This is a genomic window from Parafrigoribacterium humi (assembly GCF_040227205.1).
Classification (GTDB): Bacteria; Actinomycetota; Actinomycetes; order Actinomycetales; family Microbacteriaceae; genus Parafrigoribacterium_A; species Parafrigoribacterium_A humi.
This window is the reverse complement of sequence record NZ_JBELOA010000006.1, coordinates 1-112,058: the sequence shown is the minus strand read 5'-3', so window position 1 is coordinate 112,058 and position 112,058 is coordinate 1. Positions and strand designations below refer to the sequence as shown.

Below are 112,058 nucleotides of genomic sequence, written 5' to 3'. Positions count from 1 at the left end.
TGCCACGACATCCGATTTCCAGGATCTGATCACCCGTTACGCGTGGGGTGAGATCTGGACCAGGCCCGGGCTCGACCGCCGGATGCGCAGCGCGATCACGATCACCGCGCTCATCGCGCACGGCCACTACGATGAGCTCGCGATGCACCTGCGAGCAGCCCAGCGCAATGGTCTCAGCCGGGAGGAGATCACCGAGATCCTGCTTCAGGTGGGGATCTACTGTGGCGTTCCGGCCGCGAACTCGGCCTTCGCCATCGCCCAGAAGGTCTTCGCGGAGGAGCCGCCCACCGACTAGACGGTGTTCGTGCTCTGCTTGCTGAGTGAGTACTCACTCAGTTACACTCGAACCCGTGCCGAGTCCAGAGACGACAAAGAACGAGGGAACTCGCGCCAGGCCGCTTCCCCTCGATGACCGTCGCGCGATGATCCTCGACGCCGTGATGCCGCTTCTGAAGGAGCACGGCCGGGACATCAGCTCGAAGCAGATCGCCGAGGCGGCGGGCATCGCCGAGGGCACGGTGTTCCGGGCCTTCGGCGACAAGGAGAGCCTCATCGAGGCCGCCATCGCCAAGTTCCTCGACCCCGAGCCGCTGCGTGCCGACCTCCGCGCCATCGACCCACGGTTACCGCTCGACCAGAAGGTGCTCGCCGTGATCATGCTCATGAAGAGGCGCTTCGGCGACATCTTCAGGATCATGGCGCTCGTCGGTGGGCCGCCGCCTCATCGGCCGGATGCTGGCCAGGAGTACTCCGCGATCGTCACCATGCTGCTGGAGCCGGAGCTCGAGCGGCTCAACTGGCCGCCGGAGCGGGTGGGCCAGATCATCCGCCTCATCACCTTCGCCTCCTCCCTGCCCATGCTCACCCACAACATGGAGTTCACCGAGACCGAACTCGCGGCGATCGTGCTCCACGGCATCGTCGGGCACGAGAGCACGACCGCCTCCATCACCACCATCGGAACGAAAGAAAGCCGGCACTGACAGCCATGTTGCTCACGATTCTTCGCCGTTACCTCGCACCCCACTGGCCACTGCTCGTGGGAGTCGGCGTTTTCCAGGCGGCGCAATCCATCGCCTCGCTCTACCTGCCGAACCTCGTTGCCGACATCATCGACAACGGCGTGGCCAAGGGCGATGTCGGACACATCCTGGTCATCGGCTCGATCATGCTCGCCATCACGCTCGGCCAGATCGCCTGCGCCATCACTGCGGTCTACTTCGGGGCGAAGGTGTCGATGATGGTCGGGCGTAATCTGCGCGGCGCGATCTTCCATCGGGTGAGCGCGTTCTCCGAGCGCGAGGTCTCGCAGTTCGGCGCACCGTCGCTCATCACCCGCACGACCAACGACGTGCAGCAGGTGCAGATGTTCGTGCTGATGACCTGCACGCTGTTCGTCTCCGCTCCGATCCTCGCGGTCGGGGGCGTCATCATGGCGATGCAGCAGGACTTCGGACTGTCCTGGCTGATGGCCGTGAGCGTCCCGGTGCTGCTGGTCTCCATCGGCTTCATCGTCTCGCGGATGGTTCCGCTGTTCCGCCTCATGCAGAAGCGCATCGACAAGGTCAACCAGGTCCTGCGGGAGCAGCTCACGGGCATCCGGGTCATCCGCGCGTTCGTGCGGGAGAACATCGAGACCGCGCGCTTCGAGAAGGCCAACGGCGAGTTGACCGAGACCGCTCTCGGCGCAGGCCGGTTGTTCGCGCTCATGTTCCCGATCGTCATGCTCGTGCTCAACGTGTCGAGCGTCGCGGTGATCTGGTTCGGTGGTCTCCGCGTCGAGTCCGGCGAGATGCAGGTCGGCGCGCTCATCGCCTACCTCAGCTACCTGCTGCAGATCCTCATGGCCGTCATGATGGCGACCTTCCTCGGCGTCATCCTCCCGCGTGCCTCCGTGAGCGGCGACCGCATCGGCGAGGTGCTCGAGACGAAGTCGTCCGTGGTGATGCCCGAGCACGGGATGACGACGCTCGCAGGCCGGGGAACCGTCGAGTTCGTGGATGTCTCCTTCGCGTACCCGAGCGCGGAGGAGCCCGTTCTGCACAACCTCAACTTTGCCGTGCGCGACGCACAGACCACCGCGATCATCGGCAGTACCGGAGCAGGAAAGACGACGCTCGTAAACCTGCTGCCCCGGCTCTTCGATGCCACGGGCGGTTCCGTCTTCGTCGACGGCGTCAACGTGCGTGAGCTCGACCCCGACCTGCTGTGGAGTCGAATAGGACTCGTGCCGCAGAAGCCGTACCTGTTCGCGGGAACCGTCGCGAGCAACCTGCGCTACGGGAAACCGGATGCGACCGACGAGGAACTCTGGGAGGCGCTCACGATCGCCCAGGGAAGGCACTTCGTCGAGGAGATGGAGGGCGGGCTCGAGGCCGCGATCGCCCAGGGTGGCACCAACGTCTCCGGCGGGCAACGCCAGCGACTCGCGATCGCCAGGGCACTCGTGAAGAAGCCGGAGATCTACATCTTCGACGACTCGTTCTCCGCGCTCGACAGTGCGACGGATGCCCGGCTCCGCACGGCCCTCGCCAAGCACCGCAGCGACGCGACCATCATCGTCGTCGCGCAGCGGGTGGCGACCATCATGGACGCCGACCAGATCATCGTGCTCGAGGGTGGAGAAATCGTGGGCCGCGGCACGCACGACGAACTGCTGACGACATCCACCACCTACGCTGAGATCGTCGAGTCCCAGCTCACCGCAGAGGAAGCAGCATGAGCGAGACGACGGAAGAGCGCCCGAGGTCGGCCAGGCCGCCCATGCGCCGTGGCCCGATGGGCGGGGCGAGCATGCCCGCGGAGAAGGCGATGAACTTCGGGGCATCCGCCAAGCGGCTGGCCGGGCGGCTGAAGCCCCACTGGGTCGGCGTGCTCTCGGTGTTCCTGTTCACGGTCGTCAGCGTCACCTTCAGCGTGATCGGGCCCAAGTTGCTCGGCCAGGCCACCACCCTCATCTTCGAGGGCGTGATCTCGAAGGGGCTACCGTCTGGCGTCACGAAAGCGCAGATCATCGCGGGACTCAGGGCGAAGGGTGACACGGGCCAGGCTGACCTCCTCAGCGGGATGCACCTTACCCCGGGTATCGGCGTCGACCTGCACGCGCTCAGCACGGTGCTCATGTGGGTACTCGCGCTCTACGTGCTCTCCTCGGTGTTCGGCTGGCTTCAGGCCTATGTTCTCAACGAGGTCGTACAGCGCATCGTGTTCCGGCTGCGCCAGGACGTCGAGGAGAAGATCAACCGCCTCCCGCTGCGCTACTACGACACGATGCAGCGCGGTGAGCTGCTCAGCCGTGTCACGAACGACATCGACAATGTGTCGCAGAGCCTGCAGCAGACGCTCAGCCAGATGGTCACCTCCCTGCTCACCGTCGTCGGCGTGCTCGTCATGATGTTCCTCATCTCGTGGGTACTCGCGCTGATCGCCCTCGTGACCATTCCGCTGACGGTGCTGATCACGGCGCTCGTCGCGAAGCGCTCGCAAAAGCTCTTCGTGCAGCAGTGGAAGTACACCGGCGAGCTCAACGCCGACATCGAGGAGAACTTCACCGGCCACTCGCTTGTCAAGGTATTCGGTCGCCAGCGAGAGGTGGGCGCGGTCTTCGATGACAAGAACGAGCAGCTGTTCAAGGCCAGCTTCGGCGCGCAGTTCGTCTCGGGAATCATCATGCCCTCGATGATGTTCGTCGGAAACCTGATCTACGTCGCGATCGCCGTCGTCGGTGGCGCCTTCGTCGCTGGCGGGTCGATGAGCCTCGGAGACGTGCAGGCCTTCCTGCAGTACTCCCGCCAGTTCACCCAGCCGCTCACGCAGCTCGGCAGCATGGCAAACCTCATCCAGTCCGGGGTCGCCTCCGCGGAGCGCGTCTTCGAGCTGCTGGATGCCGAGGACCAGTCCGCGGATCGCTGGCCCGCCGAGTCTCCCGCGGCATCCGTCGGGCGCCTCGTGTTCGAGGACGTCTCGTTCCGCTACTCGGAGGACAAGCCCCTCATCGACCACGTCTCGCTCACCGCCGAGCCCGGACACACGATCGCGATCGTCGGGCCGACCGGCGCGGGCAAGACGACGCTCGTGAACCTCATGATGCGGTTCTACGAGCTGGACTCCGGCCGCATCACGCTCGACGGCGTGGACATCGCCGCGATGACGAGGGACGATCTGCGCGGCCGGATGGGCATGGTGCTGCAGGACACCTGGCTGTTCGGCGGCACGATCCGCGACAACATCGCGTACGGGCGGCCGGATGCGACGGAGGAGGAGATCATCGACGCCGCGACGGCAACATACGTCGATCGCTTCGTGCGCTCGCTGCCCGACGGCTACGACACGATTCTCGCCGACGAGGCGGAGAACGTGAGCGCCGGGGAGAAGCAGCTGCTCACCATCGCCCGCGCGTTCCTCGCCAAGCCCAGCGTCCTCATCCTGGACGAGGCGACGAGCTCGGTCGACACGCGAACCGAGGTGCTCGTGCAGAAGGCCATGGCGGCTCTGCGTTCGGACCGCACGAGCTTCGTGATAGCGCACCGGTTGTCGACGATTCGGGATGCCGACCTCATTCTGGTGATGGAGAACGGCCAGATCGTGGAGCAGGGCAACCACTCCGAGCTTCTCGAGGCGAACGGCGCGTACGCCCGGCTCTACCAGGCGCAGTTCGCCGGGCCCGCGAACGACCTGGTCGAGGAGGCCTAAACCGCTGAATAGGCCCCGCGCAACCATCCCGCCATCATCTCGCTGGTGGCGGGAGTAACAGTCTCGCGGCGGGAGTTGCAACTCCCTCCGCGAGACTGTTACTCCCGCCGAACGGGTCATTACGTCCCGTCACGCGAGCGTTTCTCCCGCCGCGAGGCGCACGACGGCGACAGTGCGGCGGCGGACGGTCAGTGACCGGTGAGAGGGGCCATGAGCTTCGCCGCTAGTGACGGGTAGCGGGTGATGCGCTCCTCCAGGTCTGCCGCCTCCATCGCGAGCAGGCCGAGGTTCGAGCCGACGAAGCGCAGCGGCTCGAGTTCCCAGCTCGGTGAGCGGTGGTTGGTCCAGGGAAGCCGGGTGAGTTCGGTGTCTTGCCCGGTGATGAGGTCGGCCAGGGTGCGCCCGGCCAAGTTCGTGGTGCTGAGTCCGTCGCCGACATAGCCTCCAGCCGAGGCGATGCGAGTCGCGGGGTCGAAGCTCGCGTGCGCGTGCCAATCGCGGGGCACGCCGAGCGGGCCGCCCCAGCGGTGGGTGACCGCCGCATCCGCCGCCTGGGGGAACAGCTCCACGAGCGTCCTGCGCAGGTGCTCGAAGACTCGCGGCACCCGATCGTATTCAGGGCGGATGCTGCTGCCCCAGTGATAGCGCGCCCCGCGGCCACCGAAGGCGAAGCGGTTGTCTGCCGTGCGCTGCCCGTAGATGAGCAGGTGCCTGTAGTCGGCGAAGGTCTGACCCTGCTCGATGCCGATCTCACGCCAGGTGTCGTCGCCGAGCGGCTCGGTCGCGATCATGAGGGAGTACAGCGGCAGCACGCGGCGGCGGGTCTTCGGCAGCGCGGAGCCATAGCCCTCCGTTGCGAGCACCACGGTGTCCGCGGTCACCGTGCCGTGGGTCGTGAGCACGGAGCCAGTGCTCCAATCGAGCACCTCGGTCTCTTCGTAGATCGTGCCGCCCAGACGCTCGACCGCGCGAGCGAGGCCGCGCACGAGCTTCGCCGGGTGCAGTCGCGCGCAGGCCGGGTCGAAGGTGGCGGCGAGCGTGCCGACCGGCGCGGCGACGGGGCTCTCGATCAACTCCACCCGGTCGACGCCGTAGTGCGCGGCCTCCGCGACATCCGCCCTGGCCCGGGCGAGTTGCGGCCGCGAACGGGCGTAGACGAGGGTGCCGGCCTTGGCGAAGTCGCAGTCGATGCCCTCGACATGCGTCACCCTGCCGACCTCGTCGACGGTGTCGATCATGGCGCGGCGCATGGCGAGGGCGGCCTCGAGGCCGTGCCGTCGCTCGAGCCCGGCGACGGACGCGGGGAACAGCGCGGAGCACCATCCGCCATTGCGCCCTGATGCCCCGAAGCCCGCGATGTTCTTCTCGATCACCGCGACGCGCAGTCCCGGGTCGCGCTTGAGCAGGTAGTACCCGGTCCACAGCCCGGTGAGGCCGCCGCCGACGATGGCGACGTCAACCGAACTGTCGCCCGGCAGCGAAGCCCGCGCCGCGAGCTCGTCCGCGCCGGAGCGGACCACTGAGTCGAGCCAGAAGCTGAGGTCCCGGTATCCGCTTTTCATATACTCCCCGCAGTCACGAAAAATCGCAGCGTGCTTACGGAAATTCAGGAGAGTGGTGGCGCAAACGCGCGGTAGGCCGCGTGTGAGCACGCTTTTCGTGCCACAGTCCTGAATTTCCGAAAGCACTTGAGCCTTCGATAGTGGATTGGCTAGATCTTCGTCCAGGCCTCGGTGAGCACACCGCGGAGGATGCCCTCGATCTCGTCGAACTCCTTCGGGCCGACGGTCAGCGGTGGAGCGAGCTGCACGACGGGGTCGCCCCGGTCATCCGCGCGGCAGTACAACCCGGCCTCGAACAGTGCCTTGGAGAGGAAGCCGCGCAGCAGTCGCTCGGACTCGTCGTCGTCGAAGGTCTCCTTGGTGACCTTGTCCTTGACGAGTTCGATGCCGAAGAAGTATCCGTCTCCGCGCACGTCGCCTACGATCGGCAGGTCGAGCAGCTTCTCGAGGGTCGCGCGGAAGATCGGCGAATTGGTGCGCACGTTCTCGTTGAGCTTCTCCTCCTCGAAGATGTCGAGGTTGGCGAGCGCGACTGCGGAGGACACCGGGTGTCCGCCGAAGGTGTACCCGTGGTAGAACGCCGTGTCGCCGTGCTTGAACGGCTCGTATAGCTTGTCGCTGATGATCGTCGCGCCGATCGGGGAGTACCCGCTCGTCATGCCCTTGGCGCAGGTGATCATGTCGGGCTGGAAGCCGTAGGTCGTCGAGGCGAACATGTTGCCGATGCGTCCGAAGCCGGTGATGACCTCGTCTGCCACGAGCAGCACGTCGTACTTGTCGCAGATCTCGCGAACGCGCTTGAAATAACCGGGAGGCGGCGGGAAGCATCCGCCGCTGTTCTGCACCGGCTCGAGGAAGATCGCGGCGACGGTCTCGGGGCCCTCGAACTCGATCATCTCCTCGATGCGGTTCGCGGCCCACTGCCCGAAGGCATTGAGGTCGTCCGCGTGCTCGGGGGCACGGTAGAAGTTGGTGTTCGGCACCCGGAACCCACCGGGGGTCACCGGCTCGAACATCTCCTTCATCGCCGGGATGCCGGTGATGGCGAGGGCGCCCTGCGGAGTGCCGTGGTAGGCGACGGCACGGGAGATGACCTTGTGCTTGGTCGGGCGCCCCTGCAGCTTCCAGTAATACTTGGCCAGCTTGAACGCGGTCTCGACCGCTTCTCCGCCGCCGGTGGAGAAGAACACGCGGTTGAGATCTCCCGGGGCATAGCCCGCGAGCCGGTCCGCCAGTTCGATGGCACTCGGATGCGCGTACGACCAGATCGGGAAGAAGGCGAGTTCCTCAGCCTGCTTGGCCGCGACCTCGGCCAGTCGCCTGCGGCCGTGGCCGGCATTCACGACGAACAGCCCGCTCAGGGCGTCGAAGTACTTCTTGCCCTTCGAGTCCCAGATGTGGTGGCCTTCGCCCTTGACGATGATGGGCACGCCCGGGCCGTCCTCCATGACGGACTGCCTGGCGAAGTGCATCCAGAGGTGGTCCTTGGCCTTCTGCTGCAGCGCGGCCTCGTCGTATTTGGTCGACGGTGACGTTGCGGACGGCGCTGCCGTCTCGACGGTGGTGGTCATGATTACCTTGTTCCCCAGTTATAGAACTGTTTCTGCAGTTTGAGATAGACGAATGTTTCTGTCGACAGCACGCCGGGAATTCCGCGGATGTCGTGGTTGAGCAGTTCGATGAGGTCGTCGTCGTTCTCGCAGACCACCTCGGCAAGGATGTCGAAGCTGCCGGCGGTGAGAACGACGTAGTCCACCGCGGGTATCCTGCCGAGCCTCTCCGCGATCACGGTGGTGTCACCGCTCGCGCGCACGCCGATCATGGCCTGGCGATAGAAACCGAGTTGCATCGGGTCGGTGACAGCGACCACCTGCATGACGCCGGAGTCCGTGAGTTTCTGTACGCGCTGGCGCACCGCTGCCTCGCTGAGACCGACGGCCTTGCCGATCTCCGCATAGCTGCGTCGGCCGTCGGCCTGCAGTTGTTCGATGATGGCCTTGGAGACCTCATCGAGCTGCGCAGTCTTGGCTGGTTTTCCAGAAGCAGTCATGCGTCGATTCTGTCAGTGAAACCAGGTTGTGACAAGCGAATCCGCATCTGAATAGTATTTCGACAACGAAATCAGTGGGTCTGACACTGGCATAAGGATGGTTCCGTCGCTAGGTTTGAGGCATGAGCATCCCAGAGCTGCAGAACTTCATCGACGGTGAATACCGTCCGGCCCGTGCGGAGTCCTCCTTCGCGGTCATCGATCCGGCGACAGAGGAGAGTTACGCGACCTCGCCCGTGAGCAGTGCAGCGGATGTCGACGCCGCGTTCTCCGCGGCATCCGCGGCCTTCGAGGAGTGGAGCGAGGCGACCCCCGCCCAGCGCCAACTCGCCCTGTTCCGGATCGCCGACGCGATGGAGTCACGCGCGGAGGAGTTCGCGGACCGGGAGTCACAGGACACCGGCAAGCCGAGGGGCACACTCGTCGAGGACGAGATCCTGCTCTCCGTCGACCAGATCCGTTTCTTTGCGGGGGAGGCGCGCAACCTGCAGGGCAAGTCGGCTGGCGAGTACATGAAGGATCACACCTCGTTCGTCCGGCGGGAGCCGATCGGTGTCATCGGCCAGGTGACCCCGTGGAACTATCCGCTGAACATGGCGGTGTGGAAGTTCGCCCCCGCGCTCGCCGCGGGAAACACCACGGTGCTGAAGCCGTCTGACACGACGCCGTCATCCACCCTGTTCCTCGCGGAGGTGGCCGCGGAGTTCCTGCCGAAGGGCGTGCTCAATGTGATCGCCGGTGACCGCACTACGGGAGCGTTGATGGTGGAGCACGCGACCCCGCAGATGGTCTCGATCACGGGATCCGTGCGCGCGGGCATGGAGGTGGCACGGGCCGCCGCGAGCGATCTCAAGCGGGTTCACCTCGAACTCGGAGGCAAGGCGCCCGTCATCGTGTTCGACGATGCCGACATGGAGAAGGCCGTCGCGGGCATTGCCGCGGCCGGGTACTTCAATGCAGGCCAGGACTGCACCGCCGCGACTCGCGTGCTCGTGCAGGCGGGCATCCACGACGAGTTCGTCGCGGCGCTCGCGGCGTACGCGCGCGAGAACGCGAGAACCGGCGCACCGAGCGAGTCCGGCATCCTGTTCGGGCCGGTGAACAACGCGAACCAGCTTGCCCAGGTGCAGGGATTCATCGAGAGGCTTCCGGAGAACGCCGTGGTCGAACTCGGTGGACACAGACGGGGGAGCACGGGCTACTTCCACGAGGCGACGATTGTCTCCGGCCTCGAACAGACGGATGAGGCGGTGCAGAACGAGATCTTCGGCCCGGTGATCACCGTGCAGAGATTCTCCGACGAGGCGCAGGCGCTCCGCTGGGCGAACGACGTTCAGTACGGACTCGCATCGAGCGTCTGGACGAAGGATCACGCGCGCGCGATGCGCTTTGCGAAGAAGCTCGACTTCGGCTGCGTGTGGATCAACACCCACATCCCGATCGTCGCCGAAATGCCGCACGGCGGGTTCAAACACTCCGGCTATGGCAAGGATCTCTCCAGTTACGGCTTCGAGGACTACACCAGGATCAAGCACGTCATGAGCTACATCGGCGACTGAGCGGGGGCGGCCGCACGCATCCGGCCGAAACGTTCTCACTCTGACGCTCTAGGCTGGCTGCGTGCATGAGGATTTTGACGACACAGTCCTTATCCCGTCGCTCCGCCAGCGTCAGCCGGAGAGCGAGGTGGATGAGGACACCGTCGTGCCGCACGAACCGAACGACCACGAATCCACCGCTCCGCTTCGCCCGCCCGCCCCGAGAACTGCCGCAGCGTCGGTGGTCTCGACGGTGGCAGCGAGGCGGCCGTCTCCCGTCGTGGCCGGGGATCATCATCCGCCCGCCCTGGTCGAACCGCCACAGCACAGGCCGCGCAGGGTCCCGCTCACGCATAAAAGATTGCAGGAGTCACTGCGCGATCCGGCAATCGCGCGCGACGCCGCCGTTCTGCCGGAGAGTCCCGTGCATGCGCCGGGTCCGGTACGCGCGCCGAGTCCGGCATCCTCGGCACTTCCGTCGCCCGCGGCAATGGCATCGGCCGCCGCTGCGCTCGCCCGGACGCCCGAGCCGTTATCGGTGCCGCCTCGCACTCCTGCCTTCGTCTACGGGTTCAGAATGGCAGGCCGGCCTGCCGTCGACCTCGACGTGCCCGCACTCATCGGTCGCAAGCCGACAGCGCCGCGCGTCATTGGAAAGGCATTTCCTCGATTGGTCAGGGTTCCATCGCCCCTGAACGAGGTATCGAGCACACACATCGAATTGCGTCAGGAAGGAAAGTCGGTCATCGTCACAGATCTGAGGTCGACCAACGGTACGGTCGTGCGGATGCCGGGCGCGCGCCCGGTCAAGCTGCGCCAGGGCGAGTCGCTCGTGGTGCGGCCCGGAACCCTTATCGACATCGGCGACGGCAACGTATTCGAGATCCTCGCGCCGCCCCGGCTGGGCGTAGCCGGGGGCTCTGCGGGCGCTGGGACGCGTGCATGACCGAGATCGGTGCGAGTACGGAGAACTACGCGATAGCGGTGCCGGGCCGCGAGAGTGATGCCCTGGTGCTGTCGTGGGGTGCGGCGACCGACGTCGGGCGCAGGCGTGACCACAACGAGGACAGCTTCCTGGCCAAGCCCCCGATCTTTGCCGTGGCCGACGGGATGGGCGGCCACTCCTCGGGCGACGTCGCGAGTGCCGCGGTCGTCGCCAGGCTCGCGGAGAGTGTCTCGGGGGAGTTCGCCGAGCAGGATGCGATTGCCGAGAGTCTTCGGCGCGCGACGATCGACATCGGCGAAGCCAGGGACGACCAGCATCTCGGCGTCGGAACGACCGTGACCGGTGCGGCGCTGACGCTCACGCACGGCAAGCCGTCGTGGGAGATCTTCAACGTCGGAGATTCCCGCGTCTACATGTTCGAGCACAACGAACTGGCCCAGGTGACCGTCGACCACTCCGTCGTGCAGGAGCTCGTCGACTCCGGGCGGATTCGGGAGGAAGACGCCGAGTCACATCCGGACAGCAACGTCATCACTCGCGCTGTCGGGTTCAACGCAGAACCGATGCCTGACTACTGGACGCTTCCGCTGCGAGTGGGGCTGAGGCTGCTGCTGTGCTCGGACGGCCTGACCAAGGAGGTCAACAGGGAACGCATCCGGTTGCATCTCGCCGCGGGGCTCAGCGCGAAGGAAACGGCGCTGGCCCTCGTGGATGCCGCACTCGCGGCGGGCGGCAGGGACAATGTCACGGTCGTTGTCGTCGACGTCGTGGAACACACCGACAATGCGAAAAAACTCCCCCAAAAGGGGGGCAAATAGGGCCGTCATCAGGGTCTTTTCCCCGGGTTGCGCCAAGGTCCAGTGCCTACAATGGGACACTGGGTCTGACGGCTGTGCTGCTCACGGTTGCGCGACTCCTGCGCCGACGACCGAAGGGGAGCCATGGTGAGACGACTGCCGTCGCAGCCTCCGGTGCTGCCTGGTTTCTCACACATCCACGTTCTCGGCTCCGGTGGTTTTGCCGACGTGTTCCTCTATGAACAGAACATGCCGCGCAGGCAGGTCGCTGTCAAGGTCATGCTGAGCGAGATGGTCAACGATCACGTTCGCCAGATGTTCCAGGCAGAGGCGAACCTCATGGCGCAGCTGAGCGCCCATCCCTCGATCCTCACCGTGCACCAGGCCAGCGTCTCGTCGGACGGTCGGCCGTACCTCGTGATGGAGTTGTGTTCGTCGTCACTCAGCGAGCGGTACCGCAGGGAACGTCTGCCGGTGGCCGAAGTGCTGCGGATCGCCGTGAAGATCGGCAGCGCGGTCGAGACGGCGCACCGCTCCGGGGTGCTTCACCGCGATATCAAGCCGTCCAACATCCTGATGACCGCGTACGGACACCCGGTGCTCTCCGACTTCGGCATCGCCGCAACACTCGGTGAGTCCGACTCCCAGGAGGTCGCGGGCATGTCGATCCCGTGGTCCGCACCAGAGGTGCTCATGGACGAGACCTCCGGCACCGTCGCCTCCGAGGTGTGGTCGCTCGCCGCGACCGTCTATTCGCTCCTCGCCGGGCGCTCGCCGTGCGAGATCCCCGGGGAATCGAACAAGTCATCCGACCTCATCTCTCGCATCAATCGCGCGAAGATCCAGCCGATCGGCAGGGCGGATGTTCCCGCGAGCCTGGAACAACTGCTCATCAAGGCGATGTCTCGCAAACCGGAGAACAGGCCGCACTCCGCGCTCGAGCTTGTGCACGAGTTCCAGGCGATAGAGACAGAGTTGGGCGTGCCGCAGACGCCCATCGAGGTCGCCATGGACGACTGGGCGCTCGCGACCGTCTCCGATCTCGAGGATCGCACCCGGGTCCGCAGCGTCGCGGGCGCGGTATCGACGGGCAAGGCGCGTCGCAGGCGCCGAGCGACCTCGGCCGACGCGAGTTACGCGCCCGTCGGCACGGTGCATCGCCAGGGCAATGCCTCGAGCACGGGAACCAGGCCGATCGCGCAGGGCAGGGGGATGCGGGCGCTGGCCTGGAGCGTCGTCGCGAGTGCCGTGGTGGTGATCGTGCTTCTCGCAACGGTCACTCTCGTTCTCGTGAGATCCAACAGCGATGGGATACCCCAGGTGACGGATGTGACCGCGACGACGAGCGGACGAACCGTCGTGTTCAGCTGGGACGATCCCGGAATCACCGAGGGCGATTCGTACCAGGTGACCACGGCCGACGGTAGTTCCAGCATCCAGAGCGCGACGAGGTTCCCCGTTGACGCGCAGACAGGGGAGCGTGTCTGCATCACGGTCGCCGTGAACCGGGCGGGCAAGGTCGGTCCTCCCAGTGCCGAGAAATGCGTCGACTTCACGGGGTGATGGGCCACGATGTTTAGGCGCTGGCTCTCGACACACCGCTCGCTCGCCATAACGGCGACGAGCGTCGCTGCCGTGGCCGCACTCGTGGTCACGGTCGCGGTCGTGTCCACCGGCTATACGGCCCAGCACCTCACCCTGAACGACGGTTCCGTGTGGGTGTCGAACGGCACAGACCAGGCGGTGGGCCGAGCCAACACCCAGGTGCTTGAGCTCAACACCGTCGTCGCCAGCACCGGTGTCGAGCTCAACGTCGTGCAGAACGGCGCGGATGTGCTGTTGGTCGACCAGAGCGACAGCAAGATCGACATCATCGACCAGGCCACCTCCACGGTTGCCGACAGCGTCCCGCTGCCTCCGGCAAACCCGGAGGTCCTGCTCTCGCAGAACACCGTCGTCATTCACGCACGGACAACCGGCCAGGTGTGGATCGTCCCGATCGGCGGTCTCGCGAAGTTCGACACGGAATCCCAGCCCACCCTGAGTCTCGGAGCGAACTCGTCCGTGAGCATGACCCCCGACGGGGTGCTCTACGCGTACTCGGCCGAGGCACACCAGGTGTCGAGGGTCGACGTCGAACAGTCGGATGCCGTCACGTCAAGCACTGCCGTCTCGAGTTCTCGCGACGACCGCGGTGCCATGTCCATCACCTCGGTCGGAGACCACTGGGCCCTCTTCGATGCGACCTCGCGCACCCTCATGCTGGACGGTCGCACCGTCAACCTGTCGTCGTCCATCGCCGCGGGCAGCTCGCCCGTGCTGCAACGGGCATCCACCACCGGCGACGCCGTGCTCATCGCGGATCGCGACGGCCTGGTCAGCGTGTCCCTGGACGGCGGAGCGCCGCGCACGCTCGAAACGGGGAGAAGCGGTTTCGCGGCCGCCCCGGCGCAGATCAATGGATGCTCGTTCGCGGCCTGGTCAGACGGCACGGCCTGGAGGCGGTGCTCCGGTGACGCGAGTGCCTCGACTCTGCGACTGGCGAAGATGCCGACAGGTGCCGCACGGCTCGAGTTCGTCTCGAGCGGAGATCGGGTGCTGCTCAATGACCCTCGTGGCGGTGGCTCCTGGGCCGTGCAGGATCACGGACAGCTGATCGACAACTGGGCAGAGCTGGTCGCCGTCAAACAGGACAAACAGCAGGTCGAGCACAACGACGACCAGACGCCTCCGGAGTACGAGAAGACCCAGGTGCCTCCTATCGCCATTGACGACTCCTTTGGCGCGAGACCGGGCAGGTCGAGTGTGCTGCCCGTTCTGCTCAACGACTATGACCCGAACGGCGATGTTCTCGTCGTCTCGTCTTTCACGCCGATCGACGAGAGCGTCGGGCGGCTCGACCTCATCAACAACCAGCAACAGCTCCAGATCACGCTGACCGATGCCACGAGCGCTCCCGTGACGTTCCAGTACACGATCACGGACGGCAGGGGTGGGTCGGCGACCGCGACCGTCACCGTCACGATCCGCACGCCGAATGAGAACTCCGCACCCATCCAGGTGCGCAGGAGCGGGATCCTGGTCGCGCAGGGCGGGCGCGCGACGACATCGGTCCTCGGCGATTGGGTCGATCCGGACGGGGATCCGTTCTACCTGTCCGGAGCATCGACGACTCCGCCGGACACCGTGAGCTACCAGCCGGATGGCACCGTGGTGTTCACGGAGGGCGGCGCGTCGAGCGCGCTTCGGTCCGTAGCGCTCTTGGTCTCGGACGGCACGGCGGTCGGCACGGGGAGCATCGCGGTCACGGTCAAGGCCGTCGGGAAGGTTCCCATCGTCGCGGATCCCTTCGTCATGCTCGGATACGCGGGGCAGGAGGTGACGGTGTCGCCGCTCTCCCACGTCAGGGGCGGCAGCGGAGTGCTCAGGCTCGCGAGCGTGCCAGCGAAGGCGGGCACGACGATCGTTCCCAACCTCGACACGGGAACGTTCCGGTTCACGAGCAGCCAGGTCGGTACGTTCTATATCGACTACGTCGTCAATGACGGCGACCAGACCGCGAACGGCGTCGTCAGGATCGATATCGCCGCGCCTCCGGACGTCAACACGACGCCGATCACCATCCCGAAGACGATCTTCGTCAGCACCCTGGGAACCAAGACAGTGGACGTCGCCTCGAGCGATATCGATCCCGCCGGCGGCGTGCTCATGGTCACGCGCCTCGAGAACCTCGCTGTGAATTCGGGGGTGCGTGCGGAGATCCTCGACCAGAGTGCCGTCAGGGTCACGCTCACGGCCCCGCTTGAGAACGGCCCGGTGAGATTCAACTACGTGGTGACCAACGGTCTCGCAAACGCGCAGGGCGTCATCACCGTGATCCAGATCCCCGATCCGGCACTGCTCCAGCCCCCGGTCGCCAACGACGACAGCGCGACGGCCAGGGTCGGCGACGTCATCAGCATCCCCGTGCTCGCCAACGACGTACAACCGGATGGCAAGGAGCTCACGCTCAAGCAGCAACTTCCGACCGGTCTCTCCGGCAGCTCTGGGCTGTTGTTCGCCTCGGGAGACGTGCTGCGCTATCTCGCGCCGTCGAAGCCGGGTAACTTCACGGCGGTGTACGAGGTCGCCGGGCCGGACGGGCAGGTGGCGCAGGCGCAGGTGAAGATCGCGGTGCGCGAGGCGGTCGCATCCACCAACAATCCTCCCGTTCCGCTCACGGTCACCGGGAGAGTGGTCGCCGGTGAGACGGTGAGGATCAAGATTCCGCTGAGCGGGATCGATCCGGATGGCGACTCCGTGCAGCTGCTCGGCCAGGCCACGAACCCGCAGAAGGGCTCGGTCACCGCGATCGGCCCGGACTACCTGGACTACGAGGCCGGCAGCTACTCTGCCGGGACCGACTCGTTCACCTACACGGTGATCGACGCGCTCGGTGCGAGAGCGACGGGGACCGTGAGAGTGGGCATCAGCCCGGCCGTCGATGCCGCCAGGAACCCCGTGGCCACCCAGGATGACGTGCTCGTTCGCCCCGGCCGCACGGTGTCTGTGCGGGTGCTCGACAACGACTCCGACCCGGATGGCGGCGTGCTCAAGGTCACCTCGGTGAAGGCCAACGAGAGCGACGTCAAGGCGAAGATCGTCGGCGACATCGTGCAGGTAACGCCACCCCGGGCTCCGGGCAGGTACGGGCTCGTGTACACGATCGAGAACAAGTACGGCGGCACGAGCTCCGCCTTCATCACGGTGACCGTCGATCCGAATGCCCCGCGCGCGTACCCGATCGCCGACGACACGGTGCTCACGCTGTCCGACATCCTCGGTCGCGACAGCATCGACGTCGACGTGCTCCAGAACGTGTTCTTCGCTGACGGTCCCGTGAGTGATGTCGACCTCTCGATCGTTCCCGGCTACGGCTCCTCCGCGACGGTGATCTCGGGCAAACGAGTGCACGTGGTGATCGGACAGAAGAGCCAGATCATCCCCTTCGCCGTTGCGAACCCCGATGATGCGACGATCGTGTCCTACGCCTTCATCTGGGTGCCTGGGCTCAGCGATGCCCTTCCCCAGATCAACCGCAAGGCGCCGCCGCTGCAGGTGCGCAGTGAGTCGACGCTGACCATCGACCTCGACGACTATGTCGTCGCCATCGGCGGCAAGAAGGTGCGACTGACCGACTCCGGCACGGTGCAGGCCACCCACTCGGACGGAAGCAACCTCGTCGTCAACGACCACACGCTGCGCTTCACCTCCGCCTCGAAGTACTTCGGTCCCGCCTCCATCTCGTTCGAGGTCACGGACGGCTCGAGCGCAACGGATCCGCAGGGGCGCAAGGCGACGATCGTGCTCCCCATCACCGTGACCCCGCGCGAGAACCAGCCACCCGTGTTCAACGGCGGCGTGATCGAATTCGAGCCGGGACAGTCGAAGACCCTCGACCTGCTCAAGCTGACCACCTATCCGTATCCCAAAGACATCGATGAGCTCGCGTACACCGTCCTCGCGCCGTTGCCGACGGGCTTCACCTACACGCTCACGGGGCAGAAGATCACGATCAAGGCCAACGGAAGCGCGGCCAAGGGCAGCACGACGGCAATCGTGCTCGGGGTTCGCGATGATCTGAGTGCGGGCCAGGCCGGGCGTATCGAACTCGATGTCGTTGCGTCGACCAGGCCGCTCGCCTCCGCGGCACCAGACACCGTCATCGCTCCTCGCGGGCAGACAAAGACCGTGGACGTACTCGCCAATGACGAGGCGACCAACCCCTTCCCCGGCCAGCCCCTCAAGGTCATCGCGATTCGCGGCCTCGGTGGAAATGCGCTCCCACCGGGCGTGAAGATCGCGCCGACGGCCGACAACAGCAGACTCACGGTCACCGTTGAACCCTCTGCGGCGCCGGGAGACACGAACCTTCAGTACGAGATCGCTGACGTGACGGGAGACCCGGATCGATACGTCTGGGGTTCCATCACGGTGTCCGTGCAGGATCGTCCGGATGCCCCGACCGGAGTGCGCGAGGTCTCCTTCGGCGACAGGACGGTTCGGATCGCCTGGACCCCGTCCCAGTTCAACAACTCCCCGGTCACCGGATACCAGGTGACCGCGGTCAGGGCGGACACCGGCACCGTCGTCGGGACAACGGCCTGCGCAGTGACGAGCGGATGCGACATCCCGACAGGGGGCAACGGGCCGAACAACGCCGTGCGCATCTCGGTCACGGCCACCAACGCGATCGGTGAGTCCGATCCGGGATCGCTCGGGAGCACGATCTGGTCGGATGTGCTGCCGGCGGCCCCGGCATCCGTCACGGCGACCGCGACCAACTCCGCTCCGGCGGGTGGGTCGGTCAGGATCGACTGGTCCGGCGTGCCGGACCCGTCGAACGGCTCGCCCGTGGTCGGCTACACCGTCGTGATCGGCGGCATCAGCGTCAACGTCGGCGCAGGGACCACGAGCTACGAGTTCCTCAACGGTGGTGGGGAACTGGCGAACAACCAGTCTTACGGCGTGGCCGTGTACGCCAGGAACAGCGCTCAGGTGACCGGTGCGAGTGACTGGCGCAGCACGAGCTCGAGCGTGACGACTGTTGGACCGCCGAGCCAGGCCGCCGGCGGCGTCACGGCGATCAACGACCCGGCGACGGGGCACATCCAGGTGAGCTGGGGCGCGAGCGATCCGAACGGCCGCCCGTCGGTGACCTACCGCGTCACCCGGTACACGGCCGGCCAGGCGGCCCCGGCCACGTGCCCTGCCGGCGATCTCAACAACGCCAGCTCGCCGGTGCAGGACACCACCGCGGTCGACGGCGCCAGCTACTTCTACGTGGTCAGCGCGGACAACGGCCTGTACTGCACACCGACCGTGTCCGCGGTTGCGGTCAGCCTGAAGTCGCCCGGGCAGGCACGGGGAACCGCGACCATCGAGAATCACGCAGACTCCGGGCAGTTCGACATCAGGGCGGGCACCCTCAGCGTGACCTCGGGGACGGCGACGAGGTACCAGTACCGCCTGAACGGCGGAGCCTGGGCGGATGTCGCCGCGGGCCAGTGGCTCACCTCGGCCGCGAACACGAGCGTCTACGGCACCGCGGTCACGGTCGAGTACCGCGGATGTCGCGATGCCAGCGACAACTACTGTGGGCCTGCCTCAGCGGGGATCTCGCTCATTCCGGTGAACACGAGGGCCGGGATCACCAGTTGCCAGGCCGGCGGAGAAGTCGCGTTCGCGGCTCCGAACAACAACGGAGCGAGCGTGGCGGTGAGCTATAAGGTGAAATATAATCGCCCCGTGCTCGGCGTCGACGCATGGGATGCCACGTGGAGCGACTACTCGGCTCCGGTTCCGGCCAATGCAACACAGATTGCCGTGCAGGCCACTGTTACCGTGGCGGCGAACGGCATCGCATACTCTGATCCAGGGCAGGGGGGGCCAATTGCCTGCAGCCCATAAGCAACGACGACCACGTATTTCACACCGAGGGGCAGCACAATGACCATGACACCCGAGCAGGCAGCCTGGTTCTCCGACATCTTCAACCGGCTCGTCGCGAATGTCGACCAGGTCATCCTGGGGAAGACCTTTGTGGTCAAACTCTCCTTCACGGCGCTCCTCAGCGAGGGCCACCTGCTGCTGGAGGACTTCCCCGGTACGGGCAAGACCTCGCTCGCGCGCGCGATCGCGCAGAGTGTGTCCGGGGTCAACAATCGCATCCAGTTCACGCCGGACCTGCTTCCCGGAGACATCACGGGCGTGAGCATCTACGACCAGCGTTCCGGGCACTTCGAGTTCCACCAGGGCCCGATCTTCGCGAGCATCGTCCTCGCCGACGAGATCAACCGGGCGAGCCCGAAGACCCAGGCCGCCCTGCTCGAGGTCATGGAGGAAGGACACGTCACCGTCGACGGCGTGAGCCACGACGTCGGTGCGCCGTTCATGGTCATCGCCACCCAGAACCCGATCGAGCAGGCGGGAACATATCGTCTCCCAGAGGCCCAGCTCGACCGCTTCATCATGAAGGCCTCGATCGGATACCCGGACCACGCCTCGACCCTGCGCATCCTGGAGGGCGCAGGCACGAAGGCCCACGACGTGATCGTTCCCCCGATTGCGACCTCGGAGGTGATCGTCGAGATGGGTGCGCTCGCTCGTACGGTGCACGTCGACCCATCGATCAACGACTACGTCTCGCGACTCGTGGATGCCACGCGCACGGCCGTCGAGGTGCGGCTCGGAGTCAGCGTGCGCGGTGCGCTCGCGCTCATCCGTACCGCGAAGACGCTCGCCGCGGCGAACGGGCGCCACTACGTGATCCCCGACGACATCAAAGCGCTCGCAGAACCCGTGCTCGCGCACAGGCTCGTGCTCGACCCCGAGGCGGAGTTCGAGGGGGTCACTCCGTCGAGCATCATCAGCCAGGTGCTGATCGAGACCCCGCCGCCCACCGACAGGCAAGCGGTGTGAGCAACAGGACGGGCTCCGCGCGGTCGACCGTCAAATCCGCCCGGGGAACGACGAGGACGGTCTCGGGGGCGGCGACGCGTTCCGTGCGCTTCGACGCGCTGTATGACACCTCGACGGAGGGGCTCACCAACGCGCGCACGAAGATCGTCGGTAACCGCACGGGGTTTCTTGCCGACATGGTCATCTTCGTGGTGCGGGCGACCACGGGGATTCGCGGTGTGGTCTCCGGATGGTGGGCACGGGCATCCGCGGTCGTCACTCCCCTGGGCTGGTCGCTCGCGGTCCTCGTGCCGCTCGCGTTCCTGTTCGGCTACTTGTACTCCTGGCTCGAACTGGTCGCGGTGGCCTGGGCCGTTCTGGTGCTCGTCATCGTGGCCGCCGCCTACCTCGTGGGTCGCGGGAGCTTCATGGTGCGTCTCGAGGTGCCGCACAACAGGGTCGTCGTGGGAGAGTCCGCGGTCGGCATCGTCACGGCCAGCAATCCGAGCCGCAGGCGTCGCCCGGGCGTGAAGGTCGAGGTGCCGGTCGGAAACGGACTGGTTGAGCTCGCCCTGCCAGGTCTCGCGCGCGGTGCCGTGGTGCCGCACGAGTTCTCGATCCCGACCAGGAGGCGCGGAGTGCTTTCGGTCGGGCCGGTGCGCACGGTGAGGGCCGATCCGATCGGACTCGTGCGTCGGGAGCTGTTGTGGACCGATGCGACAGAGCTCTACGTGCATCCGAAGACGATCGGCATCCCCAGTACAAGCACCGGGTTCATCCGCGACCTCGAGGGCTCGCCGACCAGAGACCTGAGCAACAGTGACGTCTCGTTCCACGCGCTGCGCGAGTACCTCCCGGGGGATGAGCGACGCAACATCCACTGGAAGAGCACGGCGAAGACCGGCACATACATGGTGCGACAGTTCGAGGAGACCAGGCGCAGCCACCTGGTGATCGCGCTGAGCCTCGCGAGCGCCGACTATGCGAGCGACGAGGAGTTCGAGATGGCGGTGAGCGTCGTCGGCTCGCTCGGTACTCGCGCGATTCGTGACGCCCGTGACGTGTCCGTCGTGGCGAGCGAGCGAACCCCCGAGTTCGCCAAGCGCAAGGTGTTCGCCGTGCGCGAGCTCAGCACGGTCACGCGGTCACGGCTGCTCGACGACCTCGCCGTCGTGGATCGGGCGGAATCCGCGCTCGCGATCCTCGACGTGGCGCGCGTGACCTCCGACCAGGTGAGCGGCATCTCCGTGGCCTTCCTGGTCTGCGGTTCGACTCCGACCCCGGCCCAGTTGCGGGCGGCCTCCACGAGATTTCCGCTGGGTGTCGAGGTCGTGGCGATCGTGTGCGACCCCGAGACGGCGCCTGGACTGCGCAGGGTCGTCGGCCTGAGCGTCCTGACGATTGGGCTTCTCGAGGACCTTCGTGTCTCACTCGCGCGATCGGCCGCGGTATGACACAGACACCGCTGCGCCCGGGGTTCATCGTGGTCAACACCGCGATGGTATGGCTGACGACCGCCATCGCAGCCGTGGCGCTCTGGCCGATCTATCGGGGATCCGCTGTCGTCATCATGGTGGCCGTCGTCGCGATCGCGGCATCCGCCCTCGCCGTGCTCGGCGCGGTGTTCCGTTGGCCCGGTTATGTCATGGTGCTCGTGACGGTGGGCCTGTACGTGGTGCTCGGGGTCCCGCTCGCCGTGCCCGACAGCGCCCTCTATGGGGTGCTTCCCACGCTCGACGGCCTCATCGCGCTGCTCGGTGGAACGGCACTGGGCTGGAAACAGCTGCTCACGATCACCCTGCCGGTCGGCAGCTACCAGGCACTTCTCGTCCCGGCCTTCATCCTCGTCCTGCTCAGCGTCATGATCGGACTCTCGCTCGCGCTGCGCTCGAGGCACGGAGATCTCGCCGCTCTTGCCCCCGTCGTACTCGTCCTCGGCGCGCTCGTGCTCGGCCCTGAGCGCAGCAGCTGGCCGCTGTGGATCTCACTCGGGCTCCTCGCCGCCATCCTGGCCTGGCTGGCCTGGCGACGGTGGTATCGCAGGCGGGAGTCGATCAGGCTGCTCACGCTCGCAGACGCGTCCGGAGCTGTCGCCCGCGCGCCGCGACGCTCGCGGGGGATGTCCGGGCTGCGCACCATTCTCGGGGCAGGCATCGTCCTGGCCATCGTCGCGATCGCCGGTATCGGCGGTGCGCTCGTTGCGCCGCCGCCCGGCCCTCGCGAGGTTGCGCGCACCGCCATCGTGCAGCCGTTCGATCCGCGCACCTATCCGAGCCCACTGAGCGGATTCCGCAGCTATGAGAAGGTGCCCGCGGTCGACGACACCATGCTCACGGTGACCGGCCTGCCCGCGGACGGTCGCATCCGCATCGCCACCCTCGACAGCTACAACGGCGTGGTCTATTCCGTGGGTTCCGGACAGCCGGATGCGGCATCCGGGTCGTTCACGCGAGTGCCGTATGCCTTCGACCAATCCGCCGTGCACGGTAAGCAGCTCAGCATCCGGGTCACGGTGAGGGACTACAGCGGCGTGTGGGTCCCGACGGTCGGCAAGCTCGAGAGCATCGATTTCGGCGGCACGGACGCCCAGTCGCTGCGAGACTCGTTCTACTACAACAACAACAGCGGAACGGCGGCCGTCGTGCGACCGTTGAGATCGGGAGACAGCTACACCCTCAGGGCCGTCGAACCGGTGCAGCCGTCGCCCGCCGAGCTGGCCGAGCTGAAGCCAGGCACGGCGATCGTTCCCGCCATCGGGGTCGTGCCGGATGACCTGCTCACCACGCTCGACAGCTACGTGGACGGGGTGGCGGGTGACGGCGCTCGCCTCGCCGCGATGATCGCGGGTATCAAGAAGAACGGCTACATCAGCCATGGCGTATCGCCGAACGCCCCGTTCAGTCGATCCGGTCACTCCGCAGATCGCATCACCCAGCTTCTCACCGACCAGCGCATGATCGGTGACCAGGAACAGTACGCGGTGACCGCGGCGCTCATGGCCCAGCAGCTCGGCTTCCCCGCGAGGGTGGTGTTCGGCTTCGCGCCGACGACCATCGCTGCGAGCGGCCCGACCGCGATCAGCGGCAGCGACATCTCCGCGTGGATCGAAGTGAACACCACCGAATATGGCTGGGTGGCGGTCGACCCGAACCCCGCAGTTCGACCCATCCCCGAAGAGAAGCCGAAGGATCCCACCCGGGTGGCCAGGCCACAGTCGCCGGTGCAGCCTCCCGCGCAGCAGCCGTTCAGGCACGAGACCCAGGCGCCACCGGACAGCACGCAGGCCACCCCTGCGGGTGCCAACGTGCTGCTGGAGATCGTCCTCGCGGTGCTGCGCATCGCGGGCTGGACGATCCTCGCTCTCGCGGTGCTGCTGTCGCCGTTCATCGCCGTCATTGCGGCAAAGCGCCGAAGGAGAGTGCTGCGCAGGCGCGCCCCGCGCGCGGCGGATCGGATGAGCGGGGGATGGCAGGAATTCGAAGACGCCGTGATCGACCACGGGTATCCGACCCCGCCATCGCCGACCCGCACCGAGGTCGCCGCAGTCGTCGGCGGAATGCAGCCTCTCGTGCTTGCCTCGGTGGTCGACAGGGGCGTATTCTCACCCGACGACCCGAGTGACGAGGAAGTCGAGCGACTGTGGCGTTCTGTGCGCGAACTGCGCGCCTCTCTCGGCGAGGGGCTGACCCGGTGGCAGCGGATCAAAGCACTCGTCTCCGTGCGATCGCTCGGTGGCTATAGTGTGAAGAAGTTGTTCAAGCGATAGAGGATGCGTCCGGTGATCTGCAGATACTGCACTACCGAGCTTCCCGCTGGCGCGATGTTCTGCGGGGAGTGCGGCCGCGCCATCGCCGCTGAGGCTGCGGAGAAGCCGACTCCCGCGACGCCCGCACGCCCCATACCCCGCATGAGCGTACCGGCTGTCCCGCCGACTTTCTCGCACGACCCCGCAATGGCCGAGACCAAGATCGTCGATCTCGTCGCACACTGCGAGCAGTGCGGCGCGGAACTCGGCAGCGACGACATCTTCTGCGGTGAGTGCGGTTATGTCACACGTTCTGCGGGCCAGCACTTCAGCCGCCCGAGGGACACCGCGATCGTCCAGGGTGCACAGCTGGAGCGGGATGCCATGGCCGCAGCCGCATCGCTCGCCAGGGCCGAGGAGGCAAGCGCTCCTGAGGTGTCGTGGGGCCTCGGTGACTCGGGGGACGAACTCGAGGACATCGAGGCGACCCGCATCGTCGCCCAGCGCAGGACCGGTGCGAGGTTTGTGCTGCAGTTCAGCACGGGAGAGAGTTTCACCGTGTATGGAAGCGGCCTCGTCGGTCGCAATCCGCGCCCAGAGCCCGCGGAATACTTCGATCACATCGTGCGCGTCCTCGACCCCAGCAGGTCGGTCTCCAAGACGCATCTCGAGTTCGGCCAGGAGGCCGGGGCGTTCTGGATCAAGGACCGTTTCTCTGGAAATGGCTCGATCATCCGTGAGCCGGAGGGCGATCCCGTGCGCTGCCAGCCCGATCGCCGCTATCGCATCGTGCGCGGCACCCGCGTGGACATCGGGGAGCAGTTCTTCGTCGTCAGCTGACGACCGCAGGCCCCTCCTCTACTGCACGACCGTTGACGCAGTTCTGCAGAGATCACGCCTGGATGCTCGACGCTGCCGTTCCCGGATGCTGTGCTGTGGGGATGAACGCGCACACCAGTCAGGCCGAGCCCTCCCGTCATCGCGGCGAGACGGCGCGGCTTGTCCTGCCGCTTCGCCCAGTCCGTGCTGCGCCCCACAGCTTTCCCGTTGTCGCGACCCTCGCCCCCGTCGTCGGCTCCCTTGTGCTGTGGGCGGTGACGCGGTCGCCGTACGTGCTCGTGTTCGCCATGCTCGGCCCGATCGTGGCGGTGGCGAGCGTGGGAGACACCGCGATCCAGGCGCGCAGGGCTCTGCGACGGGAACGTCGCCGCTTCTCCGTGGAGATGGCCGAGGCTCACGCCACTGTCGCGCATGAGCACGAGAGGGAGCTCGCTGCCCTCGCAGCGACCTACCGGGATGCGAGGGCGTTGATGCGCGCGCCTCGCCGGGACCCCGAGCGCTGGCGTGGAACGCTGGATGCCGAGCTGCCACTCGTGCTCGGCTCCGGCCGTCGACGCAGCACTCTCGTGATCGAGGGAGAGGGCGCCTCTGCCCGGAACGCCGAGCGCGACGAGTGGACTGCCCCACTCGATGCCCTGCGCGAGGAGGCGAACACACTTCTCGGAGCGCCCATTGTCGCGGATGCTCGTGCCGGCATCGGCGTGTGTGGGCCGCCCGCGCTCGCGGCTGCCGCGGCACGCGGCATCGTCATCCAACTCGCCGCGGCCCTCTCGCCGGACGAGCACGAGATCGTGGCATCACCGGGTGGCGGAACCGAGTGGGTCGCGGCCCTTCCCCACGCCGTGACCCGGACGGGGTCCACGCCGGAAACGGTCGTGTTTCGCTCTCGCCGTTCGGCATCCCGACGGGCGCTCGTGGCGGTCGCGGACCACGCGGCTCTGCTCCCGCGAGAGTGCAGGACGCTGCTGCAAATCGATACGGCATCCGCTGCTCTGGTGGCTCCGGAGCCGCCAGCGAGCGCGGGAGGGTCGCTCAGCCCCGAGTTCGTGTCGCTGGAACAGGCGAGCGCGTACGCGCGGGTCCTGGCCGAGGAAGCCGCGGCGGCCGGACTCGTGGCAGGCGGAGGGTTGCCCGACAGCATCGCTCTCGCGGAACTCGTGTCAGGCGACTTCGTACCGGACGAGGATGCTCCGGCGGACTCACTCGCCTGTGCACCCGCGGTCGGCGCCGAAGGTCCACTCGTCGTCGACCTCGTGCGGGACGGTCCGCATGCCATCGTCGGTGGGATGACGGGCAGCGGCAAGAGTGAACTGCTCGTGGCCTGGGTGCTCGCCATCGCGGCGAGACACGGTCCGCGCGCCGTCACCTTCCTGCTCGTGGACTTCAAGGGCGGGTCCTCCTTCCACGCCGTGCAGCAGCTTCCGCACAGCGTCGGACTCATCACGGATCTCGATGAACACTCGGCGCAGAGGGCGCTCACGAGCCTCCGCGCCGAGCTCCGGTATCGGGAGCGCGAGCTGGCCGCGGCTGGCGCGAGATCCATCGAGGAGCTGCCGTGGGAGCATCCGCTCGCCAGGCTCGTGATCGTCGTCGACGAGTTCGCGGCGATGGTGCAGGGCTTTCCCGGCCTGCACGAACTGTTCGCTGACATCGCCGCGAGGGGGCGCTCGCTCGGCGTGCACCTCATCCTGTGCACGCAGCGGCCATCCGGGGTCGTGCGCGATGCCGTGCTCGCCAATTGCGCCCTGCGGGTGTCGCTCAGGGTCAACAATCCCGCGGACAGTGCCGCGGTGATCGGAACGGCCGCGGCGGCAGAGCTCCCGCGGCTGCCGATCGGGCGGGCACTGCTCAGTCTCGGCGGGGCGGAACCGCAGCCTGCCCAGATCGCGATCGCCAGCGAAGAAGATGCGGAGTCGGTCGCCCGGCGCTGGGCTGACCCGGGATGGAGCCCGCGCAGGCCCTGGTGTGATCCGCTCGAACCGTGCCTGCCGATAGGCGAACTGCTCGCGGGCGCGCCGGACGCGCACCTGGTGCTCGGACTCGTCGATCTCCCGCAGGAACAGCGCAGGACGCGCGCCCTCTTCGACCCACATGAGGACGGCAGCCTCCTGGTCGTCGGCGGCCATCGCTCCGGCAAGAGCGGCGCCCTCGCGGCGGTCGTCGCCGCGGCGGAGGCGAATCGCGCATGGCCCGACGGAAGCGTCACGGTGCCGTACGGCCAGGAGCACACCTGGGACGCCGTGACCGCACAACTCGACGTCGTGCGCGCCGGAGCCCCCGCGCCGTGCCTTCTCCTGCTCGACGATCTCGATGCGCTGATCGGCAGCCTTCCCGAGGACTACGCCTTCGCCCTCGCCGAGGCCGTAAGTGCACTGCTGCGGGAGGGCGGCAGGGCGGGCACCCAACTCGTGATCACGATGCGCAGGCTCGGGCCGAGCCTGCAGTCCATCGCGACGCTCTGCGACTCGAGGATCCTGCTGCGGTTGCCGAGCAGGCAGGAGCATGTCGCGGCGGGAGGAGATGCCACGGAGTTCGACGCGGGCCTCACCCCGGGGGCGGGCCACTGGAACGGCCATCGCATCCAGTTCGCGCTCGCACCCGAGGGAACCCTGGAGCGAGCGCCCAGGTCGGCCCGCGGCGGACATGCGCCGTTGCGATGGGAGAACAGCCCATCCTGGATCGTCGTGACGAGCCGCGTCACCGAGCTCTCGCGACGGCTGGGCGGGGGAGCGCGGGAACCGTCGCTCCTCCCGGCGGGCTGGGAGCTCGCTCGGCTCGGCGACCACGCGGACGCCGGGCTCACCGTGACCTCCGCCCGCGGCAAGGCCGTCATTGCGGATGTCGAGACCTGGCAGGCGCACTGGAGCCTGTTTGCCGGGCTGCGAGCGAGCATCCCGATCATCTTCGACGGATGCACCCCGGCACAGTTCCGCGCCATCACCGGGCTGCGCACCCTGCCCCCGTTCATCGCGCCCGGGTCGTCCTCCGCGTGGCTGCTCAGCCCGGAGGGGGAGCCCGCGCGCGTGACACCACCGTGGATACCGTCCGGAACTCAGGAAACGCTTGCCACTCACGAATGATTCCGCAGCGAAAAGCGCCATCAATGTACTGATTTCGCGTTTTTTGGGCAAGAACATAGTCGATTTGGTTGTTTTTAGGTGCGACGGGGCACCCTCATGTGTCAGTATCTACGAAACACACAGGACAAAGCCGTCCACTCGATACGCACCTGTCGACAGAGGAGTTGCATCCACATGGCCAGAGCACTGCCAGAAGATCCGTTCATCCGAAGCCTCGTTCAGCGCGCGCAGCGCGCCCAGCTCTCACGTCGTCACGTTCTGCAGGGTGCAGGCGTCGGCGCGGCAGCCCTCGCTCTGGCAGCGTGTTCCACCGGTGGCGCGCCCAAGCCGAAGTCGGCGAAGGACATCTCCGACACCGACAAGATCGTCCGCTGGGACAATTGGGCCCTCTACCTCGATGTCGACGACGCGGGCAACTACCCCACGCTCGAGGCCTTCGAAAAGAAGACCGGTATCAAGGCCACATACACCGAGGCTGTCGACGACAACAACACCTACTACGGCAAGGTGAAGGACCAGCTCAAGCTCGGCCAGGACATCGGCTGCGACACCGTTTGTCTCACCGACTGGATGGTCGACCGCCTCATCCGCTTCGGCTACACCCAGAAGCTCGACGACGCCAACATTCCGAACAAGAAGAACCTCGTTCCGGCTCTCGCCGACGTGGACTTCGACCCGGGCCGCAAGATGTCCCTTCCGTGGCAGGGCGGCTTCGCGGGCATCGCCTGGAACAAGGACGAGCTGCCGGGCGGCCTCAAGTCTGTCTCCGACCTGTGGGACAAGTCGCTCAAGGGCCGCGTCGGCGTGCTGTCGGAGATGCGCGACACGATGGGCTGCATCATGCAGGACCTCGGAACCAAGATCGACGGCAAGTGGGGCGACGCCGAATTCTCTGCTGCGATCGACGTGCTGCAGAAGCAGGTCGACGACGGCCAGATCCGCAATATCAAGGGCAACTCCTACAAGGAAGACCTGCAGAACGGCGACACCCTCGCGGCGATCGTGTGGTCCGGCGACATCACCCAGCTCAACGCCGAGGCCGGCGACCACTGGGCGTTCGCGATGCCAGACAAGGGCGGGACGCTGTGGAATGACAACTTCCTCATTCCGATCGGTGCCACGCACAAGAAGAACGCCGAGAAGCTCATCAACTACTACTACGACCCCGAGGTCGCGGCGCAGGTCGCGGCCTACGTGAACTACATCCCGCCGGTGGTCGGCACCAAGGAAGCGATGATGAAGCTCGACCCCGACCTGGCCGACAACCAGCTCATCTTCCCCGACGACAAGACCCTCTCGAACGCACACGTCTTCCGCAGCCTCACCAGTGCCGAGGAGCAGAAGTACGGCACGCAGTTCCAGGCGATCCTCCTCGGGGCCTGAGCCATGGCATCCGGGGCCTTTGCCGAAAGCGGGGCGGACCTCGAACTCACGGGAATCACGAAGCGGTTCCCGGGATTCACGGCGATCGAAGAGCTCGACCTGACGATTCCCGCCGGCTCGTTCTTCGCGCTGCTCGGGCCGTCGGGTTGTGGCAAGACCACGACCCTGCGGCTCGTTGCGGGGCTCGAGGACCCGACGGAGGGCAGGATCCTCATCGGCGGCAAGGACGTGACGCACCTGAAGCCGTTCCAACGGCAGGTCAACACGGTCTTCCAGAGCTACGCGCTGTTCCCACACATGACAGTGCTGGAGAACGTGGCCTTCGGCCTGCGCAGGCGACGGATCGGCGACCCGATCGGTAAGGCCCACGAAGCACTGCGGCTGGTGGAGCTCGACCACCTCGCAACGCGCAAGCCGCAGCAGCTCTCCGGAGGCCAGCAGCAGCGCGTCGCGCTCGCGCGCGCGGTCGTCAACCGCCCCGCGCTGCTGCTGCTCGACGAGCCGCTCGGTGCCCTCGACCTCAAGCTGCGCCGGCAGATGCAGCTCGAGCTCAAGTCCATCCAGAACGAGGTCGGTCTGACCTTCCTGCACGTCACCCACGATCAGGAAGAGGCCATGACCATGGCCGACACCGTCGCCGTCATGAACAAGGGCCGCATCGAGCAACTCGGTGCGCCGGAGGATCTCTACGAGCTTCCGCGCACGGCGTTCGTCGCGAACTTCCTCGGCCAGTCCAACCTGTTCACCGGGGATGTCGCGAGCACGACGAGCACGAGCATCACCGTGGACATCGAAGGATCGAAGATCACGGTGCCCAAGGCCCGTGCGCAGCGTCACGCCGGGGAGGTGACTGTGGGCATCCGGCCGGAGAAGGTGCGCCTGCTCACGGAGGAGCCCACCCTCGATTCCTCCACGAACTCGCTCGGCCCCGGGCGGGTCATCGACGTCTCGTTCAGTGGTGTCAGCACGCAGTATCTCGTGGCCATTCCGGGCATCGGCACCGTTGTCGTGTTCTCGCAGAACCTCGGGTTCGGCCCCGTTGTCGAGGAGAACACCGAGGTGTGGGTGAGCTGGCAGGTCGACCACGGGTTCGGCCTCGAGGATGAGCCAGGCGAGATGCCGCGGTTCCCCGCGGACACCGACACGGCCACCATCGCGGTGCAGCGCAAACGCGCCCTGATGTCGGAGCTCGAGGAGGCCTAGCGTGGCCTTCAGTGCATTCGCGACCGGCACTGCGCAGGAGCAGGCGCCCCGTCGCAAGAGCAAGATCGCACTCATCCTGCTGCTGCCCGGCATCCTGTATCTCGCACTGTTCTTCCTGGTGCCGCTTGTCTCGCTCGTGATGACGTCGTTCCAGCAGCCGATTCCGAACGGTGACATCGGCGAGTACCAGACGGCCTTCCGCTGGGAGAACTACACGGATGCGATCGGACTGTACGGCGAACACATCCTGCGCTCGTTCATCTACGCGATTGTCGCCACGATCTTCGCGCTGCTGTTCAGCTACCCGCTCGCGTACTTCATCGGCGTGAAGGCGCGGCGCTGGCCGCTGCTGCAGAACCTGATGCTCGTGCTCGTCATCGCGCCGTTCTTCATCAGCTTCCTGCTGCGCACCCTGGCGTGGAAGTCGATCCTCTCCGATGAGTCGGTGGTGATCACCGGGTTGAAGGCACTCGCGCTGATGGCCCCGGATGCCCACTTCACGGGCACTCCGGCCGCGGTCATCTTCGGTCTGACCTACAACTTCATTCCCTTCATGACGCTTCCGCTGTACTCGACGCTCGAACGCCTCGACACGCGGCTGCTCGAGGCGGGCGGCGATCTGTACGCGCGACCGTCGATGACCTTCTTCAGGGTCACGATTCCGCTGTCGATGTCGGGCATCGTCTCCGGCGTGCTCCTCACCTTCATCCCTGCGGCGGGTGATTACATCAACGCGAGCAGGGACTTCCTCGGTGGCACAGGCACAGCCATGATGGGCAACGTGATCGAAAGCAACTTCCTGGTCACCCTCAACTATCCGGCGGCGGCATCGCTCTCGATCATCCTGATGGCCGTGATCCTCGTGATGGTCACCGTCTACGTGAAGCGGAGCGGAACGGAGGATCTGCTGTGACCGATCAGGCGGGCCTGGTTCTGGCCAGGGCAGAGACGACGGAGCCGCGGCGGCCGGGGAGGCGACAGCGGTACGGGCTCGGCTCATGGCTGCTGCCCACGTACACGATCATCGCGCTCGTGTTCCTGCTCATCCCGATCGCGTACACCTTCGTGTTCTCCTTCAACAACTCCGTGAAGTCGAACATCGTCTGGCGCGGATTCACCCTCGACAAGTGGGCGAACGTCTGCGACAAGGCCGAGGTGTGCGAGGCGTTCGGCAACAGCCTGCTCATCGGCGTCGTGGCAACCGTGTGCGCGACGATTCTCGGAACCATGATCGCGATCGCGCTCGTGCGCTACCGATTCCGGTTCCGCTCGGCGATCAGCCTGCTGCTGTTCCTGCCGATGGCCACGCCCGAGGTCGTGCTCGGTGCGGGCCTCGCGGCCGAGTTCCTGAGCGCGGGCGTGCAGAAGGGCATCGTGACGATCATCATCGCCCACGTGATGTTCTGCGTGAGCTTCGTCGTCGTCACCGTCAAGGCGCGCGTCTCGACGCTCGACCCGGCGCTCGAGGAAGCGGGCAAGGATCTCTACGGATCGCCCAACCAGGTGTTCTGGAGAATCACCTTCCCGTTGCTGCTGCCCGGCATCATCGCCGCGGCACTGCTGTCGTTCGCGCTGAGCTTCGATGACTTCATCATCACCAACTTCAACTCGGGCACGACGAGCACCTTCCCGAAGTACATCTACATCTCGGCCGCGCGAGGAATACCGGCCGAGGCGAACGTCATCGCCTCCGCGGTGTTCATCCTCGCCATCGTGCTCGTGCTCGTCTCCCAGATCTCCTCCGCCATGAGGCGGAAGAGGCAGGCGAGGATCGGCTAGATCGTGACCGAGAACACCCCCTACCGCGACCGCGGGCGACTCGCCGAGCTGTGGCGGGTCGAGACCGAGACGTTTCGTGCGGCCAGGCCGCGCTCGGAACGGTTGTGGCGCGAGGCGACGCCACACATGCCAGACGGCGTCCCCATGCTGTGGATGGCCAAGTGGCCGGGGCCGTGGCCCGTCTTCGTCGAACGGGCGGCCGGGGCACACTTCGAGTGCGTTGACGGCATCGACCACGTGGACCTGTGCCTGGGCGACACCGGGGCGATGTGCGGGCACGCGCCTGCGGCATCCGTGCGCGCCATCACAGACCAGCTCGCCAAGGGGTCGACGTTCATGCTGCCCACGGAGGATGCAGCGGTCGCGGCCGAGCTGCTGACCGAGCGCTTCGGAGTGCAGAGTTGGCAGTTCACGCTCTCCGCAACCGACGCGAACCGCAGTCTCATCCGCTATGCGCGCCAGGTCACAGGCAGGCCCAGGATCGTGGTGCACGACTACTGCTATCACGGCTCGGTCGACGAGGCCTTTGCGACCCTGGATGCCGACGGTGCCGTGGTGGAACGCCGTGGCAACATCGGTGCTCCGGTTCCGCCCTCGGAGACCACGGCCGTCGTGCCGTTCAACGATGTCGCGGCGCTCGAGGCCGCGCTTGCGAGCGGTGAGATCGCCGCGGTGCTGATGGAGCCCGCGCTCACCAACATCGGGATCGTGCTGCCGGATCCGGGCTACCACGCGGCCGTGCGCGAGCTGTGCAGCCGCTTCGGCGTCATCCTCATCCTCGATGAGACCCACACCTTCAGTGCGGGGCCCGGCGGGATGATCTCCCGCGACGGCCTCGACCCGGATGCCGTGGTCGTCGGCAAGAGCATCGGCGGCGGTATTCCCGCAGGGGCATACGGCATGACGGAGTCGTTCGCGGCTCTCGTGCGGTCCAGCCTCGAGCTCGAGGACATCGACGTCGGGGGAGTGGGCGGAACCCTCGCGGGCAACGCGGTGTCGCTCGCGGGCATCCGCGCGACGCTCTCCGAGGTGCTCACCCCGGCGGCATTCGCCAGGATGACCGCTCGTTCGACGGAGTGGACAGCGGGTGTGCGGGCGGCCCTCGACGAGTTCGACGTGCCGTGGCAGGTCACGCAGCTCGGCGCGCGTGCGGAGTACAGCTTCCGTTCGACCCCACCCCGTGATGGCGCGGAGGCCGCCGCCGCGGACGACTTCGAGCTGCAGCAGTACCTGCACCTGTTTGCGCTCAACCGCGGCATCCTCATCACCCCGTTCCACAACATGGCGCTCATGTCTCCCGCGACGACCGCGGCCGACGTCGAGCGTCACACCGTCGTGTTCCGCGAGGCGGTCGTCAGCCTTTTCGGCTAGCAATCGCACTACTCTTTGTGGTCACGCAGACTTCTGGTAGGCGCGGAAGGCCAGGGTCGCCAGGGCTGTCATCACTGCGACGAGGGCCGTCAGCAGCCCGAGGTTGGTCCACACTGCAGCCCAGTCCGGGGCATCCTGCAGCGCCTGCCTGCCGGCGGCGACGGCCCACTCGAAGGGGTTGAACTTCGCGACGTTCCCCACCCACGCCGGCGAGAGCTTCGTATCCATGATCGCCGAGCTGAGAAACATCAGTGGAAACGAAATGAGCTGCGAAATACCGATCAGCGCGGTCTGCTGCTTCGCGAGCAGGGCGATCGCGTTCGAGAATGCCGCGAACACGAAGGTCAGCAGCACTGCGGCGAGCAGCAGCACGAGGATGCCGACGGCGCCTCCCGCGAATCGGGCACCCGTGAGCCAGGCGACACCGAGCACCACGAGCGTCTGCACGACGGTGAGCACGGCCTGGTAGAACATCGAGGAGACGATGAGCCCGGCGCGACTGGTCGGCGAGGTGAGGAAGCGATCCATCACTCCGCAATCCATGTCCTCGATGTAACTCGTGCCGGCCCACGCGGAGCCGAACAGTGCCATCATCATGACGATGCCCGGCGTCAGGAAGACGATGTAGTCGTCTCCGCCGCTGAATCCGGGGATGTTCACGACGGACGTGAAGAGCTGCCCGAACAGAAGCAGCCAGATGATCGGCTGGATGAGGTTCATGACCAGGAACGCAGGCATCCTCGCGAACGCCCTCAACTGGCGAGTGGTGAGGATGACGGTGTGGGTGACTATCGTGCTCATAGCGCGTTCTCCTTGCTGATCGTGATGCTGTGTCCGGTGTGTCGGAGATAGACGTCGTCGAGGCTCGGCCTCGCGACGGTGGCCGAGGCGACCTTCAGTCGTGCCTCGTCGAGTGCCGCGAGGATCTGGGGCAGGACGACAGAGCCGATGTCGGCCCTGGCCCGCAGGACGCGCCCGTCGGCCAGCACGTCGCTCAGGCCGTGCACCCTCGAGATCGCCCCGAGCGAGTCGGAGACGTCCGTATCCGGGGAGAGTTCCACGAACACCGCGTCGCCGTGCAGGCCGTTCTTCAGTTCCTCCGGGGTGCCGTGCGCGACGACCCGACCGTGGTCGACGATCGCGAGGCGGCTCGCGAGGTGGTCCGCCTCATCGAGATAGTGGGTGGTGAGCAGAACGGTCATCTGCTCCGCCCTGGCCATGGTCGCAAGCTCTGCCCACATCTCGGTGCGCGCCTCCGGGTCGAGTCCGGTGGTCGGCTCGTCGAGAAAGAGAACCTGGGGGCGGTGCATGATCCCGATCGCCACGTCGAGCTTGCGGGCCATGCCGCCGGAGTAGGTCTTGACCCGCCGTCCGGCCGCGTCGGCGAGCGAAAAGCGGTCGAGCAGCTCGGTGGCGCGTGCCTTCGCGTCTCTCGCGGGCATCCCCTGCAGTCGCCCCGCGAGCACGAGATTCTCCTGTCCGGTGTCCGTCGGATCGGACACCTGTTTCTGGGCGACGAAACCGATCGCCCGCCGCACGCGCTCCGGGTGCCGCGCGACATCGATTCCGGCGACGGTAGCCGTTCCGGAGTCAGCCGTGGTCAGTGTTGCGAGAATCTTCACGGTCGTGGACTTTCCCGCGCCATTCGGACCGAGCAGGCCGAAGATGGTGCCCGCTTCGGCCTCGAAACTGAGGCCGTCGAGGGCGGCGAGCCTGGGCTTGCCGCGGCCGCCCGGGTAGCTCTTGGTGAGTTCATTCGCCTGCAAGGCAGGCGGGTTCGAGTGATGTGCCACGATGGGCTCCTTGGGGTTGGAGCCTCGCGCGCGCGACGTCTGCGCGCCAAGGGGCAGTCTCGGCCCATAAGCTGGCGCCGGGACTCCAGGTAGCTGTTGACGCAGATCCCGCATGCGGGAGACCGGGGTTTCGGTGGCTCGGATGTTCCAGCATCCGGGCCACACTCTTTTGTTAGCGGGTTCTTCCTTCCTCGTTTGTGTGGTCTTTCCCCGTGCTATCGATGCTCGACGGGAACAGCATCCTTGCGAGCGTGAGGAAGAAGATTGCAAGACCCCCGAGCAGGGCAAGCCACGACCAGACGAAACCGATCGTGAAACTGAGCACGACGAAGGCGGCAAAGGCGAGCAGCCAGATGACGGCGCTGTACATACCGAACCGGGCGGCCGCGACCGGATCCTGCGAGAAACGATCCTCGATCTGGTACTGACGGGCGGCTTCGCGCACCCACGCCTTCTTTCGGTTGGTCTGGGTTGCACCGAGGAAGGCGAACAACACGAGCGCCGCCACGACACCGAGCGCGGCGAAGACGACCACCCACACGGGTAGGGCTCCGAGCGCGATCAGGCCGCCGAGCGCCAGCCCGTAGACGGCGAGGAGCGACGCGAGAAAGTATCCGCCCGCCCTCTGGGTAGACACCGGATGGTTGGTCGTCGTCTCGTGCGCGAGTGAATCGCCGACGATCCACGCGACTCCGGTCGAGGCGATGCCGCAGAGCGCGATGATCACTCCGGTCGGCAGCGGCAGCAGACCGGTGGCGCCGAGAGCCGCGAGGAGCAGGCCGATTACGGTGGCAAGTGCGGCGATGACAACCCCGACGACGAAGGCGGGCTTCGGTCGCACCCGGTAGACCAGATAGGCGCTCGCGTGTGTGGCCGCGTTCGATCGGGTGGTGGCGGGTTCGCTCGCGTCGATCTGCCCGACGAGTTCGCGGATGTCGCCGAGTTCGTCGACCGCCTTCGTCGCGGCCGCGCCCGCATCCATTCCGCCCGCGGTCAGTTCGTCGACCCTGGCCGCGAGATTGCCGCGGATCTCTTCCTTCAGGTCCTGGATCTCGGGGGTCATCTCGATTCCGGCGAAGGCCTCGTCCAGGTACCGGTGGATGTTCGAGTTGTCGATCGCGTTCATTCCGCGCCGCCTTTCACGTTCAGGAGAGAGTTGATGATGCGCTGGGTTGCCGTCCAGTCGCGCACGTTCTGCAGGTACACGGCCCGGCCTGCATCGGTGATGCGGTAGTACTTGCGCCTGCCGCCCTGGGTCTCGTCACCCCAGTAGGCCTCGACCAGGCCGTCCTTGGCGAGGCGGCGGAAGGTCGCGTAGAGGGTCGCTTCCTTGATCTCGTACTCGCCGCCGGTCGCGTCCCGGATCGTCTTGTAGATCTCGAATCCGTACTGGTCGCCCGTGCGAAGCACGCCGAGCACGATCGTGTCGGTGTGGCCACGCAGCAGGTCGGAGGCGAACGGCTCAGATCGGGCAGCGTTCGACGCTTCTGCGCCCAAGTTCACTGTCATGTCATGTACTGTATCAGACACAGTACTCGCGCACAACGAGAACCACGACCGAGCTGCGATTGGGCGGCGAGGCTAGGGGAGGATGCCGTCGGCCAGCCGCAGCTGACCGACGGGGATGCCGCCACCGAGGACCGGTGCCGTGAGCTCTGCGGCAAGTTGATCGGCCAGGTCCGCATCAACGGCGCCGACCGAGGCGAGGAGGCCGAGGGCGACCAGGAAGATGGCCCGCGGGCTTCCGTCGAGCATCTTGAGCGCGACGGCGGTGCCGTCGGGGGCGCCCAGCACCATCACGCCCTCGGCGCCCTCCTTCGCGAACAACCCGAGCCGTTCGGTGATCACGGTGTTGGGCTCGCCCTCGCCGTCGATCGCCCAGGGATTCGCAAGCACGGCTGAGACGAGTCGGGCTGCCGGCCCCGTGGGGTCGCTGCCGGGGGAGTCGGCCACGCGGCCGATGGCGGTAGCGAGGCCGCGCAGGGTGACCGCGAACAGCGGCGCACCGCATCCGTCCACCCCGACATGGGCGACGGGCCCACCAGTGAACTCCTCCACCGTGGCACGCACGAGCTGCTGCAGCGGATGCGCGGGGTCGAGGTAGCTGTCGATCGGCCAGTCGTTCTGCACGCAGGCCGCGAGGAACGCGGCGTGCTTGCCCGAGCAGTTCATGGCCGTTCTACGCTTGCCGAGACCCTCTGCCCTCGTGGCGAAGGCGGCATCCGCGTTCGATGGCCAGTCTGCCGGGCACTGCAGCGCGCTCTCGTCGAGGCCGGCCGCGGCGAGGATGTCGTGCACGACCGCGATGTGTCGCGCGGTTCCCGTGTGGCTGGCCGCGGCCAGCGCGAGCCGCTCGCCGTCGAGCTGCAGTCCGGAGCGCAGGATCGCTATCGCCTGCAAGGACTTGAGCGATGATCGCGGGTAGATCACCGCATCCGCGTTGCCGAATGCGCGCAGCAGAGATCCGTCCGGTGCGACGATGGCCGCGGCACCGAGGTGGCGGGACTCGATCATCCCCGAGCGTTCGAGCACGGCGAGTTCGACGGAGCCTGCGGCATCGAGCGGCTGGATCGCGGGGTGGGGAGCGTCGTGGACGTCGTCCATAGCGAGTCGGTCACGCATGCGCACGAGCCTACCGTCGGCCGTCGTCGGCCAGCGTCGGTCAGCAGCGGGAGCCGGGCTCTCAGCGCGGCGCTATTCGACGCCGACGATATCGCCCACATTCATAAGGCTTGACGAATATTCAAGCACAGACTAGTCTGTGCACGTGATTTGAGAATCTATCGGAAATGGGTGATCAATGAAAAAGAGATTAGCAATTCCCACAGCTGGACTCGCGGTGGTGTCCTTGCTGCTTTGGGGTGTCGAACCAGCCTTTGCTGCGGGCTCCACGTCTGCGAGCGATAACGCCATTGCCGCGATTCAAGCCGTAGCACCGTCGGTGCTCAAGGAGGCGGTGCCCGCCCAGAAACGCGCACCCTCGAAAGCGCTCAGCAAGTTCGCTTCGGGAGACGCCAGTGCTTCTCTTTCGCCTGAGGCATCCACTGGCATAACTACAACGAGCGCGGGTCGGTCAATCACAATCGGTTTACCGTCAAGGGCGCGTTCTGTCGTCACGGCGACTGGCATGGCTGCTTTTGATAACGATGACAACTCGGTTGTAGTTCCTGTGCTGAAAACGAATGGCAGCGTTCAGGTCGTCACGGTCAGCGCGAATGCAAACGCGCCTACGCGCTATGCCTATCCGGTAATCCTTCAGAAGGGACAGACTCTCAGCCTGTTACCTTCCGGCCAAGTGGTCCTGCTCGATGCCGTGGGTAACGCCCTAGGCATGATGACTGCGCCGTGGGCGCTGGATGCAACTGGTAACCCAGTTCCGACCAGGTATGAGGTCACAGGCAACGTCGTGACACAGGTTGTGGACCTTTACGCGCCAGGCATCGTTTTTCCAGTAGTCGCGGATCCGACGTTTGTTTGGATTTGGGGCGGCTACGGTTACCACTTCAACAAGGCTGAAACGAAACATTTGGCGGCTAACGCTCCAACAACTGATGTAGCGATACTTTGCGGGGTGCTTCCCGCGGCCTTGGCCCTCGGATGTGGAGCCCTGGTAGTTACCTTGATTGGAACTTGGAGTGCGACAATGAAACACGCGGCAAGCGTTGGACGATGCATCCAGTTCAACTATTACTACGTGCTTCCGCCGTGGATTGCTGAAGTTAGTTGTTAAGGAGGCATAGACGATGAACCAATTCAAGGCACTCGTTCAAGACCTGGTCACGGCCGTGGTTCTTGGCGTGCTTATGTTCTCGATCCTCCTGATATTCAGGACAACCGGTGAGAGCCTGGTCTCCGTTCCGCTAGGGTTCGGCGCGATTTACTTTCTGTCGGCGCGCTGGAGACACTCTCGGAAGGAAATTTCCTCCCGCTAGTCCATAACGTAAGCGAATGCCTCGAGAACCTAAAACGGTTTTCGAGGCATTCATTCGTCACGTCGGCCTGAGCGGCTCGATGGGCAGAGTCGGCGCTTGCTGGGATAACCCGGCAACGGAATCCTTCTTTGTGCTCCGACAGACGAACGGGCTGAACAACTGCCGGTCGCTGTCGGCGCGTAACAACGCCTGAAACTGGAACCTCGCGAACGGGGGGCAGGAGAGGATGCCGAGCACGGCCGAGACGAGCCGGCCACGCGGCCGATGGCGGTGGAGCGACCGCGCAAGGTGACCGCGATCAGCGGCGCACCGCATCCGTCCACCCCGAGATGGGCGATGGGTTCGCCGGTGAACTCCTCGGCGGCTGGATCGCGGGGTGGGCAGCGTCGTGGGCCTCGTCCATCGCGATTCGGTCACGCATGCGCACGAGCCTACCGTCGGCCAGCGTCGGTCAGCAGAGCGTGCCGGGCTCTCAGCGCGGCACTATTCGACACCGACGATATCGCCCACATGCAGGTGATCCAGGCGCGCGGCATCGGCGAGAACGTCGAGGCGGGTAATCCTTCCCTCCGTGATCGTGAATGCCATGATCGACACGACCCGTCCGTTCAGCACAGCGGCTACGCCCGGGCATCCGTCGATCAGGATGGGCGTCGAGTGGGCGGCCAGTCGCGCCGACAACACCGCCTGCTCCGTGATTGACTGCGCGCCCTCGATGACCTGGCGGCTCGCGCCATGGTCGGCGTGTAGAACGGCGCCATCGTCGAGCAGTGAAAGCAGCGCCGTGAAGTCACCCTGCTGGGCGGCACCGAGCCAGGCGTCGACGAGCTCACGCGAACGACGCGGCCGAGGCCGGAGCGTGTCGGGCGCGCTCCGGAGCCGGGGGGGGCACGAGAGGCGAGCTGGCGGGCGGCATCCACCGATCGATCGAGAGCCTCCGCGACCTCCTCGAATGGGCATCCGAAGACATCGTGCAAGACGAACGCCACCCGCTCGGCCGGACTGAGCGTCTCGAGCCCGACGAAGAGGGCCATGCTCACCTGGTCGCTGCGCTCGACTTCCGCCGCCGGATCGCCCGTCAGCGCGACAGGCTCGTCCCGCCACGGCTCGACCTGCCAGGAGTGCTCGCGCGTGCGCCGGGGCGCCCGCAGCAGGTCGAGGCTAACCTGCGAGACCACCGTCGTGAGCCAGGCATCGAGATTTTCGATCTCGTTGACGTCGACGCGCTTCAGGCGCAGCCACGTCTCCTGCACAGCGTCCTCGGCGTCGGAGCCCGATGAGAGCAGCCGGGTGGCGATCGCCAGCAGCCGCGGTCGGGCCTTCTCGAAGCGCCGAACGAGATTTCTTTGATCGGCCATGTCACATCCTCATCGTCTTCATCGTCACCACACCGACGAGGCACACGGCCTCGATGTGACATCGACAGGGAGTCGAACCATGAATACACCCATCCTCGTGACCGGAGGCACCGGCACCATAGGCAGTCGGGTCGTCCCGATCCTACGAGCCGCGGGAGCGGACATCCGCATCCTCAGCCGTCACCCTCGCGCGGACGAGCCCGGCATCGAACAGGTCGAAGGCAACACGGTCACCGGCAACGGCCTCGCTTCGGCACTGAACGGGGTGGACACCGTGCTGCATCTGGCTGGCGGCGCGAAGGGGGACGACATCGCGGCTCGCACCTTGGCGAATGCGGCCAGGTCTGCCGGAATCGGTCACCTCATCCTCATCTCGGTCGTCGGAGCAGACAGGATGCCGATCGGATATTTCCGCACGAAGGCGACGGCCGAGCGGGCTATTGCCGAATCCGGTGTTCAGTGGACGGTGATGCGCGCTGCGCAACTGCATGAATTCGTCTTCCCCGTGGTGAAGGGTCTCGCCCGAATGCCGCTCACCCCGGTACCACGCGGCCTGCGCTTCGAGCCGGTGCACGTCGACGAGGTCGCCGCCCGCCTGGCGGAGCTCACCCTCGCGGGACCAGCCGGCCATGTGGACGATATCGTCGGGCCAGAGGTGCTCGACATCCCTCAAATGCTCGCCACCTATTCGGACTTATTCGGCCACCGTCACCCGATGCTGCCCATCCGACTGCCCGGAGCGATCGGCCGGGCCTACCGAGCCGGCGAGAATCTTGCTGGTCCATCGGCGCAGCGCGGGGTGCGCAGTTGGGCGGAGTTCCTCGCCGAGCGCAGCGCGACCGTGCGCCAACCCGCCGACGTCGCGGAGTAGCGTTGGAGCATGAATCTCGAGCACCACTATTCCGTCGAACTCGAATGGACGGGCAACCGTGGAAGCGGTACGAGCGGCTACCGCGACTACGGTCGCGACCACATCCTGTCGGCCTCAGGCAAGCACGACATCGCCGGATCGAGCGACCGCACCTTCCACGGCGACGCCGACCGGTGGAACCCCGAAGAGCTGCTGCTCAGTGCCCTGAGCCAGTGCCACCTGCTCAGCTATCTGCACGTCGCTGCGAGCTCCGGCGTCGTCGTGACCGCCTATCGCGACAGCCCGGTCGGCACCATGATCCAAACCCCGGATGGCGGCGGCCACTTCACAGGCGTCGTGCTGCGTCCCGTCGTCACAGTGAAGTCTGCCGACATGGTGGACGCGGCACGGGCCGCGCACCACGAGGCGAGCCTCAAGTGCTTCATCGCCGCATCCGTCAACTTTCCGGTGCTGCACGAGCCGGAGATCCGCGTGGAGTCCACCGCGGCCTGAGCCGCACGCTAGGCCGGCAGCCAGCCGTTCTCCTCGGCGATCGTCACGGCATCCGCGCGGTTGCGCGCGTTAGTCTTGCCGATTGCACTGGACAGGTAGTTGCGCACCGTGCCCTCCGAGAGGTGCAGGCTGCGCGCAATGTCGGCGATTGAGCCGCGAGCCCTCGCGGCACTCAGCACGTCCGTCTCGCGCTCGGTGAGCGGTGAGTCTCCGCTCGTGAGCGTCTCCGCGGCAAGCAACGGGTCGACGACCCTGAGACCCGAGGCGACCCTGCGCACGGCATCCGCCAACTGGCGTGCCGGCGTGTCCTTCACGACGAATCCGCTGGCCCCTGCCTGCATGGCGCGGCGCAGGTAGCCGGGGCGGCCGAAGGTCGTGACCATGAGGATCTGGCAGGCGGGCAGGGCCTTCTTCAGCAGCGCAGCGGCTGCGATCCCGTCGAGACCGGGCATGTCGACGTCGAGCAGCGCGACCTCTGGCGTCGATTCGAGGGCGGCGTCGACGACCTCGTCTCCGCGCCCGACCTCCGCGACAACCTCGATGTCGTGTTCGAGCCCGAGCAGCGCTGCGAGAGCCCCGCGAACGAGCGCCTGGTCGTCGGCGATGAGCAGCCGGATCACAGCGACACCCGCAGGGAGAAGCCGCCGGAGGGGGAGCGGCCCACCGTCAATCGCGCGCCGACGGGAGCGAGGCGCTCGCGAAGCCCGGACAGCCCGTTTCCGCTCCTCGAGACCTCGGTCGGGCCGCGACCGTCATCGCGCACCTCGACGAAGGACTCACCGAGGAGCACTTCGCACACGCTCGCACCGGAGTGCCGCACGACGTTCGTGACGCCCTCCCTCACCACCCAGCCGAAGAGTTCGCGAAACTTTGCCGGCACGACGTCGACGCTCCCAGGCAGCTCTGCGCGGATGCCCGCAGCCTCGAGCGCGGATCGAGCGCTCGTGAGCTCAGTGGCCACGCTCACTCCGCGGTAGCCTGCCACGGTGGACCGCACGTCCGCGAGGGCACCCCTCGCGAGTTCCTCCACCTCTGCGATCTCCGTTCTCGCGCGCGCCGGGTCGGATTCGACCAACGCTCCGGCGAGCTCGGCCTTCACGGTGATGACGGTGAGCGAGTGCCCGAGGATGTCGTGCATGTCCCGGCTGACCCTCGTTCGTTCCTGCTCGACCGCGAGCCTGGCCAGCTCGTGCTGGGTCGCTCGCAGCTGGATCACGCTCTGGATCTGCCGGGAGAACGCCGCCATCATGAGCGAGATCGAGGCGATGACCGCGGGTACGGCGAAGAGAGCGTCGCCTGTGACCCCTTCGCGCAGTTCGAAGACCAGGGCGAGGAGCGCAAGCACAGCCACATAGCCGAGAACCCAGCGCAGGCGCACCGTGCTCATCGCGGCTGCGACGCCGACGTAGGTCCAGAGCGTGTACACGCCCCAGTCGAGCCATGGAAGAAGTGCGAACGAGAGCGCCCACAGCGCCGTCGGCGGGAGAAGTCTGAACCGTGCGGGAAGCATCCAGTTGAGCGGTGGGATGAGCGCGAAGGCGAGGCCGAAGATCGTGAGCAGGGTGACGATCGCCACGCGATCGCCGACCGCGGGGAACTGGCCGACGGCCTCGAAGCCCGCGTTCACGAGCCAGACCAGGCTGATGAGTGCGCCGAAGTACCAGCGCCGGGCCCCGCGCCGGGCCACTCCCCGCCAGAGGCTGGCCGGGGTCGGCTCGTTGTCCCAGGCTCGCGTCACGCTGTCGATAGTAATGGCACAATCGGCCTGAACCTCCGTCGAAGCGGGGGTCCAGGCCGGATGCGTTGTGATGGTGATCACACCCTCTTGGTGTCGCGGCGGAACATGAGCGCCGCCCCGGCGCTGAACAGGATCAGCCACGCCACGACGTTGACGATCGCGGCCCATTCGACCGTGCCGCCGAGCAACGGCAGCCTGGCGATCTCGCCGAGCCCGTAGACCGGGGTCCACTTTGCCAGGTCCTGCACGAGCTGCGGGAACTGGTTGAGCGGGGTGAACAGGCCGCCGAACAGCGCGAGGATGGCGAGGATCGGCCCGAGGAACTGCATGACGTTCTCCGAAGGCACCGTGTAACCCATGAACAGGCCGAGCGCGGTGAACACGAGAGACCCGAGCCAGGCGGCGAGTCCGGAGAGGATCCAGACATCCAGGGGCATGTGAACCCCGGCGATCGCGCCGGCGATGAAGGTCGCGACGACGGCGAGGAGCCCCAGCGCGAGGGTCGCTACGACCTTGAGGGCGATGTACGCCACGGGGTTGACCGGGGTGAGCCGCAGCTGCCTGCTCCAGCCGGTGGCCCGCTCAACCGCGACGGCACCGCCGCCAGCGGTCGAGGTGACCATGGCTCCGTAGACCGCCATCGAGATGAGGATGTAGGCCGCGACCGACAGCCCGCCCTTACTGACCGGCACGCCCGTGAGCGAGGTGTTCTTCAGCGGCAGGCCGACGATCAGGAACAGGGCGATGGGCATGACGACCGTGAACACGAGCGTCCTGCGGTTGCGGAGGCTCCGTCGCAGTTCGATGAGCAGGAAGGTGAGGTTGAACCCGCCGAATGGCGGAACCTTGCGCGCGAGGCGGGATGCCGTGGTGGCGATGGGGGGAGCGATCGTGGTCATGGTCAGTTGCCCTTTCCTGCGGTGACGGATGACGAGTCGTCATCCGAGGTGAGTGCGAGGAAGGCGTCCTCGAGGTTGTGAGAGGTGATCTCCAGATCGTGCGCGTCGGTGTTATCGAGCAGGTAGCGGGCGACGGCATCCGAGTCCTTGGTGTTCACGAGCACGGAGTCGGAGTGCGTTTCGACGGAGTCGACACCGTCGATCGCCGCGAGTTCCGCCTGGTCGAGATTGCTGACGGAGGCGCGCACGGTGCGGCCGGCCGCGAGGTTCTTGATCTCCGCGGCGCTGCCGTCCGCGACGATCTCGCCGCGTCGCACGAGCACGATGCGGTCGGCATAGGCGTCCGCCTCGTCGAGGTAGTGGGTGGCGAAGATCACGGTGCGGCCGGAACGGGCGTCCTCCCTGATGGCGGACCAGAAGTCGCGGCGGCCCTCGACATCCATTCCCGTCGTCGGCTCGTCGAGGATGAGCAGGCCGGGGTCCGAGAGCAGGGCCATCGCGAAGCGGAGGCGCTGCTGCTGACCGCCCGAGCATTTCTTGACCATCCGGTCGCCGATGTCCAGGATTCCCGCGCGCTTCAGAACCTCGTCCACCGGACGCGGGTCTGCGAAGAGGCTTGCCGTGAGCTGCACGGTCTCCCGTACTGTCACGTCCTTGAGTAGGCCGCCGGTCTGCATGACGGCGGAGACGAGGCCGTGGGCGATGGCGCTGCGCGGGCTCTGGCCGTAGATGCTCACGGTTCCGGCATCCGGCCTCGTGAGTCCGAGCAGCATGTCGATCGTCGTGGTCTTTCCCGCACCGTTCGGGCCGAGGAAGGCGATGATCTCGCCCGGCTGCACCTCGAGGTCGATGCTGTTCACGGCGCGAACCCTGCCGAAGTTCTTGGTGAGTCCGCGCGCGGACACGGCCGGCGTTGCGGCATCCGTCGTGCCGCCGGCAGCGATCGGATGGGCCAGGGTACTGAGGGGTGTGTTTGTCATAAGACAACGATCGAACCCGGATGGCCTTCGACCAGCACACGGGCGTCACGGCTTGCCCGTGACGTTTGTCATGTTTTCCGTTGCGGGGAATAGGCTCGTACAGCTTGTGCATAGACGAATCGTGCACACTTGTTCCGGCCCGGTGCCATTCCGCCACTCTCGTTATCCAGAAAGCAGTTGTGTGTCACAGTCACGATCGTTGCCCAAGGTACTGAGCGCGGTTGCCGCGCTGGGTCTTCTCGTCTCCCTTGTGGGCTGTTCCGGCGGCGGTAGTTCCTCCGCCTCCGGGTGCACCCCGACCGCGGCCGGAGACGCGAGTGCCCAGGTGAAGGTGAGCGGCACGATCGGCACAGAGCCGAAGGTGACGATGCCGAAGAAGCTCACGAGCAAGACGACGCAGCGCACAGTCGAGATCGAGGGCAAGGGCAGGGCGGCGCTTCCCAACAGTTCCGTGGACATCGACTATGCCGTATACAACACCACGAACGGCAAGAAGATCGACTCCACCAAGTACGGTGCGGGCGGCACGGCGATCACCCTCGACAAGGGCAACCTGCTGCCGGGACTCTACAAGGCCATCCACTGCGCGACGCCGGGTTCCCGCGTCGTCGCGGTGATCCCGCCGAGCGATGGCTTCGGGCAGGCCGGATCCTCCGACCTCGGCATCACCGCAACAGACTCCATCGTGTTCGTCATCGACGTGCTCAAGACCTCCGCGCCCGTGAAGGTGCTGAAGAAGGCCGATGGCGCGCCGCAGGAGGCCAAGGCCGGGTTCCCGACCGTGGCGCTCGCGTCCAACGGCGAGCCGACGATCACGATGCCGAAGGCAGACCCGCCGAAGGACCTGCAGATCGAGGTGCTCAAGAAGGGCACGGGCCCGGTGGTCAAGGACGGTGCGACCGTCACGGTTCACTACGTCGGTGCGATCTGGGCGACCGGCACTGTCTTCGACTCCAGCTGGACCAGGGGAACCCCGGCGACTTTCTCGACCTCAGGGGTCGTCTCGGGCTTCGGCAAGGCCATGATCGGCCAGACCGTTGGCTCCCAGGTCGTTGCGGTCATCCCGCCATCGGAGGGTTATGGCTCGCAGGGTGACGGTTCGGGGACCATCAAGGGCACGGACACGATGGTGTTCGTCATCGACATCCTCGCCGTTCACTAGACAGCGGGCGACTCGCGGCCGCCTGACGCTGGTCGCGAGTCGCTAGAGCGCGCCCTCGTCCGCTGCCTGCGCGGTCGCGTCGCCCGTCGGGCGCGGATGACGCGGTCCGGTCCTCGGATCGTGCAGGAGTGCCGTGAGCACGAGCGCGATGAGCGGCAGCGCGATCAGGATGCTGAGCACCGGCTGCAGCCCGATCGAGTCCGCGATCGTGCCGAGAATCGGCGTGAACAGGCCACCCACCGACACGGCGAGTCCAACGGTCACGCCGCTCGCCGTGCCGATCCGGTGCGGGAGATAGTCCTGGCCGAGGATCACGAACACCGCGAACGGGATGAAGATGGCGAAGCCGGCGATCGCCGCAAACACCATCGCGAGCGGCCAGGTCGGTGACAGCACGATGCCCGCCATGGCGGGGGCGGTGAGGGCGAAGCCGACCCGGATGCTGACGAGACGTCCCCAGCGATCGGCCAGCCATCCGCCGGTGAGGGTTCCCACCGCGCCGCCGACCAGGAACACGGTCAGCGCAGCTCCGCCCTGCACCGCGTTCGCGTGCAGGTCGTGGATGAAATACAGCGCGATGAACGAGGTGAGTCCGAAGAAGGTCATCGAGCGCACGATCACGACGGCGGTCAGGCGCAGGAACGCGGGCCAGTCGTCGACGCCCGTCACCACCGCTGGGCGCTTCACGGCCTTGACCCTGCCGTCGAGAACCCTCCGGAGCCTGAGAATGAGAATCGTGGCCATGACCGCGGCGGGCACGATGAGGATCGCCGTGCCGCGCAGCCCCGTGAGCAGCAACAGCGGAGTCGCGATGAGCGAGCCGAGTGCGAAGCCGACGTTGCCGCCGAGCGCGAAGATGCTCATCGCCCTGTTGCTGTCTCCGGAGGCCTGGCGGGCCGCGCGCGCCGCCTCGGGGTGGAAGGCCGCGATGCCGAGTCCCGAGAGCGCAATCAGCAGCCAGGTGACGAGGTAGCTCAGCGAGAGTCCGCTCAGTCCGACTCCGATCGCCGCCGTGAGCATCCCGGCCGGAATCATCCAGCGCCTGGTCTTCCTGTCACCGAGCCAGCCGAACGCCGGCTGAGCGACGGAGGAGAGCACGGTCGCCGCGAGCGTCAGGCCGGCGACGGCGGCGTAGCTGTAGCCACGCTCGGCAACGAGAAAGGGGAGCAGCGCCGGCACGATCCCCTGGTAGATGTCATCGGACAGATGCGCAGAGGCCATCATGGCGACACCGCGGCGATTGACCGGGAGACCATTCATTTTCTTCAGTGTATTGCCAGGATGTCGCCACCCGGCGGGCGTGCGCGCCTCAGCGACCGAGCAGCTTGTCCAGGTTTCGGCGATCTCGCTTGGTCGGCCGCCCGGCGCCCCGGTCGCGCTGCGCGACGACCGCGACCTCCTCCTTCGGCGGTGGTGGGGGAGTGAGGTCGTCTAGGCATTCCGCCGCGACGACCGCGCCGACGCGCTTGACGACGAGGCGCCTCACCCGCACGATGCGCTCGCGGCCGTCGCCGCGCATCCGGATCTCGTCGTCCGGGTGCACGGACTGCGCGGCCTTGACCCGTTCCCCGTTGACGCGAACGTGCCCGGCGCGGCACGCGGCGGTTGCCGCTGAGCGCGTCTTGTAGAGGCGCACGGCCCAGAGCCATGCGTCCACGCGCGCCGCGGTGATCGCTGGGGTTGCCTGGGGCATGTGCCCAGCGTACGAGCGATGGATTGATCTGTCAGCGCGTCAGGCTAGTTTGTACGCTATGCGTCGCGTCATCGTGCTGGGGTCAACCGGGTCAATCGGAGTTCAAGCACTGGAGGTGATCGCCGCCAACCGCGATCGATTCGAGGTCGTCGGCCTCGGCGCCGGCCGCAACAGGGCGCTTCTCGACATGCAGGCGCGGGAGTTCGGCGTGCAGAACACCTCGCTCGGTGCTACGGAGGCCGAGCAGCTCGTGAGCACGGTCGAAGCGGATGTCGTGCTCAACGGCATAACCGGCTCGGTTGGCCTCGGACCGACCCTCGCCGCGCTCCGCACGGGGACGACACTCGCGCTCGCGAACAAGGAGAGCCTCATCGTCGGTGGCGACCTCGTGAAGGCCGCGGCGGAGCCCGGCCAGATCGTGCCGGTCGACTCTGAGCACTCCGCGATCGCGCAGGCGCTCCTGGCTGGCACGAAACCGGAGGTGCGCAGGCTCGTGCTCACGGCGTCCGGCGGTCCATTCCGAGGACGAAGTCGTGAATCGCTGAAGTCGGTCACTCCGGCGGAGGCGCTTGCGCACCCCACCTGGGACATGGGGCTCGTGGTGACGACGAACTCGGCCACGCTCGTGAACAAGGGACTCGAGATCATCGAGGCGCACCTTCTGTTCGACGTGCCATACGACGACATTGCGGTCACCGTGCACCCCCAGTCGATCGTGCACTCGATGGTCGAGTTCGTCGACGGGTCGACGATCGCGCAGTGCTCTCCTCCGAACATGCGGCTGCCCATTTCCCTCGGGCTCGGCTGGCCTGAACGCGTGGCAGGGGTGGGCATCCCGCTCGACTGGAGCGTTGCGAGCAAGTGGAGTTTCGAGCCGCTCGACGCCGTGGCCTTCCCCGCCGTCGAACTCGCCAAGGCTGTGGGTCGCTCCGGTGGCACCTGGCCAGCGGTCTTCAACGCCGCGAACGAGCAGGCTGTGCTCGCCTTCCACGCCGGGCGTATCGGCTACCTCGACATCGTCGACACCGTCTCCGCCGTGATCGACCGGCACTCGCCCGCCGAGTCAGCGCTCACGCTCGACAGGGTGCTGGATGCCGAGCGCTGGGCGAGGCGAGCTGCGGACGAGCTCATAGCGACCGCGTAGCCCGCGCTGGGCCGCCACCCAGCCTTTGTCGCGTACGCTTTCGACGTGGAAACCGTGCTCCTCTACATTCTCGGCATCGTCATTGTCGCGATCGGCTTCATCGTGTCGATCGCGCTCCACGAGCTCGGCCACCTGAGCTTCGCCAAGCTGTTCAAGGTGCGGGTCGGCCAGTACATGATCGGCTTCGGCCCCACCCTCTTCTCTCGCACCAAGGGTGAGACCGAATACGGAATCAAGGCGATTCCACTCGGCGGCTACATCTCGATGGCCGGCATGTATCCGCCGGCGCACCCGGGCGAGAAGGCGCGGATGTCCGGCACAGACACCTTCGCCGTGCAGGGCGACGGCCAGGAGGGCCCGGGCCGAAACGCGCGCACCGGCATGATGCAGACGCTCGTCCAGGATGCCCGCACGGCGAGCGAAGAGGCCGTGCCGATCGATGACGAGAAGCGCTCGTTCTACCTGCTTCCGATCTGGAAGCGCATCGTCATCATGCTCGCGGGCCCGTTCATGAACCTGGTCATCGCGGTCGTGCTGTTCGCCGTCGTGCTGTGCGGCTTCGGCATCCAGTCCGTGAGCACCACAATCGGCAGCGTCTCCACCTGCCTGGTGCCCGCGACCTCGACGTCGCAGAAGTGCACGTCGGAGGCTCCGGAGGCGCCGGGAGCCGCGGCCGGGATCAAGCCGGGCGACACCATCGTCAGCATCGACGGCACGCCGATCGAGAGCTGGACGCAGGTCTCGTCGATGATCCAGAAGTCGCCGAACACGGCGCTGACCGTCGTCGTGAAGCGCGACGGCGCCGAGAAGACGCTCACCGCAACGCCCCAGCCGACCGAGCGTTACCGCTACGCGGCCGACGGCACGACGGTGCTGAAGGACGCGGACGGCACGGCGCTCACCGAGACGGTGGGGATGCTCGGGGTCACAGCCGCCACGGAACTGAAGCAACAGCCGATCACCTCCGTTCTGCCCGCCGTGGGCAGCAACATCGCGAGGGTCAGCCAGGTCATCGTGCATCTTCCGCAGCGCATGGTCGACGTGGCGAAGGCCGCCTTCGGACCGGAGAAGCGCGACCCGAACGGACCGGTGAGCGTCGTCGGAATCGGCCGCATGGCCGGGGAGATCACGAGCATCAACACCGTGCCCTTCGTCGACCGGATGGCGTACCTGGTCGGGCTCGTCGCCTCGGTCAACGTCGCACTCCTGGTCTTGAACCTCGTGCCCCTGCTGCCTCTCGACGGCGGCCACGTCGCTGGCGCGCTGTGGGAGGGCATCCGTCGCTTCTTCGCGAAGCTGTTCGGGCGCAAGGATCCGGGGCCGGTCGACATTGCGAAGCTCGTGCCGCTCACCCTCACCGTGGTGGTCATCCTCGGTGCCATGAGCGTGCTCCTCATGTACGCGGACATCGTCAAGCCCATCGCGATCCAATAAGGCCGGCCGAGCAGCGAGGAACGAGCGTATCCAGGCCCTCGTCCTACACTTGGACGATGCCCGCGATAAACCTCGGAATGCCCGCATCGCCCGAGACTCTCGCCCCGCGCCGAAAGTCGCGCCAGATCTCCGTCGGCCGGGTCAAGGTCGGCGGCGACGCACCGGTGAGCGTGCAGTCGATGACGACCACGCAGACCACGGACATCAACGCCACCCTGCAGCAGATCGCGGAGCTCACCGCCACCGGCTGCGACATCGTTCGCGTCGCCGTGCCGCACCAGGACGACGCGGATGCCCTCAAGATCATCGCCGCGAAGAGCCAGATCCCGGTGATCGCCGACATCCACTTCCAGCCGCGCTACGTGTTCACCGCGATCGACGCCGGTGTCGGGGCCGTGCGCGTGAACCCGGGCAACATCCGCAGGTTCGACGACCAGGTGGGTGCCATTGCGGCGGCGGCCAAGGCCGCGGGCGTCTCGATCCGGATCGGCGTGAATGCGGGCTCCCTCGAGCCGAGTCTCCTCGAGAAATACGGCAGGGCCACTCCGGAGGCGCTCGTCGAGAGCGCCGTGTGGGAGGCGAGCCTGTTCGAGGAGCATGACTTCCACGACTTCAAGATCTCGGTAAAGCACAATGACCCGGTGACCATGGTCAAGGCCTATCGCCTGCTCGCCGAGCGTGGAGACTGGCCGCTGCACCTCGGCGTCACAGAAGCCGGGCCGGCCTTCCAGGGCACGATCAAGTCGGCGACGGCCTTCGGCATCCTGCTCTCCGAGGGCATCGGAGACACCATCCGCGTCTCACTCTCGGCACCGCCGGTGGAGGAGGTCAAGGTGGGTCTGCAGATCCTGCAATCGCTCGGCCTGCGGGAGCGTCGCCTCGAGATCGTCTCCTGCCCGAGTTGCGGGCGGGCCCAGGTGGATGTCTACCGGCTCGCCAACGAGGTGACGGATGGCCTCGAGGGTGTCACGGTGCCGCTGCGGGTCGCCGTGATGGGGTGCGTGGTCAACGGACCGGGGGAGGCCCGCGAGGCCGACCTCGGCGTCGCGAGCGGCAACGGCAAGGGCCAGATCTTCGTCAAGGGCCAGGTCATCAAGACCGTGCCGGAGTCTGAGATCGTGGCGACCCTGATCGAGGAGGCGAACCGTCTTGCCGCGGAGATGCCCGCCGGCGCCGTCGGCACTCCCACCGTGGTGTCGGTGTAGCGAACGGTCGGTTTTCCACCATCCGACCGGAAATGACCCCATTGCGCCCCGGACTGGGGTCAATAAGGGCAGGTTTTGTACCCCATATCGGGGTTCACGCCGCTAGTCAGCCCAGTTAGAGTCTTATCAGCAAGGGCATTAGCCGATGAGATGTACCCCACTCGGTGGTATTTCATGGACTTCCCTGCGATGCATCGCGTCCGTCGCTGCCTTTCGGGTAGGCAGCGACGGAGCGCGGCGGGCGGGGAAGACCCGCGGCTCCACACATCGAGCCCCCCTCGAGGGATCCGCGGGTCGCCCCGGCGGATCGGGGGTGACCGGCCCGGTACCCGGCGGATCGGCTGCGGCACCGAAGCTAGAGTAGTTTTCGTGCCAACACGACTCTCCCAGCTCTTTGTCCGCACCCTCCGTGAGGACCCCGCCGACGCGGAGGTCACGAGCCATCGCCTGCTCGTGCGGGCCGGATACATCCGCCGCCAGAGCGCGGGCATCTTCGCCTGGCTGCCGCTCGGCCTTCGCGTGCGCCGCAAGATCGAGGCGATCATTCGCGAGGAGATGGAGACCGCGGGCGCCCAGGAGGTGCACTTTCCCGCGCTCATGCCGCGCGAGCCCTACGACGCTACGGGGCGCTGGGAGGAATACGGCGACCTGCTGTTCCGCCTGAAGGACCGCAAGGGCGCCGACTACCTGCTCGCCCCAACGCACGAGGAGGTCTTCACGCTGCTTGTGAAAGACCTGTACAGCTCGTACAAAGACCTCCCGCTGTCGATCTACCAGATCCAGGACAAGTACCGTGACGAGGCGAGGCCGCGCGCGGGCCTCCTGCGCGGCCGCGAGTTCACCATGAAGGACGCGTATTCCTTCGACTACACGGATGCCGGGCTCGAGACCAGCTACCAGGCCCAGCGCGACGCCTACGAGCGCATCTTCCAGCGACTGGGTCTCGAGTACGCGATCGTGCAGGCGGACGCGGGCGCGATGGGCGGGTCTCGCAGCGAGGAGTTCCTGCACCCCACCCCCATCGGTGAAGACACCTTCGTGCGGTCGGCAGGCGGCTACGCGGCCAACGTCGAGGCCTTCCACACCGTGGCTCCGGCCGCCCGCTCCTTCGAGAAGCTCACACCGGCCGAGGTGCTCGACACCCCGGACTCCTCGACCATCGAGGCGCTCGTCGAGGTCGCCAATGCCCGGCACCCCCGTCCGGACGGTCGGGCCTGGACCGCCGCAGACACCCTCAAGAACGTCGTTCTCGCGATCACCCGCCTCGACGGCACCCGCGAACTCGTGGTCGTCGGGCTCCCCGGTGACCGCGAGGTGGATCTCAAGCGCGCGGAGGTCGCCTTCGCGCCCGCCGGGGTCGAAGCCGCAAATGACGCGGACTTCGCGAAGCACGCGAAGTCCGGCAAGGCCGCGCTGGTCAAGGGCTACATCGGGCCGTGGTCCGCTGCGGGCGCCGTGCTGGGCGAGGAATCGGCCACGGGTATCCGCTATCTCGTCGACCCCAGGGTCTCCGAGGGCTCCGGCTGGATCACCGGCGCGAACGAGCCCGGCAAGCACGTCTTCGGACTGGTCGCCGGTCGTGACTTCACCGCGGACGGCATTGCCGAGGTGGCCGAGGTTCTCGCGGGGGATCCCGCTCCGGATGGCTCTGGCCCGGTCGAACTGGCCCGCGGCATGGAGATCGGGCACGTCTTCCAGCTCGGGCGCAAGTACGCGGAGGTGCTCGGCCTCAAGGTGCTCGACGAGAATGGCAAGCTCGTCACCGTGACCATGGGGTCGTACGGCGTCGGGGTCACCCGCATCATGGCCGTGATCGCGGAGTCGAACAACGACGAGAAGGGTCTCATCTGGCCCCGCAACGTCAGCCCGTTCGACGTGCACGTGATCGCCGCGACCAAGGAGCCCGTGGTCTACGAGGCCGCGGAGTCGCTCATCGCCGAGCTCGAGGCCGCGCGTTTCGACGTGCTCTTCGACGACCGGCTGAAGGTCTCTCCCGGCGTGAAGTTCGGGGACGCCGAACTGCTCGGAGTGCCCATCATCGTGATCGTGGGCAAGGCCGTCGCAGACGGAACCGTCGAACTGTGGGATCGCCGCACGGGGGAGCGCACGCCCGTCGCCATCTCGGAGCTCGTCGCCGCCATCCCGTCGGTCTGACTGGGAGCGGGCCGGCCCGCACGAGTGCGTCCACAGAGTCAGCCGACGGTCGCGAGGTCGGGTACCGTAGACAGACGGCATTCGCCAGGAGAGTTCGGCGAATGACAAGATACTTGTGAATAGTGGAGGCCCTCAGTGGACATCGATCTGGGCGTGCTGCGGCTCATGGAGCGCGAACGCGAAATCCCCTTTGAGGAACTGGTCGTGATCATCGAGCAGGCGATCTTGACGGCCTACCTCAAGCACACCGAGCAGGCGGAGCGCAAGGAGGGCGTCCCGGCCGCGCGCGTGAGCCTGGACCGCAAGACCGGGCACGTGAGCATCTACGTGCCGGAGTTCAACGACGACGGCGAGGTCATCGGCGAGGCCGAGGACAGCCCGAGCGACTTCGGCCGCATCGGAGCCTTCGCGGCGAAGCAGGTCATCAACCAGAAGCTGCGCGATATCGCCGACGATCACGTGCTCGGTGAGTTCAAGGGTCGCGAGGGGGACATCGTCGCGGGCATGATCCAGCAGGGCCCGAACCCGCGGATGATCCACGTCGACCTCGGAACCGTCGAGGCGATCCTTCCGCCGGAGGAACAGGTGCCGGGTGAGGACTACGCGCACGGTTCGCGCATCCGGGTCTATGTGACGTCGGTGAGCAAAGGGCTCAAGGGGCCGCAGATCACGGTCTCGCGCACCCACCCGTCGCTCGTGCGCAAGTTGTTCGCGCTCGAGGTGCCGGAGATCGCCAGCGGCGCTGTGGAGATCATCTCGCTCGCCCGAGAGGCTGGTCACCGCACGAAGATCGCGGTGCGTGCCAACGAGCCGGGGGTCAACGCCAAGGGTGCCTGCATCGGAGAGCTCGGGCAGCGTGTGCGCGCGGTCACGGCGGAGCTCAACAACGAGAAGATCGACATCGTCGACTACAGCGAAGACCTCGCGACCTTCGTCGCGAACGCGCTCTCGCCGTCGAAGGTCACCTCGGCGTTCGTGATCGATGCCGCGACGAAGGCCGTGCGCGCTCTCGTTCCCGACTACCAGCTCTCCCTCGCGATCGGCAAGGAGGGCCAGAACGCTCGTCTCGCGGCCAAGCTCACTGGCGCGCGGATCGACATCCAGCCCGATTCGATCCTCGAGTCCTAGCCGAAGCTACACGGCCGCCCTATTCGGCGCGTCTCGGGCGGATGCGGCGAAAGCCCGCGGCCAGTGCGCGCCAGCCGATGAGGAAGAGCGCGAGCGTCACGGCGGCGACGATGATGAACGGGAGCGCGATGCCTGCCCCGCTGATGACGCGAAGCAGCATGCCGAGCACGAGCGTGGATGCCCACAGCACCACGCCGGGAAGTGCGATCCCCAGCGGCGCGCGCCACGCCCGCATGATGAGCCAGCCGATCACGAGGCCGACGAGAAAGGGCCAGGCGGTGCCGAGCGTGCCGGCGAGGGTTATGCCCTCGTCGTGGCTCTGTCGCCCGAAGGCCACGAAGACCAGGACCAGAACGACATCGAGGGCGGCCGACAGGGTCGCGGTCGAGACGGATGCGCGGGGAGCGGTCATGCAGAGAAGTCTAGGTAAGGCAGCATGGAACATGGCAGTGCCGGAATGTTTCCGTGCAGAAAGGGGTTGCACTTGCGTGGGTCTAGTATGGAACCCGTAAGAACCTGTCTCGGCTGCCGCAAGCGCGACGTCAGATCCTCCCTGCTGAGGGTCGTCGCACGGAACGGCGAGGTGGTTGTGGATCGTTCCGCAACGCTTTCCGGTCGAGGCGCCTGGGTGCATCCCACCCTCCCTTGCATCGAGACCTCGATTGCCCGCAAGGCTTTCGCTCGTGCGCTGAGAGTGGATGGGCCGCTTCAGGCAGCCGGGTTGCTTGCACCAGTCGGTGCCTCATCCGAGACACCCGAACGAACAGGCTGATTGAACCATGGACAACTAATGAGCGGCTCGAAATGAGACCCGTCCGTAACTAACGGTCTGCCCCTGTCCGGGTGCAGGCCCAGACAGGAGAATTGTGGCTGCAAAACCACGCGTACACGAAGTCGCTGCCGAACTCGGCATCGACAGCAAAGTGGCCCTGGACAAGCTCAAGGAAATGGGCGAATACGTCAAGGGCCCGTCATCCAGCATCGAGCCACCCGTCGCCCGCAAGCTGAAGGCTGCGCTCGCCGAGGCGGGCATCACGGCTCCGGCCAAGCCGGCGGAGACCGCTGCGCCCAAGGCGGCTGCTCGTCCGGCGCCCGCGCCTGCCGTGAAGCCTGAGGTCAAGACCGAGGCTCCGGCCGCTGCGCCCGCCGCCGAGACTCCGGCTGCCAAGGCGCCCGAGGCTCCCGCCGCGGAGAAGCCCGGCCCCGGTGCCGCGACTCCCTCTGCTCCGACGACCCCGAGCATCCCGCGCCCCGGCGCTGCTCGCCCGGGCAACAACCCCTATGCGACAACCCAGGGGATGCAGCGTCCAGGCGCTCCTCGCCCGGGCAACAATCCCTATGCGACGACCCAGGGCATGAACACGCGCCCGCCGTCGCCCAGCAACATTCCTCGTCCTTCCGCTCCCCGGCCGGGTGCTCCTCGCCCGGGTGGTCCCGGGCAGGGTCACCGTCCGGGTGGCTTCGGCCAGCGTCCCGCGGGCACGGGCGGCGGATTCCGTCCGGGTGGCGCAGGTCGCCCTGCCGGTGCCGGTGGCTTCCGCCCCGGTGGTGCTCCCGGATCCAACTTCGGTCCGAACCGTCCGGCGGGCGGTGGCGGTCGCGGTCGCGGCCCCGGCGGTGGAACCGCAGGTGCCTTCGGTCGCGGTGGAGGCAAGAGCAAGGCGCGAAAGTCGAAGCGGACGAAGAGAGCGGAGTTCGAGCTCAGAGAGGCTCCGTCGCTCGGCGGCGTCAGCGTTCCTCGCGGTGACGGCAAGACCGTCATCCGCATGCGGCGCGGCGCGTCCATCACCGACTTCGCCGACAAGATCGACACGAGCCCCGGCAATCTGGTGACCGTGCTGTTCCACCTCGGACAGATGGCCACGGCCACCGAATCCCTCGACGAGGCGACCTTCGAGATCCTGGGCGCAGAGCTCGGGTTCAAGATCGAGATGGTCTCTCCCGAGGACGAGGACCGCGAGTTGCTCGCGGGCTTCGATCTCGACCTCGACCAGGAGCTCGAAGACGAGACGGACGAAGACCTCGTCTCTCGTCCTCCGGTTGTCACGGTCATGGGTCACGTCGACCACGGAAAGACCAGGCTCCTCGACGCGATCCGCAACGCCAACGTGGTTGCGGGTGAGGCGGGTGGAATCACCCAGCACATCGGTGCGTACCAGGTCATCACCAATCACGAGGGCCACGACCGGGCCATCACCTTCATTGACACCCCCGGTCACGAGGCGTTCACCGCAATGCGCGCCCGTGGCGCACAGGTGACCGACATCGCGATCCTCGTGGTCGCGGCGGACGACGGCATCATGCCGCAGACCGTTGAGGCGCTCAACCACGCCCAGGCGGCGAACGTGCCGATCGTGGTCGCGGTCAACAAGATCGACAAGCCGGATGCCAACCCGGCCAAGGTGCGCCAGCAGCTCACCGAGTTCGGCCTCGTCGCGGAGGAGTACGGCGGGGACACCATGTTCATCGACGTGTCTGCGCTCAACAAGGTCGGCATCCCCGAGCTTCTGGATGCCGTGCTGCTGACCGCGGATGCCGGACTCGACATGCGCGCGAACCCCAACAAGGACGCACGCGGTGTTGCCATCGAGGCGAAACTCGACAAGGGACGTGGCGCGGTCGCAACCGTGCTCATCCAGTCCGGGACGCTCGAGGTCGGGGATCCGATCGTGGCGGGAACGGCCTACGGCCGTGTTCGCGCCATGTTCGACGAGAACGGCGAGCCGGTCACCTCCGCGGAGCCGGCGCGCCCGGTCGCGGTGCTCGGACTCACCTCCGTGCCCCGCGCGGGCGACACCTTCCTCGTCACCGACGATGACCGCACCGCCAGGCAGATCGCCGAGAAGCGCGAGGCCGCAGAGCGCAACGCCCTGCTCGCCCGCAGCCGCAAGCGCATCAGCCTCGAGGACTTCACCAAGGCCCTCGAAGACGGCAAGGTCGAGTCGCTCAACCTCATCATCAAGGGTGATGTCTCCGGCGCCGTCGAGGCACTCGAGGAGTCGCTGCTCAAGATCGAGGTCGATGACTCCGTGCAGTTGCGCATCATCCACCGCGGTGTCGGTGCCGTCACGGAGAGCGACATCAACCTCGCCACCGTCGACAACGCCATCATCATCGGATTCAACGTGCGCCCCGACCCGAAGGCCCGCGAGCGCGCCACCCGCGAGGGTGTCGACGTGCGGTTCTACTCGGTCATCTACGCCGCACTCGAAGACGTCGAGAACGCACTCAAGGGCATGCTCAAGCCCGAGTTCGAAGAGGTGCAGTCCGGTGTCGCAGAGATCCGCGAGGTCTTCCGTTCCTCCAAGTTCGGAAACGTCGCGGGTGTCATCGTGCGATCCGGAACGATCACGAGGAACGCGAAGGCACGCGTCATCCGCGAGGGTGTCGTCGTCGGGGACAACCTCGCGATCGAGTCGCTGCGTCGCTTCAAGGATGACGTCACCGAGGTCCGCACGGACTTCGAAGCCGGTATCGGTCTCGGCAAGTTCAACGACATCCAGGTCGGAGACGAGATCGAGACGATTGAACTCAAGGAGAAGCCGCGGGTGTAGCTCGTGGTCGGCGGATGTCGCGATCCGGCACGGAAAACGGGGCCCTACCCCGAGTTTCCTTAGCCGGACCGCGACATCCGCCTCCAGCCGGACCTTCACCCGTACGGTAGAAGGGCGAAAGGGACACTTGGTAGCGAGCGTGTCGAGGCCCAGGGTGTCACATTAGGACAGGAGTACAGCAATGGCTGATCCAGCACGCGCCGCCAAAATGGCGGATCGCATCAAGGTGATCGTGGCCAAGGCGCTCGAACGCGGTCTCAAGGATCCGCGGCTCGGCTTCGTCACCATCACCGACGTTCGGGTGACAGGCGACCTGCAGCACGCCTCCGTCTTCTACACCGTCTACGGCACGGACGAGGAGCGCGCGGATTCCGCGGCGGCACTCAAGTCGGCGACGGGGATGCTGCGCAGCGAGGTCGGCAAGAACATCACGGCGAGGCTCACCCCGTCGCTCGAATTCATCGCGGATGCCGTGCCCGAGAACGCCGCGCTCATCGAGACGCTGCTCGCGGAGGCCCGCACCCGAGACGCCGAGGTCGAGAGCCTCAAGAAGTCCGCGCAGTACGCAGGCGAGGAAGATCCCTACGTCAAGCCGCGGGTCATCGCAGACGAAGACTGACGCCAGCCGAGACTCGCTAACGTCGGAGATTCGGGGACACGCCGTGTTATCCGGCCGATTTTCACGGCGTGTCGCATTTCATCCTTCTTTACCGTTCTCACGGAACTGGTAGGCGGTGATCGCGCGCAGGGCCGCCACGTGCCTGGCGAGGGCCTGACGGCCGAGGTCTGTCGCGCTGAGCCAGGTACGTGGGCGCTTGCCCACGTATCCCTTGCGCACGGCGACGTAGCCGACGGATTCGAGCAGCGACACCTGTTTGCTGAGGACCGAGTCGCTGAGCTCGATGGCGTCGCGCACGACCTTGAACTCCGCATCCTCGACCTTCGCGAGGGTAGCGATGATGCTCAGCCGAACGGGCGAGTTGAGGTGTTCGTCGATCTCGTGCCGCGGATGCGTCGCGTCGATGCTCACCGTTCCTCACCCCGCAGGAGCCCGGCGACGGTGACCGGCGCGGCGGTGAGGATCGCGTACGGCACCCAGAACCACGCGGTGCGCCAGTCTGTCGAGACGGTCAGTGCGACCCCGATGGCATACAGCGCGATGGTCAGGGCGAAACCGACGCCGTATCGCCGACTCCAGCCACGGTTCGACGCGCGCCTCACGCGCGGGTACCAGAGGCAGGCGCCGACGATCCCGACGCCGTAGAGCGCGGTCACGGCGATGACAAGCCAAAGGATATGGGTCGGGTAGACGTAGACCACCGCGAGCAGGAAGAGTGCGACGGACGCACCGATGACGGCCGCGAAGAGGCCGCTGAGGCGACGCGCGGACCGTGAGATGTCGGAGCCGTGACCGCCGCCGATGGCCGCAGCCCGAAGCTGATCCGGAAAGTCCTGGCCGTCGTTGTGCGCCGTGCTGTCGTTCGTCATGGATGCCTCCCCGTGCTGGTGCGAGCGTGTTGATAACCAGTATGGCAAGTACTTTCCAAATCGGCAAGTAAACAGATTACGGCAGCGAGTATCCGCCGTCCACGCGCGTGACGAGGCCGTCGCGCAGCAGGCCGGCCAGTGCTCGCTCGCGTTGCGCGGCATCCGACCACACCGCGTCGATCTCCTCGACCGTCACGGGGATGTCGGATGCGCGCAGCTCGGCGACGATGAGCCCGCGCACCTGGCGATCGGATCCCTCGAACTTCTTCTGCACCGCCGCGCGGGGCCCGAGATAGGGCGGGTAGCCGTCCAGCCGCCAGGCGCATTGTGCTGCGATCGGGCAGTCGTCGCACCTCGGCGCGCGAGCGGTGCAGACCAGTGCGCCCAACTCCATGATCGCGGCGCCTGCGAGCCGGGCATCCGCATTGTCGAGCGGCAGGATGGCCTCCATCGCCGCGAGGTCCCGTCTGGTCGACGGCGGGCCGGCTTCGCCCTGCCCGTCGATGGCGCGCCCGATGACCCGGCGCACGTTGGTGTCGACCACCGGATGCCGCTCGCCGTACGCAAAGACGGCAACGGCCCTTGCCGTGTAGTCACCGATGCCCGGAAGCGCGAGCAGCTCGTCCAGCGAGCGCGGCACGACTCCGCCGTGCCGCTCGGTGATCGTGACCGCCGCCGCGTGCAGGTTCAGCGCCCTCCGCGGGTAGCCGAGCCTGTGCCACGCGCGCACGGCCTCGCCGGAGGGGACCGCTGCGAGATCTGCCGGCGTCGGCCAGCGCTCGAGCCATTCCGTAAGGCGCGGGATGACGCGCACGACCGGCGTCTGCTGCAGCATCACCTCGCTGACCAGGATGCCCCAGGCGCCGAATCCGGGCCGTCGCCATGGGAGGTCCCGTGCTTCTCGCCGGAACCACTCGCTCACGGCGGGGACGATGCTCACGGCTCAACTCTAGGTTCATCCCTTGCGGCGGGAGAACCGTGCTCGTGGCGGGAGTCATACATCCCGCTGCGAGTTGGTATCTCCCGCCACACGAGTACGGCTGCCGTGGCCCGGCACCGCGGCGGCCACCGGAATAGGCTGGAGTCATGGCTAGATGGGCACCGCTGAAGAAAGACCAGATCGAGGCGTTGGCGAAGGAGATCCTGCACAACTACGGTCGGGGGCGGGCGGTCATCGCCATCGACGGCGGCACCATGGCGGGCACGCGGCAGTTCGCGGATGACCTGGCCGCCACCGTGCGCACACTTGGCCACGAGGCCTTCCGCGCCTCGATCGACGACTTCCACGCACCCCGCAGCATCCGCGAACGGGGCGGACGACTCTCCCCGGCAGCCCGCTACGAAGACGGCTACGACTACTCCCTGCTGCAGCGGGTGCTCCTCGACCCGTTCCGCGCGACGAGTGGCACCGGATTCGTGCTCGCCGCCTTCGACGAGAAGCGCGACGCGCCGTTCCAGTCGAAGTGGACCACCGCGAGCCCGGACGCGCTGCTCATCGTCGACGGCGCCTTCCTGAATCGCTCAGCGCTCGCCGGGTTCTGGAACTACTCGGTGTGGCTCGAGACGCCGTCGCGCGAAGCGCCGGCGGTCGAGCCGGGCGAGGAGCTGCGGCGCGATCTCGCCGCCGACGAGCTCTACATCGATGAGGCGAATCCGCGCGGCGCGGCGGTGGCGATCATCGACAACAGCGACCCGGAGCATCCGCGTCGCATCTTCGCCGACAGCTGCTGACCATCTTTCGGAAATTCAGGACAATGGCCGTTCGATGCGGACACAGAGCCTCGGATCGGCCGATATCCGTGCCAGAGTCCTGAATTTCCGAAGGGCAGGGCGGAGTCAGCCGAGGCGGTCGGCAACCTGGGCTGGCGTGAGGAAGATGCCCGTGCGCTCGACCTCGTGCACCATCGCGACGAGTTCCCGTTCGACCGGGGTGGCGATTGCGACCCGCTCTGCTGCCGCGACGACCGCACCGTTGAGATAGTCGATCTCGGTCGCCTGGCCCCGACGGATGCTCTGCAGCGTCGACCCCGGATTGGGCGTCGCGCCCATCCTGGCCTTCATCGCGAGCGGGATGAGCTGCCCGACATAGACGGGCAGCCGCACGAGCAGTTTCAGCAGCGTGGCGCTCAGCCCCTGCACCCTCTCGAACTCGATGCCGAGGGCGAGCCCCACTCGCACGGCCTCTCGCATGCTCTCGGTCATGATCCGTCTGAGCCTGCGATCGGCGATGACATCCTGGGCACTGAGTCCCGTGATGGCGGGGAGCGCGTTGATGTGGTTCACCGCGAGCTTTGTCCACTGCGCCCCCTCGAAGTTGTCCGTGATGGTGACGGGCATCACCGCGCCGAGCACTCGGGACACGTAGAGGGCGCCGGAGACCGAGCCACCGATGCAGGTGACTCCGTCCGTGGTCACCGAAACCTTGCCGGGGGACAGATAGGACGCGGCATAGAGGGCGAGTGCGCCGACGACGTCTGCGCCCGGCAGCACACGCCGCGCGACCGTGAGTGCATCGAGGCCGTTCTGAACGATGACGACGGGAATGCCGTAGAGGAATTCGGAATTCTGGCGAAGTGCCGCTTCCGCGTCCTGCGCCTTGGTCGTGACGAAGGCGAGTTCGGGAGTGCGGGTCAGGATGTCGCTGGCGGCCACCCGAGCGGTGAAGTTCCCCCAGGCTCCCGCGAGCTCGATCCCGTTGTCGAGGATCGTGCGCAGCTGGGTTCCCCGTGCGGTCACCGTGACCTCGTGTCCGCCACGCGAGAGCAGGGCGGCGATCGTCCCGCCGACAGCGCCGGCACCGACGATCGCCACTCTCATGCTCGAATCCTATGCTGAGACGGTTTCCCGCTCTGCCTGCGCCGCCACAGTCGGCCCATCATGGTTGGCGGCGCGACCCGCGGGCAGGGACAGCGCGACGATCGCGGTCGCCGCGAGCACGAACGCCCCCACCAGCACGGCCGGGATGGCGGCACTGACGTACGCGGTGGGGGTGAGCTGGCCGCCCGCCCCGGTGAAGACGGCGGTGAGCACCGCGATGCCGAGTGCGACCCCGATCTCGCGCAGTGTCGAGTTCGTGCCGCTGGCCTTCGCGTGGTCCTCCGCGCGCATGGTCGCGAGCACGGCCGTGGACGACGGGGCGAAGACGAGTCCCATTCCGACGCCGGCGATGAGGAACGGCGCAACCATCTGCGCGTAGGGAAGCGTCGCGCTCATCGTTCCGGCGAGCCAGAACAGCGCGATCGCCTCGAGGGAGAGGCCGGTGACGATGAGCGCGCGCGTTCCGACGCGACCGGAGACGATTCCGGCGAGCGGGGCGACGACCATCGGCGCGAGCGTCCACGGCATGGTCTGCACGGCTGCGTCGAGGGGCGAAGCGCCCTGCACGATCTGCAGGAACTGGATGAGGATGAACACGGCCCCGAACATCCCGAAGCTGAAGCCGACACCGACCAGGTTGGCCACGGAGAAGCTGCGGTCGCGGAACAGGGTGAGCGGAAGCAGCGGCGCGGGGGAGCGCCACTCCCAGAGCACGAAGGCGATGAGCAGCACGGTGCCGCCGATGAGCGAGGCGAGCACCTCGAGGCTGTCCCAGCCCGCGGGGTTTCCCCGCACGATGCCGAACACGACCGCGAGCACGCCGAGTCCGACGAGGAGCAGGCCGACGAGATCCGCGCGCACCTTGGCTCCAAAGCTGTTGGGGAGGGCGATCAATACGAGGGGGATCGAGAGGATGCCGACCGGCACGTTGATCCAGAAGATCGCCTGCCAGTTCCAACCCTCGACCACGGCACCGCCGATGAGCGGACCGACGGCAACACCGAGGCCGGCGACGCCGCCCCAGATGCCGATGGCCAGCGCCCGCAGTCTCGTCGGCACGGAGCCCGCGATCAGGGTGAGCGAGAGCGGCATGAGCGCGGCCCCGCCGATGCCCTGCACTGCCCGGGCCGCGATGAGCTGGCCAGGGGTCGTGCTGAGGCCCGCGAAGGCGGAGGCGACGGTGAAGACGAGGATGCCGGCGGCAAAAACCGTGCGCCGTCCGAAGCGGTCGCCGAGTGCGACGGCCATGAGGATGAAGGTGGCGAAGCTCAGCGTGTACGCGTTGACGAACCACTGCAGCTGCTCGACCGACGCACCCATGTCTTCGTGGATGACGGGGAGCGCGTTGGTCATGACGAGGTTGTCGAGGCTCGCCATGAACATCGGCAGGGAGGCCGCGAGGATCGTGAGCCAGATGGGCAGGTGGTGGCGGAGGCTGCCGCCGGAACTGCTGGAATTCGGGGGTATGGATGCGTCGGTCATGGGAGTCTTTCGAGAATCGAAATAAGTAATCGGACGATTACCAACGCAACATTAGTTATTGACTGATAACCTGTCAAGCGTGAACGAGAAAACCCGGATGCGCGCGGAAGATCGGCGAGAACTCATTCTCGCTGCGGCCACGAGGGTGTTCGGTGACTACGGCTATGTCGGTGCCACGACGAGCCAGGTGGCGAAGGCCGCCGGTGTGAGCCAGCCCTACGTCGTGCGCATGTTCGGCACGAAGGAGAAGCTCTTCGTCGAGGTGCTCGGTCGAGCCCTTGGCCGGCTGCTGGACACCTTCCGGGCAGAATTGGCCGAGGAGTCGGATGTGCCGCTCGCCCGCCGCTTCGGCCTCGCCTACGTCAATCTCGTCAGCGAACCGGGGCTCTTGCTGTCGCTCATGCACGGCTTCGTCCTCGGCAGCGACCCGGTCGTGGGGGAGGCGGCGCGCTGCGGTTTCATGGACGTCTATGCCTTCCTGCGCGATGAGGCCGGATTCGATCCCGGCGAGGTGCAGGGCTTCCTCGCGGGCGGCATGATGGTCAACACCATGGTGGGCCTCAGGATGACAGACGACTACGACACGAACCCGGCGGTTCGCGAGCTGCTGGCCGCGGCGTTCCCCGAGAAGCTTGCGCTGCTGCGCGAGATGGCGCAGCGCCAGCGGGAGCGAGAGGCTGCAGAGCGAGAGACGAGCGAGCACGAGGCCCGGGCGTGACGGCAGCCGCCGGCGTGACAGGGCGGCGCAGCGGCATCCTGCTCGTCGACAAGCCGCAGGGCATCACGAGTCACGACGTCGTCGCCCGCACGAGGCGCCTGGCCGGTACGAGAAAGGTGGGCCACGCCGGCACCCTCGATCCGATGGCGACGGGCCTGCTCGTGCTGGGCGTCAACAGTGCGACGAGGCTGCTCACCCACCTGGTCGGGCTCGACAAGGAGTATTTCGCCACGATCCGGCTCGGGGCCTCCACCAACACGGATGACGCGGAGGGCACCGAACTGAACCGCGCACCCGCGGACGCCGTCGCCGCAATCACGCCGGAGGCCATCGCAGACGGCATCGCCCACCTCAGCGGCGAGATCAGCCAGGTGCCGAGCAGTGTCAGCGCCATCAAGGTCGACGGCAAGCGCGCGTACACGCTCGCCCGGGAAGGGCAGGAGGTCGAGCTCGCGGCGAGGGCCGTGACGGTGTCGGCATTCGAGCTGCTCGACTCCCGCAGCGAAGCGGGCTTCCTCGACCTGGACGTGCGCGTCGAGTGCTCCTCGGGCACCTATATCCGCGCGCTCGCCCGCGATCTCGGTGCAGCGCTCGGTGTCGGCGGGCACCTGACTGCGCTTCGCCGCACCCGTATCGGTCCATTCGCTGTGACGGATGCCGCGGAGATCGCGACGATGGACGTCGCCTCGGTGCTCCTCGACCCCGCCCTCGCCGCCGCCCGCCTGTTCCCGAGCTACGCCCTCAGCGCACAGGAGGCAACGGACTTCGGCCACGGCAAGCGACTCGCCATCGCGGACCCACAACTCGCCGCCGCGCGTGGCCCGATCGCCGCGGTCGAACCGGATGGGAGACTGGCAGGGCTTATCGTGCTGACTGATGGAGTGGCCAGGCCGTTGGTGAATTTTCCGAGAGACGAGGGTGATACGTGATCGAGTGGTTCTCATGGCTGCAATTGGCCGTCGCGGTGCTCGCCGGTGTGTTCTGCATCGTCATGGGACTGGTCGGCCGACTGCCGAATGACTACACGCTCGGCGCGACCCTGCTCGTCGAACTGCTTCTGATCGTGCAGCTGGTGATGGCGATCATCGCACCCCTGGTCGGCAACCCGCCGACCGGTAGCGTTCTCGAGTTCTACGTCTACCAGATCTCGGCGGTCATCCTTCCGCCCGCCGCGGTGTTCTGGGCGCTCATCGAGCGCAATCGCTGGAGCACGGTGATCCTCGGCGTCGCCTGTCTCTCCATCGCGGTCATGGTGTACCGCATGTATCAGATCTGGACAGTTCAGATGGCCTAATCTTGAGCGTGATGCCTAACAAATCCAGCAATACCGGCAATTCCCGCGCCACCGGTGTCGGTCGCGTCCTCGTTGTCGTCTACGCAATCCTGGCCCTGGCGGCCACGGGTCGCTCCGTCGTTCAGATCATCGAGCGCTTCGACGAGGCACCGCTCGCATACTCGCTCTCCGCACTGTCAGCGATCGTCTACATCGTCGCGACGATCGCGCTCATCGCACCGGGGATCGCGTGGTACCGGGTCGCCTGGGCCACGATCAGCTTCGAGCTGCTCGGCGTGCTCGTGATCGGCAGCATCAGCGTCTTCGTGCCGGATGTGCTCGGCCTGTCCGGCGCAGATCCCTTCGGCAAGCAGTCCACCGTGTGGTCCGTCTACGGGCTCGGGTATGTCCTGATTCCGCTCGTGCTGCCCGTGCTCGGAATGCTCTGGCTCTCGCGACACCGCCCTGCCGTCACATCCGTGCAGGCCTGAGACGTGCAGTTCTATACCTCAGTTGACCAGATCCCCGAGGGCTATGGTCCCAGCGCCGTCACGATCGGCAAGTTCGATGGCGTGCATTCCGGCCACCGTGCGGTCATCGGCGAACTGCTGGCGATGGCGACGCCCCTGGGACTCGTGACGACGATCGTCACCTTCGACCGGCACCCGCTCGCCCTGCTGAATCCGGAGCGCTGCCCACCCGCGCTCGTCAGCAATGAGCAGAAGATCGAGCGACTCGCCGAGACCGGCGTGGACACCACTCTCATGCTCGAGTTCAATCGGGCACGCAGCCAGCAGTCAGCGGACGAGTTCGCGAAACAGGTGCTCGTGGACGCGCTCCACGCGAGGATCGTCTTCGTCGGCAGTGATTTCACCTACGGATCGCGTGGACTCGGTACCGTGCAGACCCTCGAGGCCGCGGGGCGCGAGCACGGCTTCGAGGTGCGGCTCGTGGATGACGTGCGCGCCAGGGAGGGTCGCCGTGCCTCGTCGACGTGGATTCGCGAGGCGCTCGCCGCGGGCAACGTCAGGGAGGCGAGCGAAGTGATGGGGGCGCTGCCGACCCTGCGATCTGTTGTGGTCCGCGGCGAACAGCGCGGGCGTGCCCTCGGCTTCCCGACGGCTAATCTGCGCCCCGGGCCCGAGGGCCTGATTCCCGCTGACGGTGTCTATGCTGGCTGGCTCGGGGTCGATGGCGAGAGCTACCCCGCGGCGATCTCCGTGGGCAACAACCCCACATTCGATGGCGTGCCGGAGCGTCAGGTCGAGGCCTACGTGCTCGACCGTGACATCGACCTCTACGACAAGACGGTGACCGTCTCGTTCGTCGACCACATCAGGGGCATGGAGAAGTTCGACGGCATTCCCGCGCTGATCGCGGGTATCGAGAGCGATGTCGCGCGAGTGCGCGACATCCTGGGGGTGCCTCATCGCGACGCCTGAGTCTCGCCGGCTCCCGCTCTGGGCGGGCAGGACGGTCGCACTTCTCGGCATCATCCTGGTGGCACTGAACCTGCGCACGGCGGTCGCCGCGATCTCACCCATCGTGAGTGAGATCGGCACAGAGATCCCGCTCAGTGCGGTCGGGCTCGGCCTTCTCGGCATGCTTCCTCCCGTCTGCTTCGCACTGTTCGGCATCCTCACTCCGCTCGCGACGCGGCGTGCGAGCCTCGAGCTCATCACCACGCTCGCTCTCGTCGGCGTCCTCGTCGGCCACCTGCTGCGCGCGACCTCGACGTCGTTCACGATGCTCGTGGTGGGCTCGGTCGTCACCTTTGCGGGCATGAGCGTGGGGAACGTGCTGCTGCCACCGCTCGTGAAGCGCTACTTTCCCGACCGCGTCGGCCTCGTTACCTCCCTCTACGCCACGGTCATCTCGGTGAGCACCTTCATCCCGCCATTCATTGCCGTGCCGGTCGCCGACAGCGCCGGGTGGCGGGTCTCGCTCGGGATGTGGGCGGTGACGACGATTGTCGCGATCGTGCCGTGGTGCACCCTGTTGGTGCGCGCGCGGTTGGACAAGACCGAGCCGGCGCAGCCGACGACGGAAGAGATCGAGACCGCCACGGCAGCCGCGCTCGGCCGCGTATGGCGCACTCCCGTCGCCTGGGCTGTCATGGTGGTGTTCTGCGTCTCCTCGGTGAACGTGTACACCTTCTTCGCCTGGATGCCGGACATGCTCCACGACATCGCCGGAAGCGACCAGGCCCAGGCTGGCGCGCTGCTCGGCCTCTACGCCGCCATGGGCCTGCCGACCTCGATGCTCGTGCCGGTGCTCGCCGCACGGATGCGCAACGTCAGCGGCCTCATCTTCGGTGCCGTCGTGCTGCTTCTGCTCGGAGATCTCGGCCTGCTGCTCGTGCCCTCGGTGGCAACCTGGCTGTGGGTGTGCCTGGCCGGTCTCGGCGGCCTCCTCTTCCCGCTCGCCCTCGTGCTCATCAACGCCAGGACACGCACTCACGAGGGCTCGGTGGCGCTGAGCGGTTTTGCGCAGGGAGTCGGGTACACGATCGCCTCTGCGGGGCCGTTGCTGTTCGGAGTGCTGCACGATCTGAGTGGCGGATGGTTCTGGCCGCTCGCGTTCCTCGTGCTCGTGGCACTCGCTCCGATCGTGGCGGGAATCGTGCTGTCGGGCTCGCGCATGATCGAAGACGAGTGGCACAGGCCGTATCGCTCAAAGAACTGAGCGCGAAAGCAGCCTCAGGCGAGCACTTCTGAGCGGTGGATGAGCGCAGCGGCGCCGATGAGTGGGCCGTCGCTCGACAGCCCACTGGGCACCACCTTCACCTTGGTGACGAAGCCGAACTGCTTCCGCGGCGCGATCGCAGAGCGGATGTGGTCGAACAACGCCGGGGTCACATGAGAGAACCCTCCTCCGATCGCCACGATCTCGAGGTCGACGAGGGCGGTGGCCGAGGCGATTGCCTGGCCGATTGCGCGTCCCGAACGCTCGATGGCGGCCGCGGCGATCGGATCGCCCGCGGCATAGCTCGCGCCGAGTTCTTCGCCGCTCGACCCGGACCAGCCCTGTCGTCTGGCCCAGGCGACCGTCATGGGGCCGGAGGCGATGGCCTCGACGCATCCGATACCGCCGCACGAGCACGGGTCGTCGAACCCCGCGACCTCGACGTGGCCGATGTGGCCCGCATTGCCGGTCGGGCCAGAGACCGTGTTGCCCTGCAGGATGAGCCCGCCCCCGATTCCGGTGGAGACGATCATGCCCATGACGTTGTCGTAGCCGCTCGCTGCACCGATCCAATGTTCCGCCAGGGTGATGCAGAGGCCGTCCATGCGTAACTGCACCGGCACATCCACTCGGGATGCCACGAGTTCACGAAGCGGAAAATCGCGCCAGACCGGAAGGTTGAGCGGGGAGACCAGGCCGTCGGCTTCGATGAGGGGTCCTGCGGAGCCGATGCCGACGCCGCCGAGGTGCAACCCAGCCGGGAGCGCCGACATCGCCTGGTCGACGACGAGGGTGACATTCTCGGCGAGTTCCTCGGAGCTTCGGCCCGGGCCGGTCGGTGCGCGGAAGCGGGTCTCCGGGAGCACGAGGCCGCTGTCGTCCACGACTGCAGCCTCGACTTTCGTCCCACCCAGATCGACGGCAAGCGCGAGGGTTCTGCTGGTCATGGTCCCAAGCCTACGGGCTTACTGCCCTCGGTCAGTTCCGCGGCGTACAGTTGCAGCGTGCCCGCAATGGAACTGGCTTTCGAGCGCCAGATCGAGCTTTCTCCCGCGATCGTGTGGGACGCGCTCGTCGACGCCGAGCTCGTCTCCGGCTGGCTCGCCGAGGCCGGCATCGAGCCCGTCGAGGGCGGGCGCTACGACCTGGTCTGGCTCTACAGCACCGACCAGCCGCCCACCTCCGGCACGATCCAGACCCTGGTCGAAGGCGAGCTGCTCGTCATCGACACGGACAACCGTGGTCAGATCGTCTTTGCACTCGAGGAGATGCGCGGGGGCAGCAGGGGCAGCTCGACGAGGCTCACCCTCACGGTGGCGGTCGAGCTCGACTCGGCGTTCCTCCCGCGAGTGCGGGCCAACTGGATGATCAGCCTCGACCAGCTCGAGGAGCTGCTGCGCGGGCATCCGGTGGACTGGGAGAACTGGGACAACGACCACATCGAGACCTGGACGGAATACCGCGACGAGTTCGCCACTCGCCGCTGAGCTGCTCGGCTGAGCACCGTCACGCTTGTGCTCTGCTCGTTTGAGCATCATGCTCAACGGATGTTGGAATTGTCCGCGAACGCGCCTAGCCTTGAATCGAGAGGGGGTGCCAGGATGACCGACCACGGACTGCAGATCGTGCGCGTCGCGGAGCTCTATTACGACGACCATAAGACCCAGGACGAGATCGGTGCACTTCTCGGCATCACCCGGTGGAAGGTCGGTCGCCTGCTCAACCAGGCGCGGGACGAGGGCATCGTCCGCATCGAGATCGTGCACCCGCGCGCGAGGCGCCTCGGCGTCGAGCGCGAGCTGCGGGAGCGTTTCGGGCTGAAGGACGCGGTGGTCATTCCCGCGGCAACCGACGGGATGGCCAAGGAACTGCCTGGCCAGGTCGCGCAGGCTGCCGCCGATTACCTGGCAGCGCTGCGCCCCGTGCCGCGCACCCTCGGCATCAGCTGGGGACGCACCTTGAGCGACGTTGCAGACCGGCTGCGCGACGGCTGGGCGACGGCGGTCACCGTCGTGCAGATCAACGGCGGGGTGAGCCTCAACCGCCGCGCGGGCACCGCCGCCACTACCGCCGCATTGATCGCGGAGAAGGCCTCCGGCCACGCCGTGCTGCTGCCGAGCCCCGCGATCCTGGAGAGGATCGAGACCAGGCTCGCGATTGAGGCAGACCGCACGGTTGCGGGAGTGCTCGAACAGGCGACCACGGCATCCGCCTACCTCTACAGCGCCGGCGTCGCGGACGAGAGCTCCGTGCTCGTCGACAGCGGCTACCTGACCCCCACGGATGTCGCGGAGCTCGTGCGCAAGGGCGCGGTCGGCGATGTGGTCGGCCGCTACATCGACGCCAATGGCAACACCGTGGACCCGGCGCTCGACGAGCGCACCGTCGGTCTCGGGCTGGACCAGCTCCGCAGCGCGGACACGGCGATCTTCGTCGTCGCGGGAGAAAGCAAACACGACGTTGCACGCGCGGTCGTCACGAGCGGCCTGTGCACCGTGCTCGTGACCGACGAGGCGACGGCACAGACCCTATTGGAGGAGAACAGATGACTCTCACACAACCCGTCACGCTGGCGCCCGCCGAGCGCGCCGTGCAGCTGCTCGGCGGTGATCTCACGGAGAAGAGCCTCAGGCTGCACCTGGAGGGGCTCTCCGGTGTCGATGCCGTCGGCCTCGAGGCACGCGCTGCGTCACTCGCCACCCGCTCGATCAAGACCACCTCGAAGGCGTGGGCACTCGACACGATCATCTCGCTCATCGACCTCACGACGCTCGAGGGCGCGGACACCCCCGGCAAGGTGCGCTCGCTCGCCGCGAAGGCGATGACGCCGGACCCGTCCGATCCGTCGACGCCGCGTGTCGCCGCGATCTGCGTCTACGGCGATATGGTGCCGTACGCGCTCGAGGCGCTCGGGTCGGCGCACTCTACGGACGGCATCCAGATCGCCTCGGTCGCCACGGCCTTTCCCAGCGGGCGCGCGTCAGTGCGGGTGAAGCTCGCGGACGTCCAGGATGCGGTGCTCGCCGGCGCAGACGAGATCGACATGGTCATCGACCGCGGCGCGTTCCTCTCCGGGCGCTATGGCGAGGTCTTCGACCAGATCGTCGCGGTCAAGGAGGCCTGTCGTCGTGAGGACGGCAGCTATGCCCACCTCAAGGTGATTCTCGAGACGGGGGAGCTCACCACTTACGACAACGTGCGCAGGGCGTCGTGGCTCGCGATTCTCGCGGGCGGCGACTTCATCAAGACCTCGACGGGCAAGGTGTCTCCGGCCGCGACGCTTCCGGTGACCCTACTCATGCTGCAGGTCGTCAACGACTGGTACCGGCTCACAGGGGAGAAGATCGGCGTGAAGCCGGCCGGCGGCATCCGCAGTTCGAAGGACGCGATCCGCTATCTCGTCACCGTCGCCGAGACCGCCGGTGAGGACTGGCTCGACCCGCACCTGTTCCGCTTCGGCGCATCCAGCCTGCTCAACGACGTGCTGCTGCAACGCCAGAAGCTCCGGACCGGCCACTACAGCGGCCCCGACTACGTGACGATCGACTAGGAGAACCACATGTCATTTCTGGAATATGCCCCGGCTCCGGAGTCGAAGGACATCCTGAACCTGCAGAAGAGCTACGGGCTCTTCATCGACGGAGCGTTCGTCACGGGCCACGGCACCCCGTTCGCGAGCATCTCTCCGGCGAACGAGGAGAAGATCGCCGAGATCTCCACCGCGGATGCCACGGACGTGGATGTTGCCGTCGCCGCCGCGCGTCGCGCCTACGAGCGCAGCTGGTCGAAGCTGTCCGGTGCCGATCGTGGAAAGTACCTGTTCCGCCTCGCCCGCCTCGTGCAGGAGCGCGCGCGCGAGCTCGCCGTCGCCGAGAGCCTCGACAACGGCAAGCCGATTAAGGAGTCACGGGATGTCGACGTTCCGCTCGTCGCGGCCTGGTTCTTCTACTACGCGGGCTGGGCCGACAAGCTCGACTACGCCGGCCTCGGGCCGAACCCGCACGCGCTCGGAGTGGCCGCGCAGGTCATCCCGTGGAACTTCCCGCTGCTCATGCTCGCGTGGAAGATCGCCCCGGCGCTCGCCGCGGGCAACACCGTCGTACTGAAGCCCGCGGAGACGACCTCGCTCACGGCCCTCCTGTTCGCCGAGATCCTGCAGCAGGCCGAACTGCCCGCGGGCGTCGTCAACATCGTCACGGGGGCAGGAGAGACCGGCTCGCTGCTCGTCAACCACCCAGACGTCAACAAGGTCGCCTTCACCGGCTCGACCGCCGTGGGCCGCGCGATCGCGAAGTCGACCGCGGGCACCGGCAAGAAGATCACGCTCGAGCTCGGCGGGAAGGCCGCAAACATCGTCTTCGACGACGCGCCCATCGACCAGGCCATCGAGGGCATCGTCAACGGCATCTTCTTCAACCAGGGACATGTCTGCTGTGCCGGCTCGCGTCTGCTCGTGCAGGAGAACATCCAGGATGAGGTGGTCGACCGGCTCAAGCAGCGGCTGTCCACCCTGCGGCTCGGCGACCCGCTCGACAAGAACACCGACATCGGGGCGATCAACTCGCGCGAGCAGCTGGACCGCATCCGCAGGCTGAGCGACGTGGGAGAGCAGGAGGGTGCGGAGCGCTGGACCTCGGACTGCGCGATCCCCGACAAGGGATTCTGGTTCGCCCCGACGATCTTCACGAACGTCTCGACCAGCCACCGCATCGCGCGAGACGAGATCTTCGGACCGGTGCTGTCCGTGCTGAGCTTTCGCACCCCGGCCGAGGCGATCGCGAAGGCGAACAACACCCCGTACGGGCTCTCCGCGGGCATCTGGAGCGACAAGGGATCGAAGATCCTCGCCGTGGCAGACAAGCTGCGCGCCGGTGTCGTGTGGGCCAACACCTTCAACAAGTTCGACCCCGCGAGCCCCTTCGGCGGTTACAAGGAGTCCGGCTACGGCCGCGAGGGCGGGCGCCACGGTCTCGCCGCCTACCTGCAGTCCGCTGGCTGGTCCGACGCTGGTCGAGCAGAGAATGCCAAGTCCATCAAGAAGGGAGCCACCAAGTGAGCCACCTCGCCATCCCCAAGACCTACAAGCTCTACATCGGCGGAAAGTTCCCGCGCAGCGAGTCCGGGCGCAGCTACGAGGTGCTCGCAGCGTCGGGCGCCTTCCTCGCCAATGCGGCCAAGGCGAGCCGCAAGGACGCCAGGGATGCCGTGGTCGCCGCCCGCGCCGCCGTCTCCGGCTGGTCCGGTGCCACCGGCTACAACCGCGGCCAGGTGCTGTACCGCATCGCCGAATTGCTCGAGGGTCGGCGCGCCCAGTTCGTGGACGAGATCGTCTCCTCCGAGGGCATCTCGGCCGCGGCAGCGAACCGCCAGGTGGACGCGGCCATCGATCTCTGGGTCTGGTACGCCGGCTGGGCAGACAAGTACGTGCAGGTCGCGGGCAACGGCAACCCCGTCAGCGGTCCGTACTTCAACATCTCCACCCCGGAGCCGACCGGAGTCGTCGCGGTCATCGCGCCGCAGGACTCCTCCCTGCTCGGTTTCGCGAGCGTGGTCGCGCCGGCACTCGTGAGCGGCAACACCGTCGTGGTGCTGGCGAGCGAGAAACTGCCGCTCAGCGCGATCAGCCTGAGCGAGGTGCTCGCCACGAGCGACGTTCCCGGCGGAGTCGTCAACGTGCTGACCGGATCGACCGCGGAGGTCGCGCCGTGGCTCGCGAGTCACGCGGATGTCAATGCGCTCGACCTCGCGGGCGCCGCGGACCTCGACTGGGTCGAGCTGCAGATCACCGCAGCCGACACCCTCAAGCGCGTACTGCCACCGGAGGAGGGCATCCCTGCTCCGTCGGTGGAGCGCGTGACCTTCTTCACCGAGACGAAGACCGTCTGGCACACCAAGGCGCTCATCTGATCCTGGCGCTCGCGAGCCAGGATCGATCCGCGTAGGGCCGATTGTTGGCTGTTTCCGCCCCAAAACTCCACTTTTAGGGCGGAAACAGCCAACAATCCGCTCGACAATACGGGACTAGGCACGCTCAGGTGTGCCAGCTAGAATGCGAGGATCGTCACCCGGAACCACCAGCGCATCACCGTTGGGTCTGGATCCACAGCAGGCGCCTTTCCCGATGAATTCATCGGGCACCGACAATTCGGGCTGCCGTGATTCTCGCGGCCGCACGAGAGATGCAGCGTGCGCTGCGATGCCGTGACCCACAGGGCTCCGGCGCTGAGAGAGAAGACGGATGACCCACCACCTCGTGCTTGTAGACGCGGTACCGTCGCACTCGTTCGATCGCGAGGACGTCGTGCTGCGCAAAGGCCAGTTCACGCTCGTCAACACGCGGCTCACTCCCCGGGAAGCGATGATCGAAGACCTCATCGCAGTACGCGGCGCGCTGGATGAGGCGCAGATCGAGTACCTCCTGGTGCGCGGAAGCGATGGTCGCCCCGTGCTCGCGGTTGACCGGAAGCGCCGGGCGTCCCTCGCCGAAGCGTTCGCGACGGCCTTCGCGAACGAGCCGTTCTATTCCAAGACCGGAAAGGCACGGGCTCACTTTCTCGCGGATGGCACATTGTCCCGCTCGCGCAAGGCTCGCGTGTTCCGTCTGTTCCGGCCGCGCATCGAACCAAACGGACGGCTGCGTTACGGGGCGTCGAACGGCATCCGGCTCGAGCTCTGGGACTTCGGCGTCGACGAGATCGTCGCGCCGGCGGCGAACGCGCTCATGCGCACGAGCGTGCCCCGCTCCGAGGCCGTGGACGCCACCGTGAGCCTGTTCGGGCTGGAGTGGCCGACGCTCGAGGGCATGTTCGCCGCCCACGCGAGCGATATCACCTTCGACATCGACATGGTCTTCTCTTGGGTCGACGGCACGGACATCGAGTTCCAGCGTGTGCGGGCCGCGCGGATGCAGGCCTACGTCGTCGGCGAGGGCGACGATTCAGAGGCCAGGTACCGCCAGATCGACGAGCTCAAGTACGCGCTGCGGAGCGTGTACCTCTTCGCGCCGTGGGTGCGGCGCATCTTCATCGTCACGGACTCGCCCCGCCCCGTCTGGCTGGACGAGCATCCGTCCGTCACCATCGTGCGCAGCGAGGAGTTCTTCCAGGACCCCGAGGCTCTGCCCACGCACAACTCGCATGCGGTCGAGAGCCAGCTTCAACACATCCCCGGACTCAGCGAGCACTTCATCTATTCCAACGACGACATGTTCTTCGGGCGTCCGGTCTCACCGGACATGTTCTTCTCGCCCGGCGGCGTCACGAAGTTCATCGAGTCGAGAACCCGCATCGGTCTGGGCCGGGCCGATACGGCGCGCAGCGGCTTCGAGAACTCCGCGCGGGTCAACCGCAGACTGCTGAACGAACGCTTCGGGCGGGTCACCACCCGCCACCTCGAGCACGCGGCCACCCCGCTGCGCAAGAGCGTCCTGCTGGAGCTGGAACGCGAGTTCGCGGAGGACTTCGCTCGCACGGCCAGGAGCGCGTTCCGGTCGAGCACCGACATCTCGGTCACCAACTCGCTGTACCACTACTACGCGCTGCTCACCGGACGCGCCGTCGCGCAGACCCAGGCGAAGGTCAAATACATCGAGACGACGCTCGCCTCCTCCCTCGCGGCAATGGACGAACTGCTCAGGAAGCGTTCATACGACTTCTTCTGCCTGAACGACGGCAGCGCGCCGGAGATCTCGGTCGAGGAGCGCACCACGGCGGTCCGCTCCTTCCTCGAGCGCTACTTCGGCATTCCCGCGCCATGGGAGCGTGCGGAGACGGGCGCCGAGCTCGGACGCCTGGACCGGGCGCAGGAGTCCTGATCGGCGGAGCTACGCCAGCACGGTGATCGGCATGGTCATCGGCGGCTCCTGCGGCACGGGTGCGCTCTCGGCGTCCGCGATGCGGATTCCGGATGCCGCGAGCCGCCGCCCGGTCTCCTCGGCATCCACGTAGTCGAGGGCCGCATACTCGCCGACGGGTACGACCGAGTGGAGCACGGTCCCGCGGTACACGTGAACGAGGTTGAACGCGCGCGCACCGTCCCTGCCGCGGGTACCGCCGACGGGAACGTTGAGGTCCTGGGTGTAGCAGGTGGCCGAGGCGACGGAGACGGGGATTCCGGCGAAGGTGCCCATCGAGGAGTAGTGCAGGTGTCCGGCGATGATGCTGCGGATATCGCTGCCCTCGAGCACCTCGGCGAGCCCTGCCTGCTCGCGCAACTCCACCGCGACGGCGAGGTCCAGCACGCTCGGCAGGGGTGGGTGGTGCATGGCGAGGATGGTGCCGTGCGGCGCGGGCACCGAGAGCTCCTCGGCGAGCCAGTCGAGCTGCGCATCCGTCACCTCGCCGTAGTGCTCGCCGGGAACACTCGAGTCGAGGGTGATGACCCGCAGCCCGTTGACGTCGTAGCTGCGATCGACCGGGCCTGCCGTGGGCAATTCGCCGAACAGTCCGGAGCGGAAGGCCTGCCTGTTGTCGTGGTTTCCCATCACCCAGATCACCTGGGCGCCGAGCCGCTCCGCGACCGGCTCGACGATCGAGCGCAGCTTCTGGTAGGCGTCCGGCTCGCCCTTGTCTGCCAGGTCGCCGGTGAAGACGATCGCCTCCGGCCTGCTGCCGGAGCTCTCGAGCTCGCCGAACAGCTGCCGGAGATGCCGCTCGCTGTCGAGGGTGTTGTACAGCCGACCCTGTCCCGCGAGCAGGTGGGTGTCGCTGAGGTGGAGGAGAAAGTGGTCCGCCCGAGGATACTCGGCCGTTCGAATGCTCACGCGATCCGTCCCTGGCTCTGCTGTGCGGACGCGGCGATCGCGCCAACGGTGTTACAGCACACATTCGACCATCGCGAAGTGGACGTTAGGTGTCCGCCACGCGGCACAACCGCGGATGGGGAAGTGGAATGCTGGTGCAGCACCCGCGATAGGGGTTCTGTCTGGAGATTCCCAGCGCGAGCGCGCATGATGTAAAGGCTGATACTCGACGCGCGGCGACCGAGAGGTTATGGATAATGACCGAAGAAACCATCGTTTTCCTGGGTGACAGCATCACCCAGGGCGGCGACTGGGCCGCGTGGTTTCCCGAGTTGAACACCGTCAATCTCGGCGTGGGCGGAGACACCACGGATGACGTTCTCCTGCGCCTGGACTCCGTGGTGGAGGCACATCCGGATGAGGTCATGCTGCTGATCGGGACCAACGACCTCGGCACCAGGCAGAGCGTCGAACATCTCGTGCGCAACATCCAGACCATGCTCGTATCGCTGCGCCGGGACCTGCCGGGTACGCGCATGCTCGTGCAGTCGATCCTGCCGCGAGGGCGCGAGTTCGCCGATCGCATCCAGGAGGCGAACATCCACCTGCGGCAGTTCGCGGCGACGATTCGCGCGCAGTATCTCGACCTCTGGCCGGCGTTCGCCGAGCCCGATGGCGAGATCAACCCCGCGTACTCCGACGACCGCCTTCACCTGAACGACGCGGGCTACGAGGCCTGGCTGGGTGAGCTTCGCCCCGCGCTGCAGCGCCTCAAGGATGAGCCGCCGATGACGAGCCCGATCCGGGCGATCCACGTCGACGACTATGCGAGGCCAGAGCCCGCCTGAGTCGCTCGGGGCGTGTCCGCAATCGCTCCGCCGCGGCGCGCGGGAGGATCGTTGGATGTCCAGCGAGCGCTTCATGCAGATCCACGGTCCCCAGTTCCAGGCAATGGCCGAGCGTGTGCTTGCGGTCACCGCGTTGACCTCGCGCCTGAATCTCCTGCCGTTCGACGACGAGGCCGGCAAGGCGGCACTTCTCGAACAGATCCTGGGCAAACCTCTGCCGGAGCGGGTGACGATCTATCCGCCGTTCTTCACGGACCACGGGCTGAACCTCGAACTCTCGGAGCGGGTGTTCATCAACCAGAACTGCACCTTCCTGGACCGGGCGGGCATCCGGATCGGCACGCGCACCATGATCGGGCCGAAGGTCACCTTCATCACCGTCGGTCACCCGGTGGATCCGGAGGAGAGACGCCAGTATCTCACCGGCGCACCGATCGACGTGGGTGAGAACGTCTGGATCGGCGCGGGAGCGACCATCCTGCCCGGGGTGACCATAGGTCGCGACGCCGTGATCGCCGCGGGCTCCGTCGTGGCGGACGATGTTCCGGCAGCGAGCCTTGCCGCGGGGCCGAAGGCGACCGTGCGTCGGCAGTGGTGAGCTACAGCTGGGCAACCAGGCGCGTGTAGAACTCGACACCGCGCAGGAAGGTGGCCACGTGCATCCGCTCGTTCATCGCGTGCAGCGTGCCGCGCTCCTCCGTTGACATCTCGAACGGGCTGAAGCGGTAGACGTGGTCCGAGATGCGCGCGTAATGGCGGCTGTCGCTCGCGGCCATCATCACGTATGGCGTGACGATCGTGCCGGGAAAGGTTGCCTCGATCGTGGATTTCACGAGTTCCCACGCCGGCCCGCTCGTGGGAGAGACGGGCGATGGCTCGTTCGGGTGCAGCACCGAGATGGCCACGAGCGGATCCCTGATCGCCCTGCGCACGTGCTCGACGGCCTCCGCCACCGAGGAATCAATGGCCACGCGGATGTTGACGGTCGCCTCTGCGCGCTCGGCCAGCGCGTTCGCGGCCTGGCTTCCGCGCAGCTCTGTGACGGCCTGCGTCGTGCGGATCATGGCTGCCGTCTCGTCGCTCAGGCGCCGGAACAGCGGGAGCAGGAGTGGCTTCGTGAGTGAGAGCCGCGTGAACACGAAGCGCAGCGCGCCCGTCGCGTGCGCTCCGAGCGTGCGGATCATCTCCTCGGTCGGCGCCGAGAATCCGGCGCGGAACGGCCTGCGATTGAGGCGCACGATGGCGCGCGCGAGCCGCACCGTCGCGGTGACCTTCGGGGGAGTGGAGGCGTGGCCGCCGTGCTGGTCGACCGTGAGCTTCAGGCTCAGGATGCCCTTTTCGCTCACCCCGACGACCGCGATGGGGTCACTCACCCCGGGGAAGATGTTCTTGACCACGGCGCCACCCTCGTCGATCACGAGCCCGGGGCGGACGCCGCGGCTCTCGAGCAGCTCGACGATCGCGCGTGCACCGCTGCCCTCGGTCTCCTCGTCGTGGCCGAAGCTCAGGTAGACATCGTTCTCGGGCGTGTGTCCGGCGAGAATCTGGGCCTCGACGCCCTCGAGCACGGCGACGAGCGATCCCTTGTCGTCGAGGGTCCCGCGACCCCAGATGAGCTGGTCTGCGCCCTCGCCGACGAGCTCTGCCGAGAACGGCGGATGCGTCCAGCCGTCCGCGCTCGCCGCCACGACGTCGTAGTGCGCCATCAGCACCGTCGGGGTCCCGCCGCCGCGCCCCTTCCAGCGGTAGAGCATCGAATGGCCGCCCACGAATTCGCGATCGAGCGCTTGGTGCACGGCCGGGTAGAGCCGGGGCAGCAGCGCGACGAACTCGTCAAAGGGAGCCCAGTCGGTCCCTGCCGGGTCGAGGCGGGAGATTGTGGGGAGGCGAACGAGAGCCTGGAGGCGAGTGACGGCGTCGTCGGTCATGGGCCTATTCTCACGCAACAATAGAGGCATGACCTCATACCCGACGCCGGAGTTCCGGCGCACAGCACTGGCGCCAGGGCTTCTCGGAGCCATCGTGCTGATTGCGGGACTCGCGCTCCTCGACAACACGGGCGCGTACCTCTGGATCCGGTTTCCGGTGAGCATCCTGGCCGTCATCGTCTGTATCTATGCCTGGCAGGGCAAGCAGCCCTGGTGGTTTATCGGTCTCGTGCCGATCGCTGTGCTGTGGAATCCGGTCTGGGTGATCGAGTTGCACGGGCAGTTCTGGGTGGCGCTGCAGTTCGTCGCGGCGCTCGTCTTCATTGCGGCGGGCATCCTGATCAAGATTCGCAACCCCGAGGATCGCAACCGGCGCGGGGGAACGCGCAGCGATGCCCGTCCGGACCCTCACGGTGGCAGCCGCGGCAATCGTCGGGAGCGCCGAGACGGGCGCAGCTGACCGGCTGTCGTTTTTCGCAACAGGCGGCTCCGCGTTCCGCTTTTGACCTCTTTGGGCCTAAACTGGGCCCTGCGCCCGGTGAATCCGTTCATCGCTCCGACCTTGGTCATCAAGTTGCTTCGGAGTTGGATCCACCGCCTCTCGAGTGAGTCTGCCGGTATGCACCGGTAGATGAGACGCGAAGAGCGCATCCCCAGGGATGCGGTGCGGTCACCTCTATAACGTGGTGGCCCGTGTTCCAGACCAGGAGGATCATGGCCCGCTCAGGCCAATCGCGCGGCAGCGCTACCCAGGGACAGTCCGGGAAGGCGACGCGCAAGCCCGTCCAGCGCAAGGCATCCGGGCGTTCGTCCCAGCGGCGTTCGCGCGGAAGTGACGACGTCGGAGTCATCCCCGTGCTCGCCCGCGCCGTGCGCGAGGTCGAGGGCGCGGCGGAACGAGGCAAGGTCGGTCCGTCCAATCGCACCAAGTTCCAGGTGATCGCGCTGCTGATGCGCGAGGAGCGCGCGAAGGCGAAGACCGACGCGAGCCTGACGGATGCCGAGCGCACCGAGCTTCTCAAGCGCCTCGATGGCGTCGCCACCATCCTCGCCAAGACCGCGGCACGGGACACCTCGCTCATCAGCCTTCTCGCGGAAGAGGCCGCGGTGACGGATGCCGCCCGCAAGCTCCGCCGTGACATGCTCATCGCCTCCGGTGCGGAGCTCGGCCCGGAAGAGCTCATCCTCGTCAAGGAGCCGGTGCCCGTGGCTCCGGAGGTCGAGAAACAGGTCGTGCCGCAGTCTGTCATCGCCCGCCAGCTGTCCAACCCCTTCCTCGCTCCGGACTTCACTCGCCCGGTCAAGGTCAAGCCCGCAACGCACCGCCTGGCCAACTGGGAGCTGCTCGACCCGCTGTTCCGCGCTTTCGAGTATGGCTCGGGCGGCACGGTCGCGAGCATGGAACTTCCCGAACCGTCGGCCGCGGACCGCGCGGTGCCGCAGGGCCTCGTGCTGTTCAACCACCAGGCGGAGTTCGTCGCGAGCGCTCGCGAGGGGCACCGCACCTACCTGCTCGCGGACGAGCCCGGCCTCGGCAAGACGGCCCAGGCACTCCTCGCCGCCCAGGTCTCGAACTCCTACCCGCTGCTCGTCGTAGTGCCGAACGTCGTCAAGATGAACTGGGCGCGCGAGGTCGAGCTGTGGACTCCGAACCACACGGCCACGGTCATCCAGGGCTCCGGGGAGAACCTCGACGCCTTCGCCGACGTCGTGATCGTCAACTACGACGTTCTCGACCGTCACATCGGCTGGCTGCGCACGCTGGGTTTCAAGGGCATGGTCGTCGACGAGGCGCACTTCATCAAGAACCGGGACTCCCAGCGTTCGAAGCACGTGCTCGCCCTGGCCGACAGCATCCGTCAGAGATCGCCGCGGGCGCTCATGATTGCGCTCACAGGTACGCCGCTCATCAACACGATCGACGACTTCCGTGCGATCTGGCAGTTCCTCGGCTGGATCGACGGAGAGAAGCCGACGGCGAGGCTCATGGCAGAGCTCGAGGAGAACGGCCTCACGCCCGCGGACTTCGGCTTCTTCGCCGAGGCCAGGCAGACCGTGATCGACCTCGGCATCGTGCGACGCAAGAAGCTCGATGTCGCGAGCAACCTCCCGTCGAAGCGCATCGCCGATCTCCCGGTCGAGCTCGACGACGACCTCGGTCGCAACATCAAGCAGGCGGAGGCCGCGCTGAGCGCGCGACTGCTCGATCGATTCCGTCGGGCCGTGGCCCTGTCGAAGACCGAGCACGAACGCTCCAGCCTCATTCGGATGGTTGCGCACGCCGAGCTCGAGGAATCCAAGGCCGCCAAGAGCGGAGACAACGTCTTCACGATGGTGCGCAAGATCGGACAGGCCAAGGCCGTGCTCGCGGCGGACTACACCGCGCAGCTCGCGCGCTCCGTCGGCAAGGTCGTGTTCTTCGCCAAGCACATCGACGTCATGGATGCGGCGGAGGAGACGTTCGCAAAGCAGGGTCTCAAGACGGTCTCCATCCGCGGGGATCAGACGGCAGCGTTCCGGGAGAGCCAGGTGCGTGCGTTCAACGAGGACCCGCAGGTGAGCGTCGTCGTTGCGTCGCTCACGGCCGCGGGCGTCGGTATCAACCTGCAGGCGGCATCCAACGTCGTTCTCGCCGAGCTCAGTTGGACCTCTGCGGAGCAGACGCAGGCGATCGACCGGGTGCACCGTATCGGCCAGGAGGAGCCGGTGACCGCGTGGCGAGTCATCGCGGCCCAGACCATCGACGCGAAGATCGCCGAGCTCATCGACAGCAAGGCGGGCCTTGCGGCTCGCGCGCTCGATGGTGATGACAGCGAGGTCGTTGCGGAGTCGAGCGTGCAGCTCGATGCCCTCGTACACCTGCTCGAGACGGCGCTGGAGCAGGCGGGGGAGTAGCCCGGATCAGAGCGCGCGTGCCCGCTCGGCGAGACGCGTGATCGCGGCCACAGGGATCGGCAGCCAGTCTGGTCGATTGCGCGCCTCGTAGACGGCTTCATAGATCGCCTTGTCGATCTCGAACGCGTCGAGCAGGGTGCGATCCTCTCGCAGATTGTGTCCCGTGCGCGCGCTGTACCCACCGACGAAGGCACGCCTGCAGGCGAGCGACCACTTCGTTGCCGAGGCTCCGGAGTGGGTGAGCGCGACGGCTCCGGCGACATAGTCAAAGGAACGCAGCATCCCCGCGACGTCGCGCAGCGGGCTGTCCGGCCGATTGCGCTCGGACATCGGGCGCAGCGGCTCCCCCTCGAAGTCGAGCAGCACCCAGCCGCGACCGGGCACCGCGAGTACCTGGCCGAGGTGCAGGTCGCCGTGGATGCGCTGGAGCTTCGGCCAGCGCGCCGCCGCCGCGCGCTCATACGCCGACTCGATCGGGCGTCGCCACTCGGCCAGTTCGGGAACCTCCGCGACGGCGAGGTCAAGCCTGTGCCGCATGCTCTCCATGCTGTCGCGGATGCCGGCCTCCGTGCTGTGGCTGGCCCCGAGAGTGCGCGCGAGCGTCTTGTGCGTCTCGGCCACCGCCTCGCCGAGCGCGCGCGCCGCAATGCTGAAATCGCGGTTCTCCTCCGCGGCGGCCAGCGCAACGCGCCAGGCATCCTCTACCCCGGGGAGAAACTCCTGCGCGGAGGCGAGATCACCGGTGGCGGTGCCATCCTCCCTGCCCGTGTCGCTCCAGCGTCCGGTGACGTGGCCGACCGGCCGCGGGACGATGAGCGAGCCCGCGGTGCCGAGGGCCTCGAGGAGTGTGACCTCGGGGTTGTCTCCGTGGTGAAGCGTGCGAAAGAGCTTGCAGATCACGGGCCGCGCGGGGGCGCCGTCCGTGTCCTTCATCTCGTAGACGATCGAGGTGTTGGACTGCTCGCCGCCCAGCACCCTCGAGGTGACGATGTCGACATCCGCCCCGGTGAGTGCTCGATGCCCCCGCGCGTACACGGCGGGTTCCGTGGCGGGTGTGCCGTGCGTGCTCGTGTCTGCTTCGCTCAGGATGAGCTGCAGCAGCGCCCGGGCGAAGGCCGGGTCGTGGGGCCCGTCGAAGAGGTACACGGGCTCCCCGCGCGTGTCTGCGTATTCAGCGAGGGGAGCGACGGGCACAGAGCCCGACGCCGTGCGACGTGCCGTCAGCGGCACCTGGTACAGCCGGGCAGGTGCTGCTTCATCGAGCACGAGCACCACGTAGATGCTGGCTTCTCCCGTGGGGTCGATGAGTTCGTAGCCGCCGACGATTCTCGCCCGGATGGTCCGTCCCTTGCCCGAGTACCAGCGCTGAGTGGAGATCCAGCTCGCAAGCCGGCCGAACGTACGCGGCTCCGAGATGGCGGCCAGCAGCGTGTCGATGCCCGGCGCGGTGCCCCCGCGCGACGGCGTAGCGGATGCCGAAATCACGACCACCTCCCGCGGCGAATGAGCGAAGCAGACCTGTGCAACGATACGCATGGAGCGTGGTGAGGGGCCACATTTCAGGTGATTCGTGGATACCCGCAGCGGGTCCCGACAAATAGACAGAACTGTCTACGTGGAATCAAAAACCCCGTAATTCCGGGGAATCGCTTGTACCCCATGTCCCCCATAAAGCTGACACCCGCCCGGGGGCGCCCCCTTTTGGGGGCAGACGCGGGGTGTGTCGCACACTATCTTCTAAATATGCACTAGCCGGGGGGCTAGGGACGACGGAGGCAGCAAGTCCGTAGGTCGAATCGCGGGGGTGATTCGGCTCAGTGAACGGCCAACCGGTCACCGTCGCCCTGCATCATTTTGAGCCGCCGGTCGGATCCCAGGGATCCGGCCGGCGGTTCCCATTTAATCGCCGGATCGATGGCCCGGGCGTGCACTCCGCGGGGCCCGCACGCCCGATTCTGGGTATCTCCAGAGAATATGAGCGTGGAGTTACGTGTTGAATGGGTCGATCACATCATTCGGCACCACCGATCTGACTGAGGAGGCTCCATGCCTACCGTTACCGTGACCAGTGACACCCTGGACCAGACCATCACCGACAACGAGATCGTGCTTCTCGACTTCTGGGCCGATTGGTGCGGACCGTGCAAGCAGTTCGCGCCCGTCTTCGAACAGTCGAGCGAGGTGAACAGTGACGTCGTTCACGGCAAGGTGGACACCGAGGACCAGCAGCAGCTCGCTGCGGCCGCGCAGATCACCTCGATTCCCACGCTCATGGCCTTCAAGAAGGGCGTTCCCGTGTTCCGCCAGTCCGGCGCCCTTCCGCCCGCAGCGCTGGAGGATCTCGTCAAGCAGCTCAAGGAGCTTGATCTGGAGGCCGCGCTCGCGGCAGCGGAGGCTGCAGAGGCGGCCGACGGCGGCGCTTCAGCGGAGAACTGATTGCGTCGGCGCGGGCCCGATCGGGATCCACTCGGGGCGTGCGCTTCGCGTCTGATGAGCTTTGCGCCGCATAATGGAGTTCGAGCTTGCCGCGCGGCGGGCATCTGACCTGAGGATTTCACCCCGATGCACATTCCGCTGTCCACACTTCTGACGCTGCCCACGAGCATCCCGAGCCCGGACCCCGCACTGGCACAGTTCCAGATCGGGCCGTTCGTCATCCATACCTACGCCCTGTGCATTCTCGTGGGGATCTTCGCGGCGGTGATGATCACCTCGCGCAGGCTCACCAAGCGTGGTGCGGAGCCCGGCATCGTGATCGACATCATTCTCTGGGCTGTGCCCATCGGCATCATCGGAGCGCGTTTCTACCACGTGTTCACACACGGAAGTGACTACTTCTTCCCCGGCGCGAACCTGTGGAACGTCTTCGCGATCTGGGACGGCGGCAACGCGCTCTACGGCTCACTCATCGGTGGGGCGATCGGCGCGTACATAGGATGCCGCCTCTCGGGCATCCGGTTCTGGGCCTTCGCAGATGCACTGGCTCCGGCGATGCTCGTCGCGCAGTCTCTCGGACGCTTCGGGAACTGGTTCAACCACGAACTGTTCGGCCTTCCGACGACCCTGCCGTGGGGCCTGCAGATCGAGTCGACGAACCCGAAGTTTCCTGCTGGCCTGCCGGAGGGCACCCTGTTCCACCCGCTCTTCCTCTACGAGATCATCTGGAACCTCATCGGCGTCGCCATCATCCTGCTGATCGAGCGCAAGATGAAGCTGCAGTGGGGCAAGGCCTTCGGCGTCTACCTCATCTGGTACGGCCTCGGCCGCAGCTGGCTCGAGTCGATCAGGATCGACCCGACGAGCGATGTCTTCCTCGGCATCCCCGCCAACGTCTGGGCGTCGTTCATCGCGATCATCCTGGGCATCGTGCTCATCGCTGTGCAGACGCGGCGGCACCCCGGCTTCGAGCCCTCGCCGTATCGCCCAGGGCGGTCGCGGCGGGTTGTGGCTTCCGCACCCGCGGAGGATGTCTACGGCGATGAGCCGGAGGCTGAATTGGTTGCGGCTGCCGCGACGACGGCCGACGTTCCCGCCAAGGCCGTGGCCAAGAAGTCGGCAACTCCTCGAAAGAGGTCGGCAGCGAAAGACTGACCGCGATCGGGGTGGGTTCTGCGGGGCGGTTCAGCCCAGCAGCGTCAGCATGAGACGTGAGTCCTCGAGCGCCTCGACCGCGTGCGGGAGGCTCTCGTCGAGTCGCATGAGGCCGCCGGGAACGAGCGTCGTCTGCTTGCCGGCGGCGGTGATGACAAAACGGCCGTCGAGCGCCTGAAGCAGCAGCTGCTTGGGTGCGATGTGTTCCTTCAGCACCCAGCCGGACTCGAACGCGAGAACGATGACGCGAACGCCCGGTGCGGCGAGCACCGTGCTGTGGCCGAGCTTGCCCGGGATGACGGGCGCGAGCTCGAAGAGATTGTCGCGAACGGTGAGTGGGGCTTCAGAAACGGGGATGTCCATGTCTCCACGCTAGACCTGCTGCGGCTGTGGATCGAGCGGCCCGACGGCCCTGTTAGCCTCGGAATCATGCCCAGGATCGCGTTTATCAGCACAGACCCCGACTTCATCGGGCATGACGACTCCGATCTCGCGCCGCTGAGTTCCGCCGTGCGGGCACTCGGGCTCGAGGCCTCCGTACCCTCCTGGCGGGATGCCTCCGTCGACTGGTCGGAGTTCGACCTCGCCGTCATGCGCAGCCCGTGGGACTACGCGGGTGCGCTGCCGGAGTTTCTCGCCTGGCTCGACCGCGCGGGTCGGCAGACGCGCATCCTGAACACGCCGGAGGTTATCCGCTGGAATCTCGACAAGCGATACCTCGGGGAACTCGAGGCCAGGGGAGTGGCCATCGTGGAGTCGCACTTCTGCGACGCTGCGGGAGAGGTGGAATCTGCTCTCACGCGGATCGGATCCCCACGCGTCGTGGTGAAGCCCACGGTGTCGGCAGGCTCTCGAGACACGGGGCTGTTCGAGCGGAGCGATGAGCGTGCCCTGCGGCTCGCGGAGCACATCCTCTCGCTCGGCAAGACGGTCATGGTGCAGCCGGCGATCGACAGTGTTGCGAAGGTGGGAGAGCAGGCGCTCGTGTATTTCGACGGCCGCTTCTCGCACGCGCTCACGAAGGGCCCCATTCTCGATCTCGGCGGTCAGTTGCTCGGCGGACTCTACCGGGAGCAGATCTCGGCGGCGGAGGCCACGCCGGAGCAGCGCGCGCTCGCGGAGAGCGCCATGACCGTGATGACCGCGCTCTTTCGCGAGCGCGGCATTGCCGAGGAGGCCGTCGTTCCGCTCTATGCACGGCTCGACATGGTGCAGACGGAGTCCGGTCCGGTGCTTCTGGAAGCCGAGTTGTTCGAGCCGTCATACTTCGTACACACGGCCGCGGCATCCGAGCATCGCTTCGCCTCTGCACTGCTCGCGCGCCTCGCAGGACACACCGCGGCCACGCTGGTGGTGTAGCGCTCCAAGCGTGCGCTCACCCCGGCAGCATAGGCTGGGGCTGCAGTTCCGTAGAAGTGAGGCAGAGAGTTTTGCGAGTCATCAGCTATAACCTTCGCAAGGATCGTGCCAGTAGCGAATTGCTCACCATCACCCAGAGCTTCGAGCCGGATGTGCTGTGCCTCCAGGAGGCGGACACGTCCATGCTGCCCGAGGTGCTCGGCCCGCTGCGGCTCGCGAACTCTACCCTGCGCAACCGACTCGGGCTCGCCCTCTACTACCGCGACGACCGTTTCGCCTCCATCGACACCCAGAGCTTCGAGTTGAAGAAGTCACTGCACGATCGCATCCTGAAGCCCGCGCACGAGCGGCTGATCGGCATGCGGATGCGCGACCTGGCCGAGAACCGCGAGCTCGTGATCGCGTCGTTCCACGCGGCGCCGCTCACCGCGAGCAACTCGCTGCGACGCCACCAGATCACCGCCGCGCACGAGCAGTTGCGCGCGCTCGGTCCCGGGCTTCCGACACTCATGGTCGGCGACTACAACTACCCGGTGTTTCAGAACAACCTGAACGAGCGGATGCTGCACTCCGGCTACAACCTCACAGTGAGCGACAGCAGAACCTACACGCGGTACAAGTTCTTCCGCGGATACTTCGATCTTGCCACCTCGAGCGGGCTCGACATCGACAGTGTCAAGACCTTACCGCGCGGCACCTCGGACCACATGCCCATTCTCGTGACCGCCACCTACAGTGAGATGGACTCGGCGGCGTAGCTCGCGGGGTCGTCAGTCCGCGGTGGGTACCGCGAACCACGGCGGGTGCACGGCGACCCTGGGCTGGAACCGCGACCCGGCGAGGATCGAGCGCACGGTCGCTCTGGCCTTCTCGTGGGCGACCCCGATCAGCGTGATGGCCTCGAACGGTACGGCGCCGTGCACGAGGACCTCGGCGCGCAGCACCATGCCGTCGTCGCTGGCGAGCATCCGTCGCAGTGATCGCTCGGCGTCCTCCCGCGTCGTCGCGTAGCGGGTGCGGGCATCCGCCGCGTCTCCGTCGGCAACGATCGGATACGGCAGGTCCTGCGGCGCAATGCGCGCGAAGGTTGTGACGAGCACGACGAACTCTGCGGAAGGGAGGGTGCGGGCCGCCCGGGTCAGGCGCGGGTCCGGCGTGCCCGCCCGCATGCCCGCCCAGACATTGGCGTCCGGGGAAAGGAAGAATGGAACATAGTCGGCCACGGTGCCGGCCGCCCCGGCGATCGTGGCCGCACGCCTGGCCTCACGAGTGTCAGGGGACGAGATGTCGATCTCGGGGCGAGCATCCCAGGTCGTTGCAGCATCGGCGTGCAGCACGCCGTCCACGAGCATCCCGGTCAGGTTGTCGAGGTGCGTGAGGTGATGCACGCGCTGCTCGGACAGGATGACCGGCTTGGCCTTCGACGCGGCACCGGCGATTCGGCGAGGCGTTGCGGTGCCGCTGCCCCCGGATCGCGGCGCTCGCGCCCTGGGTGCGCGGGCGGCCGAGATGCTGGGAGCTGGGCGGGTCTTCGGGGTGCAGATGTCACAGCGGTCGATGGGCAGTCCGTGGATGCATTCGTCGGTCACCTTAAGACTTTACGTTGCGCGGAGACCCTGCTCGCACCACGAGTGACCAGCCACCGCTCAGCGAGCGAGGGTGAGCAGCGAGAGCAGAACGGCGTTCGCTCCGGCGAGGCCCGCGAGCAACACGACGACGATGACGGGAACCCTCGGTGTCGTCGAGGTGACGGGCACACCGGGCAGGGGGGAGGACCCGGTGGCCGCTGAGTGGCGGGGCGAGGGAACAGCCTGGCTCGGCTGTGCGGTCTGTGTGCTCTGCGGCGCATCGTCGATATCGACGGGCGTGGCGATGGACGAGGTATAGAACTCTGTCCAGGCCGCACCGTTCCACCAGCGTCGCTGCGCGGGGTTCTCGCGGTCCGGGTACCAGCCGGCGGGGATGCGGTGAGCGACGATCGAGTCTATGACCGGGCGAGCCGTCGTGGAGGGCGCGGAGCCTGAGGGCACGGCCGAGGCGGGCGTCGCGCTGACGAGCAGTGTGCTGACAGCCATGACCCCTCCTTCCGCAGGTGCCTGAAGGGTGCACGACACATCCCCCACCCGTCACCGTACGCCGGGGTGAACATCCGCGCCTGCCCCATTTCGCGGGGGATGCACGGGCATTCAGGGGATGAACAGAGCCCGTCACCGAACGGATGTCGGTGACGGGCTCGTGGTCGATCTCGGGCGCAGGTGCCTTTACGCGGTCAGCGCGAAGCCACCGGTCCAGGAGGTCTTTTCCTGGGCGGCGAGAGTGAGCTGCAGGAAGCCGAGCGACTCGAGCTCGCGAGCACGCTTGAGCGAGCCCGCGTCGACGGCCTTGAGCCCGCCATCCGTCACGATCGTCGCGAGGGCTGCCTTCGCGTCCGCGTCGTCGCCCGCGATGAGCACCGAGGTCTTCTCGCTGCCGACGCTGCCCCCGTGGAGGGTTGCCGCGAAGTTGGTGTTGAACGCCTTCAGCACGGAAGCGTTCGGCGCGATGGCGGCGATCACCTCGCTGTTGGAACTGTCCGCGGGCACGACGAGCGAGTCGAAGGTGGCGAAGTCGACCGGGTTGGTGATGTCGACGATGGTCTTGCCATCGAGCTGGCCCGCGTAGTTCGAGAGCACCTCTGCGACAGCGGGGTGGGGGAGTGCGAGCACGACGATGTCGCCGGTGATGGCGTCACCGATGGTTCCCGCTGTCGCGCCCTCCGAGACGGCGGCAGCCTTCGCTGCATCGCGTGCGAGCAGCTGCACGTCGTTGCCTCCGGACAGCGCGAGCTTCGCGATTGCGCCGCCCATGTTGCCTGCTCCGATGATGGTGACCTTGGCCATGATGTTCTCCCGAGTGATGGAAATTAGTTGTTGATACAAGTGATAATACTCTTTTTACTTGAAGCGTCAAGTATTTGGTAGACTGCAGTCATGGTGAACACGAAGTGGCTGAGCGCGGAGGAGATGACGGCGTGGAGGAAGTTCGTCGCCGTCGTCCAACTGCTGCCGGGAGCGCTCGATACGCAGCTGCAGCGCGACGCCGACCTCAGCCACTTCGAGTACTTCGTGATGGCGATCCTCTCGGAGGCACCGTCGCGCACACTGCGGATGACGAGTCTCGCCCTCGAGACCAACGCGACCCTTCCGCGCCTGTCGCACGTCGTCGCGCGCCTCGAGAAGCGCGGCTACGTGAGACGCAGCCCGTGCGAGGAGGACCGCAGGGCGACGAACGCGACGCTCACCGCATCCGGTTGGGAGAAGGTGGTTGCCTCGGCACCGGGTCACGTCGGTGCCGTGAGGGACGCCGTCATCGATCCTCTCGACGCCCGAGACATCGCCGACCTCGATCGCATCATGGGGCGGATGCTCGCGAGGCTCGACACGGAGGGTCGCCTCTCGGCGTCGCAGTAGCTGCCGCAGTCGGGTCAGAGCCCTTCGGCGACCTCGTCCACGATCCCGACGAAGCGGCTGCCGATACCGTCTACCTCGTGTCGGTAGGTGTTCGCGGCGGGCGCGGGCAGCTCGCTCGCGAGGTGGCGGCTGCAACTCAGGTAGCTGAAGGCCGGCCACCACTTCTTGGGGCGCGCGGCCTCCTCGAAGCCACAGACGTCGCACTTCAGCTGCACCCAGACCGGCTTCCTGCCGGTGCGGTTCGCTCGCGACTGCGCGAGCCAGGCTGGCGGGTTCGTGTCGAGCTCCGAGAACTCTTCCTCGGAGAGGCGGTTCGGGATACCGTGCCTCCGGGCCATTTCCAGCGGAATGTCCAGCCGCAGCGCGGCCTCGTGTCTGGTAATCATCGTCCTCAAGAGTAGGTGCTGGGCGGGCCTACGCGGGCAGAGCGGCGACGAGGCGGTCGCGCAGTTCGTTCGCGCGTGCGGCGAAGGCGCGCTGCTGGCGTACGTACTCCGCCTTGCCCTCCGCTGTCTCGACCGCGATCGGCTCGTATCCCCACGCGCTGAGGTCGTATGGCGATGCCCGCATGTCGAGAACGCGGATGCTCGCAGCCAGCTCGAACGCATCCAGGAGGAGTTCGCCCGGAACGAGCGGGCCGAGCTTGACCGCCCACTTGTAGACGTCCATGTTCGCGTGCAGGCATCCGGGCTGCTCCAGCACGGGCTGGTTCTCGCGGGTGGGGCGCAGCCGGTTGAGCGGCGCGGCCTCCGGCGTGAAGAAGCGGTAGGCATCGAAGTGACTGCAGGAGATGCGCGCGCTCTCGACCACGGCATCCGTGTCGCCCTGGCTGAGCCGGAGCGGCACCTCGTGCCTGTGGTCGCCCTGCCGGTAGACCATGGCCCACTCGTGCATGCCGAAGCATCCGAAGTTTGCCTCGCGGTTCGCCGTCGCGTCGAGCAGCGAGGTGACGAAGCGGATGCTCGCACCCCTGGACTTGAGAAACGCGGTGGTGTCGACCCGCAGGGCGTCACCCTCGGCGAGGTACCACTTCCACCCGGCGCGCTCTGTGCTCGTCGCGCCCTCGAGCGCGACTCCGGCCCCGGGGTGCCAGCGACGCAGCAGCCGCGGAGGGGTGGGGTAGTAGGTGAAGAGAAAGTCTTCGACCGGATGTGTCTGCCCGGTGCCCGCGCGCTGCCGCCAGCCCGCGCTGAGCCGGTCTGCGCGCTCGCGGTGCGCCTCCTCGCGCGCACGCCACTCCGCGGGGGCAAGCACTGTCGCGTCCGTGAGGGTGGCCATGCAACGAGGCTAGCTGCATCCGGTGGGCGCGCGGCTCGCCGCTACCGCACCACGGCGCGCCGCTCGGTCGCGGGCAGGGGTGACAGACTGGAGCGATGATCGACGTCACGGTCGTGGGCAGCGGACCGAACGGCCTCGCGGCCGCGGTGACCGCGGCGCGCGCCGGTCTCGGCGTGCGGCTGCTCGAGGGAGCGTCGACGCTCGGCGGCGGTCTGCGCACGAGCGAGCTGACGCTGCCGGGCTTCCGTCACGACGTGTGTTCAGCCGTGCATCCGGCGGCGATGGCGTCCCCGTTCTTTCGGGAATTCGGGCTGATCGACCGGGTCGACTGGATCGTTCCTGAGATCTCCTACGCGCATCCGCTCGATCACGGCGAGGCGGGCATCGCCTGGCGCGACCTCGATCGCACCGCGGAGTCACTCGGCCGGGACGGTCGGGCCTGGCGCGCGCTGCTCGAGCCGCTCGTGCAGCGGGTCGACGGGGTCGTCGACTTCACCGGATCGCAGCTGCTCCGGATGCCGAGGGACCCGATTGCGGCCCTGCGCTACGGCCTTCGTGCGCTGGAGCAGGGCACCGCCCTCGGCGACCTCCGCTTCCGCGGTGAGGCTGCCCCGGCGATGCTCACCGGCGTCGCCGCCCATGCGAGCGGACGGCAGCCCTCGCTCGCACCCGCGGGAGCGGGGCTGCTCCTTGCGACTCACGCGCACGCGGCGGGCTGGGGTTTTCCGGCCGGCGGCTCGCAGGCGATCGCGGATGCCCTGGTCGCCGACCTGCTGGCCCACGGCGGCACCGTCGAGACCGGCGTTCCCGTCGACTCGCTCGCGCAGCTCGAGCCATCCCGTGCGACGCTGCTGGACACCTCGCCGAAGCTGTTACTCGGTGGCGAGCTGCCCGCGCGGTATCGCCGCGCGCTCGGCCGCTACCGTTATGGCCCCGGCGTTGCCAAGGTCGACTTCGCGCTGGCCGGGCCGGTGCCGTGGTCCAACGCCGAGGTACGGCGCGCACCCACGGTGCACCTGGGCGGCACGAGGGCCGAGATCGCGGCGAGTGAGAACGCGGTGGTGCGGGGGAGTGTTGCGGAGCATCCGTACGTGCTGGTCACCCAGCCGAGTGTGCTCGATGCGACGCGCGCGCCGGAGGGCAAGCACGTGCTGTGGGCGTACATCCACGTGCCCTCCGGCTCGACGCTCGACGCGACCGAGCTGGTCACGGCGCAGGTGGAGCGCTACGCTCCGGGGTTTCGGGGCCTGGTTCTCGCAAGCGCGGCGAGCACCGCGACGGAGCTCGCCGCGTACAACCCGAACTACGTCGGCGGAGACATCTACAGCGGTTCGCTCGACCTCAGGCAGCTTGTGAAGCGTCCCGTGGTCTCGACGACGCCCTGGCGCACCCCGATCGACGGCGTCTACCTGTGCTCGTCGGCCACGCCGCCGGGCCCTGCGGTGCACGGGATGAACGGCTGGTATGCCGCGACCCTCGCGCTGAAGGAGCGCTTCGGCATCACCGAGCCGCCCGCGCTGCGCTGACCCCTGCTGCCGATTGCAGCTCTCGCGTCCCTCGCGGCGGGAGAAGGCGGCTCGTGGCGGGAGTTGCAACTCCCTCCGCGGGACCATGTCTCCCTCCGCGAGGCGACATTGGTTGAGCGTGACCTCGTCGCGTAGCGTTGAAGTGTGAGCTGGTTCGACGCCCAGGATTACGAGTTCGCCAGGCAGGTGCTGCAGCGGGGCATCGCCGTGATGTTCCTTGTGGCGTTCCTCTCCACCGCCGCGCAGTTCCGCGCGCTGCTCGGAGAGCACGGGCTGTTGCCGGTGCCTCGGCTCCTGGAACAGAAACGACACCTGCGCGGATTCACGGTGTTCCGCTGGGGATACAGTGACCGGATGCTGCTGGCCGTTGCCGGTATCGGGATCATGCTCGCGGCATCCGTCGTTCTCGGCCTGCCCCAGCTGGGTCCGCCGTGGGTGCCCGCGCTCGTCTTCCTCGCGCTGTGGCTGCTCTACATGTCGGTCACGAATGTCGGCCAGACCTTTTATGGCTTCGGCTGGGAGATGCTGCTGCTCGAGGCCGGATTCACCGCGGCGTTTCTGGGCTCGGATGCCGTGCCGCCGCCCGCGCCGATCCTCCTGCTGAGCGCATGGCTGGTCTTCCGCCTCGAATTCGGCGCGGGCATGATCAAGATCCGCGGCGACCGCTCGTGGCGCGATCTCACCGCCCTGTACTACCACCACGAGACCCAGCCGATGCCGAATCCGTTCAGTCGCTTCGCGCACCTGCTGCCGAAGCCGGTGCACAGGGCCGAGGTGCTCGGAAATCATTTTGCGCAGTTGATCGTGCCGTTCCTGCTGTTCGCCCCGCAGCCGGTGGCGAGCGCGGCTGCTGCCGTCGTCATCCTCACCCAGCTCTGGCTCGTGTTCACGGGCAATTTCGCCTGGCTCAACTGGATCACCGTGGTCCTGGCCTTCAGCCGCATCAGCGACCCCGTGGCGCACTGGGCGCTTCCCTTCATCCCGCTCGACTGGGGTTCGGGCGAGGTCACCCCGATCTGGTGGATGGTGCCCGTACTCGCGGTCACTGCGCTGCTCGTCGTGCTCAGCTACTGGCCGATCAAGAACCTCTTCTCGCGCAGACAGTTGATGAACGCGAGCTTCAACCGCTGGCAGTTGGTCAACGCCTACGGTGCCTTCGGCAGCGTGACCAAGCGGCGGTTCGAGGTCATCGTCGAGGGAACGCTCGACGCTTCGCCCGACGATGACGCCGACTGGCGGGAGTACGAGTTCAAGGGCAAGCCCGGCGACCCGTCGCGGATGCCGAGGCAGTTCGCGCCGTATCACCTGCGGCTGGACTGGCTCATGTGGTTCCTGCCACTCGGCTCGGTGCACGAACCGTGGTTCTACGCCTTCCTCGGCAAGCTGCTTGAGCGCGACCGCGCGACTCTGCGGATGCTCAGGGCCGAGCCGTTCGGCGGCGTGCGGCCCCGCTGGGTGCGAGCGCGGCTCTACCACTACCGCTTTACCACGCGACAGGAAAAGCGCGCCACCGGGGCGTGGTGGGTGCGCGACTCGGCCAGGGTCGTCATCCCGCCGGTGTCGCTGCCGCCTGAGAGCCCGCACTGACGCCCGCTTTGTCGCGGGTCGCACCTATCCTCGTGACATGACCCCGGATGAGCTGCGCGAGCTGTGTTTATCGCTGCCGCAGGCGATCGAGACCTTTCCGTTCGGCGAGGAGACCTCCGTCTTCAAGACGAGCGGGAACGACAAGCTCTTCGCCGTCTCTGCGCTCGATCCGCGGTCGCTGTCGGTGACCCTCAAGTGCGATCCGGAAGACGGCATTGCGCTGCGGCAGGAGTTTGCGCAGATCACTCCCGGCTATCACATGAACAAGAAGCACTGGATCACGGTCACCCTCGACGACGCGCTTCCGGATGAGCTGGTCGAGCAGTTGGTTCGCGGCAGCCACGCGTTGGTGCGGCCGCGTATTCCCCGTGCGCGAGAGGCACGGCCACTGAGTTAGCGTTAGGGAATGCCCTCCACTTTCGCACTACTAGACCTTGGCGATTCGCAGTTTGTCTCCCTCACCACTTTCCGCAAGACGGGTGTCGGCGTCGCGACCACGGTCTGGATCGCGCGCGACGGTGACGCCCTGCTCGTGACAACGCCGCAGGGCAGTGGCAAGGTCAAGCGCCTGCGCAACAATTCCCGCGTGGAACTACGGCCGTGCTCACGCATGGGAAAGGTTGCGGATGATGCTCCCACAGCGGGCGGGCACGCCGAGATCATCGAGGAGACGCCTGCATTCGCCTCGGTGTTTCGCAAGAAGTTCGGACTGCAGTACCGCCTGTTCATGGCGATCGAGAAGCTCAGCAAGAAGGGCAAACGCCCCCGCTTCATCCTGCGCATCACGGACTGACGGCGGGCTCGGGATTCTCGAGCATTACTGAACTTGGAGCGTTCTGCCATTACTATCTGCGTATGGGTGCGAGAAAGACGCGGGAGGGCACCGTCTCCAAGTGGGATGACGCGCGCGGCTTCGGATACATCGCCCCGGCTGATGGCGGGCGCCACGTGTTCGCTCACATTCGGGCATGGCCGCGCGGCGCCGGACGCCCCAAGCTCGGTGACGTTGTGACTTTCGAGACGGAGCTCGCGCCAGACGGCAGAACCCGTGCCAGCTCGGTCCGCAGGCCGTATGAGGTGATTCGCCGTGAGAGCTCCGGCGCCGCGACAGGCACGAAAGCGACCATCTCCTTGGTCGGCTTCATCGGTCTCTACCTCGCCATCGGTCTTCGCTGGCCTGTGTCGCCGTGGTTCGCCGTCTTCTATACCGTCGTCAGCCTCATCACTTTTCTCGTCTATGCGCGCGACAAGGTCGCGGCACGTACGGGGCGCTGGCGTACGAAGGAGAGCACGCTGCACCTGTTGGCGCTTGCCGGAGGATGGCCGGGTGCCGTCCTCGCGCAGCTTCTGTTGCATCACAAGAACAGAAAAGCGTCGTTCCAGGCGGTGTTCTGGGTCACCGTGGTGGCCAACGCCGGAGCATTCGTCTTGGTGAGCAGTCCGCGATTCGTCGCGGCGTTGGCCAAGCTCATCGAATCCTTGGGGGCGTCCCAGGCCTGAGTCGCGCCCACGCTGCCAGCCGTCGTCGTGTGGCTGACTGTCGGATCAGGCCTGCAGCGCCGCGACCTTCTCGCGCAGTTCGTCGTTGCTGGGCTCCACGAAGTGGGTGTCGTCGGGGAAGACGATCACCGGAATGTTGGTGCGTCCGCTGATGGCGCGCGCCTTGTCTGCCGCCGCGACATCCGCTTCGAGGTCGATGTAGTCGTAGTCGACACCGAGCTCGTCGAGGAGTTTCTTGGACCTGCGGCAGTCGCCGCACCATTCGGCGCCGTACATGGTGATTCGTTCGCTCATACCTCTAGCAAACCACTTTTGCGGATTCTGCATTCCGCGACGGTCGTGCGCCATCGCAGCATGGAGCTCGCTGAGCCCTCGACGTGTCTCTAGCTGCGACGCGTCTTCAGCTGCGCGGGTCGCTGCCGAACATGTGGCGGGACAGCGCCTGGATGTCCCGATCCGTGTTCTCGAGTTTCACTTTGATGATGCCGAACTTGGAAAACTCTGGGCTTGTGCGCGGGGCTCCACAGCGGCATTCAGGCCAGCTGTGGATCGCATCGTTGTCGCAGGCGTGGGGAGGGGAGGCGTTCCGTTACGCGACGAACTCCTTGGGCAGCACGACGTTGTCGGGAGCCGAACGAAACAGCGGCGCGACCTGGGCAGGCGTGTATCCGGCGATGCCGCATCCGATCTTCGTCACGAGAAATCGAAGTTCCGGATGCTCCCCAGCGAACTCGAGAAACCGCGCGACCTCGCTCCCCATCGTCTCGAGCCCGCTCATGGTGTCGATGCCGTATGACTGCCCCTGCAGCCCGTTGCCCTGCCCCCACACGGCGCCGAACTTCTCGTACGCGGTGAGTGCGGCCCCGGCTCCGTGTGCCCCGGACGCGTTCGAGCCGAATACGAAGATCTCGCCCGGCTGCAACTCGGTGATGGTCATGGCAGCAGTGTAGATCGGCGCTACACGGTGTCGGCGACGTTCGGGAACTGCACCACGGCCTGCACGGCGGCGTGATCCGAGGGCCAGCCCTCCTGGTATCTCGTGGTGTTGATGGCGGCGCTGAGCACGGTGACCGTCGGCGTCGTGAGAATCCAGTCGATGCGTTTGGTGTCGTGCTGCGGTTCGCGGTAGTTCGGAAAGCTTCCCCAGACTTCGGTCAGCCGCGTGTGCGCCGTGTCCCAGGTGTCGAGCAGCAGGCCGTGCCCGGTGAGCTCGTCGTATGGATCCGTCTCGGCATCCGTATTGAAGTCGCCGGTCATGACGGTGGGCAGCGGCGACGTGGAGACGATGCGGCGCAACTCGTCGGCAGAGCGCAGCCGTGAGGTGCGGGAGTAGTTGTCGAGGTGAGTGTTCACGGCCTGGAACTCGATACCGGTATCGAGGTCGCGGAAGCGTGCTGCGACGACGACGCGCGGGGTGCGGTTGCCCCACGAGACGGAACCGGGCACGTTCGGCGTGTCGGAGAGGGCCGTCTGTTGCCAATCAAGGAGGTTCAGCCGGTCGGAGTCGTAGTACATCGGGCAGGCTTCGCCGCGGCTGTTCGTCTCGCGGCCGTGCCCGATCGAGCGGTAGCCTTCGCCGAGTGCGTGGCGCACGAAGTTCGCCTGCTGGAACAAAGCCTCCTGCACCCCGAGCAGCGCAGGCTGTTCGGCCTCGAGTAGCCGCTTGATGAGCGGGCGGCGATGCACCCACCGATCGGGGCTGTGCGGGTTGAGGTGCGGCATGCGGCGACGGATGTTGAAGCTCATGACATGCAGGCCGGGGGCGGCTATCGGCCCGATGAGTACGCTATCCGCCATGGGGTCAGCCTATGGTGCCGTGCTCTGGCGCGATCCCGCTGGTGGAGTAGCTGCGGCCGACGTATCCGGACCCAGTCCGGAGGTAGCTTGCTATCGCGGCTCGGTGCCGAACACCTGACGCGAGATCGCCTGGATGTCCCGATCCATGTTCTCGAGTTTTATGTTGGTGATGTCGAACTTTGCATTGATGTCGGCGCGTACTGCCTCGAATCGCGCGTCCATAGTGCGGTTGAAGTTTGTCGTCACGATGCCGATCAGCCCGAAGAATGCTGCGGAGAAGACGCCAAGCAGTACCCAAACCTGCGGTTCCGTCACTTCGATCACCCATTCATTCTCGCCCGGCGGCACGCAAAAGAATAGGGGCGACCAACCTGCGGCATACTTCCATGGCGGTATCTGTGGAAAATCCCGGTTGCCGAGGCTCTGTGGAGGAAGGTGGCTCGACGCCCAGCTGTCGGCACTTGGCGATACCCTCCCAACATGACACTCAGATGGGAAGAAGTCGTCGTTGACTGCCGGGACTTTTCTACGCTTGGGCACTGGTGGGCGGATGCGCTCGGCTGGGACATCATCGACGAGAGCGATGAGGAGATCGAGCTTCGTGATCCGCGCGGCTCCGGTCCGACCCTGTATTTCGGGAACGTACCGGAAAGCAAGACAGTCAAGAACAGACTGCATCTGGACTTCGTTCCGGACGACCAGGATGCCGAGGTGACTCGCCTGATCGCCATGGGTGCCCGGCGAATCGACATCGGGCAGGGTGAGGCCAGCTGGGTCGTGCTGGCCGACCCCGACGGCAACGAGTTCTGCGTGCTTTCCGCACGCCCGTAGGCGCGGGTACAGAATTATCGTTTCTGTGCGTACTTCCTGTGCGCTGCCTGCCGTGACATACCGAGCACGGCGCCGATGGCATCCCATGAGTCGCCAGCGGCATGGGCTTCGCGGATTGCCTTCTGCAGATCGCGCTCCGCATTGTCTTTTGCGGTGAGGGCAGCGTCGATCGCGGTCAGGCGACGGCCGCTTCGTCCATGATTGGACGCCGGGTCGATGCTGTCGAGCCACTTCTCAACGCTCGAGGTCTCATTCTGCTGGGTCATAGTTGTCACCTCCCTTGAAGTAGAACTTCGGTCTGAGCACGTCGGCGTGGATCATTTGGTATCTCCATACTGTCATCACATTGTTGACAGGCCGAGGATGGCTAATGAGGAGCACGCGTGCCGATAGTGTGAGAATTCCACACCCGAATGGAGCGTTCATGCCCGGTCCAGGTTTTGCCGTCATCGACTTCGAGACCTGGGCTCGCAAAGTAGAAGCTCTGGGTGGCGACGGCCGCGCGCCTCGGCCGGCGCGGTGAGCGTTCGATCTTCTCCAGCGCGGTGATGAGGCGCTCTCCGTAGCACGTCATTTCGAAGGCCGAGGCATCCGCAAGGTACTCGCGCCTGCGCGAAACGGCGGCACTGACGAGCGGGTCGATCACGTACGCGACGATCGCGAACAGTGCCGTGATCAGGAGGATGCCGAGACCGATCATCGCGAAGAGCAGTTTGCTCTTGAGCCCGGCACGCATCATGGCCAGGGCGACTCCGCTGGCGAAGAGCGCGCTCGCCATCACGGCTTCGAGCTCCGTGCTCGTCATCAAGTCCAGCGGTCCACGGGCCACGGCGACTGTGCGGCAATTGAAAACCAAATAGACAGCGCGATCACGATGAGTGCGAACGGCGCGATGAGCGCGATCGAGTATCGCTTGTTGCGTTCGATCGCGCGGTACATCGGCGTCCTCTCCGTTGCATGCTGTGCTCCGATGTTAGCGGTGAGACCGACGCCGCCCGTCGAGGGCTGTCCCGATCGATCGTCGGCGGCGCGGAGTAGCGTCAGAAATACGTCGGAGCGAGCTGTGCCAGCGCGCGAGAATCGGCTGTGTGATCTGGAGGGTCAGAAGATGCGAGTGTTCCGTTACCGCAAACCATCTCTCAAGCGACTGCTGGGCGTCACCGCAGTGAAACGCAAAGTGAAGCGCTCGCTCGGCATCTCGCAGCTGCAGGGATACACCCGACCCAGCCGTATCAAGCAGAAGATCAAGTACCGCGCGGGTTGGTATTCGCCGGTCGCCCGCGGTATCCGCCAGACCTCGAAGGGCAAGTTCCGCACGCCGTTCGGGCTGTGAGCGCTTCGTGACCGCTGGCGCAACGCCTACGCGACCGCGGGCTCGTTCGGGCATCCGCTGAGGATGCGCGACATTGCGTCGTGCTCGGCCGACGTCACCCACAGGCCGTACTTCGCCTTCACCGAGACCTGGTGCGCGACATAGGTGCAGCGGAACGACTTGGCGCGCGGCAGCCAGGTCGCCGTGTCGCCCGCGCCCTTCTGCGAGTTGGAGCGCCCGTCGACAGCGAACAGGTTGATCGGATCATTCGCCAGGGCGATGCGCTGCTCCTGGCTCAGCTGCTGCGCGCCCGTCTGCCACGCATTCGCCAGCGCCACCACGTGGTCGATCTGCACCGCGGTCGACGTCGTATTGCCGCGCACGAAATTGATCGTCTCGCCCGTGTACGGCGACACCAGCACACCGCTGGTCACCTTGCACGGTCCGCTCTTCACCGTCGACGCGAAGTCGCGCTGCAGGATGTCGTTGCGGGTGTCGCATCCGTTGTGGTCGACATCGAGCCAGGCAGTGCCGAACTTCCCGGTGCGGTCGTAATCGGTCAGTGGCGATTTGCCCTTGACCGGCAGGGCGGCGAGCAGGGCGAGCGCGGTCGTGTTGGTGGAGGCAGTATCTGCCGGGCCGGTGGCGGTCGCTGACGCGCGGGGGGAAGCCGCGGCTCCGGCGCTCGCGCTGAGGTTTGGACTGCCTGCGTCCTGCACGCTCGACTGCTGCTTGGAAGCGACCGTCGCGTCGTCTGCGGAGAGTTGCGGCGACACGACCACACCGGCAATCGTCGCCACCACGGATGCGGCCAGCACGACCGCCGCAACCTTGCGACCCGGGATGGATATCCAGCCCGGCCGGCCCGTGACCAGCGAGTAGATCGAGGTGATGAGTGCGAACACACCCCAGATGATCAGGAGGCCACCGACGCCTGCGGTCACGATGCCGGCGACGCTCCAGATCAGGAGCACCGTAGAGACCAGCCAGAAGAACAGGCCGAACTTCGGGCGCCACGTTCGTCTGGGCGGCGGTGTGCTCATGGTCGGGTTCCTCACTCGGGCGCTGCTTCCTCCAGTTAAGACCCGTCTGCTCGGCGCGAGCAGCCCCAGAACGGGGCGACGTGACTTCCCAGAGGCCATCTCTAGGGTGTATACCCTTGATATACGAATAGAGAGCCTATACGCTCTTAGTTGTGATCAAGTCGTTTCGGCATAAGGGTCTCGAGACGTTCTTCACCACCGGCAAGAAGTCGGGTATTCGACCTGATCACGCAAAGAAACTACAAAAACAGCTTGCAGTGCTAGACAATGCGCGGTCGATACAGGATTTGCCTCAATCCTGGAAGCCGCATGCGCTTTCTGGCACTGCTGCGGCGGGACGCGACGTCGCCGGGCACCACGCTATCTGGGTGACAGGCAATTGGCGGTTGACCTTCGTTTTCGAAGGAAGCGACGTACACCTCCTGGACTATCTCGATTACCACTAGAAAGGGCAGACACCGTGAGCATGCATAATCCTCCCCATCCCGGGCTCCTGCTCGATGACTACCTGGGTGACACCAGCATCGCTGAGGCCGCGCGCCGTCTCGGCGTGACGAGGGCCACCCTGTCGCGCATCCGGAACGGCCACTCGGCAATCAGCGCGGATATGGCTGTGCGCCTCGGACTACTTCTCGGCACCAGCCCGGAGCTGTGGCTGGGGATGCAGAGCAGCTACGACCTGTGGGTGCAACTACAGAAGCCGCGCCCACCTGTGCTGGCACTCGCCAGCTGACGCACTCGGCAGGAGCTCGGCCACGGCGACATGTTTGAAAGTTACCTTGACGGTTTCTGTGATGAAAGGTAACTTTGTGCGATCGAAGTTTCTTTTTCGGAAAGGGTGACATTGCCGAAGTCGACAAAGGAAATACTCGACCACAGGGAAGTGCTACTGGCCGACGTCTTTGAAAGCTACGAGCCTCGCCCAGGGGATGAACGTGACGGCCGGGCATATCAAGCGCTGCGAGCGGCGGTTCGGAAACGGTCGGAAGCCGAAGGTGAGATCGTTGACGCGGTATCGGCAATGCGAGTCGCACGATGGTCCTGGACCAGCATCGGTGGAATCCTCGGCACGACAGGTCAAGCGGCACAGCAGCGATACGGGAAGCATGTCGTTCGGCAGTAGGGCGCTGAAGCGGCAATCATCCTCGGAGCATGCCATTCACGAGTATTACAGCCCCTAGTAAGAATTATGATGGCCCCATGAGAATCACGTCGAAGGGTCAAGTCACCATCCCGCAGCACATCCGTGAGCGTTATGGCTTCATGCCCGAGACAGAGATCGACTTCGTCGAGCGAGACGGAATGGTGGTACTCGAGACGGTTCGGGGGCGCCGTCCCGATGCCGCCGACCGCTTCGTCGCGAGCCTGCGCGGCACCGCGCAGAGCGCGCTCAGTACCGACGAGATTATGCGGCTCACGCGCGATTACGACAATGAGTGATCCTGTCCCGCCGTCTGTCGGGTTCCTCATCGATACGAACGTGCTGCTCGACATCGCCACAGCTGACCCTATTTGGGCGGAATGGTCTGCGGGTGCGTTGGCCCATGGCATCCGCACCGGTCCTGTCTATATCAACCCGCTCATCTATGCCGAGGCAAGCGTTGGCTTCAGCGGCATCGACGAGATCGATGAGCGGATGCCCGCCCACATCCTGCGCCGGGCACCTCTGCCCTATGCGGCTGGCTTCCTCGCGGCCAGGGCCCACCAGGCGTATCGCCGTCGTGGTGGTACCCGCGTTGCAACCCTCCCGGATTTCTATATCGGAGCCCATGCGGTCGTCGAAAACCTGACCCTCGTCACTCGGGACGTGCGGCGTTACCGAACTGCATTTCCCACACTCCGGACGCTGTCTCCTGGGTGAACCCGCCTGCTCGGCTCATGCTCGTTCGAGGATTCCCTTCAGCGCGAGCGAGCTCGGCAGTTCCCCGTAGAGCCGCCCGCGATCGGGGCCGAACCTCGCCGCCACGAACGCGTCTGAGACGGCGGCGGGGGAGTGCCGGATGAGCAGGGATGCCTGCAGCGTCAGGGCCAGCGCCCCCACGAGGCGACGGGCCTGGCTGGCCGCGGCAGCGGCATCCATCGCACTGATTGACCGGGCGAGCTCACGCGTGGAAGTGAGGTGCGCGTCGAAGGTGGCGTTGACTCCCGCCGAGAGCGACACCTCCGCGTCGAAGGCATCGAGGGTCGCCGAATCGCGGGCGATCGCGCGCAGCACGTCCAACGCGATGACGTTGCCGGAGCCCTCCCACACCGCCATCACCGGCTGCTCGCGGTAGCGGCGCGCGAGCGGAAACGTCTCGATGAAGCCGTTGCCACCGAGGCATTCGAGCGCCTCGTAGGCGTGCGCAGGTCCGCGCTTGCAGATCCAGTATTTGCTCACCGCCGTTGCCAGGCGCCGGAATGCGACCTCTGTCTCGTTCGCATCGGCGTCGTGGGCGCGGGCCAGCCGCATGGCCGTCGCGGTGGCTGCCTCCGAGTCGAGCGCGAGATCCGCCACCACCGCCGTCATCGCGGGCTGGTCCACCAGCAGCGCGCCGAACGCCTTGCGGTGGCGCACGTGCCACAGCGCCTCCGCCACCGACTGCCGCATTCCCGCCGCCGTGCCGAACACGCAGTCGAGCCTGGTGCGCGACACCATCTCGATGATCGTGCGCACACCGCGTCCCTCCTCGCCCACCAGGAATCCCACCGTCTGGTCGAACTCCACCTCGCAGGAGGCATTCGAGCGATTGCCGAGCTTGTCCTTCAAGCGCTGGATGAAAAACGGATTGCGGATGCCGTCGGCCAGCACCCGAGGCACCAGAAAGCAGCTGAGCCCCGGCTCCGTCTGCGCGAGCACGAAGAAACCGTCGGACATCGGCGCGCTGCAGAACCACTTGTGGCCGGTGAGGCGAAAGCTGCCGTCGCCGGCGTCCACGGCCCGCGTGGAGTTCGCGCGCACATCCGACCCGCCCTGTTTTTCGGTCATCGCCATGCCGAACAGGGCGGAGCTCTTGCCAGCCCCGAGCGCACCGTCATAGTCGCGGCTGAGCAGGCGCGGCAGCCACTCGCGGCTCAGCTCGTCGCTCATCAGCAGGGTCGGAACGGCCGCGTGCGTCATTGAGATCGGGCAGGCGTGGCCGGGCTCGACCTGCGCGAAAAGCATGAAGGTCGCCGCCCGCGCGACATTCGCGCCGGGGCGCGGCTCTGCCCACGCGGAAGTGTGCGCACCCTCGGCCACGGCCGCACGGATGATGCGGTGATACGACGGGTCGTAGTCGACCTCGTCCACGCGGTTGCCCCAGCGGTCATGGGTGCGCAGCTGCGGCTCGAAGCGGTTCGCTCGCGCGGCATCCTGCTGAAACTGCTCGGTGCCGACCAACTCGCCCACGCGGGCCAGATCGTCGAGAGCCCAACCAGCGTCATACTGTCGCACCGACTCGACCAGCGGGACGTTCGTGCTGAACTCGTTGATGCCCGCGCGCAGCGGAGCCTGGTTCACAACCTCGTGAGTGCTCATGAGAGCGAGGGTACGCGGGCGTGCTCCGCGCCGCATGTGTCGGCGCTGGGTTGAGCGCGCTACTTCTGGATCTCGAACTCCGCGGTCGTGACGCCGATGCAGGTGTCTTCGACGAAGTCCATGCCCGCCTTCGTGGCGATGTCGCGAGCCTCCTCCGAGGTGATCTCCATCTGCAGCCAGAGCGCCTTGGCGCCGATCGCCGCGGCCTGCTCCGCCACACCGGCGGCCTCCTCCGATGGGCGGAAGACGTCAACGATGTCCACAGGAACCGGTATGTCGGCGAGGCTGTGGTAGGCCTTCTGTCCGAGGATCTCGTTGGCGTGGGGGTTGACCGGGATGACGGTGAACCCGGCCTTGAGCAGGCGCCTGGGGATGCGGTGGGCCGCCTTCTTCTCGTGCCTCGAGGCCCCGACGACCGCGATCGTTGTCGCCTCGTTCAGCAGCTCGCCCAAGCGCGGATCCGTCATCGGAATACTCCCCATATCGTGTCGTTCACCACTACGCGAGCCGCGCCGAGGCGACTCCACGATACCTGCAAGTTCTGCGCACCGCGGGGGTGTTACCTCAGATCAGGCCGCGCAGGAACTCCTCCGGCGTGCTGCCGCTCTCGCGCGCTCGCCGGGTCAGGCGCGCGAATTCTGCGGGGGTGAGCTGCAGCGCGAGAGCGTGCATTTTCGGCTCGTCGAGGGTGAAAAGAGCGGTATCCGGTGCGGGCGCCTGCGGCTCGGGCAAACGTGGTGCGGACCGCTCAGGCGCGCCGGCTGCGCTGCCGCGCCACCCGGGACCGGAGGGCACGGCGGCACCTCGCTGGTAGGCCTCCGCAGCCGCCCGGGCACGGGCATCCGCGGCCTCGTTGAGCACGTGGCCGATGTGTCCGCGCACCCACTCGAATCGGTAGCGACGCCCGGTGATCGCGTCGTCGATCTGCTTGAGGAGCTCGACGTTCATCACAGGCTTGCCGTCGCCCTTGCGCCAGCCCTTTTTCTTCCAGCCGGGCATCCACTTGGTCACGGAATTGATGACGTACTGGCTGTCGCACAGGATGAGCAGGTCCTCGCCCGAGTGCTCCGTCGCGCGGAACAGCTCGAGCACGGCCGTGAGCTCGCCCTGGTTGTTGGTCGCGCGCGGCCAGCCGCCCGCGGCCCAGTTGTCGTCGTCGACGTACCACGCCCATCCCGCCGGGCCAGGGTTGCCGAGGGCCGAGCCGTCGGCGGATGCGGTGATCGTCATGCAAGAACTCCCTGGGTCGAGGTCAATCGTAGTGAACCGCCCAGACCTCGGGCCTCGGATGCGCGGGGCGGTTCGCCCGAGTCGTCTCCAGCCAGCAGAATGGTCAGGTGCCCAGCGCTGACGACATCACACCCGGCCTGTATCGCCATTACAAGGGGAACCTCTACGAGGTGATCGGCGTGGCCCAGCACTCCGAGACGGAGGAGTCGCTCGTCGTCTACCGCGCGCTCTACGGGGTGCGCGGGATGTGGGTGCGCCCCTTCGGCATGTTCGTGGAGGATGTCGAGGTCGACGGCCGGCGCGTGCGTCGCTTCGCACCGCTCGAGAGCGATGCGCGGCGGCCGGACAAGGAGCACTGAACTGGCTTTTCCGGGGTTTCTGCCCGGCTCAGGCGGGTCGGGCTGCCGCGGGTCGGGCTGCTGCAGTGCCCCGGCTGTCGCCCGTGCTGCCGTCGACTTCTCCTCCCTGACCTGCCTGTGTCGGCGTAATCCACAGTCACTGCTCCGAACTCACCGTGCCGGGCGGCGAAGGTCGACCATGGGCGGATGACACCAGCACGATACGACGAAGCGAAACTCCTCCCGTTGACCACCAACGCCCTCATCGAGGAGCGTGTAGCCGGTCTTCTCGGACGCGCCATCCAGCGACAGCTGTGGTTGCTGTTCCTCGACGAGCACGGTGTGCAACTGCCCACACTCATACCGATCGACGGCCTGCCGCCTCTTCCGCCGGGCCTGTCGGACACCGCGCTGTGCTCAATGCTCCGCCACGTCACGGAGAGTGCTGGTGCGCACTCCCTCGTCTTTGTTCTCGAACGATATGCGGATGCCAGATTGACCCCCACGGACATCGACTGGGCCCGCGCTCTGCATCGCGCCTGCGATGAGGCCGAGGTGCCACTTCGCGGGATTCTGGTGAGTCACAGGAGGGGAGTGCGCTGGGTCGCGCAGGACGATTATCGCTTCGGTGGTGGTGTCGGTGGCGACAGCGCAGCAGATGCTGGTGGCATCGGATAGGGAGGCTCTCGTGGAGTCGCCGGCGTCGGCTCGCTCTCAGGCGGGAGCGGCGGAAATGGCGCCCGGGTGGAGGCTGTGCGAGTCGGGCCCAGGCAGGTGCTCTCCTCCCGACCTCTCCTCCACAGTCGTGACCGCCAATCACTTATCCCAAGATTGCCCCATAATACTTTCGAACACACCTTCGAAAGAGGAGGATAGTCGTATGTCATCCACCTCCCATCCGCTGGTCTCGGCGCTCGCCGCGGCCCTGCACGCGATGGATGCGGTCACCACCGAAATTGCGGAATATCGGGGTCTCAGCGATGAGGAGTTTCGTGAGGCAGCCAGATTGTCGAACCTGCTGTTACGGGCGGCCCAGGTGCACGGGGTAGTGATCGCTGGCGAGCTCGCCCACCGGTCACGGCCGGAATTGGGCAGCGCCGGCCTCGCTCGGCGCGAAGGTTTTCGCACGCCGGAAGAGATGATGCGCGTGACCAGCGGGTCCACGGCGAGGGAGGCTGCGGCGGCGGTCAGGGTGGGGCGTCTTGTCCACGAGAGCGCGGAGGATTCTGGCGTCGACAGCACGACCGGCGAGGTCCTTGCGTCGGAGCGGACGTGGCTTGCCGAAGTGGGGAGGGCCGTCGCTGCAGGCGCAGTCTCGATCGATGGCGCTGAGTCCATTGAGCGCGGTGTCGGTAAACCTTCTGTGCACGTAAGCGAGCAGACGTTGACAGAACTGGTTGGACAGCTCTGCGCCGAGGCCGAAATGCTCGACGCCGATCGGCTGTATCGTCGTGCGCGCGAGCTTCGGGACGAACTGGACGATCTCGGCCTCGCCGAGCGGGAGGCAGAACGCCGTGCGCAACGCAGCCTCGCGCTCTATCGCCAGCGCGACGGCATGGGCCGGCTCGTGTGGATGATGGACCCCGAGACTCTCGCGTCCGTCGCAGAGCTCTTCGACCGGGCAACGTCACCCCGTCGCGGAGGTCCGCGCTTCGTCAGCGCCGAAAGCCAAGAGATAGCAGAACAGATCGAGGCCGACCCCCGCACAACGGCGCAACTGGCATCCGACGTGTTCGAACACCTGCTCGTCGCTGGTGCCGATGCGGATTCCAGCAGGCTTCTCGGAACCGGCGCGCCCGTGGTCCGCGTGCTCGTCACGAAGCGGGCACTCGGCTCTCGCGCTGGACACGCTCGCATCGAGGGGCAGGCCGACCCGGTGTCCATCGAGACTGCCGAGCGGCTCGCGTGCACCGGTGCGACAGCGGAGGTGAGCATCGATGGCGAGGGGCAGCCGTTGAATGTGGGCCGCGAACAGCGACTGTACAACCGCACGCAGCGGGTAGCGCTCGCAGTGCGAGACGGCGGGTGCCGCTGGATCGGCTGCGACAGACCGCCATCCTGGACCGAGGCGCACCACGTCAGATTCTGGGCGCGAGACGGCGGAAAGACGGATGTCGCCGACGGCATTCTCCTGTGCCGACACCATCACCTGTTGCTCCATAACAATCACTGGGAGATCGAGCGCGCGGGCGGTGATTACTGGTTGATCCCGCCACCCGATGTCGATCCGGGCCAGCGACGACGGCCCCTTCCGAGTAAGAGCTCTGCCCTCAGGGAGCTGATGCGCGAGCGGCCAGCGGTGCGGCCCGTCGAGCGGCCAGCGGTGCGGCCCGTCGAGCGGGCGAGCGGTGCGGCCCGTCGAGCGGGCGAGCGCGTGAGCGGCGGGGCCCGAACGTGGCGATCACGTGGGAGTATGGATCAGTGACCTACCTCGCTGATGATTCCCGTTACGATTCCATGAGCTACCGGCGCGTCGGGCGCAGCGGACTCACACTCCCGGCCGTGTCGCTCGGGCTGTGGCAGAACTTCGGAGACACCGTACCCATGGATCGCCAGCGCGATATCCTGCGCAGGGCGTTCGACCTCGGCGTGACCCACTTCGATCTCGCCAACAACTACGGCCCGCCCTACGGCAGCGCAGAAGAGAACTTCGGCGAGCACCTTCGTCGCGACTTCGCGCCCTACCGCGACGAACTCGTCATCTCCACCAAAGCCGGCTACGACATGTGGCCAGGCCCGTACGGCAACTTCGGCTCGCGCAAGTACCTGCTCGCCTCCCTGGACCAGTCACTCGGTCGCATGGGACTCGACTACGTCGACATCTTCTACTCGCACCGCGCCGACCCGGACACCCCGCTCGAAGAGACCATGGGTGCCCTGCACACCGCCGTCGCCTCGGGCAAGGCGCTCTACGCCGGCATCTCCTCCTACTCGCCGGAGCGCACGGTGCAGGCAGCGCAGATCCTCGCCGATCTCGGAACACCGCTCCTCATCCACCAGCCCTCGTATTCGATGTTCAACCGCTGGATCGAGGGTGGACTGCTCGACACGCTCGAGCGCCTCGGTGTCGGGTGTATCGCGTTCTCACCGCTCGCCCAGGGCCTCTTGACCGACCGGTACCTTCAGGGGATACCCGAGGATGCCCGGGCCGCACGCGAAGGCTCGATGCAGAAGACGATGGTCAACGACGACACCCTCGCGGCCATCCGGGCCCTGACCGACATCGCCGAGAGCCGCGGGCAGAGTCTCGCCCAGCTCGCCATCTCGTGGACACTGCGCGGCGAGCGCGTCACCTCCGCGCTCGTCGGGGCGTCCTCGGTGCATCAGCTCGAAGCGAACCTCGGCGCCGTGGCCAGGCTCGATTTCACCACGGACGAACTCGCCGCCATCGACGCGCACGCGACCGAGATGGGCATCAACCTCTGGGCTGCATCGAGCGCGGTCGGTGCGTCTGCCTGAGCGAGGGACAGCTCAACGGCTCAGCTCAACGGCTCAGCAATCCGGCACGATCGGGGTTCTTCTCGAACCACTCCGCCACGTACCAGCACATGGGCACGATCTTGAGGCTCGTGGTCTTCTCGACGTCGTCCATGGCGAAGGTCACGACCTCCGCCGCGTAGCCTTTGTTGCGCATGCGCGGGTTCGTGTAGGTGTGGTGGAACGAGATCGAGTTGCCGCTGATCGTGTAGTCGGCGACCGCGACGATCTCCCCGTCGATACGCAGGACGTAGCGGCGGGCATCCGGCTCGTGGCTGAAGTCTTTCGTCACACTCCCACACTAGGTGTAGTTCCCTGTGACGTTGTGAACGCGTTGGGCTGGGGTTTGGCCGCCGAGTCCGGTGTGGGGTCTGTGGTGATTGTAGCGATGGAGCCATCCTGGAT

General features: G+C 66.6%; 114 protein-coding genes (1 of these 114 running past the window's edge). 68 read left to right on the top strand and 46 right to left on the bottom strand.

Annotated features, from left to right (window positions below; genetic code table 11):
• The 4 genes in view from pcaC to ABUA28_RS10810 are tightly spaced (at most 55 nt apart) and all read left to right on the top strand, a layout consistent with a single transcriptional unit that may run on beyond the window.
• Positions 1-295, top strand: the 3' portion of a protein-coding gene (gene pcaC, locus ABUA28_RS10825) for a 4-carboxymuconolactone decarboxylase (RefSeq protein ID WP_349904188.1). Its footprint begins 107 nt before the window's first position; the window shows 295 of its 402 coding nt (coding positions 108-402); its start codon lies off the left edge, out of view; it ends in the stop codon at positions 293-295.
• A 55-nt stretch (positions 296-350) separates the two neighbouring features.
• A complete protein-coding gene (locus tag ABUA28_RS10820) occupies positions 351-983 on the top strand; it encodes a TetR/AcrR family transcriptional regulator (RefSeq protein ID WP_349904187.1) in 633 nt (210 codons plus the stop codon).
• A 5-nt stretch (positions 984-988) separates the two neighbouring features.
• Positions 989-2,722: an ABC transporter ATP-binding protein gene (locus ABUA28_RS10815; protein ID WP_349904186.1), complete on the top strand. Its 1,734-nt coding sequence runs from the start codon at positions 989-991 to the stop codon at positions 2,720-2,722.
• Positions 2,719-4,692, top strand: coding sequence for an ABC transporter ATP-binding protein (locus tag ABUA28_RS10810; protein WP_349904185.1), 1,974 nt, complete (start codon positions 2,719-2,721; stop codon positions 4,690-4,692). The genes ABUA28_RS10815 and ABUA28_RS10810 overlap by 4 nt, the downstream gene beginning before the upstream one ends.
• Before the next feature lie 188 nt (positions 4,693-4,880).
• On the opposite strand, the gene ABUA28_RS10805 is transcribed toward ABUA28_RS10810, so the two are convergent.
• The 3 genes from ABUA28_RS10805 to ABUA28_RS10795 form a co-directional block, all read right to left on the bottom strand.
• Positions 4,881-6,254, bottom strand: a complete 1,374-nt coding sequence (locus tag ABUA28_RS10805) for an NAD(P)/FAD-dependent oxidoreductase (RefSeq protein ID WP_349904184.1) — start codon at positions 6,252-6,254, stop codon at positions 4,881-4,883.
• 149 nt (positions 6,255-6,403) lie between these two features.
• A complete protein-coding gene (locus ABUA28_RS10800) occupies positions 6,404-7,825 on the bottom strand; it encodes an aspartate aminotransferase family protein (RefSeq protein ID WP_349904183.1) in 1,422 nt (473 codons plus the stop codon).
• Positions 7,826-7,827: 2 nt separating this feature from the next.
• Complete coding sequence (locus ABUA28_RS10795) at positions 7,828-8,304, bottom strand: Lrp/AsnC family transcriptional regulator (protein WP_349904182.1); 477 nt, start codon at positions 8,302-8,304, stop codon at positions 7,828-7,830.
• Positions 8,305-8,426: 122 nt separating this feature from the next.
• On the opposite strand from ABUA28_RS10795, the gene ABUA28_RS10790 reads away from it, so the two are divergent.
• The 15 genes from ABUA28_RS10790 (at position 8,427) to ABUA28_RS10720 (ending at position 33,425) form a co-directional block, all read left to right on the top strand.
• Positions 8,427-9,863: a gamma-aminobutyraldehyde dehydrogenase gene (locus tag ABUA28_RS10790; protein WP_349904181.1), complete on the top strand. Its 1,437-nt coding sequence runs from the start codon at positions 8,427-8,429 to the stop codon at positions 9,861-9,863.
• A gap of 61 nt (positions 9,864-9,924) precedes the next feature.
• The gene (locus ABUA28_RS10785; protein WP_349904180.1) at positions 9,925-10,788 is read left to right on the top strand and encodes an FHA domain-containing protein; all 864 of its coding nucleotides are present in this window, start codon (positions 9,925-9,927) and stop codon (positions 10,786-10,788) included.
• Positions 10,785-11,606 carry a PP2C family protein-serine/threonine phosphatase gene (locus tag ABUA28_RS10780; RefSeq protein WP_349904179.1) on the top strand — a complete coding sequence of 274 codons (822 nt, stop codon included), beginning with the start codon at positions 10,785-10,787 and terminating at the stop codon, positions 11,604-11,606. Before ABUA28_RS10785 ends, ABUA28_RS10780 begins: the two co-directional genes overlap by 4 nt.
• A gap of 123 nt (positions 11,607-11,729) precedes the next feature.
• A complete protein-coding gene (locus tag ABUA28_RS10775; RefSeq protein ID WP_349904178.1) occupies positions 11,730-13,148 on the top strand; it encodes a serine/threonine-protein kinase in 1,419 nt (472 codons plus the stop codon).
• 9 nt (positions 13,149-13,157) lie between these two features.
• Positions 13,158-19,034 (top strand): Ig-like domain-containing protein, encoded by a 5,877-nt coding sequence (locus ABUA28_RS10770; protein ID WP_349904177.1) that lies wholly within the window; start codon positions 13,158-13,160, stop codon positions 19,032-19,034.
• A gap of 39 nt (positions 19,035-19,073) precedes the next feature.
• Positions 19,074-20,045 carry an AAA family ATPase gene (locus ABUA28_RS10765; protein ID WP_349904176.1) on the top strand — a complete coding sequence of 324 codons (972 nt, stop codon included), beginning with the start codon at positions 19,074-19,076 and terminating at the stop codon, positions 20,043-20,045.
• The gene (locus ABUA28_RS10760) at positions 20,042-21,478 is read left to right on the top strand and encodes a DUF58 domain-containing protein (protein ID WP_349904175.1); all 1,437 of its coding nucleotides are present in this window, start codon (positions 20,042-20,044) and stop codon (positions 21,476-21,478) included. Before ABUA28_RS10765 ends, ABUA28_RS10760 begins: the two co-directional genes overlap by 4 nt.
• On the top strand, positions 21,475-23,790 hold the full coding sequence (locus ABUA28_RS10755; protein WP_349904174.1) for a transglutaminase domain-containing protein: 2,316 nt from the start codon (positions 21,475-21,477) through the stop codon (positions 23,788-23,790). Before ABUA28_RS10760 ends, ABUA28_RS10755 begins: the two co-directional genes overlap by 4 nt.
• A gap of 12 nt (positions 23,791-23,802) precedes the next feature.
• Positions 23,803-24,609 carry a double zinc ribbon domain-containing protein gene (locus ABUA28_RS10750; protein ID WP_349904173.1) on the top strand — a complete coding sequence of 269 codons (807 nt, stop codon included), beginning with the start codon at positions 23,803-23,805 and terminating at the stop codon, positions 24,607-24,609.
• A 101-nt stretch (positions 24,610-24,710) separates the two neighbouring features.
• Complete coding sequence (locus ABUA28_RS10745; RefSeq protein ID WP_349904172.1) at positions 24,711-27,689, top strand: FtsK/SpoIIIE domain-containing protein; 2,979 nt, start codon at positions 24,711-24,713, stop codon at positions 27,687-27,689.
• A 174-nt stretch (positions 27,690-27,863) separates the two neighbouring features.
• On the top strand, positions 27,864-29,072 hold the full coding sequence (locus tag ABUA28_RS10740; RefSeq protein ID WP_349904171.1) for an ABC transporter substrate-binding protein: 1,209 nt from the start codon (positions 27,864-27,866) through the stop codon (positions 29,070-29,072).
• A 3-nt stretch (positions 29,073-29,075) separates the two neighbouring features.
• Positions 29,076-30,275: an ABC transporter ATP-binding protein gene (locus tag ABUA28_RS10735; RefSeq protein WP_349904170.1), complete on the top strand. Its 1,200-nt coding sequence runs from the start codon at positions 29,076-29,078 to the stop codon at positions 30,273-30,275.
• A 1-nt stretch (position 30,276) separates the two neighbouring features.
• Positions 30,277-31,188: an ABC transporter permease gene (locus ABUA28_RS10730; RefSeq protein ID WP_349904169.1), complete on the top strand. Its 912-nt coding sequence runs from the start codon at positions 30,277-30,279 to the stop codon at positions 31,186-31,188.
• 20 nt (positions 31,189-31,208) lie between these two features.
• Positions 31,209-32,054: an ABC transporter permease gene (locus ABUA28_RS10725; RefSeq protein WP_407075441.1), complete on the top strand. Its 846-nt coding sequence runs from the start codon at positions 31,209-31,211 to the stop codon at positions 32,052-32,054.
• A gap of 3 nt (positions 32,055-32,057) precedes the next feature.
• Positions 32,058-33,425 carry a transaminase gene (locus tag ABUA28_RS10720; protein WP_349904168.1) on the top strand — a complete coding sequence of 456 codons (1,368 nt, stop codon included), beginning with the start codon at positions 32,058-32,060 and terminating at the stop codon, positions 33,423-33,425.
• Positions 33,426-33,446: 21 nt separating this feature from the next.
• Here the strand turns inward: ABUA28_RS10720 and ABUA28_RS10715 are convergent, their stop codons facing one another.
• From ABUA28_RS10715 to ABUA28_RS10695, 5 genes are all read right to left on the bottom strand, one after another.
• Positions 33,447-34,226 (bottom strand): ABC transporter permease, encoded by a 780-nt coding sequence (locus tag ABUA28_RS10715; RefSeq protein ID WP_349904167.1) that lies wholly within the window; start codon positions 34,224-34,226, stop codon positions 33,447-33,449.
• A complete protein-coding gene (locus ABUA28_RS10710) occupies positions 34,223-35,218 on the bottom strand; it encodes an ATP-binding cassette domain-containing protein (RefSeq protein WP_349904166.1) in 996 nt (331 codons plus the stop codon). Before ABUA28_RS10710 ends, ABUA28_RS10715 begins: the two co-directional genes overlap by 4 nt.
• 172 nt (positions 35,219-35,390) lie before the next feature.
• Positions 35,391-36,344, bottom strand: coding sequence for a permease prefix domain 1-containing protein (locus tag ABUA28_RS10705; protein ID WP_349904165.1), 954 nt, complete (start codon positions 36,342-36,344; stop codon positions 35,391-35,393).
• The gene (locus ABUA28_RS10700; RefSeq protein WP_349904164.1) at positions 36,341-36,727 is read right to left on the bottom strand and encodes a PadR family transcriptional regulator; all 387 of its coding nucleotides are present in this window, start codon (positions 36,725-36,727) and stop codon (positions 36,341-36,343) included. The genes ABUA28_RS10705 and ABUA28_RS10700 overlap by 4 nt, the downstream gene beginning before the upstream one ends.
• Positions 36,728-36,799: 72 nt before the next feature.
• The gene (locus tag ABUA28_RS10695) at positions 36,800-37,840 is read right to left on the bottom strand and encodes an asparaginase (RefSeq protein ID WP_349904163.1); all 1,041 of its coding nucleotides are present in this window, start codon (positions 37,838-37,840) and stop codon (positions 36,800-36,802) included.
• A 505-nt stretch (positions 37,841-38,345) separates the two neighbouring features.
• Between ABUA28_RS10695 and ABUA28_RS10690 the strand changes: the two genes are divergently transcribed.
• Complete coding sequence (locus ABUA28_RS10690; RefSeq protein WP_349904162.1) at positions 38,346-38,948, top strand: hypothetical protein; 603 nt, start codon at positions 38,346-38,348, stop codon at positions 38,946-38,948.
• A gap of 500 nt (positions 38,949-39,448) precedes the next feature.
• Here the strand turns inward: ABUA28_RS10690 and ABUA28_RS14095 are convergent, their stop codons facing one another.
• From ABUA28_RS14095 to ABUA28_RS10680, 3 genes are all read right to left on the bottom strand, one after another.
• The gene (locus tag ABUA28_RS14095) at positions 39,449-39,571 is read right to left on the bottom strand and encodes a hypothetical protein (protein WP_407075438.1); all 123 of its coding nucleotides are present in this window, start codon (positions 39,569-39,571) and stop codon (positions 39,449-39,451) included.
• A gap of 62 nt (positions 39,572-39,633) precedes the next feature.
• Positions 39,634-39,831: a hypothetical protein gene (locus tag ABUA28_RS10685; protein WP_349904161.1), complete on the bottom strand. Its 198-nt coding sequence runs from the start codon at positions 39,829-39,831 to the stop codon at positions 39,634-39,636.
• The gene (locus ABUA28_RS10680; RefSeq protein ID WP_349904160.1) at positions 39,792-40,508 is read right to left on the bottom strand and encodes a sigma-70 family RNA polymerase sigma factor; all 717 of its coding nucleotides are present in this window, start codon (positions 40,506-40,508) and stop codon (positions 39,792-39,794) included. The genes ABUA28_RS10685 and ABUA28_RS10680 overlap by 40 nt, the downstream gene beginning before the upstream one ends.
• A 79-nt stretch (positions 40,509-40,587) precedes the next feature.
• On the opposite strand from ABUA28_RS10680, the gene ABUA28_RS10675 reads away from it, so the two are divergent.
• Both ABUA28_RS10675 and ABUA28_RS10670 read left to right on the top strand, forming a co-directional pair.
• Complete coding sequence (locus tag ABUA28_RS10675) at positions 40,588-41,379, top strand: SDR family oxidoreductase (protein WP_349904159.1); 792 nt, start codon at positions 40,588-40,590, stop codon at positions 41,377-41,379.
• A gap of 9 nt (positions 41,380-41,388) precedes the next feature.
• Positions 41,389-41,871: an OsmC family protein gene (locus tag ABUA28_RS10670; protein WP_349904158.1), complete on the top strand. Its 483-nt coding sequence runs from the start codon at positions 41,389-41,391 to the stop codon at positions 41,869-41,871.
• An 8-nt stretch (positions 41,872-41,879) separates the two neighbouring features.
• Here ABUA28_RS10670 and ABUA28_RS10665 read toward each other — a convergent pair whose 3' ends face one another.
• From ABUA28_RS10665 to ABUA28_RS10650, 4 genes are all read right to left on the bottom strand, one after another.
• Complete coding sequence (locus ABUA28_RS10665; RefSeq protein WP_349904157.1) at positions 41,880-42,491, bottom strand: response regulator transcription factor; 612 nt, start codon at positions 42,489-42,491, stop codon at positions 41,880-41,882.
• Positions 42,488-43,609 carry a sensor histidine kinase gene (locus ABUA28_RS10660; protein WP_349904156.1) on the bottom strand — a complete coding sequence of 374 codons (1,122 nt, stop codon included), beginning with the start codon at positions 43,607-43,609 and terminating at the stop codon, positions 42,488-42,490. The genes ABUA28_RS10665 and ABUA28_RS10660 overlap by 4 nt, the downstream gene beginning before the upstream one ends.
• A gap of 77 nt (positions 43,610-43,686) precedes the next feature.
• The gene (locus ABUA28_RS10655; protein WP_349904155.1) at positions 43,687-44,508 is read right to left on the bottom strand and encodes an ABC transporter permease; all 822 of its coding nucleotides are present in this window, start codon (positions 44,506-44,508) and stop codon (positions 43,687-43,689) included.
• A 2-nt stretch (positions 44,509-44,510) separates the two neighbouring features.
• Positions 44,511-45,488 (bottom strand): ABC transporter ATP-binding protein, encoded by a 978-nt coding sequence (locus ABUA28_RS10650; RefSeq protein WP_349904154.1) that lies wholly within the window; start codon positions 45,486-45,488, stop codon positions 44,511-44,513.
• Between the two features lie 181 nt (positions 45,489-45,669).
• Here ABUA28_RS10650 and ABUA28_RS10645 point away from each other — a divergent pair, with 181 nt between their 5' ends.
• A complete protein-coding gene (locus ABUA28_RS10645; protein ID WP_349904153.1) occupies positions 45,670-46,650 on the top strand; it encodes an FKBP-type peptidyl-prolyl cis-trans isomerase in 981 nt (326 codons plus the stop codon).
• Between the two features lie 42 nt (positions 46,651-46,692).
• Here the strand turns inward: ABUA28_RS10645 and ABUA28_RS10640 are convergent, their stop codons facing one another.
• Positions 46,693-47,910, bottom strand: a complete 1,218-nt coding sequence (locus ABUA28_RS10640; RefSeq protein ID WP_349904152.1) for an MFS transporter — start codon at positions 47,908-47,910, stop codon at positions 46,693-46,695.
• Positions 47,911-47,959: 49 nt separating this feature from the next.
• A complete protein-coding gene (locus tag ABUA28_RS10635; RefSeq protein ID WP_349904151.1) occupies positions 47,960-48,343 on the bottom strand; it encodes an RNA-binding S4 domain-containing protein in 384 nt (127 codons plus the stop codon).
• Positions 48,344-48,401: 58 nt separating this feature from the next.
• Here ABUA28_RS10635 and ABUA28_RS10630 point away from each other — a divergent pair, with 58 nt between their 5' ends.
• The 5 genes from ABUA28_RS10630 to nusA all read left to right on the top strand — a co-directional run bounded on the left by ABUA28_RS10630 (position 48,402) and on the right by nusA (position 55,408).
• Entirely contained in the window at positions 48,402-49,487 is a 1,086-nt protein-coding gene (locus ABUA28_RS10630) for a 1-deoxy-D-xylulose-5-phosphate reductoisomerase (RefSeq protein ID WP_349904150.1), read from the top strand.
• A gap of 45 nt (positions 49,488-49,532) precedes the next feature.
• Positions 49,533-50,921: a M50 family metallopeptidase gene (locus ABUA28_RS10625; protein WP_349904149.1), complete on the top strand. Its 1,389-nt coding sequence runs from the start codon at positions 49,533-49,535 to the stop codon at positions 50,919-50,921.
• A gap of 56 nt (positions 50,922-50,977) precedes the next feature.
• Positions 50,978-52,126 (top strand): flavodoxin-dependent (E)-4-hydroxy-3-methylbut-2-enyl-diphosphate synthase, encoded by a 1,149-nt coding sequence (ispG, locus tag ABUA28_RS10620; RefSeq protein ID WP_349904148.1) that lies wholly within the window; start codon positions 50,978-50,980, stop codon positions 52,124-52,126.
• Between the two features lie 369 nt (positions 52,127-52,495).
• Positions 52,496-54,280 carry a proline--tRNA ligase gene (locus ABUA28_RS10615; protein WP_349904147.1) on the top strand — a complete coding sequence of 595 codons (1,785 nt, stop codon included), beginning with the start codon at positions 52,496-52,498 and terminating at the stop codon, positions 54,278-54,280.
• Positions 54,281-54,415: 135 nt separating this feature from the next.
• Positions 54,416-55,408, top strand: a complete 993-nt coding sequence (gene nusA / locus ABUA28_RS10610) for a transcription termination factor NusA (protein WP_349904146.1) — start codon at positions 54,416-54,418, stop codon at positions 55,406-55,408.
• 19 nt (positions 55,409-55,427) lie between these two features.
• On the opposite strand, the gene ABUA28_RS10605 is transcribed toward nusA, so the two are convergent.
• Positions 55,428-55,820: a DUF3054 domain-containing protein gene (locus ABUA28_RS10605; RefSeq protein WP_349904145.1), complete on the bottom strand. Its 393-nt coding sequence runs from the start codon at positions 55,818-55,820 to the stop codon at positions 55,428-55,430.
• Between the two features lie 24 nt (positions 55,821-55,844).
• Here ABUA28_RS10605 and ABUA28_RS10600 point away from each other — a divergent pair, with 24 nt between their 5' ends.
• From ABUA28_RS10600 to rbfA, 3 genes are all read left to right on the top strand, one after another.
• The gene (locus ABUA28_RS10600) at positions 55,845-56,180 is read left to right on the top strand and encodes a YlxR family protein (RefSeq protein ID WP_349904144.1); all 336 of its coding nucleotides are present in this window, start codon (positions 55,845-55,847) and stop codon (positions 56,178-56,180) included.
• Positions 56,181-56,274: 94 nt separating this feature from the next.
• On the top strand, positions 56,275-58,962 hold the full coding sequence (gene infB / locus ABUA28_RS10595; protein ID WP_349904143.1) for a translation initiation factor IF-2: 2,688 nt from the start codon (positions 56,275-56,277) through the stop codon (positions 58,960-58,962).
• A gap of 181 nt (positions 58,963-59,143) precedes the next feature.
• On the top strand, positions 59,144-59,581 hold the full coding sequence (gene rbfA, locus ABUA28_RS10590) for a 30S ribosome-binding factor RbfA (RefSeq protein ID WP_349904142.1): 438 nt from the start codon (positions 59,144-59,146) through the stop codon (positions 59,579-59,581).
• 78 nt (positions 59,582-59,659) lie between these two features.
• Here the strand turns inward: rbfA and ABUA28_RS10585 are convergent, their stop codons facing one another.
• The 3 genes from ABUA28_RS10585 to ABUA28_RS10575 all read right to left on the bottom strand — a co-directional run bounded on the left by ABUA28_RS10585 (position 59,660) and on the right by ABUA28_RS10575 (position 61,390).
• Positions 59,660-59,992, bottom strand: a complete 333-nt coding sequence (locus ABUA28_RS10585) for a winged helix-turn-helix domain-containing protein (RefSeq protein WP_407075437.1) — start codon at positions 59,990-59,992, stop codon at positions 59,660-59,662.
• A complete protein-coding gene (locus tag ABUA28_RS10580; RefSeq protein ID WP_349904141.1) occupies positions 59,989-60,450 on the bottom strand; it encodes a hypothetical protein in 462 nt (153 codons plus the stop codon). The genes ABUA28_RS10585 and ABUA28_RS10580 overlap by 4 nt, the downstream gene beginning before the upstream one ends.
• A gap of 76 nt (positions 60,451-60,526) precedes the next feature.
• Positions 60,527-61,390, bottom strand: a complete 864-nt coding sequence (locus ABUA28_RS10575) for an HhH-GPD family protein (protein ID WP_349904140.1) — start codon at positions 61,388-61,390, stop codon at positions 60,527-60,529.
• A 146-nt stretch (positions 61,391-61,536) separates the two neighbouring features.
• Here ABUA28_RS10575 and ABUA28_RS10570 point away from each other — a divergent pair, with 146 nt between their 5' ends.
• Positions 61,537-62,181 (top strand): nucleoside/nucleotide kinase family protein, encoded by a 645-nt coding sequence (locus tag ABUA28_RS10570; protein ID WP_349904139.1) that lies wholly within the window; start codon positions 61,537-61,539, stop codon positions 62,179-62,181.
• 105 nt (positions 62,182-62,286) lie between these two features.
• On the opposite strand, the gene ABUA28_RS10565 is transcribed toward ABUA28_RS10570, so the two are convergent.
• Entirely contained in the window at positions 62,287-63,267 is a 981-nt protein-coding gene (locus ABUA28_RS10565; RefSeq protein ID WP_349904138.1) for a ketopantoate reductase family protein, read from the bottom strand.
• A gap of 9 nt (positions 63,268-63,276) precedes the next feature.
• Positions 63,277-64,749 (bottom strand): DHA2 family efflux MFS transporter permease subunit, encoded by a 1,473-nt coding sequence (locus ABUA28_RS10560; RefSeq protein ID WP_349904137.1) that lies wholly within the window; start codon positions 64,747-64,749, stop codon positions 63,277-63,279.
• 79 nt (positions 64,750-64,828) lie between these two features.
• On the opposite strand from ABUA28_RS10560, the gene ABUA28_RS10555 reads away from it, so the two are divergent.
• From ABUA28_RS10555 to ABUA28_RS10530, 6 genes are read left to right on the top strand one after another with little or no spacing between them, the layout of a single operon-like run.
• Positions 64,829-65,467 (top strand): TetR/AcrR family transcriptional regulator, encoded by a 639-nt coding sequence (locus ABUA28_RS10555; protein ID WP_349904136.1) that lies wholly within the window; start codon positions 64,829-64,831, stop codon positions 65,465-65,467.
• Positions 65,464-66,396: a tRNA pseudouridine(55) synthase TruB gene (gene truB, locus ABUA28_RS10550; RefSeq protein WP_349904135.1), complete on the top strand. Its 933-nt coding sequence runs from the start codon at positions 65,464-65,466 to the stop codon at positions 66,394-66,396. Before ABUA28_RS10555 ends, truB begins: the two co-directional genes overlap by 4 nt.
• A complete protein-coding gene (locus tag ABUA28_RS10545; protein WP_349904134.1) occupies positions 66,393-66,761 on the top strand; it encodes a hypothetical protein in 369 nt (122 codons plus the stop codon). Before truB ends, ABUA28_RS10545 begins: the two co-directional genes overlap by 4 nt.
• An 11-nt stretch (positions 66,762-66,772) precedes the next feature.
• Positions 66,773-67,231, top strand: a complete 459-nt coding sequence (locus tag ABUA28_RS10540) for a hypothetical protein (RefSeq protein WP_349904133.1) — start codon at positions 66,773-66,775, stop codon at positions 67,229-67,231.
• 3 nt (positions 67,232-67,234) lie between these two features.
• Complete coding sequence (locus ABUA28_RS10535) at positions 67,235-68,182, top strand: bifunctional riboflavin kinase/FAD synthetase (RefSeq protein ID WP_349904132.1); 948 nt, start codon at positions 67,235-67,237, stop codon at positions 68,180-68,182.
• Positions 68,133-69,425: an MFS transporter gene (locus ABUA28_RS10530; protein WP_349904131.1), complete on the top strand. Its 1,293-nt coding sequence runs from the start codon at positions 68,133-68,135 to the stop codon at positions 69,423-69,425. Before ABUA28_RS10535 ends, ABUA28_RS10530 begins: the two co-directional genes overlap by 50 nt.
• A gap of 14 nt (positions 69,426-69,439) precedes the next feature.
• On the opposite strand, the gene ABUA28_RS10525 is transcribed toward ABUA28_RS10530, so the two are convergent.
• Complete coding sequence (locus ABUA28_RS10525; RefSeq protein WP_349904130.1) at positions 69,440-70,372, bottom strand: ROK family protein; 933 nt, start codon at positions 70,370-70,372, stop codon at positions 69,440-69,442.
• Positions 70,373-70,438: 66 nt separating this feature from the next.
• Between ABUA28_RS10525 and ABUA28_RS10520 the strand changes: the two genes are divergently transcribed.
• The 6 genes from ABUA28_RS10520 (at position 70,439) to ABUA28_RS10495 (ending at position 77,238) form a co-directional block, all read left to right on the top strand.
• Positions 70,439-70,912, top strand: coding sequence for an SRPBCC domain-containing protein (locus ABUA28_RS10520; protein WP_349904223.1), 474 nt, complete (start codon positions 70,439-70,441; stop codon positions 70,910-70,912).
• A gap of 114 nt (positions 70,913-71,026) precedes the next feature.
• A complete protein-coding gene (locus tag ABUA28_RS10515) occupies positions 71,027-71,974 on the top strand; it encodes a sugar-binding transcriptional regulator (protein ID WP_349904129.1) in 948 nt (315 codons plus the stop codon).
• Positions 71,971-72,975, top strand: coding sequence for a deoxyribose-phosphate aldolase (gene deoC, locus ABUA28_RS10510; protein ID WP_349904128.1), 1,005 nt, complete (start codon positions 71,971-71,973; stop codon positions 72,973-72,975). Before ABUA28_RS10515 ends, deoC begins: the two co-directional genes overlap by 4 nt.
• Positions 72,976-72,984: 9 nt before the next feature.
• Positions 72,985-74,481, top strand: a complete 1,497-nt coding sequence (locus ABUA28_RS10505) for an aldehyde dehydrogenase family protein (RefSeq protein WP_349904127.1) — start codon at positions 72,985-72,987, stop codon at positions 74,479-74,481.
• A complete protein-coding gene (locus tag ABUA28_RS10500; RefSeq protein WP_349904126.1) occupies positions 74,478-75,332 on the top strand; it encodes an aldehyde dehydrogenase family protein in 855 nt (284 codons plus the stop codon). The genes ABUA28_RS10505 and ABUA28_RS10500 overlap by 4 nt, the downstream gene beginning before the upstream one ends.
• A 331-nt stretch (positions 75,333-75,663) precedes the next feature.
• On the top strand, positions 75,664-77,238 hold the full coding sequence (locus ABUA28_RS10495; protein WP_349904125.1) for a stealth family protein: 1,575 nt from the start codon (positions 75,664-75,666) through the stop codon (positions 77,236-77,238).
• Positions 77,239-77,247: 9 nt separating this feature from the next.
• Here the strand turns inward: ABUA28_RS10495 and ABUA28_RS10490 are convergent, their stop codons facing one another.
• Positions 77,248-78,186: a phosphodiesterase gene (locus ABUA28_RS10490; protein WP_349904124.1), complete on the bottom strand. Its 939-nt coding sequence runs from the start codon at positions 78,184-78,186 to the stop codon at positions 77,248-77,250.
• A 236-nt stretch (positions 78,187-78,422) separates the two neighbouring features.
• Between ABUA28_RS10490 and ABUA28_RS10485 the strand changes: the two genes are divergently transcribed.
• Both ABUA28_RS10485 and ABUA28_RS10480 read left to right on the top strand, forming a co-directional pair.
• On the top strand, positions 78,423-79,013 hold the full coding sequence (locus tag ABUA28_RS10485; RefSeq protein ID WP_349904123.1) for a GDSL-type esterase/lipase family protein: 591 nt from the start codon (positions 78,423-78,425) through the stop codon (positions 79,011-79,013).
• A gap of 55 nt (positions 79,014-79,068) precedes the next feature.
• Positions 79,069-79,611, top strand: a complete 543-nt coding sequence (locus ABUA28_RS10480) for a sugar O-acetyltransferase (protein ID WP_349904122.1) — start codon at positions 79,069-79,071, stop codon at positions 79,609-79,611.
• 1 nt (position 79,612) lies between these two features.
• Here ABUA28_RS10480 and ABUA28_RS10475 read toward each other — a convergent pair whose 3' ends face one another.
• Positions 79,613-80,941, bottom strand: a complete 1,329-nt coding sequence (locus ABUA28_RS10475) for a M20/M25/M40 family metallo-hydrolase (RefSeq protein ID WP_349904121.1) — start codon at positions 80,939-80,941, stop codon at positions 79,613-79,615.
• A gap of 28 nt (positions 80,942-80,969) precedes the next feature.
• Between ABUA28_RS10475 and ABUA28_RS10470 the strand changes: the two genes are divergently transcribed.
• Together ABUA28_RS10470 and ABUA28_RS10465 are read left to right on the top strand one after the other, a co-directional pair.
• The gene (locus ABUA28_RS10470) at positions 80,970-81,401 is read left to right on the top strand and encodes a DUF6804 family protein (RefSeq protein ID WP_349904120.1); all 432 of its coding nucleotides are present in this window, start codon (positions 80,970-80,972) and stop codon (positions 81,399-81,401) included.
• Positions 81,402-81,655: 254 nt separating this feature from the next.
• Positions 81,656-83,836 carry a DEAD/DEAH box helicase gene (locus ABUA28_RS10465; RefSeq protein ID WP_349904119.1) on the top strand — a complete coding sequence of 727 codons (2,181 nt, stop codon included), beginning with the start codon at positions 81,656-81,658 and terminating at the stop codon, positions 83,834-83,836.
• Positions 83,837-83,842: 6 nt separating this feature from the next.
• Here the strand turns inward: ABUA28_RS10465 and ABUA28_RS10460 are convergent, their stop codons facing one another.
• The gene (locus ABUA28_RS10460) at positions 83,843-85,372 is read right to left on the bottom strand and encodes a maltokinase N-terminal cap-like domain-containing protein (RefSeq protein WP_349904118.1); all 1,530 of its coding nucleotides are present in this window, start codon (positions 85,370-85,372) and stop codon (positions 83,843-83,845) included.
• A gap of 510 nt (positions 85,373-85,882) precedes the next feature.
• Between ABUA28_RS10460 and trxA the strand changes: the two genes are divergently transcribed.
• On the top strand, positions 85,883-86,272 hold the full coding sequence (gene trxA / locus ABUA28_RS10455) for a thioredoxin (RefSeq protein WP_349904117.1): 390 nt from the start codon (positions 85,883-85,885) through the stop codon (positions 86,270-86,272).
• A gap of 126 nt (positions 86,273-86,398) precedes the next feature.
• Positions 86,399-87,427, top strand: a complete 1,029-nt coding sequence (gene lgt, locus ABUA28_RS10450) for a prolipoprotein diacylglyceryl transferase (RefSeq protein WP_349904116.1) — start codon at positions 86,399-86,401, stop codon at positions 87,425-87,427.
• A gap of 30 nt (positions 87,428-87,457) precedes the next feature.
• On the opposite strand, the gene ABUA28_RS10445 is transcribed toward lgt, so the two are convergent.
• On the bottom strand, positions 87,458-87,790 hold the full coding sequence (locus tag ABUA28_RS10445) for a cupin domain-containing protein (RefSeq protein WP_349904115.1): 333 nt from the start codon (positions 87,788-87,790) through the stop codon (positions 87,458-87,460).
• Positions 87,791-87,856: 66 nt separating this feature from the next.
• On the opposite strand from ABUA28_RS10445, the gene ABUA28_RS10440 reads away from it, so the two are divergent.
• Both ABUA28_RS10440 and ABUA28_RS10435 read left to right on the top strand, forming a co-directional pair.
• Positions 87,857-88,786 carry an ATP-grasp domain-containing protein gene (locus tag ABUA28_RS10440; RefSeq protein ID WP_349904114.1) on the top strand — a complete coding sequence of 310 codons (930 nt, stop codon included), beginning with the start codon at positions 87,857-87,859 and terminating at the stop codon, positions 88,784-88,786.
• 71 nt (positions 88,787-88,857) lie between these two features.
• Complete coding sequence (locus ABUA28_RS10435) at positions 88,858-89,544, top strand: endonuclease/exonuclease/phosphatase family protein (protein WP_349904113.1); 687 nt, start codon at positions 88,858-88,860, stop codon at positions 89,542-89,544.
• A 12-nt stretch (positions 89,545-89,556) separates the two neighbouring features.
• On the opposite strand, the gene ABUA28_RS10430 is transcribed toward ABUA28_RS10435, so the two are convergent.
• From ABUA28_RS10430 to ABUA28_RS10420, 3 genes are all read right to left on the bottom strand, one after another.
• Positions 89,557-90,375, bottom strand: coding sequence for a DarT ssDNA thymidine ADP-ribosyltransferase family protein (locus tag ABUA28_RS10430; RefSeq protein WP_349904112.1), 819 nt, complete (start codon positions 90,373-90,375; stop codon positions 89,557-89,559).
• A 57-nt stretch (positions 90,376-90,432) separates the two neighbouring features.
• Positions 90,433-90,861, bottom strand: a complete 429-nt coding sequence (locus ABUA28_RS10425) for a DUF2510 domain-containing protein (protein WP_349904111.1) — start codon at positions 90,859-90,861, stop codon at positions 90,433-90,435.
• Positions 90,862-91,047: 186 nt separating this feature from the next.
• Positions 91,048-91,665, bottom strand: coding sequence for an NADPH-dependent F420 reductase (locus ABUA28_RS10420; protein ID WP_349904110.1), 618 nt, complete (start codon positions 91,663-91,665; stop codon positions 91,048-91,050).
• A 90-nt stretch (positions 91,666-91,755) separates the two neighbouring features.
• Here ABUA28_RS10420 and ABUA28_RS10415 point away from each other — a divergent pair, with 90 nt between their 5' ends.
• Entirely contained in the window at positions 91,756-92,235 is a 480-nt protein-coding gene (locus tag ABUA28_RS10415) for a MarR family winged helix-turn-helix transcriptional regulator (protein WP_349904109.1), read from the top strand.
• A 14-nt stretch (positions 92,236-92,249) separates the two neighbouring features.
• Here the strand turns inward: ABUA28_RS10415 and ABUA28_RS10410 are convergent, their stop codons facing one another.
• Both ABUA28_RS10410 and ABUA28_RS10405 read right to left on the bottom strand, forming a co-directional pair.
• A complete protein-coding gene (locus ABUA28_RS10410; protein WP_349904108.1) occupies positions 92,250-92,621 on the bottom strand; it encodes a hypothetical protein in 372 nt (123 codons plus the stop codon).
• Positions 92,622-92,649: 28 nt separating this feature from the next.
• The gene (locus ABUA28_RS10405; protein WP_349904107.1) at positions 92,650-93,513 is read right to left on the bottom strand and encodes a 3-methyladenine DNA glycosylase; all 864 of its coding nucleotides are present in this window, start codon (positions 93,511-93,513) and stop codon (positions 92,650-92,652) included.
• A gap of 95 nt (positions 93,514-93,608) precedes the next feature.
• Between ABUA28_RS10405 and ABUA28_RS10400 the strand changes: the two genes are divergently transcribed.
• The 5 genes from ABUA28_RS10400 (at position 93,609) to ABUA28_RS10380 (ending at position 98,126) form a co-directional block, all read left to right on the top strand.
• Positions 93,609-95,039 carry a phytoene desaturase family protein gene (locus ABUA28_RS10400; protein WP_349904106.1) on the top strand — a complete coding sequence of 477 codons (1,431 nt, stop codon included), beginning with the start codon at positions 93,609-93,611 and terminating at the stop codon, positions 95,037-95,039.
• 144 nt (positions 95,040-95,183) lie between these two features.
• Complete coding sequence (locus ABUA28_RS10395) at positions 95,184-96,626, top strand: lipase maturation factor family protein (protein WP_349904105.1); 1,443 nt, start codon at positions 95,184-95,186, stop codon at positions 96,624-96,626.
• A 37-nt stretch (positions 96,627-96,663) separates the two neighbouring features.
• Positions 96,664-97,023, top strand: a complete 360-nt coding sequence (locus tag ABUA28_RS10390; protein ID WP_349904104.1) for an MmcQ/YjbR family DNA-binding protein — start codon at positions 96,664-96,666, stop codon at positions 97,021-97,023.
• A 9-nt stretch (positions 97,024-97,032) separates the two neighbouring features.
• Positions 97,033-97,419: a PPOX class F420-dependent oxidoreductase gene (locus ABUA28_RS10385; protein WP_349904103.1), complete on the top strand. Its 387-nt coding sequence runs from the start codon at positions 97,033-97,035 to the stop codon at positions 97,417-97,419.
• Between the two features lie 62 nt (positions 97,420-97,481).
• On the top strand, positions 97,482-98,126 hold the full coding sequence (locus ABUA28_RS10380) for a DUF1294 domain-containing protein (protein WP_349904102.1): 645 nt from the start codon (positions 97,482-97,484) through the stop codon (positions 98,124-98,126).
• A 45-nt stretch (positions 98,127-98,171) separates the two neighbouring features.
• Here the strand turns inward: ABUA28_RS10380 and ABUA28_RS10375 are convergent, their stop codons facing one another.
• The 4 genes from ABUA28_RS10375 to ABUA28_RS10360 all read right to left on the bottom strand — a co-directional run bounded on the left by ABUA28_RS10375 (position 98,172) and on the right by ABUA28_RS10360 (position 100,271).
• Complete coding sequence (locus ABUA28_RS10375; RefSeq protein ID WP_349904101.1) at positions 98,172-98,420, bottom strand: glutaredoxin family protein; 249 nt, start codon at positions 98,418-98,420, stop codon at positions 98,172-98,174.
• A 295-nt stretch (positions 98,421-98,715) separates the two neighbouring features.
• Entirely contained in the window at positions 98,716-99,063 is a 348-nt protein-coding gene (locus tag ABUA28_RS10370) for an A1S_2505 family phage non-structural protein (RefSeq protein ID WP_349904100.1), read from the bottom strand.
• Between the two features lie 20 nt (positions 99,064-99,083).
• Complete coding sequence (locus ABUA28_RS10365; protein WP_349904099.1) at positions 99,084-99,923, bottom strand: endonuclease/exonuclease/phosphatase family protein; 840 nt, start codon at positions 99,921-99,923, stop codon at positions 99,084-99,086.
• A gap of 90 nt (positions 99,924-100,013) precedes the next feature.
• On the bottom strand, positions 100,014-100,271 hold the full coding sequence (locus ABUA28_RS10360) for a hypothetical protein (protein ID WP_349904098.1): 258 nt from the start codon (positions 100,269-100,271) through the stop codon (positions 100,014-100,016).
• A gap of 132 nt (positions 100,272-100,403) precedes the next feature.
• Here ABUA28_RS10360 and ABUA28_RS10355 point away from each other — a divergent pair, with 132 nt between their 5' ends.
• Positions 100,404-100,754, top strand: a complete 351-nt coding sequence (locus tag ABUA28_RS10355; protein WP_349904097.1) for a VOC family protein — start codon at positions 100,404-100,406, stop codon at positions 100,752-100,754.
• Positions 100,755-100,768: 14 nt separating this feature from the next.
• Here the strand turns inward: ABUA28_RS10355 and ABUA28_RS10350 are convergent, their stop codons facing one another.
• From ABUA28_RS10350 to ABUA28_RS10340, 3 genes are all read right to left on the bottom strand, one after another.
• A complete protein-coding gene (locus tag ABUA28_RS10350; RefSeq protein WP_349904096.1) occupies positions 100,769-101,020 on the bottom strand; it encodes a hypothetical protein in 252 nt (83 codons plus the stop codon).
• Between the two features lie 101 nt (positions 101,021-101,121).
• Positions 101,122-101,559: a M48 family metalloprotease gene (locus ABUA28_RS10345; protein WP_349904095.1), complete on the bottom strand. Its 438-nt coding sequence runs from the start codon at positions 101,557-101,559 to the stop codon at positions 101,122-101,124.
• Positions 101,559-101,693, bottom strand: coding sequence for a hypothetical protein (locus ABUA28_RS10340; protein WP_349904094.1), 135 nt, complete (start codon positions 101,691-101,693; stop codon positions 101,559-101,561). The genes ABUA28_RS10345 and ABUA28_RS10340 overlap by 1 nt, the downstream gene beginning before the upstream one ends.
• A 169-nt stretch (positions 101,694-101,862) precedes the next feature.
• Between ABUA28_RS10340 and ABUA28_RS10335 the strand changes: the two genes are divergently transcribed.
• Positions 101,863-102,087 (top strand): hypothetical protein, encoded by a 225-nt coding sequence (locus ABUA28_RS10335; protein WP_349904093.1) that lies wholly within the window; start codon positions 101,863-101,865, stop codon positions 102,085-102,087.
• Positions 102,088-102,113: 26 nt separating this feature from the next.
• Here the strand turns inward: ABUA28_RS10335 and ABUA28_RS10330 are convergent, their stop codons facing one another.
• On the bottom strand, positions 102,114-103,109 hold the full coding sequence (locus ABUA28_RS10330; protein ID WP_349904092.1) for an HNH endonuclease family protein: 996 nt from the start codon (positions 103,107-103,109) through the stop codon (positions 102,114-102,116).
• 152 nt (positions 103,110-103,261) lie between these two features.
• Between ABUA28_RS10330 and ABUA28_RS10325 the strand changes: the two genes are divergently transcribed.
• From ABUA28_RS10325 to ABUA28_RS10310, 4 genes are all read left to right on the top strand, one after another.
• Entirely contained in the window at positions 103,262-103,555 is a 294-nt protein-coding gene (locus ABUA28_RS10325) for a type II toxin-antitoxin system RelE/ParE family toxin (RefSeq protein ID WP_349904091.1), read from the top strand.
• Positions 103,556-103,575: 20 nt separating this feature from the next.
• Positions 103,576-103,842 carry a HigA family addiction module antitoxin gene (locus ABUA28_RS10320; protein WP_349904090.1) on the top strand — a complete coding sequence of 89 codons (267 nt, stop codon included), beginning with the start codon at positions 103,576-103,578 and terminating at the stop codon, positions 103,840-103,842.
• 467 nt (positions 103,843-104,309) lie between these two features.
• Positions 104,310-104,549, top strand: coding sequence for an AbrB/MazE/SpoVT family DNA-binding domain-containing protein (locus tag ABUA28_RS10315; protein ID WP_349904089.1), 240 nt, complete (start codon positions 104,310-104,312; stop codon positions 104,547-104,549).
• Positions 104,542-104,970, top strand: coding sequence for a type II toxin-antitoxin system VapC family toxin (locus tag ABUA28_RS10310; protein ID WP_349904088.1), 429 nt, complete (start codon positions 104,542-104,544; stop codon positions 104,968-104,970). Before ABUA28_RS10315 ends, ABUA28_RS10310 begins: the two co-directional genes overlap by 8 nt.
• A 15-nt stretch (positions 104,971-104,985) precedes the next feature.
• Here ABUA28_RS10310 and ABUA28_RS10305 read toward each other — a convergent pair whose 3' ends face one another.
• From ABUA28_RS10305 to ABUA28_RS10295, 3 genes are all read right to left on the bottom strand, one after another.
• Positions 104,986-106,608 carry an acyl-CoA dehydrogenase family protein gene (locus ABUA28_RS10305; RefSeq protein WP_349904087.1) on the bottom strand — a complete coding sequence of 541 codons (1,623 nt, stop codon included), beginning with the start codon at positions 106,606-106,608 and terminating at the stop codon, positions 104,986-104,988.
• 59 nt (positions 106,609-106,667) lie between these two features.
• Positions 106,668-107,075, bottom strand: coding sequence for a CoA-binding protein (locus tag ABUA28_RS10300; protein WP_349904086.1), 408 nt, complete (start codon positions 107,073-107,075; stop codon positions 106,668-106,670).
• Between the two features lie 97 nt (positions 107,076-107,172).
• Positions 107,173-107,838 (bottom strand): RNase H family protein, encoded by a 666-nt coding sequence (locus ABUA28_RS10295; RefSeq protein WP_407075436.1) that lies wholly within the window; start codon positions 107,836-107,838, stop codon positions 107,173-107,175.
• 107 nt (positions 107,839-107,945) lie between these two features.
• Between ABUA28_RS10295 and ABUA28_RS10290 the strand changes: the two genes are divergently transcribed.
• The 4 genes from ABUA28_RS10290 to mgrA all read left to right on the top strand — a co-directional run bounded on the left by ABUA28_RS10290 (position 107,946) and on the right by mgrA (position 111,635).
• On the top strand, positions 107,946-108,197 hold the full coding sequence (locus ABUA28_RS10290) for a DUF1653 domain-containing protein (protein WP_349904085.1): 252 nt from the start codon (positions 107,946-107,948) through the stop codon (positions 108,195-108,197).
• 186 nt (positions 108,198-108,383) lie between these two features.
• Positions 108,384-108,854, top strand: a complete 471-nt coding sequence (locus tag ABUA28_RS10285; protein ID WP_349904084.1) for a hypothetical protein — start codon at positions 108,384-108,386, stop codon at positions 108,852-108,854.
• Between the two features lie 202 nt (positions 108,855-109,056).
• A complete protein-coding gene (locus ABUA28_RS10280) occupies positions 109,057-110,601 on the top strand; it encodes a DUF222 domain-containing protein (protein WP_349904083.1) in 1,545 nt (514 codons plus the stop codon).
• Positions 110,598-111,635 (top strand): L-glyceraldehyde 3-phosphate reductase, encoded by a 1,038-nt coding sequence (gene mgrA / locus ABUA28_RS10275; RefSeq protein ID WP_349904082.1) that lies wholly within the window; start codon positions 110,598-110,600, stop codon positions 111,633-111,635. Before ABUA28_RS10280 ends, mgrA begins: the two co-directional genes overlap by 4 nt.
• Before the next feature lie 25 nt (positions 111,636-111,660).
• On the opposite strand, the gene ABUA28_RS10270 is transcribed toward mgrA, so the two are convergent.
• Entirely contained in the window at positions 111,661-111,945 is a 285-nt protein-coding gene (locus tag ABUA28_RS10270) for a GNAT family N-acetyltransferase (RefSeq protein WP_349904081.1), read from the bottom strand.
• A 9-nt stretch (positions 111,946-111,954) separates the two neighbouring features.
• Positions 111,955-112,058 (bottom strand): integrase core domain-containing protein (locus tag ABUA28_RS10265; protein WP_349904222.1); only part of this gene is annotated, 104 nt, incomplete at its 5' end.

Excerpts from the sequence above, each read along its gene's own strand:
- ABUA28_RS10815 (WP_349904186.1), top strand. The coding sequence starts at position 989 with ATGTTGCTCACGATTCTTCGCCGTTACCTCGCACCCCACTGGCCACTG.
- ABUA28_RS10810 (WP_349904185.1), top strand. The coding sequence starts at position 2,719 with ATGAGCGAGACGACGGAAGAGCGCCCGAGGTCGGCCAGGCCGCCCATG.
- ABUA28_RS10805 (WP_349904184.1), bottom strand. The coding sequence starts at position 6,254 with ATGAAAAGCGGATACCGGGACCTCAGCTTCTGGCTCGACTCAGTGGTC.
- ABUA28_RS10800 (WP_349904183.1), bottom strand. The coding sequence starts at position 7,825 with ATGACCACCACCGTCGAGACGGCAGCGCCGTCCGCAACGTCACCGTCG.
- ABUA28_RS10795 (WP_349904182.1), bottom strand. The coding sequence starts at position 8,304 with ATGACTGCTTCTGGAAAACCAGCCAAGACTGCGCAGCTCGATGAGGTC.
- ABUA28_RS10790 (WP_349904181.1), top strand. The coding sequence starts at position 8,427 with ATGAGCATCCCAGAGCTGCAGAACTTCATCGACGGTGAATACCGTCCG.
- ABUA28_RS10780 (WP_349904179.1), top strand. The coding sequence starts at position 10,785 with ATGACCGAGATCGGTGCGAGTACGGAGAACTACGCGATAGCGGTGCCG.
- ABUA28_RS10775 (WP_349904178.1), top strand. The coding sequence starts at position 11,730 with ATGGTGAGACGACTGCCGTCGCAGCCTCCGGTGCTGCCTGGTTTCTCA.
- ABUA28_RS10770 (WP_349904177.1), top strand. The coding sequence starts at position 13,158 with ATGTTTAGGCGCTGGCTCTCGACACACCGCTCGCTCGCCATAACGGCG.
- ABUA28_RS10765 (WP_349904176.1), top strand. The coding sequence starts at position 19,074 with ATGACCATGACACCCGAGCAGGCAGCCTGGTTCTCCGACATCTTCAAC.
- ABUA28_RS10755 (WP_349904174.1), top strand. The coding sequence starts at position 21,475 with ATGACACAGACACCGCTGCGCCCGGGGTTCATCGTGGTCAACACCGCG.
- ABUA28_RS10745 (WP_349904172.1), top strand. The coding sequence starts at position 24,711 with ATGAACGCGCACACCAGTCAGGCCGAGCCCTCCCGTCATCGCGGCGAG.
- ABUA28_RS10740 (WP_349904171.1), top strand. The coding sequence starts at position 27,864 with ATGGCCAGAGCACTGCCAGAAGATCCGTTCATCCGAAGCCTCGTTCAG.
- ABUA28_RS10735 (WP_349904170.1), top strand. The coding sequence starts at position 29,076 with ATGGCATCCGGGGCCTTTGCCGAAAGCGGGGCGGACCTCGAACTCACG.
- ABUA28_RS10715 (WP_349904167.1), bottom strand. The coding sequence starts at position 34,226 with ATGAGCACGATAGTCACCCACACCGTCATCCTCACCACTCGCCAGTTG.
- ABUA28_RS10705 (WP_349904165.1), bottom strand. The coding sequence starts at position 36,344 with ATGAACGCGATCGACAACTCGAACATCCACCGGTACCTGGACGAGGCC.
- ABUA28_RS10700 (WP_349904164.1), bottom strand. The coding sequence starts at position 36,727 with ATGACAGTGAACTTGGGCGCAGAAGCGTCGAACGCTGCCCGATCTGAG.
- ABUA28_RS10695 (WP_349904163.1), bottom strand. The coding sequence starts at position 37,840 with ATGCGTGACCGACTCGCTATGGACGACGTCCACGACGCTCCCCACCCC.
- ABUA28_RS10690 (WP_349904162.1), top strand. The coding sequence starts at position 38,346 with ATGGCTGCTTTTGATAACGATGACAACTCGGTTGTAGTTCCTGTGCTG.
- ABUA28_RS14095 (WP_407075438.1), bottom strand. The coding sequence starts at position 39,571 with ATGCGTGACCGAATCGCGATGGACGAGGCCCACGACGCTGCCCACCCC.
- ABUA28_RS10680 (WP_349904160.1), bottom strand. The coding sequence starts at position 40,508 with ATGGCCGATCAAAGAAATCTCGTTCGGCGCTTCGAGAAGGCCCGACCG.
- ABUA28_RS10675 (WP_349904159.1), top strand. The coding sequence starts at position 40,588 with ATGAATACACCCATCCTCGTGACCGGAGGCACCGGCACCATAGGCAGT.
- ABUA28_RS10670 (WP_349904158.1), top strand. The coding sequence starts at position 41,389 with ATGAATCTCGAGCACCACTATTCCGTCGAACTCGAATGGACGGGCAAC.
- ABUA28_RS10655 (WP_349904155.1), bottom strand. The coding sequence starts at position 44,508 with ATGACCACGATCGCTCCCCCCATCGCCACCACGGCATCCCGCCTCGCG.
- ABUA28_RS10650 (WP_349904154.1), bottom strand. The coding sequence starts at position 45,488 with ATGACAAACACACCCCTCAGTACCCTGGCCCATCCGATCGCTGCCGGC.
- ABUA28_RS10640 (WP_349904152.1), bottom strand. The coding sequence starts at position 47,910 with ATGAATGGTCTCCCGGTCAATCGCCGCGGTGTCGCCATGATGGCCTCT.
- ABUA28_RS10635 (WP_349904151.1), bottom strand. The coding sequence starts at position 48,343 with ATGCCCCAGGCAACCCCAGCGATCACCGCGGCGCGCGTGGACGCATGG.
- ABUA28_RS10630 (WP_349904150.1), top strand. The coding sequence starts at position 48,402 with ATGCGTCGCGTCATCGTGCTGGGGTCAACCGGGTCAATCGGAGTTCAA.
- ispG (WP_349904148.1), top strand. The coding sequence starts at position 50,978 with ATGCCCGCGATAAACCTCGGAATGCCCGCATCGCCCGAGACTCTCGCC.
- ABUA28_RS10605 (WP_349904145.1), bottom strand. The coding sequence starts at position 55,820 with ATGACCGCTCCCCGCGCATCCGTCTCGACCGCGACCCTGTCGGCCGCC.
- ABUA28_RS10600 (WP_349904144.1), top strand. The coding sequence starts at position 55,845 with ATGGAACATGGCAGTGCCGGAATGTTTCCGTGCAGAAAGGGGTTGCAC.
- rbfA (WP_349904142.1), top strand. The coding sequence starts at position 59,144 with ATGGCTGATCCAGCACGCGCCGCCAAAATGGCGGATCGCATCAAGGTG.
- ABUA28_RS10580 (WP_349904141.1), bottom strand. The coding sequence starts at position 60,450 with ATGACGAACGACAGCACGGCGCACAACGACGGCCAGGACTTTCCGGAT.
- ABUA28_RS10570 (WP_349904139.1), top strand. The coding sequence starts at position 61,537 with ATGGCTAGATGGGCACCGCTGAAGAAAGACCAGATCGAGGCGTTGGCG.
- ABUA28_RS10565 (WP_349904138.1), bottom strand. The coding sequence starts at position 63,267 with ATGAGAGTGGCGATCGTCGGTGCCGGCGCTGTCGGCGGGACGATCGCC.
- ABUA28_RS10560 (WP_349904137.1), bottom strand. The coding sequence starts at position 64,749 with ATGACCGACGCATCCATACCCCCGAATTCCAGCAGTTCCGGCGGCAGC.
- ABUA28_RS10540 (WP_349904133.1), top strand. The coding sequence starts at position 66,773 with ATGCCTAACAAATCCAGCAATACCGGCAATTCCCGCGCCACCGGTGTC.
- ABUA28_RS10530 (WP_349904131.1), top strand. The coding sequence starts at position 68,133 with ATGTCGCGCGAGTGCGCGACATCCTGGGGGTGCCTCATCGCGACGCCT.
- ABUA28_RS10525 (WP_349904130.1), bottom strand. The coding sequence starts at position 70,372 with ATGACCAGCAGAACCCTCGCGCTTGCCGTCGATCTGGGTGGGACGAAA.
- ABUA28_RS10520 (WP_349904223.1), top strand. The coding sequence starts at position 70,439 with ATGGAACTGGCTTTCGAGCGCCAGATCGAGCTTTCTCCCGCGATCGTG.
- ABUA28_RS10515 (WP_349904129.1), top strand. The coding sequence starts at position 71,027 with ATGACCGACCACGGACTGCAGATCGTGCGCGTCGCGGAGCTCTATTAC.
- deoC (WP_349904128.1), top strand. The coding sequence starts at position 71,971 with ATGACTCTCACACAACCCGTCACGCTGGCGCCCGCCGAGCGCGCCGTG.
- ABUA28_RS10505 (WP_349904127.1), top strand. The coding sequence starts at position 72,985 with ATGTCATTTCTGGAATATGCCCCGGCTCCGGAGTCGAAGGACATCCTG.
- ABUA28_RS10495 (WP_349904125.1), top strand. The coding sequence starts at position 75,664 with ATGACCCACCACCTCGTGCTTGTAGACGCGGTACCGTCGCACTCGTTC.
- ABUA28_RS10485 (WP_349904123.1), top strand. The coding sequence starts at position 78,423 with ATGACCGAAGAAACCATCGTTTTCCTGGGTGACAGCATCACCCAGGGC.
- ABUA28_RS10480 (WP_349904122.1), top strand. The coding sequence starts at position 79,069 with ATGTCCAGCGAGCGCTTCATGCAGATCCACGGTCCCCAGTTCCAGGCA.
- ABUA28_RS10475 (WP_349904121.1), bottom strand. The coding sequence starts at position 80,941 with ATGACCGACGACGCCGTCACTCGCCTCCAGGCTCTCGTTCGCCTCCCC.
- ABUA28_RS10470 (WP_349904120.1), top strand. The coding sequence starts at position 80,970 with ATGACCTCATACCCGACGCCGGAGTTCCGGCGCACAGCACTGGCGCCA.
- ABUA28_RS10465 (WP_349904119.1), top strand. The coding sequence starts at position 81,656 with ATGGCCCGCTCAGGCCAATCGCGCGGCAGCGCTACCCAGGGACAGTCC.
- ABUA28_RS10460 (WP_349904118.1), bottom strand. The coding sequence starts at position 85,372 with ATGCGTATCGTTGCACAGGTCTGCTTCGCTCATTCGCCGCGGGAGGTG.
- trxA (WP_349904117.1), top strand. The coding sequence starts at position 85,883 with ATGCCTACCGTTACCGTGACCAGTGACACCCTGGACCAGACCATCACC.
- lgt (WP_349904116.1), top strand. The coding sequence starts at position 86,399 with ATGCACATTCCGCTGTCCACACTTCTGACGCTGCCCACGAGCATCCCG.
- ABUA28_RS10445 (WP_349904115.1), bottom strand. The coding sequence starts at position 87,790 with ATGGACATCCCCGTTTCTGAAGCCCCACTCACCGTTCGCGACAATCTC.
- ABUA28_RS10440 (WP_349904114.1), top strand. The coding sequence starts at position 87,857 with ATGCCCAGGATCGCGTTTATCAGCACAGACCCCGACTTCATCGGGCAT.
- ABUA28_RS10425 (WP_349904111.1), bottom strand. The coding sequence starts at position 90,861 with ATGGCTGTCAGCACACTGCTCGTCAGCGCGACGCCCGCCTCGGCCGTG.
- ABUA28_RS10420 (WP_349904110.1), bottom strand. The coding sequence starts at position 91,665 with ATGGCCAAGGTCACCATCATCGGAGCAGGCAACATGGGCGGCGCAATC.
- ABUA28_RS10415 (WP_349904109.1), top strand. The coding sequence starts at position 91,756 with ATGGTGAACACGAAGTGGCTGAGCGCGGAGGAGATGACGGCGTGGAGG.
- ABUA28_RS10410 (WP_349904108.1), bottom strand. The coding sequence starts at position 92,621 with ATGATTACCAGACACGAGGCCGCGCTGCGGCTGGACATTCCGCTGGAA.
- ABUA28_RS10405 (WP_349904107.1), bottom strand. The coding sequence starts at position 93,513 with ATGGCCACCCTCACGGACGCGACAGTGCTTGCCCCCGCGGAGTGGCGT.
- ABUA28_RS10400 (WP_349904106.1), top strand. The coding sequence starts at position 93,609 with ATGATCGACGTCACGGTCGTGGGCAGCGGACCGAACGGCCTCGCGGCC.
- ABUA28_RS10390 (WP_349904104.1), top strand. The coding sequence starts at position 96,664 with ATGACCCCGGATGAGCTGCGCGAGCTGTGTTTATCGCTGCCGCAGGCG.
- ABUA28_RS10385 (WP_349904103.1), top strand. The coding sequence starts at position 97,033 with ATGCCCTCCACTTTCGCACTACTAGACCTTGGCGATTCGCAGTTTGTC.
- ABUA28_RS10380 (WP_349904102.1), top strand. The coding sequence starts at position 97,482 with ATGGGTGCGAGAAAGACGCGGGAGGGCACCGTCTCCAAGTGGGATGAC.
- ABUA28_RS10375 (WP_349904101.1), bottom strand. The coding sequence starts at position 98,420 with ATGAGCGAACGAATCACCATGTACGGCGCCGAATGGTGCGGCGACTGC.
- ABUA28_RS10370 (WP_349904100.1), bottom strand. The coding sequence starts at position 99,063 with ATGACCATCACCGAGTTGCAGCCGGGCGAGATCTTCGTATTCGGCTCG.
- ABUA28_RS10365 (WP_349904099.1), bottom strand. The coding sequence starts at position 99,923 with ATGGCGGATAGCGTACTCATCGGGCCGATAGCCGCCCCCGGCCTGCAT.
- ABUA28_RS10355 (WP_349904097.1), top strand. The coding sequence starts at position 100,404 with ATGACACTCAGATGGGAAGAAGTCGTCGTTGACTGCCGGGACTTTTCT.
- ABUA28_RS10350 (WP_349904096.1), bottom strand. The coding sequence starts at position 101,020 with ATGACCCAGCAGAATGAGACCTCGAGCGTTGAGAAGTGGCTCGACAGC.
- ABUA28_RS10345 (WP_349904095.1), bottom strand. The coding sequence starts at position 101,559 with ATGACGAGCACGGAGCTCGAAGCCGTGATGGCGAGCGCGCTCTTCGCC.
- ABUA28_RS10340 (WP_349904094.1), bottom strand. The coding sequence starts at position 101,693 with ATGTACCGCGCGATCGAACGCAACAAGCGATACTCGATCGCGCTCATC.
- ABUA28_RS10335 (WP_349904093.1), top strand. The coding sequence starts at position 101,863 with ATGCGAGTGTTCCGTTACCGCAAACCATCTCTCAAGCGACTGCTGGGC.
- ABUA28_RS10330 (WP_349904092.1), bottom strand. The coding sequence starts at position 103,109 with ATGAGCACACCGCCGCCCAGACGAACGTGGCGCCCGAAGTTCGGCCTG.
- ABUA28_RS10320 (WP_349904090.1), top strand. The coding sequence starts at position 103,576 with ATGCATAATCCTCCCCATCCCGGGCTCCTGCTCGATGACTACCTGGGT.
- ABUA28_RS10315 (WP_349904089.1), top strand. The coding sequence starts at position 104,310 with ATGAGAATCACGTCGAAGGGTCAAGTCACCATCCCGCAGCACATCCGT.
- ABUA28_RS10310 (WP_349904088.1), top strand. The coding sequence starts at position 104,542 with ATGAGTGATCCTGTCCCGCCGTCTGTCGGGTTCCTCATCGATACGAAC.
- ABUA28_RS10305 (WP_349904087.1), bottom strand. The coding sequence starts at position 106,608 with ATGAGCACTCACGAGGTTGTGAACCAGGCTCCGCTGCGCGCGGGCATC.
- ABUA28_RS10300 (WP_349904086.1), bottom strand. The coding sequence starts at position 107,075 with ATGACGGATCCGCGCTTGGGCGAGCTGCTGAACGAGGCGACAACGATC.
- ABUA28_RS10295 (WP_407075436.1), bottom strand. The coding sequence starts at position 107,838 with ATGACGATCACCGCATCCGCCGACGGCTCGGCCCTCGGCAACCCTGGC.
- ABUA28_RS10285 (WP_349904084.1), top strand. The coding sequence starts at position 108,384 with ATGACACCAGCACGATACGACGAAGCGAAACTCCTCCCGTTGACCACC.
- ABUA28_RS10280 (WP_349904083.1), top strand. The coding sequence starts at position 109,057 with ATGTCATCCACCTCCCATCCGCTGGTCTCGGCGCTCGCCGCGGCCCTG.